The sequence below is a fragment of the Actinoplanes sp. NBRC 101535 genome (assembly GCF_030269225.1).
Lineage (GTDB): Bacteria > Actinomycetota > Actinomycetes > Mycobacteriales > Micromonosporaceae > Actinoplanes > Actinoplanes rectilineatus.
This window is the reverse complement of sequence record NZ_BSSY01000002.1, coordinates 572407-686053: the sequence shown is the minus strand read 5'-3', so window position 1 is coordinate 686053 and position 113647 is coordinate 572407. Positions and strand designations below refer to the sequence as shown.

The following is a 113647-nucleotide window of genomic DNA, read 5'->3' as shown; positions in this document are numbered from 1 at the left end:
ACCACGTCGTTCACCACGATGGGCGCGCCCTCGAAGCGGACCGGCACCGGTCTCTACCTCTTCGACGACCACACGTACGGGGTCGCCATGCCGGTGGTGGTCGAGTTCAACCCGGGCATCAAGAAGGCGGACCGCGCCGAGGTGCAGAAGCGGATGTTCGTGACGACCTCGCCGTCGCAGCCGGGCACCTGGTCGTGGACCGCCGCCGGCACGCAGGCGTATTACCGCGCCCCGGAGTTCTGGGAGCCCGGCACCACGCTGACCGTGCGCATCGGTGTCGGCGGGCACCCGACCGGCAAGGGCATCTACGGTGACCGGGACCGGTCGGCGACCGCGAAGATCGGGCGCAGGTTCGAGATGAACGTCGACAACGCCACCAAGCAGATGACCGTGCTGCGCGACGGCAAAGAGGTCAAGACCATGCCGGTCAGCCTCGGCAAGAAGAGCACCCCGTCGTCGAGCGGCACCATGGTCGTCATGGAGAAGAAGGCGGCGACCGTCTTCGACACCACCGACACCGACGGCGCGAACGGCTACCGCACCGACATCGAGTACGCGCAGCGCCTGACCTGGAGCGGTCAGTACATCCACTCGGCCCCGTGGTCGACCGGAGCGCAGGGCAGCCGCAACGTGTCACACGGCTGTGTCAACGTGTCACCGTCGAACGCCAAGTGGCTGTTCGACAAGACCCTGATCGGCGACCCGGTCACGGTCAAGGGCACCGGCGACAAACTGTCGTACGGCAACGGCTGGACCCCGTGGAACGTGAGCTGGGAGAAGTTCGCCGAGGGCAGCGCGCTCGAGGTGCCCGCCGGCCTCGGCTGACGGTTTCCGGTCCGGCGCCACCGGGGTACGTCGATGCGGACACCACGACGAAGGCCACAGAGCGGTCACGGCACAAAACCGGGATTGGTGGCCCGCCGTTTATGGAGCAGTATTGGGCGCCGGGAGAACGACGCCGTGAGGGGACCATGGACATGGATGCAATGCGGTCAGCGGGGCGATCCGCGGTGGTCGGCCGCGCCGGCCGACGTTGGCGCACAGCCCTGGTCGGCGTGCTCGCGGCGGGGTCGCTGCTGCTGACCGCCGCGTGCAGCGGCGGCGACTCGCCCTCGTGGGAGGGCGGCGGCGACACCGCGGGCGGAGCCTCCGGCGCCGCGTCGGCGGCGCCGCAGTTGAGCACGGTGGCGGTGACGTCCCCGGCGCTGGACGCGACGGACGTCGAGGCCTGGTCCGAGGTCAAGTACAACAGCGAGGACCCGGACAACACCACGGTCACGGTGACCGACGCCAAGGGCGCCGAGGTCAAGGGCACCGTCGACAAGGACGACAACACGTGGCGCCCGGCCCAGTCACTGGACTGGGCCACCAAGTACACGGTGACCGTGGCCACGCCCGAGGCGCAGGGCAAGAGCAACACCACCAGCAGCTCGTTCACCACGATGAAGAAGCCGGCGAACCTGGTCCGGGTGACCAGCTTCCTCGGCGACGACAACACGGTCGGCGTCGGCATGCCGCTGATCATGAAGTTCGGCCGGGCCATCCCGGAGAAGTACCGGGCCGAGGTCGAGCGCCGCATGGTGGTCACCGCCACACCCGCCCAGGAGGGCACCTGGCGCTGGATCAGCTCCACCGAGGTGCACTACCGGCCGAAGGTGTACTGGCAGGCCAGCACCAAGATCTTCTACAAGGTGCAGCTCAAGGGCGTGAAGCTGGGTGACGGGTGGTACGGCCGGTCCGACCTGACCGTCGACATGAAGGTCGGCCGTGAGCTGATCATGACGGTCTCCAACAAGACCAAGAAGATGATCGTCGAGCAGGACGGCAAGGTCATCAAGACCATCCCCGTCAGCCTCGGCAAGAAGAGCACCCCGTCGTCGAGCGGCACCATGGTCGTGATGGAGAAGAAGGCGCACACCGTCTTCGACACCACCGACGAGGACCCGGACGGCGGCTACCGCACCGACATCGACTGGGCGCAGCGCATCACGTACAGCGGCCAGTTCATCCACGCCGCTCCGTGGTCCGAGGGCCAGCAGGGCTCCACCAACGTGTCGCACGGCTGCGTCAACGTCTCCGAGGCACTCGGCGAGTGGCTCTTCAACAAGACGCTGATGGGCGACCCGATCAAGGTGACGGGCACCGAGGAGAAGCTGAAGAACGGCAACGGCTGGACCGACTGGAACATGAGCTACGAGGAGTACAAGAAGGGCAGCTACCTCTGACCTTCACCGAAAGGCCCGGTCGCTGCCGACCGGGCCTTCTCCGTGTCCGGACCGGTCAGCCGACGGCCAGGTAGTAGGTGGCGCTCACCATGAAACCGTGACCGTCGCCGCCGGAGAACTGCACGACGTGGTTGCCGGGCGGAAGCGGGTCGAGACGCTTCCAGTAACCCCAGACGGTCACCGGGACCGGCTTGTTCGTCTGCGTCACCGGGTTCGCCCGGGCACCGGCCACGAGGAACGGGACCGGGGTCGCGATCACATCCAGTTCCACCTGGACGCCGTCGACGGTCAGACCACCGAAAGCGCCGCGCAGCGCGGCCGGCGGGCCCTCCGCCGGCCAGTGCCACATGTTGAAGGCCGGGAAGAACAACGGCCGGCCCGCGGGCACCGGACAGCTGCGACGCGCCTCCCCGCCGAAGGTGCCGGCCAGGAACCAGACGTCGTCGGGCTGGTGCAGATCCGAGTAGAGGCCGTTCTCGTCACCGATCGGATTGCGGACCGGGCCGATCCCGGCGACCCAGCGCACCCAGCGGGCGGCGAGACCCTCCGGAGACTGCGGGTCGTAGGGCAGCGGCGCCACCTCCGGCGAACCGCCCAGGAGACGGGAGAAGATCGACATGGCGGCACCCTACGGGATCAGCGACCCCGGCCGATGCCCCGGTCACCGGAAGATCCGGCCGATCCGGCGGGCCGACGCGGCGACGAGCCGAGGCCACTCACGCTCACCGTCGCCGTCCTCGTCACCGTCCTCACGGAGTTCGTCGTCATCCTCGTCGTCCACTTCGTACTCCTCGTCCCACTTCTCCCCACGGGCCGGCGGGCGGGGTGAGGGACGTGCCGCAGGTGAGACGGCTTCCGGCTGCGCCGGGGACGCCTCCCCCAGAGCGGCCCGCTGAAAGGTCGCCGCCTCGAGATCCTCCAGAGTGATGCGTACGCCGGTGAGCTGCTCGGCGAGAGCCAGTGCCCGCTCCCGGTAACGGTCGTCGTAGTTGCGGTCCGGAGCGTCCTCGCCGCCGACCTGGAACCCGAGACGGTCCAGCACCTCGGCCAGGCCGTCCGGGTCGGTGCCCCGACGATCCTCGGGACTGGACGGGTCGAACTCGAGGACGATCTCGCCGTCCCGCGCCCACACGAAACGCGGGTCGGTGCCGTCGCTGCGGTAGTGCGAGACGAGCACCGTGCCCCGCGACAGGGTCCGGGCCTCGTCACCGCCCCGCACACCGTCCGGCTCCACGATCAGGGTCCAGTCACCCATCGCGGTCGCCGCCACGAACCCCGCCGCCGACGCCGGATCACCGGACAGCGCGCGCAGGCCGGTCACCGGGACCGGATCACGGCCGCCGAGAGTCTCGACCGCCTCGGCCGGGGTGCGCCCCCGGACAAGCGTCAGACAGTACGCATCCGCGAGATCAGCGCACTGCTCCGTGAACCAGGCATAGTCGTCCGCGCTCACCGCCACCATTCGACGATGATCTAACACGATGCTGTGTTCCGGCTGTCCCGGGTCACCGTGTCGTGAATGTTCCGGTCACCTCGGCACGCCGGCCGTCAGCCGCGGCGATCGCACCGTACTTGTCGCCGCCGGCATCCCGGACCCCGGCGGCGTGCGAATACTGGGTCGCGAACACGTACGAGCCGGGGGCCAGGGTCCGGCCACCGGCCAGCGTGAACCGGTAGAGCAGCGCGTCCTTCTCCTCGGTGACGCTCATGGTGAGCATCTCCGCCGGAACCGAACTCCACCGGCCGGCGTCGGCGACCCCGCCGGTCCGCGCCACGCTGATCACCACGTCCAGGGCGGTGACGGTCGCCTCGGTCGTCACGGTGAGGTTGCCCTGCGCCCACGTCTCGTTCGAGTGGGAGTCGACCTCGGCCGTGGACGCGAGGAACCCGTCGACGGGTTGCCACGACGGTACGGGTGCCGTCGACGCCGGGCCGCCACCCGAGGTGCGGCCGGGAGCGGTCCGCGCCGGCGTGGACGACGGCGAACCCGGCGCGGACGGGACCGGCGACGAGGGGACAGCCGGCGGCGACATCACGGGTCGGCTCGGGGCGGGGGCTGCGGGCGTACCCCCGGAATCACGATCGCCGGACAGGCGGATCCCGGCGAAACCCACCACCAGGGCCGCCACCACCGAGGCGGCCGCGGCCACCGGGCGCAGCGCGGTGAGCGCCCACCGGCGGCCCACGGCCGGCTCCGCGCGCCGGGCGGCGATCCGGTTCAGCATCACGCCCCGGTCCGGGACGTGCCGGGCGGCCTCGGCGCGCAGGGCCGCCCGCACCTGCGGCGACAGCTCAGCCACGAAGGCCTCCCCCGGTCATCATCGGCATCCCGCGGAGGAACTCGCTCAGCTGGGCGGCACCCCGCGAGGTGTGACTCTTGACCGCACCGACCGAGATGCCGAGGATCGCGGCCACCTCCTTCTCCGGCAGGTCGAAGGCGTACCGCAGAATGACGCACTCCCGGCGCCGCAGCGGAAGCCGCCGCAGAGCGCTGCGCACATCGAGGATCGCGGGGGTGTCACTCTCGTCGCGGTCCCGGCGCAGCAGACCGAGACGCAGCAGACCGGACCGCTCCCGGGTCTGCCGCTTGATCCACTGACGGGCCAGGTTGGCCACGATGCCCCGGGCGTAGGCGACCGGGCTGTCCGCCGCCTGGACACGCGCCCAATGTCGCCACACCTCCACGAAGGCGTCGGCCGCCAGGTCGTCGGCGACCTGCGAGTCCCCGGTCACCAGGTAGGCGAGCCGGGAGAGGTCGGCGTGATGGTCGTCGAAGAAGCGCCGGAACGCGCGTTCGGCGTCTTCGGCGTCGAAGTCGGGCAAGCGACTGTCCTGACCTTGAGGGGTGAGGGGGTGTCCCGGCCGGAAGGTCAGCCGATCGTCACGGAGTACTTCGAGGTGTCCAGCCGGCCCTGGCCGGTGAAGACCTCGGTGCCGGCCTGCACGCTGGAGAGATACTTGGATTTCGCGAGCAGACCCCGCGCGGTCAGCACATCGGTGAAATCGGTCAGGTCGAGGTCGGCGGCGGAGGTGTTGGAGGTCCGCACGAACGAGTACACGTTCCAGCCGATGTCACCCTGGTAGAGATCCCAGGTGGTGCCGGCGACCGTGACGGTGGCCTGCTTGGTGCCGAGCGGGCCGGCGCCGCCCGACCGGTACAACCAGACCATCACCTCGTCGGTCGGGTTGTTCTGCCAGTCCGGGTCGGCGATGTCGTGCAGCCACAGGTCGTAGGCGACGTTCATGACGTTGCCGGTGGCCGGGGTGACGGTGAAGTTCCAGGTGGTGTCGACGGACTCTCCGGCACTGAGCTGGATCGGCAGACCGGTGTTCTCGGCCTTCCAACCCCAGTGCCAACCCAGGACCGCGCTCGCGTACGACTTGACCTTGGTGTTGTCGCCTGACCAGTCCCAGCGGGTGCTCCAGCTGAGGTCGTCGCCGGCGAGGTCGTTCGCCGCGACGCACTGGGAGCCGGTGCCGTCGGCCTTGCCCCAGACGTTGTTGTTGACCCAGTACCTGCCGCGGACCAGGGCGGCGTAGTCGGTGCAGTCCTCGGTCGCTGCCGGGGTCGGATCTGTTGCGGGGCTCGCCGTCAGGCTCGTCGCCGGGCTCGCCGCAGGGCTCGTCGTCGGGGTGGCCGAGCTCGCCGTCGGGCTGGCCGGGCTGGTCGGGCTGGTCGTCGCCGGGCTCGCCGTCGGGCTCTTGGACGTCGAGCCTGTCGGACCTGTCGGGCTTGTCGACGCCGGGGTGGCTGCGGCGGCGTTGCAGGTCACGCCGTTGAGCGTGAACGCCGCCGGAACCGCGTTGGCGCCGCTCCACGACCCGTTGAAGCCGACCGACACCTTCCCGCCCGCCGGAATCGCCCGGTTCCAGCCCGCATCGACCACGGTCACCTGCGTGCCATTCTGTTTCCAGGCACCGTTCCAGCCGCCGTCGACGGTCTGCCCGGACGGAAAATCGAACCCGAGCGTCCAGCCGTCGACCGCCGCACCCCCGGTGTTGCGGACCGTCACATCGGCGCCGAACCCGGTCCCCCACTGGCTGAGGACGTCGTAGGTGACAGCGCAGGAGCCGGATTCCGCGGCGTCAGCGTTGAGGACACCGAACAGGGCGGCACCGGCGCCGAGGGTCAGCACCGAGAGCGGGACGGCGATGCGCTTGGCTTGCATGAGCGGGTTCTCCCGGGGGACGGAGGTTGTTGATCCAACCCCCAGTGGCCCCGGAGTCCGGAAAGGTTGCCCGCTCCCCCAGAATTTCTGCGGCGCCCCGACGAGAAATGCCCGGCGGTCCACGAACGAGGCCTTGCTCTACAGTGGGTCATCGCTGGAGCACTATGCGCCAGCCACCCCGCCGCCTAGAGGGAGGCTCACCCCTTGAGCCGCGTCCCCGACTTCGCATCGAACGGCCACCTGCCACTCGGGCGATTCTCTGTGTCGCTCGCCGAGGTACAGGCACGATTCGTGGATGCCCCGATGTTCGCCGACTCGCTGACTCGGCGGGAGTGCTGGACGGGTTTTCAGACATACATGGCCCTCTGGTCAAAGTACGAGGAAACCCTTGAACCAGTGCTGAATGGCGGTTCTCTGGGCAGATACATTTGGCTCGCAGGAAGCTTCATCAGCGCCAAGCCGGATCCGAACAACGTCGACCTGACCTTGTTCATAGACGGAGAAGTGCTGGAAAACGCGAAACTGGCCAGGCTCCCGGTCACCAGCCCGCTGGAGCGGCTCAGCAAGCGGGAGAAGGCCCTCAAGGACTTCCGAGTCTCGCCGATCATCGTGCGGCACCGATACTTCCGCAGCCCGTTCAAGGGCGGCTACAACCCCGCCGAGGCCGAGTACATGCAGGCCCGTGGAGGTTTCGATGACTTCTGGAGCCGCCTCCGCCAAACGGGGCAAGACAAGCAGGCTCCGACCAGGGAGACTGGAGACCCGAAGCGCGGGTACCTGGAGGTGATGCTGTGAGCACCGAACGTGACTCTCTGGCGGCCTTCCAGGGCCGCGTCGATTCAGACCATCTCGCTAGACTTTGGGCAGAATACACGGATGGTCCAGAGTCGGATGAAACGCCGTCTCAGGTTCTTGATCGGCATCTTTTCGATGTCCTCACCGAACAGGATTCGTCCGCACGATTGGGCCGCTGGCTGGACCTTCGCCTTTCCGGGACGAGAGCCGCCGGAGGCAGGCTTGATATCGGAATTGCGCATGAGGTTTTCCAAGCCTTCGCGCAGGAGGTCGCCGGGGCCGCCGAGGTCAACTCCGTCAGAAATGGCGTTTCGCTTGAACTTGCCGGAGTGTCGCCGGGGAGCGCCGTCCTTCATCTGGTTCCCGCAGACGATGCCGGGCGGCACAGCGAAGGGCAGTTGGCGGTCGACGTCGACCCCGTTGATGAAGTGTTCTCGACGATCACGGACCTCCACCACACCGCCGAGAAGCAGGGCGATCTGCGCCGCTTCGCAGAGCACGAGTCCCTGGTAAAGGGACTCAGACTACTCGCGTCAGCGCTGGACAGTCACGATCTGGACCTCGAGGTCGGGTGGCGCTCGGGAACAGGCCGGCATCGGACTTCCCGACTGGACAGGCCCACCAGGCAGTACCTGCAAGAGCTATGGGAAATTCACTACCTCGAGCAGGACGTCTCGGTGAACGGCTACGTCGTACGCCTTGATCTGGGTGGACACTTTTCGGTGAAGATCGGCAGCGCCCGGAACTCCAAGAGATACGACATCCATGTCGACGGAGAACAGAACCTGGTCGATCTACATCTTGAACTCGGGCAAACTGTTCACGTTCGGGTGACCGAAAGAAAAAAGGTCAACCATCTCGGCATCGAGCAGGCTCCCACCTACCACTTCGTGCGCATGGAGAGCGATCAGCGCCTGCTGTGAGGCCGGGCCCGAATTCACATGGGCCCGTGAGGCGCCCGGATGCGTGGTGCCCACAGCAGGACACCCCGGGCATGCCCGACACGCTCGGCAGACGTGCTCGGGAGCTTCGGATCACGTCCCGACGGGAACGGCGGCCCCGTTGCCCGATCCCACGGTGCGCCGGCCCTCGACGCGGCACCGAAAGATTTCAGGAGCGCTTCCCCCGCTCCTCGCCCCGGATCGGGGTCAGCAATGAGAAGAGGCTCCCTCCGACTGCATGGAGGAAGCCTCTGAACTGCTGTACTGCATGGGGTGATCGACGGGACTTGAACCCGCGACCCCCGGGACCACAACCCGGTGCTCTACCAGCTGAGCTACGACCACCATGCCCGCAGGTGATCCCTGCGGTGCGAGACAATCATAGCGACATCCCCCGCGGGCCCGTCGAGCGGGTTACCCCTCCGAGGGCTCACAGCCCCGCGGCGATGGCCTTGGCGGTCTCGACGTCGGGTCCGGGCAGCGGCACGAAGACGGTGCGACGGTAATACTCCAGCTCGCGGATGCTCTCCCGGATGTCGGCGAGCGCCCGGTGCGAGAGCCCCTTGGCGGGCTGACCGAAGTACACCCGCGGGTACCACCGGCGGGTCAGCTCCTTGATCGACGAGACGTCGATCATCCGGTAGTGCAGGTGCGCGTCGAGGGCCGGCATGTCCCGGGCGAGGAAGCCGCGGTCGGTGGCGATGGAGTTGCCACAGAGCGGGGCGGTCCGCGGGTTGGGCACATACTCCTTGATGTAGGCCAGGACGGCCTCCTCCGCCTCGGTCATGGTGACGACCGAGCGGCGCACCTCCTCGGTCAGGCCGGACTTGGCGTGCATGTCACGCACGACCGGGGGCATCGCGTCGAGCGCCTCGTCATCGGCGTGGATGACGAGGTCGACGCCCTCACCGAGAACGTTGAGTTCAGGATCGGTGACCAGAGCCGCAACCTCGATCAGCTTGTCCTTGCCCAGGTCAAGGCCGGTCATCTCACAGTCGATCCACACCAGAAGATCCGCCACGGGCACAGCCTACGCCGGGCGGCCGTCCGACGTTTGACGCGTACGCCGACCGCAAACGCTTCTTCAAGTGCTTTGTCTGGTTTACACCCTGGACTTCCGACTTGGCCGGTTGCGGGGTAAAGTCGTACTTAACGGACGAAGCCCCCCTTCGGTTACTCCGTTCCCCCCGGTAAGGGCCCTCCGTGTCGGCAGCGCGGAGGGCCCTCCACCTTTCCCATCCCGGGTCGGGACCGGGGTCCGGATCGGCGTCGCGGCCGGAGCCGAAGACGGGATCACGGCAAACGAGAGCGGGCCACCCTGATCGGGTGACCCGCTCTCCGCATTCTTGGTGACTTGTCCGGCTCGGCTCAGGATCCGTCCGGCTCGGCGGGGCCGTCCTGCGCGGCTGCCGGGCGGCCGGCGACGGTACGCCGACGGCGGCGCTCCTGCTCCGGACTCCCCGCCAGGAGTTCCGCGGCCTCCTCGCGGTAGTTCCGGGAGCGGGCGCCGTCCTGGGCCGGCTTCGGGGCCGTGCCCGGCTTGGGCCGCGGTGACGGCCTGCGCTTGTCACCGGGGAGAGCGCGGCGGGCCTCGTTCTGCTCCGCCTTGTCTCCCTTGTCCGGCTTCTCCACGGGCGGTGCCGTCTCCGCCTCCTCCGCCGGTGACGCCGCCTCTACGGTGGCTGCTTCCGGGGCGGACTGGGCGACCCTCGCGGCCACCGTCTCGGCGGCTTTGAGCCAGGAGGCGGGGATGCGGCGGGTCTGCGGAGCCTGGCGGGGGCCGGCCGGAGCCAAGCCCTTGCCGGAGGTGCGGCTCTGCGCCCGGGTCAGCGGATTGTTCGCCGCGGAGGGCTTCTTCGGACCGGCGGCCGGAGTCGGGGCCGAAGCCTGAGCCGGGGCCGGAACTGACACCGGGCCCGGGGTAGGCACTGCAGCCGGGGCCGCAGCCGGGACTGAGGGCGAGGTCGGGACCGCGGTCGGGTCTGGGATCGGAGTCACGGGGGCCTCGGCTTCGTGGATCGACGGGCGTTCAGGATCGGCGGGAGCCGGGATCGGGCGAGGCGGGGCCGGGGCCACGGTGGCACGGCCGACCGCCTTGACCACCGTGGTGGTCTCGGCCGTCGGGGCGTCGAGCAGAGGACCGGCCTCGGTGGCGTGCACCGACGGGCGGCGGCGGGCCGGGACCACCTTGCCGGCGGCTTCGGCCGGGGTGCCGGACTCGACCGTGGCATCAGCCGCCCCACCGAAGGTCTCCTGCGTCACGGTGATGTCCTCGGTGGCCGCTTCGGAGCGGGCCGGGACCGGCTCCGGGGTGACCGGGCGGGACGGGAAGGGAACGATCGGGCGCTTCGGTTCGGCGGGGACCGGCTTGCCGTCGTCGGGTTTCGGGTCGTCGGTTTTCGCCGGGGTCTTTCCCGCCGCCTCTTCGGCTTCCGGAGAGGCCTGCTCCTGGGCGAAACGGGTCATTCCCAAGGGCATCGAACCGGTGGCGGTCCAGTCGGTGGCGGCGGGGCCGGTGCTGATGGCGACTCGTTGTTCGGTCGACGCGGTGTCGTCCTCGGTCACCGGCTCCGAGGCCTCACGGGGGGCGGCGATCGCCCTTCGGGCCGTCGCCCCGCTCTCGGCCGGGATCGTCGCCGGCTCCAGGTCCGACTCCGGCTCCGGCTCCTGCTCCGAGAACGCCGGCTGGCCTGACGGGGAGAACGCCGGCTCGTCCGACGGGGAGAACGTGGGCTGGGAGGAGGCCGATTCCGTGAAAGGCTGTTCCGGGGCGAACTGGGCCGGAGCCGAGCGCCGAGCCGCCTCGGCCAGGCGGGCCGCGGCCCGGGCCTCGGTCTGGCGGGCGCGTTCCGGGGCGGTGGCGGCCACCCAGGCGCCGACGGCCGTGGCGTGGAACTCCGGCAGATCGCCCGGGGCCGGGTCGCGACGACGGGTGTCGCGGCGGCCCGGGGCGGGTGCGTTCTCCGGCGGGCCGGCCAGTTGCAGTCCGGTCAGAGCGGCGGGTTCGCCGAACAGGCTCAGCGGTTCCCCGGGCGCTGGGGTCCGCGCGCCGGGCGGCACCGGCACGGCCGGCAGCACCTCGCCGTAGGAGACCACGGTCGCCGAACCCGTCACCACCGAACCCCGGGCTGCCGTACCCGATGCCGCCGTTCCCCGAGCGACTGAACCCGGAGCAGCCGGGTCCGAGGCCGGGTCCGGAGATCCCGGGCCGCCCGGCTGGTGGCGCGGCGGCCAGATGAACTCGGGCAGCGCGGGAGCCGGACCGGACCAGGTGGCCGTCAGGGCGCGCTGGCGGTACACCCCGCTGTGCCGGGGCCCCGGTCCGAGCGGCAACGGTGCGCCGATCGCGTGCATCAGTTCCGGGACCTGGCTCGGCTCGACCACGTAGACCACTTCGCGGTGGCGGCCCGGCCAGGTCAGGGCGATGAAACCGGCCATCACCAGCAGGGTGCCGAGGGTGAACAGGCCCCAGGTGCTGGAGTTCATCCAGCCGGGGCGGATCTCGGCGACCGTCGCGAGGCGGCTGAGCGGGTTGCCGGAGGTGTTCATCACGATCAGGCTGTACGGTCCGCCGGCCAGTTCCTCGGGGGTGAAGGCGAGTTGCCCGGTGCCGCTGCGGGTCCAGATCCGTTCGCCGGCCGGGGAGCCCGCGGGTGCCCGGTGGCCGGCCACCGGGGTGGCGCTGACCGGCAGGATTCCGGTGCCGACGCTGACCGCGCCGACCTGGCTGAACGGGACGCCGTCGAGGTACCGGGCGGCGTCCGCGGACGGGGCCAGGCCGACGAAGGCGGGGCCGTTCGTGGTGAGGGCGGACAGGCGCAGTTCGGTGCCGCCGATCCGGGCGAACGGCGCGTCGGACCGGAGCAGCTGGTCGATGTCCGGGACGACCAGGGCGTACCCGGGAACGGTGAGGCGCTGCAGCTCGCCGCTGAACGCCCCGCCGGGGTCACGGTGTTGCATGACGGTCCACAGGCCGCCGGCCGCCAGCAGCGCGGGTAGTCCGATGGTCAGTAACAGCATGCCGAGGATCGTGCGGAACACCCGCATCTGTCTCTCCCCCTTCCCGGGCCGTACTCGCGGTGACCATACAGAGGCAAATAACCCCAAAGTGGTCAAACGAGTACGTCAGTCCCCGATAGATGCGGGGACCCCGGGATCAGGAGATCGTGACGGTCGCGGTGAAGTTCTCCTGGTCGATGTCGCTGGTCCGGGCGGTGAACCGCAACGTCCACTCGCCCGCCGCGGGCAGCGCGATGTCGCCGATGGCGTGGAAGTCGGTGATCCGCAGCAGCGGGATCTCGATCGGCTCGATGCCCTGGGCGGTCAGCGCCGCGGTGGCCTTCCACTCGACGACCGGCAACGGCTGGTTGTCCGGCGTGTACGCGTACAGATGAATGGAGTTGTTCCCGACGGTGGCCGGGAAGACGTCCACCTGCAGGGACATCGCATCCGAGGTGAGGGTCTGGGTGACCGTCTGGTTGGCGGCCCCGGTCTCGGCGGCCTCGGCGGTCCGCGGCGGGGAGATCTGCACCAGCGCCGACGTCACGCCCAGCACGACCGCGGTGATCGCCAACTCGGCCAGCACGATCCGGCGCAGCGGTTTCGGCGACTCCTCGGAGACCCGGTCCTTGACCAGCTTCCGCGAGTACGCCGCCACGCCGATCACCACCGCGGCCAGTGCCACCTTCGCCATGATCAGCCGGCCGTAGGTGCTGTTGAACAGGCCGTCCAGCGTCGACACCTCGATCAGCGCCTGCACCACCCCGGCGAAGATCAGCACGCCGACCGCGGTGGCCGCCCACCGGGACCAGATCGGCAGGATCGCGCCGAGTTCCCGCCCGTTGGCCTGCGGCAGCAGGAACGCGAAGAGCATCACCAGGCCGCCCAGCCAGACCGCCATCGCGGCCAGGTGCAGCGCGTCGATCACCACCGAGACGCCGGCCACCGGGGAGGCGGTCGGGTGCCCGGTCAGCGGCCAGGTGGCCAGCGCCGCCACACCGAGGACGCCGAGCAGGGCCAGGTCGAGCTTCGACTCGCCCTCCCCCGAGGAGCCACCGGCAGAGCCGCCGAGCAGCGGCTTGAGCAGGAACGCGGCGGCCACCACCACGCCGAGACGGACCAGCATCACCGCGCCGAACGTGCTCGCCAGGACGTCCCGCAGGTCACCGAGGCCGATGTCGAACAGACCGGTGCCCAGCGTGTACGGCGCCTGCAGCCAGATCGCCAGCACGGTGCTCCCGGCGACCAGCCCGATGCCGGTCCAGACGAGACGACCGGGACCCCGGCGGGACAGCCGCTGCGGCCACAGCAGGGCGAGGACCATGACCGGGCCGACCAGGAACACCAGTCCGGCGTACCCCAGATATTTGCCGACCGGGATGAGGGAGCGGATCACCGGATCGACCCGCGCGTCGTCCCCACTCTCCGAAGGCGGCGTCGAGGCCGCACCCACCGAGTAGGTGATGGTGCCCGCCACCGGGTGGCTGTCCGCGGAGATCACCCGGTAGCTGACCAGGTATGTCCCCCGGCCGCCGCCGGAGCGCAGCGGGATCGTCACGGTCGCGCCGTCGACGGTCGGGTCACCCTGATCGGCGCGGGCCCCGTCCGGCCCGATCACCCGGATCTTGCCCTGGAGCAGCTGCACCGACTCGCTGAACGACAGGGTCACCCGATTGGGGGCATCCGGAACGATGGTGCCCATACCCGGGTCGCTGCCGACCAGAGCGGCGTGCGCACTGGCCGGCGCGGCCGCCATCAGCGACCCGAAAAGGCCGATCAGCAGTCCGGTGAGCACGGCGTATACCCGGCGGCGGTCAACGGTCATGGCAGACATGCTCTCCGATCCCGGTCTTTACACCCACACGTGGGTGGTCGCTCGAGTGCCTTGCATGGTTCCAGACCGGGACCTTCGACCCGGGAGCGCGTACCATGTCGCCTCGTGACGGGTGAGCAGGAGACCGACGAGACCACCGCGCTGGCCCTCGCCGCCCGCGAGGGCGATCCGGTCGCACAGGCGGCCTTCGTCCGGGCCACCCAGGCCGAGGTGTGGCGGTTCACCGCCGCCCTGATCGACCCGGGTAGCGCCGACGATCTCACCCAGGAGACGTTCCTGCGGGCGTTCCGCGCCCTGGACGGTTTCGCCGGGCGCTCCAGTGTGCGCACCTGGCTGCTCGGCATCGCCCGGCGCACCTGCGCCGACCATCTGCGTTCGGTGGTCCGCCGCCGCCGTCTCGACGCCCGGCTCGCCGCCCAGGCCGCCACCGAGATGCCGGTTCCCGACCCGGCACACCGTCTGAGCAGCGCCGATCTGCTGAGCCGGCTCAGTGAGGAGCGTCGCACGGCGTTCGTCCTCACCCAGGTTCTCGGCCTCTCCTACGCCGAGGCCGCCGAGGTCGAGGCCGTGCCGGTCGGGACGATCCGGTCCCGGGTCGCCCGGGCCCGCGACGAGCTGATCACCGCTGTGAGCCGGGCTCAAGCAAGCTGAGACCTTCCTGAAACGGGGAACTTTCCCGGCGGCGCCGGTCGTCTAACCGGCGTGACCAAGGAAAAAGCCTGGCCGTGGATCTCCACGGCGGCCCGTGCCGGGCTGGCGGCCGTCTGGCTGATCGCCGGCGGGCTCAAGGTCGGCGACCTCGCCGCCTCCGCCCGCGCGGTCCACGCGTACCAGTTGATGCCCTACGACGTCGCCAAGGTCGTCGGCGCTGTCCAGCCGTTCCTGGAGATCGCCCTCGGCGTGCTCCTGCTGATCGGGTTGTCGACCCGGCTGACCGCGGCGATCTCCGCCCTGCTGATGACGATCTTCATCGCCGGCATCGTCTCGGCGTGGGCGCGCGGACTGCAGATCGACTGCGGATGCTTCAGCTCCGGTGGTGCACTGGCCGCCGGCACCGACACCCGGTACGGCATCGACATCGTCCGCGACCTGGGCTTTCTGGCATTCTCCGGGATCCTGCTGTGGCGACCGCGGACCCGGTTCTCACTCGACGGCGTACTGATGGGGGAACGGTGAGCAAGGCAAAGCGCGACCGGACGGCGAAGGCCCGGCAGATCGTCGAGGCGCAGAAGGCCGCCGACCGGCGCCGGCGGGTCACCCTGTGGACCTCGGTCACCGTGGTCCTGGTGCTGTTCGTCGCCGGGCTGGTGGGATACACCGTGATGGCCGGACGCGACGAGGGCGAACTGGTGACCCCGGCGTCCGCGGTCGACGAGAGCACCGCCTTCGCGGTCGGCACCGGCCCGGTCACCGTGGACATCTACGAGGACTTCATGTGCCCGATCTGCAACAACTTCGAGCAGAGCAGCGGGGAGACCCTGACGAGACTCGCCGCCGACGGCACGATCACGCTGCGATACCACCCGGTGAGCATCCTCGACCGGGCCTCCAACGGCACGAGATACTCCACCCGGTCCGCCGCCGCTGCCGCGGCCGCCGCCGAGGAGGGCAAGTTCACCGAGTTCCACGACGTGCTCTTCGCCAACCAGCCCGAGGAGAACTCGTCCGGGCTCAGTGACGAGAAACTCGTCGAGCTGGGCAAGTCGGTCGGTCTGACCAGCGAGACTTTCGCAACGGCCGTCGACGAGGGAACCTACGAGACGTGGGTGACCCAGGCGACCGAGACATTCTCCAAGCGCGACTACAACGGCACGCCGACCATCGTCGTCGACGGCGAACGGCTGACCGGGCCGGAGGACAGCGTGCCCACCACCGAACTGCTCACCCAGACCATCGAGAAGGCGGCCGGTTGAGGCGACTGCTCCTCGCGGTGACCGCGGCGGCCGGCGTGATCCTTCTGCCGGCCGCTCCGGCGTCCGCCCACGCGGGTGACGCGAGCGACGTGAGCGCGTACCGGACGACGATCACCGGGATCAGCAGCCCCCTCGACGGGCTCAGCGTGCGGGTCGTCCAGGGCGGCGCCGGACTCGAACTGACCAACACCAGCGACCGGACCATCGAAGTGCTCGGCTATCACGGCGAGCCCTACCTGGAGATCCGGCCGGACGGCGCCTACGAGAACGTGAACTCGCCGGCCACCTACCTCAACGCCGACACCGCGCTACCCGCCGGCGCGGACGCCACCGTCGCCCCGTCCTGGCGGCTGATCTCCGACGATCCCACGGTCCGCTGGCACGACGAACGCGCCCGCTGGACCGAGGCCGGCCTGCCCGCCACGACCGATCCGGCACAGCGGACGCGGCTCCGCGACTGGGCGATCCCGCTGCGCGACCAGACCCGCACCTTCGAGATCCAGGGCACCCTCGACTACGAGCCACCCCCGCCGACCTGGGCCTGGTGGACCGGCGCCGCCCTGATCGCCGCCCTGGGGGCGCTGCTGGCCCATCGGTGGTCCGGCGCGGTGCGGCCCCTCGCGCTGATCGCGGCCTTCGCCCCTTGGGGGTACGCGCTGACGCGCGTCCTCGACGGCACCGGCTGGTCCGGCGTCCTCATGCTGGCCGGAGCGATCGCCGCCGGGGCGGTCTACCGCCACCCGCCGTTCTACCTGGCCCTGTCCGGTTTCGTGGTCGCCGCCTTCGCCGGTTTCGGCAGCACCGACGTCTTCTTCGCCGCGGTCGTCCCGTCCGCCGGACCGGGCTGGCTGGCCCGGGCGCTGGTGGCGGTGACCATCGGCGCCGGTGCGGGACTGGCCCTCACCGGCGTCCTGCGCCTGCGCGCCGCCACCGCCCCGGCGCCCGCCTCCCGCGAGGGGCTTCCCGAACCGTCGACGGCCTCGTCGGCCTGACCGGATTAAGGTGGCCGAAGCCGCCCGCGTCCACGGTGGGCACGTCCGGGTCGGCTTTGGGAGGACGACGCTTCTCCTTTCACCACTTCGCCCACGACGCGGCCGGTGGGCGCCTGCACCTGAAAGGTGTGCAGGCGGTGATCGCCTCGTTCGCCCGGGACAGTCTGCCCACGTTGCGTTCGGTCTTCCCCACCTGCCACCTCGACGGGCCGGCGGAGCTCACACGCCGCTGATGTCGTCGACCTTCACGTGGACGGCCAGGACGTTCAGGCCGTAGCCGGTCAGCGCCTCGGTGACCTTGGTCTGGACCTCGGCGGTGACCTCGGCGACGACGCGGCCGGCCTCCAGGACCAGGACGACGTCGACGGTGACGTCGGCGCCCTCGACGCGGGCGGCGACGCCGCGGCTGCCGTCGCCGACGGAGTCCAGGCCGACCTTGTCGAGCATGGTGTTGAAGAAGCGGGCCACGTCGCCGCCGAGGTCGGCGACGCCGGGCACCGACCGGGCGGCCGCGACGGCGATCTTCTCGACGACCTCGTTGGCGACGGTGGTGGTGTCGCCGACCACGGGTTCGCCGGTGGTTCCGGTGTCGCTCATGTGCTTGATCTCCACTCTCGATTCCTGATCCGGGAGCGTACCGCCCCTCCCCCGCTGTGGGGAGGCTACGACTCCGCGCGCAGAACACGCTGCGAAGGCGTGCCATTTCCGTCTCCGTACGGCCGGAAAAGGAACGGAAAAACGGTGGGGAATAGTCGTGGAAACGGATTCCACAGGGGCCTCAGAATTGGCACACAGCACCCTTGACCGCGTGCCGTCACTTGTCAGTAACGTACGGTCATGGCCATTGCTGACGATCATTACGGCGACGAACTGACCCTCCGGCTCTCCGGCATCACCGACATCTCGCTGCTCGACGACGACGAGGCGCTCACCACGTTCCTGCGCGACCTGGTCGCCCGGATCGGCATGACCGTCATCGCCGGCCCCCTGGTCGCCACCGAGACCGGGCCGCCGGAGAAGGCCGGCAAATCCGCGGTGGTGATCCTCGCCGAATCGCACGCGGCCATTCACACCTATCCGCATCTCCGGGAGATCTTCGCGAACATCTTCTCCTGCAAACCGTTCCGCGAGTCCGACGTCGTCGACGAGTTCCACCGTCTCGTCGGCGACTTCGTCACCACCGAACGCACCCTGACCCGCCGCGGCGAGGAATGGCCCCGTGACATGGCCGGAGCCCGGCGCCTCTGGAGCACCCGCCGGATCGCCGCCTGACCCGCACTATCGTCGGTCCCATGACTGAGAACGTGCGCCTGGCCGCCGGCGACGCCGCACCCGATTTCACGCTCCCCACCGACAACGGTGACAGCCTCGCCCTCAAGGACCTGCGCGGTCGCAAGGTCGTCCTGTACGCCTACCCCGCCGCGATGACCCCGGGCTGCACCAAGCAGGCCTGCGACTTCCGCGACAACCTGGCCTCGCTCCAGGCCGCCGGGTACGAGGTGGTCGGCATCTCCCCCGACAAGCCCGCCAAGCTCGCCAAGTTCCGCGAGAACGACGCCATCACGTTCCCGCTGGTCAGCGACGAGGACAAGAGCACCCTCACGGCGTACGGGGCGTTCGGCGAGAAGTCGCTCTACGGCAAGACGGTGACCGGCGTCATCCGCTCCACCTTCGTCATCGACGAGAACGGTGTGATCGAGCACGCCCTCTACAACGTCAAGGCCACCGGCCACGTGGCCAAACTGCGCCGCGACCTCGGTCTGGACTGATCCGGGGCGAAAAGTCCGTCGAAAGCCGCAAGTCCGGGCAGGCCCCGCCGATGGGGAGTGCAATCGCCCTCGCCGGGCTCCCCCTGAGCCTCGGCGGGGGCGAGCCGACCCCGGCGAGGGGGCGGGTTCGCCCCCACCGAGGGGCGAGCCGCCCCCGACGGGGACGAACCGACTCCCCGTGGGTACGTACCAGGTGCGGCCCCGGTGAGGTCGGGCCCGGAACTCACGGCGGTCGTCATGCGGTACCCAACCCGCAAGGCGGCCGCCGTGCACGCTTCCGCGGCTCCCGGAACGGCGCCGAGGGCACCCGCGAGGCGCCGGGTTGCAGGGGAGACGGGCGAGAACGGTGGTAACCGAGGCGCCACGGGGACGGGCGACCGATTAGACTCTCCCCAACGCTGTGCCGTGACGGGCAGCACGGGCGGGAGTGGCGTAACCGGCAGCCGCGCGGGTTTTAGGTGCCCGTGCCCGAAAGGGCGTAGGGGTTCGAGTCCCCTCTTCCGCACCAGACGTGTTCTCAGGCCCGTTCTCACGATCGGGCCTGAGGTGTATCAGGGGGCAGCCAGGCGAGCCGTTCTCGGCCCCGCCGATCGAAACCCGAGTCGTTTTTGGACATCGACACCGGTGAACGGTGTGATGGGCGTCGAACCCGATGACACCGGGGCGCGCGCCCGGGCCCCGGCGTGACAGGATCGATGATCCGAGCACCCGGAGGTGACCCCCATGACCTCTCCCGTGATCGTCGGCATCGACGGATCCCCCCGCAGCCTCGACGCCGTCGTCGTCGCCGCCGGCGAAGCCGCCCGGCGCGGCGGTCCACTACGGATCGTCCGCGCCGACGTCTGGTCCACCGTGCAGATCGGCGGTCCCGGCGGTGTCGCCCGCCCGTCGACGTCCGTCCTCGCCGAGCAGGCCGAGGAGGAGCTCGTCCTCGCCGAACGGGCCGCCCGCGCCGCCGTGCCGGCCCTGCGGGTCACCACCGAACTGGTCGCCGGTTCCCCCGCCCAGGTGCTGCTGGCCGCAGCCCGGGACGCCGCCCGGGACCCGGTCCGCGACGACGCCCTGATCGTCCTCGGCGACCGCGGCATGGGCGCCATCGCCGGGCTCCTCGCCGGATCCGTCGTCATCCAGGTCGTCACCGACGCGACCTGCCCGGTGCTGGTGGTCCGCGGTGAGACCCGCGACACCGGTCCGGTCGTGGCCGGCGTCGACGGCTCCCCGCACTCCGCCGCCACCGTCGCCTTCGCCGCCGAACAGGCCCGGCTGCGCGGCGCCGAGCTCGTCACCGTGCACGCCGGTTCCGGTGCCCTCGACGACCCCACGGCCGGGCCCGGCCGGCACGAGACCGTCCCCGGACCGGCCCGCCGGGTGCTCACCGAACGGTCCCGCGAGGCCCAGCTGATCGTGGTCGGCAGCCGGGGCCGCGGCGGCTTCGCCGGGCTGATGCTCGGCTCGGTCAGCCAGCACCTCGTGCACCACGCCGCCTGCCCGGTGGCGGTGGTCCGCACGCCCCGCGACCCCGACGAGGGCTAACCCAGGTCGCGGGCGACCTCGTGGTGTGTCACGGTGACCTCCCGGCCCAGCAGGAAACCGTCGTCGTCCGGGAAGAACACCGCCCGCCCGACGTCGTCGCCGGCGAACCCGCGGACCGCCTCCAGCGACCTCCACCAGCTGATCGTGGTCACCTCGCTGCGGCCGTCACCCAGGTCCCGGGTCCACATCTGCGCGCCCAGATTCCCCGGCGTCCCCCGGTACGCCGCGAGACCGGTCCGCTCGATGTACGCCACATAGTCACCGGCGCGTTCCGTCGCCACCCAGCCCCGCCATACCCGTGCAATCATCCGACCAGATTAGATCGAGCAATCCGAATGTCACCGGAGGCGGTGTCCCGGCGCCCGCCACGGCCGTTGTGCGAACCTGGGGAAATGCGGATCACGGCGCTTCACACGTACCCCGTCAAAGGTTGTCATCGCCTGGACCACGACGAGGCCCGCGTCGAACCGCACGGGCTCGCCGGCGACCGCCGTTGGATGGTCGTCGACGCCGACGGTGTCGGCATCACCCAGCGCGACACCGCCCGCCTCACCCAGCTCACCGCCCGGCCCCGGCCCGGTGGCCTCCAGCTGTCCGCACCGGGACTCCCCGGCCTGGATCTGGACGAGCCCGCCGACGGCCTCAAGATCGCCGTGCGCGTCTTCAAGAGCAAGACCCCGGTCCCGGCCCGGGTCGCCGAGAGCGAGTGGATCAGCGACTTCCTGGGCCGCGACGCCCGCCTCGTCTGGCAGTCCGACCCCACCACCCGTGCCGTCGACACCGACTTCGGCGAGCCCGGCGACCGGGTCAGCCTCGCCGACGGGTACCCCGTGCTGCTCGGCAACACCGCGTCGCTCGACGCCCTCAACGGCTGGCTGGCCGAGGCGGGCGACGCTCCCGTCCCGATGCACCGGTTCCGCCCCAACATCGAGGTCAGCGACGCGCCCGCGTGGGCTGAGGACGCGTGGCTCGGCAGCCGGATCCGCATCGGTGACGTCACGTTCCGGGTGGCGAAACCCTGCGACCGCTGCCGTGTCACCACCATCGACCAGGAGACCGGCGAGACCGGACGGCAGCCTCTCAAGATCCTGGGGAAGCACCGGCGATCCGGCAACGGCCTGATGTTCGCCGTGAACATCATCCCCGACCTCGCCGCCGGCGAAATCGCGCTCGTCCGGGTCGGCGATTCCCTGACCGTTCTGGACTAGCCCATTCGGGGCCACTTATACCTATCGAGGTAACTGTCTTACGAAAGCCTTAGGAAATTTGCCGATACCGGTGGCACCGAGCAGTATCCCTGATCGTGAGTGCTCATCGACGCCCGTTCCCCGCCCGATGGCTCGCCGCCGGCGGAGCCGCCGTTCTCGCCGGAATCATCGGCGTCGCCATGCTGCTGCAGACCGGAGGGTCGGCCTGCGCCGCACCCCCGAGCACCACCACCAAATCCGGGAAGGCCACCTTCTACGACCTGGCCGGCAGCTCCGGAAACTGCTCGTTCGAAACGCCCGCCGACGACCTCTACGTCGCCCTCGGCCCGGCCGAGTACTCCGAGGGCGCGGCCTGCGGCAGCTATCTCGACGTCAGCGGCCCCAAGGGCAAGGTCCGCGTCAAGGTGTTCGACTCCTGCCCCGAATGCCCGGCCGGCCACATCGACCTGAGCCGCACCGCCTTCAAGAAGATCGGCGCCGAGATCGACGGCATCATCGCCGTCAAGTACAAGCTGGTCAGCAACCCGTCGGTGCCGTCCGGCATGACCGTGCGGATCAAGGAGGGCGCGTCGAACTTCTGGTTCGCAGCCCGTATCGACAACCACGGCAACCTGCTGAAGTCGGTCAAGGTGGCGGGCGCGAACGGCGTCTTCAAGAGCACCTACCGCACCGATTACAACTACTGGCTGATCGACGCCGGGGCGGGCGCGGGCCCGTACAAGCTCAAGGTCACCGACGTGAACGGCAACACGGCGACCCTGTCCGGCATCAAGATGAGCCCGGGTTCGATCCAGAAGACCAGCGTCCGCCTGACCGGTGGGAGTTCGTCCGGTTCGGCCACCTCGTCCGGCTCGTCGTCCACCGGATCCGTGGCCAAGGCGTCCTCCCCGGCCGCGAAGTCGGCGAAGCCGGCGACTCCGTCCAGCCCGGCGGCCTCCTCCGCCGCGGCGGCATCGTCCGCGGCGGCCGCGCCGGTCCCGCCCGCGTCGATCGCCCCCAGCCTCGACGAGGCCGCTCCGGTCACCGACACCCCGGTCAACCTGACGGCGGGCGAGTCCCGCTGCTGATCTGACGTTGTTCCTCTGCCTCTTCTGGTACGCGTGACAAAGGCCGGCGTGTGAACGCCGGCCTTTTCGTGTCCACGGGGAGGTCGCGTCAGCTGTTGGTGTGCAGCCGCTGCACCGATCCGGTGGTCCGGTGCAGATCTCCTGAGCCCAGTTGCGGGTGACGTTGAGCTTGCAGGACGAATTCCGAACGAATCCGAACGGGGCTTGCCGCCGGTGTCACCGGCTCGTTGCTCCGGGTGAAGGGTCTAGCTCTCTGAAATCTTTTATGCATAAGCTGTTTGCGTGAATGACGGAGTGGTCAAGACCGCTGGACGGGTACTCGACCTCTTCCAGGGCGCACGCCTCACGCCGACCCAGCGGCGGATCGCGCACTGCCTGGTGGAGCATGCCGAGAAGGCCGCCTACCTGTCCGCCGCCGAGGTCGCCGAGCTGGCCGGGGTGAGCCAGCCGTCGGTGACCCGGTTCGCGATGGCGCTCGGCTACTCCGGCTACCCGGCGCTGCGCCGGGAGTTGCGCGCGCTGGCCGGCGCCGGCCCCGGCGAGACCACCGAGCAGAACGCGATGCAGCGCGCGGTGCACGCCGAGACCGAGCACCTGCGGCGCCTGGCCGACCAGCTGCTCGACCTGGACAGCGTCCAGACCGCGGCCTCGCTGCTCGCCGGCAGCCCGGTGCTGCCGGTGCTCGGCCTGCGGGCGGCGGCGCCCCTGGCGGCGTACTTCGGGTATTTCGCGGCCAAGGTCTTCCCGGACGTGCGGGTGCTCGACGACGGCGGCACCGGCCTGCTGGACCGGCTGGATCAGGCCCGCGCGGCCGGAGCCGGTGCCATGCTGGCGATCGTGCTCCCCCGCTACCCGCGTGAGTCGGTGGAGGCCGTCCGGGAGGCGAAGGCGGCCGGCCTGGCGGTGGTCGCGATCACCGACTCGGCGGTGAGCCCGGTGGCCGAGTCCGCCGACGTGACGCTTCCCGCCGCGGTCGGCACCCAGCTCGTCTTCGACCTGCACACCGGGCCGATGGCGATGGCGATGGTGCTGCTGCAGGCGATGTGCGACGCCGCACCCGACCTGGCGCAGCAGCGTCTGGAGCAGTTCGAGGCCACGGCCGCACGTCGGCACGTCTTCATGGCTTGAGTGACACCAGCAAGGGGAGGAAGAGTCATGCCGGAGATCCGGGCGCCCAGAGGTACGGCGTACACCGCGCAGGGATGGCCGCAGGAGGCCGCCAAGCGCATGCTGATGAACAACCTCGACCCGGACGTGGCCGAGCGACCGGACGACCTGGTGGTGTACGGCGGGACCGGCCGCGCCGCCCGGAACTGGCCGTCCTATCACGCGATCATCCGTGAGCTGGACGAGCTCAAGGGCGACGAGACGCTGCTGGTGCAGTCCGGCAAGCCGGTCGGTGTGCTGCGCACCCACGAGTGGGCTCCGCGGGTGCTGATCGCCAACTCGAACCTGGTCGGCGACTGGGCGACCTGGCCGGAGTTCCGCCGGCTGGAGCACCTGGGACTGACCATGTACGGCCAGATGACCGCCGGCTCGTGGATCTACATCGGCACCCAGGGCATCCTGCAGGGCACGTACGAGACGTTCGCCGCCGTGGCCGCCAAGAAGCACGGCGGCGACCTGGCCGGCACGTTGACGCTGACCGGCGGCTGCGGCGGCATGGGCGGCGCGCAGCCCCTCGCGGTCACCATGAACGGCGGCGTCTGCCTGGTCGTCGACGTGGACCGCACCCGCCTGCAGCGCCGGGTCGACACCCGCTACCTGGACGTCGTCGCCGACAGCCTCGACGAGGCGGTGCAGATCGCCCTGAAGGCCAAGAAGGAACGGCGCGCACTCAGCGTCGGCGTGGTGGGCAACGCCGCTCTCGTCTTCCCCGAGCTGCTGCTCAAGAACGTCGAGATCGACATCGTCACGGACCAGACCAGCGCGCACGACCCGCTGAGCTACCTGCCGGTCGGCGTGGAGCTGGAGGACGCGGCCGAGTACGCCCGGACCAAACCGGAGGAGTTCACCGACCGGTCCCGGGCGAGCATGGCGAAGCAGGTCGCCGCGATGGTCGGCTTCCAGGACGCGGGCGCCGAGGTGTTCGACTACGGCAACTCGATCCGCGGCGAGGCCAAGCTGGCCGGCTACAAGCGTGCGTTCGACTTCCCGGGGTTCGTCCCGGCGTACATCCGGCCGCTGTTCGCCGAGGGCAAGGGCCCGTTCCGCTGGGCGGCGCTCTCCGGTGACCCGGCTGACATCGCGGCCACCGACCGGGCGGTGCTGGAGCTGTTCCCGGACAACGACCCGCTGGCCCGGTGGATCCGGATGGCCGGCGAGAAGGTCGCCTTCCAGGGCCTGCCGTCGCGGATCTGCTGGCTGGGCTACGGCGAGCGGGACAAGGCCGGTGTCCGGTTCAACGACATGGTCGCGCGGGGCGAGGTCAGCGCGCCGCTGGTGATCGGCCGTGACCACCTGGACGCGGGGTCGGTGGCGTCGCCGTACCGCGAGACCGAGGCGATGCTCGACGGCTCGGACGCGATCGCCGACTGGCCGCTGCTGAACGCCCTGGTCAACACGGCGTCCGGGGCGAGCTGGGTGTCCATCCACCACGGTGGTGGCGTCGGCATCGGCCGCAGCATCCACGCCGGTCAGGTCTGCGTCGCCGACGGCACCGCGCTGGCCGGCCAGAAGATCGAGCGGGTGCTCACCAACGACCCGGCGATGGGCGTGCTGCGGCACGTCGACGCGGGCTACGAGTCGCAGGCGGCGCCCGGCGTGCACATCCCGATGACCCGATGAGCGACTTCACCGAACTCTGGGCGGAGATCGCGCCGGTCGGCCGGGCGGAGAGCGGCGGTTACCTGCGGTACGCGCTGACACCCCCCGAGTTGACGCTGCGCGACTGGTTCCGCACGCAGGCCGCGCGAAGAGACATGCGGGTCACCGACGACGGCAACGGGAACCTGTTCGCGTGGCGGGGCGAACCGTGGGCGCCGGGGACGGTGCTGACCGGTTCACACTTCGACTCGGTGCCGCACGGCGGGGGCTACGACGGTCCGCTCGGCATCGTCAGCGCGTTTCTCGCCGCCGACAAGATTGATAAATCTCGAAAAATAGGGATCGCTGCGTTCGTCGAAGAGGAGGGCGGCCGCTTCGGTGTCCCCTGCCTCGGATCACGGCTGCTCACCGGCGCGATCACACCGGAGAAGGCGGCGAGCCTGCGTGACCGCGACGGGATCACCTTCGGCGAAGCCCTGGGTGGCACACCGAGGGGACACGACCCGCGGATCGCGAACGTCGCGGCCCTCGTCGAACTGCACATCGAGCAGGGCCGGGCCCTGACCGTGCCGGTCGGTGTGGCCAGCGCGATCTGGCCGCACGGGCGCTGGCGGATGGACTTCGCCGGCGTCGGCGACCACGCCGGCACCACCCTGATGGCCGACCGGCACGACCCGATGCTGACCTTCGCGTTCACCGTGCTCGCGGCGAACAAGGAGGCCCGGCTCTCCGGGGCGCACGCCACCGTGGGTCGGGTACAGGTCGAACCGAACGCCACCAACGCCATCCCGTCGCTGGTCCGGGGCTGGCTGGACGCCCGGGCCGCGGACACCGCCACCCTGGAACGGCTGGTCGACGAGGTGGTCCGGAAGGCTACCGAGCGGGCCGGGCGGGACGGCACCGCGCTGGCCGTGACGCCGGAGTCGGTGTCCGGCGAGGTGGCGTTCGACGAGGCGCTGGCGAAACGGCTGTCGGACCTGCTCGACGGGGCGCCGATCCTGCCGACCGGGGCCGGGCACGACGCCGGGGTGCTGTCCGCGCACATCCCGACGGCGATGCTGTTCGTCCGCAATCCGACCGGGGTGTCGCATTCACCGGCCGAGCACGCGTCCGACGAGGACTGCGAGGCGGGGATCGAGGCGCTGGCGACGGTCCTGGAGGAACTGGGGTGACGGTCTTCCACGCGACTCTCGCCGTGATGAACGGCAAGATCCAAAGAAATGTCCGAATAAAAGAAGAAGCCGGACTGATCACCGAGGTCACCCCGGACACTCCGGTCGAGGGCCATCCCCTCAACGGCCTCGTCCTGCCCGGCTTCGCCAACGCGCACTCGCACGCCTTCCACCGGGCGCTGCGCGGGCGTACCCACGGCGACCGCGGCACGTTCTGGACCTGGCGCGAACTGATGTACAAGGTCGCCGGCCGACTCGACCCGGACAGCTACTTCGCCCTGGCCACCGCGGTCTACGGCGAGATGGCACTGGCCGGGATCACCGCCGTCGGCGAGTTCCACTACCTGCACCACGGGCCGGACGGGACACCGTACGCCGACCCGAACGCGATGGGGAACGCGCTGATCGCCGCAGCCCGCGAGGCCGGCATCCGGATCACCCTGCTCGACACGGTCTACCTGACCTCGAGTGTGGACGGCAAACCCCTGGAAGGCGTGCAGCGGCGATTCGGCGACGGCGACTACGACGGCTGGCACCGGCGGTTCGACCAGCTGCGCGACGACGACGGCGTGCGGATCGGCGCGGCCCTGCACTCGGTACGGGCCGCCCCGGTGGACGGCATGTCCGCCTTCGCCCAGCGGACCGACGGGCTGCCGGTGCACGTCCACCTCTCCGAACAGCCGGCCGAGAACGAGGCGTGCCAGGCCGTGCACGGCTGCTCCCCCACCGAACTGCTGGACGGCGCGGGCTTCTGGCGGCCGATGACCACCGCGGTGCACGCCACCCACCTGTCCGACACTGACATCACGACCCTCGGCGGCGGGTTCGTCTGCCTCTGCCCGACGACCGAACGGGACCTCGCCGACGGCATCGGGCCGGGCCGGGCCCTGGCCGGCGCGGGCGCCCGGCTCACCCTCGGCAGCGACAGCCATGCGGTGATCGACATGTTCGAGGAGGCGCGCGGCACCGAACTCGACGAACGGCTGGCGACCCGGCAACGCGGCCACTTCAGCGCGTCCGAACTGCTCACCGCGGCGACCGCCGACGGGCAGGCGTCACTCGGCTGGGCCGACGCCGGAGAGATCGCCGTCGGCCGGCGGGCCGACCTGGTCGCGGTCGCCCTGGACAGCGTCCGCACCGCCGGGACCGACCCCGGCGGGATCCTCTTCGCGGCCACCGCGGCCGACGTCACCGACGTGATCGTGGACGGACGGCCGGTGGTCACCGGCGGCCGGCACCGGACGATCGACGTGCCCGCCGCCCTGCACAACGCGATCACGGAGGTCCTGTCGTGAGTCTGGTGATCACCGACATCGGCGAGCTGTTCACCGGCGACGAGATCCGCACCGGCGCCGCGGTGGCGATCGACGGCGACCGGATCGTCTGGGTCGGCGACACCGCCGGCGCGCCCACCGCCGACCAGCGGATCGACGCCGGGGGCGCCGCGGTCCTACCCGGATTCGTGGACAGCCACGCCCACCTGATGTTCGCCGGGGACCGGGCGGCCGAATTCGGGGCGCGGATGGCGGGAGCGGCATACACCGGCGGCGGCATCCGGACCACGGTCGCCGCCACCCGCTCCGCGAGCGACGACGACCTCCGCGACAACGCGCGGCGCCTGATCGGTGAGGCCCTCCGGCAGGGCACCACCACCATCGAGATCAAATCGGGGTACGGGCTGAACGTCGCCGACGAGGCCCGGTCGTTGCGCATCGCCGCCACCCTGACACCGGAGACCACCTTCCTCGGGGCGCACGTGGTGCCCGCCGAATACCGGGACCGGCCGGACGACTACGTGAGCCTGGTCTGCGGGCCGATGCTCGACGCCGTCGCACCGTACGCGAAATGGGTGGATGTCTTCTGTGAGCGGGGCGCCTTCGACGCCGACCAGACCCGCGCGATCATCACCGCCGGACAGGCCCGGGGACTCGGCGCCCGGCTGCACGGCAACCAGCTCGGACCCGGCCCGGGCGTCCGGCTGGCCGTCGAACTCGGCGCGGCCAGCGTGGACCACTGCACCCACCTCGACGACGCCGACGTGGACGCACTCGCCTCGTCGGAGACCGTGGCCACCCTGCTGCCCGGCGCCGAATTCTCCACCCGGTCGCCGTACCCGGACGGGCGGCGCCTGCTGGACGCGGGCATCACCGTCGCCCTGGCCACCGACTGCAACCCCGGATCGTCGTACACCTCCTCGATGCCGTTCTGCATCGCGCTCGCCGTACGCGAAATGCACCTGACCCCGACCGAAGCGGTGGCCGCGGCAACCGCCGGTGCCGCCGCCGCCCTGCGCCGCCCCGACCTCGGCCGGATCACCCCCGGGGCCCGCGCCGACCTGATCGTGCTCGACGCCCCCTCCCACCTGCACCTGGCCTACCGGCCCGGTGTCCCCCTCGTTCGCACCGTCGTGCACAACGGAGTGCTCCAGTGACCGTCATCGTCCAGCCCACCGGCGTCACCCCCGCCGATGTGATCGCCGTCGCCCGCGACAACGCCCGCGTCGAGATCTCCCCCGCCGCCCTCGACGCCATGGCCACCAGCCGCGCCATCGTGGACGGCATCGAAGCGTCCGGCAAACCCGTCTACGGCGTCTCCACCGGCTTCGGCGCGCTCGCCAACACCTCGATCGCCCCGGAACGCCGCGCCGAACTGCAACACGCCCTGATCCGCTCACACGCGGCCGGGATCGGCGCACCGATGCCCCGCGAAGTGGTCCGGGCCATGATGCTGCTGCGGGTCCGGTCGCTCGCCCTGGGCCGCTCCGGAGTCCGGCCGATCCTCGCCCAAGGCCTCGTCGACCTGCTCAACCACGACATCACCCCGTGGGTGCCGGAACACGGCTCGCTCGGCGCATCCGGTGACCTGGCACCGCTCGCCCACTGCGCCATCGTGCTGCTCGGCGAAGGAACGGTCCTCGGCAAGGACGGCACCCGCACCTCCGGCGCCGAAGCCCTGCACAGCGCCGGCCTGCAACCCCTGGAACTGGCCGCCAAAGAGGGCCTGGCCCTGATCAACGGCACCGACGGCATGCTCGGCATGCTGCTGCTCGCCATCGCCGACGCCGGCCACCTGTTCGCGATGGCCGACGTGACCGCGGCCCTGGCCATCGAGGCGATGCTCGGCTCGGAACGGCCCTTCCTGCCGGAACTGCACAGCATCCGCCCCCACCCGGGCCAGACCGCGTCCGCGGCGAACATCCACCGGCTCCTGCAGAACTCCAGGATCATGGACTCGCACCGGGACGACCTGGCACACGCGGTGCAGGACGCGTACTCGATGCGCTGCGCCCCGCAGGTGGCCGGCGCGGCCCGCGACACCCTCGACTTCGTCCGCCAGGTCGCCGGCCGCGAACTCGTCTCCGTCGTCGACAACCCGGTGGTCCTGCCGGACGGCCGCGTCGAATCCACCGGCAACTTCCACGGGGCACCCCTCGGATTCGCCGCCGACTACCTGGCGATCGCCGCCGCCGAAGTGGGCGCCATCGCCGAACGCCGCGTCGACCGGCTCCTCGACGTGACCCGCTCCCGCAACCTGCCGCCGTTCCTCACCCCGGACGCCGGCGTCAACTCCGGCCTGATGATCGCCCAGTACACGGCGGCCGGCATCGTCGCGGAGAACCGCCGCCTCGCCGCGCCGGCCTCGGTCGACTCGCTGCCGACCAGCGGCATGCAGGAAGACCATGTGTCGATGGGCTGGGCGGCGACGAAAAAGCTCCGCACCGTCCTGGACAACCTGACCAGCCTGCTCGCGGTGGAACTCCTGTCCGCTGTTCGTGGCATCCAGCTACGGGCGCCGCTGCAGCCGTCGCCGGCGGGACAGGCCGCGGTGGCGGCGGTGGAGCCGTTCGCGGGAGTGCCGGGGCCGGACCTCTATCTGGCGCCGGTTCTGGAACAGACCCGGGAGGTGGTCGCGGGGGCGGCTCTGCGGGGCGCGATCGAGGACGCGGTCGGTCCGCTTCGCTGAAAACCCTTTCCGGGGTACGCGTCTTCCGGGGTACGCGTCTTCCGGGGTACGCGTTTGTCCGGCCGGGCCCTTCCGGTCAGGGGCATCCGGCCGGGTGGGCAGGCAGTAGCGTATGCCCCCGTATCGATACGGGGAGACCGCATGCACGACACCTTCCACCTGGCCGGACGCCGGGTGATCACTTTCGGAACGACCTTCATCGTCCTCGGCGTGCTGGCCAGCGTGCTCGGCTACGCCGCGATGGTGGCCCTGCGCGAACCGCAGTCACCAACCGGGCCGAACATCCCGGCCATCGCCGCGGCGGTGGCGGCCTTCCTCGGACTGGCCGTCCTGTTCTGCGTGGTCGGCCTGTTCATCTCGGTGATCGTCTGGTTGGTGAACGCCCACCGGCTGCGGGCCGCCGGACCGGGGCTCGCCGGATACGCGATCCTGGTGGCCGGCGTCGCGCTGATGGTGACGTCGTACCTGGTACCCGACCGTCTGACGCCCCTGGAAGCCGCAATGGCAGCCGAGATGGTCCTGCGGTTCGGCGGGATCGGAGCGCTGATCGGCGCGGTGACACTCAGCCGTTCCGCGGTGCTCTCCGCAGCCACCTCGACGGCTCACCCGGCGGCGGGGGCCTCGGCGCCTCATCCGGCGGCGGAGGCCTCGGCGCCTCATCCGGTCGCGGGGGCCTCGGCGCCGCTTCCGGTCGCGGCCGAGGACTGGGGCGGCGGCTGGGACCCGGACGTCCAGGCCGAGATCGACCGTCGACGCCCCCACAGCCAGCCCTGATTCAGCCGCCGCCCCGGGTCGCCCTCGGCTCACAGACGAACCATGCGCGACGGCTCAACCCAACCCAGCCGTCGCCTACGGTCGCCCACAGCCCACAAACCGACCATGAACGACGGCTCGACCCAACCCAGCCGTCACCCACGGTCGCCCACAGCCCACAAACCGACCATGAACGACGGCCCGACTGACCGAGCCGTCGCCAACAGCTGCCCAGAAGACGAAAGTCAGCCACCAGCAACGGCTCAGGAGCACCCAGCCGTCGCACACGGTCAAATCCGGCCCGCGGACGGACCACGGTTGACGGCCGAGCCGCCTGAGCCGCCGACCACGGCTGTTCCAGAGACATGACCCAGCCGCCAACGACGGCCCGGAACTCCCCAGCCGTCAGCGACGGCTCCCGGTCGCCAGCCGTCGCCCAGGGCTGCCACCCGACGGAAAGTCAACCGTGGACGACGGCTGGCTCGGCCCGGCCGTCGGTCAAGGCTGTCACCCGGCCAGAAATCAACCACAGACGACGGCTGGCCCAACCCAGCCGTCGGTCAAGGCTGTCACCCGACCAGAAATCAACCACAGACGACGGCTGGCTCGGCTCGGCCGTCGACCAGGGCTGGTTACCGGTGTCGGTCAGGGCTGGTTACCGGCGGGCGGTTTCAAGGCGTCGGGCCGGGGCGGTGCACGAGACGTGCGGGGCCGGGCTGGGACACGCGACATATGGGGCCGGCGTGGACACGGGCGTGGGCCCCAGAAGAAGAACAGCGGGACCTGTTGGCCGGACGCGAATGCGGGACCTGCGGGACCGCGTGGAGACGGGGCGTGGCTGCAGGGCGGGACGCGTGGGGCGTCGGGACGCGTGGGGCGTCAGGTGGGCAGCTCAGCCCGGCAGCGGCGGCACAGGCGGGACGGCGCAGGGAGGCCGCTTCGCAGCCACGGGAGGTGTGGTTCGGCGGGAGCGGCCGGTTACGCGTACCAGAGAAGGGGCGTGACCGGCTGCTCCCGCCGCAACCGACGTCAGCGGGGCAGTTCCTTGGCGATGACCTTGGCCAATTCGCGGAAGGCCTTGCCGCGGTGGCTGATCGCGTCCTTCTCGGCCGGGCTGAGCTCGGCGTTGGTGCGGTCCTGGCCGTCGCCGATGAAGATCGGGTCGTAGCCGAAGCCGCCCTCGCCGCGCGGGGAGCGCAGCAGGCGGCCGGTCTGGCGGCCCTCGACGAGGTGTTCGCGGCCGTTCGGCAGGACCAGGGCGGCGGCGCAGACGAAGGCTCCGCCGCGCTGCTCGTCGGTGACGTCGGAGATCTGTGCCAGGACCAGGTCGAGGTTGGCTTTGTCGTCGCCGTGGCCGCCGGACCAGCGGGCGCTGAAGACGCCGGGCATGCCGTTGAGGGCGTTGACCGCGATGCCGGAGTCGTCGGCGACCGTGGGCAGGCCGGTGCGTTTCGCGCCCTCGCGGGCCTTGATCAGCGCGTTCTCGCCGAAGGTGAGGCCGGTCTCGGGGACGTCCGGGTAGCCGGGGAAGTCGCCCAGGCCGGCCAGCTCGACCTGCTGGAGGCCGAGCGCCGCGTCGAGGATCCGCTGCAGCTCGGCCAGCTTCTTCTGGTTGCCGGTCGCCAGCAGGAGACGAGCGCTCATGCGGCCAGCGCCTTCTGCTGTGCGGCCGCGAGCTCGGCGCACCCGAGGATGCCCAGGTCGAGCATCGCGTCGAGCTGGGCGCGTTTGAAGACGCCGTTCTCGCCGGTGCCCTGCACCTCGACGAAGTCGCCCTCGCCGGTGCAGACGATGTTCATGTCGACCTCGGCGGCGACGTCCTCGACGTAGTTGAGGTCGAGGCGCGGCTCGCCGTCGATGATGCCGACGCTGATCGCCTGGATCGAGGTGTGCAGCACCTTGTCGACCTTGCCGGCGAGCGACTTGCGGTCGGCCAGCCAGGTGACGGCGTCGTGCAGGGCGACGTAGGCGCCGGTGATGGCCGCGGTGCGGGTGCCACCGTCGGCCTGCAGCACGTCGCAGTCGAGCACGATCGAGTTCTCCCCGAGCGCCTTCAGGTCGATGCAGGCCCGCAGGCTGCGCCCGATCAGGCGGGAGATCTCCTGGGTGCGGCCGCCGACCTTGCCCTTGACGCTCTCGCGGTCACCACGCGTGTTGGTCGCGCGCGGGAGCATCGCGTATTCCGCGGTGACCCAGCCGAGGCCGGACCCCTTGCGCCAGCGGGGCACCCCCTCGGTGACGCTGGCCGTGCAGAGCACACGGGTGTTGCCGAACTCCACCAGCACCGATCCCTCGGGGTGGATGCTCCATTGCCGGGTCAGGGTCACCGGTCGCAGCTGGTCGGCCGCTCGGCCGTCGGGTCGCGCCATACCCCCAACCCTATGCGTAACGTGCCGCCCCGGCTTCGTCCGCCCCGGGCTTGCGACTCTGCGGCGTGGCGGAACGCATCATCGGCACCGCTGGGCGCAGCAGTGCCGACTGTGCCGGGGCCGTCGCCGGGTCCGGGACGGCCTGGTGCGCCTCCAGGAATCCCTGGACGGCCTTGGACCATCCGAAGTTCTCCGCGCGGGCCCGGGCGGCGGCCCGGCGTTCCGCCTCGGGGCGTTCCATCAGGCGGCTCACCGCGTCGGCGATGGCGTCCGCCGTGCCGGGCACCGCGATGCCGGCGTCGCCGACCACCTCGGGCAGGGCGCTCTGCTCGTTGACGACGACCGGGGTGCCGCAGGCCAGCGCCTCCAGGGCGGCCAGGCCGAACGTCTCCACCGGGCCGGGGGCGATCGCCACGTCCGCGCTGGCGAGCAGGGCGGACACGGTGGTGCGGTCGGAGATGTGCCCGGCGAAACGCACCGGCAGGCGGGCCGCACGGTACGCCAGAGCCGTCCGCCGGGTCCCGTCGCCGGCCATCACCAGCACCGCCGGGACCTTGCCGTTGCGCAGGGCGGCGACCGCGTCGACGGCGAGTTCGGGCCGTTTCGCCGCGGACAGCCGGCTGCAGTAGACCATCAGCAGCTCGTCGGGGCGGGCGTACCGGGCGCGGACGGCGGCATCCATCTTGGTGGGGTGGAACAGTTTGAGGTCGACGCCGAGCGGCACCTCGACCAGGTTCGGCACGTCGATGCGGCGGAACTCCTCGGCGGCGAACGCGGTGGTGCAGACGATCGTGTCGAACGCCGCGGCGGTGCGCCGGTTGAAACGGTCGGCGAGCGCGTCGCGTTTCGGCATGCCCCAGACGCCGAGCAGGCCGGCCAGGCTCTCGTGGGAGACCATCATCGAACGCACGCCGCGCTGCCGGGCCCAGTTGCCGGTCCAGCGCAGGGTGGTGCGGTCGGAGACCTCGATCCGGTCCGGTTCCAGACTGTCCAGCAGCTTCGCCAGCTCACGCCGGCCGGCCAGCACGCGGTATCCGCCGGTGCGGGGCAGCGGCGCGCTGGGCAGGGTGATGACCCGCCCCTGCTTCGTCATCTTGTCCGAATACCGACGGCCGGGAACGATCAGGACAGGCTCATGCCCGGCCCGCAGATAGCCGCGTCCGAGTTGCCGCAGCGCGGTACGCAGGCCACCGGTGTGGACCGTGACGAAGTTGGCCAGGCGAACGATGCGCAATGCGACAACTCCAAGATCACGACACGTGGTGCATCGGTGCTAGCGCCGATCTCGCCCCGTCACCGGCTCAGAGATCGTATCTGGCCCCCGGCCGGACGACTTCGACCGGTCCCGCGTACGCCGCGGTGGCTGCCTCCACAATAGAAGCCTCACTCGCCCAGGCCGGAACGAGATGGGTCAGCAGCAGCCGTCCCACGTCCGCCTTGGTGGCCGCCTCGCCCGCCTCGCCGCCGGTCAGGTGCAGGTCCGGGGGGTTCTGCACGCCGTCGAGGTAACTTGCCTCACAGAGGAACAGGTCGGCGCCGGCGGCCAGCCGCAGCAACGCCTCGCAAGGGGCCGTATCCGAGGAGTAGGCGAGAACCCGGCCGTCGTGCTCGATCCGGACGCCGTACGTCTCGACCGGATGGTTGACCCGGTCGACGGTGACCGTCAACGGCCCGATCGGGAACGTGCCGGGCTGCAGACCGTAGAAGGTGTAGACGTCGTCGACCGGTTCGGCCTCGGTGCTGTAGGCCGCGGCGATCCGCTCGGCCGCGCCCAGGGGTGCGTAGACCGGCAGGGCGGGCAGCGGGCCGGCCGGGTCGTAGCGCCGGACCACGACGTAGGTGCACGCGTCCAGCATGTGGTCGCAGTGCAGGTGAGTGAGAAGGATGGCGTCGATGCCCCGCATGTCCGAGTAGCGTTGCAGCGCGGACAACGATCCGGAGCCGAAGTCGATCAGGAGCCGGAAACCCTCCGCTTCCACGAGGTAGGCCGAACACGCCGACTCGGGGCCGGGGAAACTGCCGGCACAACCGAGAACGGTTAGTCGCATGCGGGTCCCTCTGGCTCACACTGGGTCGTCCACTGGTTTGTCCACGGCCCCGCCGACCGGTCCGTGCCGGGACTGTCAGACCAGTCAGTCACGGAGCGAAGCGTACGCCGCGGCCAGTGTCTCGCGTTAACAACTGATCGATTTGTCGCTAAATCGACAACGCACATCACAGACGCCGTGACCTCGGTCATCACCTTTGCACCGTCACGGCAGGTATTGCATCCGCGTTGCTCAGGGTGAGGACTTCGATGGTCATCGGAGGAGGCTACGTGACGGCGGCCGAACACGCCCGCACTACCCGGACCGACGCTCCGGAAAACGTGAAACCGGTTTTCCGCTTCCCCACCCCGGACGACCCGCCGCCCGGCACGGGCCGGATTCTCGCCATGGCGCTCTACGGCGCGGTGCTGGGAGTCGCCGGCATCGTGGTGGTCGCGCGCGGCGGGCCGCCGATGCTCGTCCTCGCCGGCACGGCGCCGCTGGCCGCCGCGTTCCTGGCGCTGCACCGGCGGTGGCTGCCGTGGCTCCTGATGGCCGCGGCAGCCCCGCCTCTGATCGGTGCGTTACTGCTGCTCTAGGCCCACAGCTGGCCTTCGAGAGCCTCTTCCGCGTCGTTGAGCGTGCCTCCGTACGCCCCGGTGGAGAGGTATTTCCAGCCACCGTCGGCGATCACGAACGCGACGTCGGCCCGTTTGCCGTTGCGGACCGCCTCGTGCGCGACGGCGAGCGCGGCGTGCAGGATCGCGCCACTGGAGAAACCGGCGAACAGGCCCTCCACCTCGACCAGCTGCCGGGTCCGCAACACGGCGTCCCGGGTGCCGACCGAGAACCGGCGGTCCAGCACGGTCGCGTCGTACAGCTCGGGGACGTAGCCCTCGTCGATGTTGCGCAGGCCGTAGACCACTTCGCCGTACCGCGGCTCGGCGGCGACGATCTGGATGCCGTCGACCTTCTCCTTGAGGAACCGGCCGGTGCCCATCAGGGTGCCGGTGGTGCCCAGGCCCGCCACGAAGTGCGTGATCGTGGGCAGGTCGTGCAGCAGTTCGGGGCCGGTGGTCTCGAAGTGTGCGCGGGCGTTGGCCTGATTGCCGTACTGGAACAGCATCTTCCAGTCGGGGTGTTCGACGGCGATCTGCTTGGCGGTCGCCACCGCCTGGTTCGAACCGCCGGCGGCCGGCGAGAAGATGATCTCCGCGCCGTACATCCGGAGGATCTGCACGCGCTCGGCCGACACGTTCTCCGGCATCACGCAGACCAGGCGGTAGCCGCGCAGCTTGGCGACCATGGCCAGGGCGATGCCGGTGTTGCCACTGGTCGGCTCGAGGATGGTGTCACCGGGACGCAGGTGACCGGACTCCTCGGCCTCGCGCACCATGAACAGTGCGGCGCGGTCCTTGATGCTGCCGGTCGGATTGCGGTCCTCGAGCTTGGCCCACAGCCGAACCGGCGGTGCCCCCTCGGGCACCGTCGGCGACAGGCGGGGCAGGCCGACGAGCGGCGTGCCCCCGCACGCGTCGAGCAGGCTCTCGAAACGAGCCATCGGGGTTAGCGGCCCAGGAACGCGGCGGCTGCCGCGAAGCCGAGAGCGCCACCGGCGACGGCCGGCAGGATGGTGATCGAGTCGCCGTCCTTGAGCTTCGCGTCGAGCGCGCCCAGGAAGCGGACGTCCTCGTCGTTGACGTAGATGTTCACGAAGCGGTGCAGGCCACCCTCGGCGGTGATCAGCCGGCCCTTGAGGCCGCTGTGCTTGCCGTCCAGGTCGTCGATCAGCGCGGTCAGCGTGTCGCCGGCGCCCTCGACGACCTTCGCGCCGCCGGTGTAGTTGCGCAGGATGGTGGGGATGCGAACTTCGATGGCCATGGTGGGAAAACTCCTCGCAGAAGTCGAACGTGAAAAGGCAGGGCCGGATCCGGTGTCAGCGACAGCGACACTCGTAGAAGACCGACGCCGGGCTCTGCCCGAACATGTACGACTGCACGGCGATGGAAATCACGCCTTCACCGTCGCATCCACGATGTTGACCTCTTCCTCGGCCACCACACCGTCCACGATACGGAACGAGCGGATCTCCTCGGAGTCCGGCTCGCGGGTCGAGACGAGCAGGTAGTGCGCGTTCGGCTCACCGGCGAACGAGATGTCCGTCCGGGACGGGAACGCCTCGGTCGCGGTGTGCGAGTGGTAGATCACCACCGGCTCCTCGTCGAGGTCGTCCATCTCGCGCCAGACCCGCAGCTGCTCCATCGAGTCGAACTCGTAGAACGTCATCGACCGGGCGGCGTTGTCCATCGGGAGGTGCCGCGACGGCACGTCACTGCCGATCGCGCCGGCGACGACACCACACGCCTCGTCGGGGTGATCCCGGCGGGCGTGGGCGACGATCGCGTCCACGATCGTACGGTCGATGGTCAGCACGGCGTTCACATTACCGTGACAGTCGGTCGCGGGATGCGTGGCGGTGCACACACCGGGAGTGCTACTTGATCTCTGGGAGCGCGTTGAGCAGCGACTCCTGGAGATAGCCGAGATAGGCGTAGACCGACAGCTGGAACACCCGGCTGGAACCCGGGTCCTCCAGGACCGCCTGGTCCAGTTCGTCGCTGAGGTCGGTCTCGGCGCCGATGTCGAGACGGGTGCCCATCGCCAGCCGGGCGTCGTTGATCGCCATCAGCCACGCCTCGGCAGCCTCACCGTCCAGCCGGACCTCGCCCTCGCCCTCGTCCGGCAACGCCGCGAGGATCGCGCCCGCCTGATCGATCTTGGCGGTCTTGAGATCACTCTCGGTGTAGAGCCGGAACTCCTGCGAGTCCTCCGGGCTGTCCGGATAGATGTCCGGGAAAAGCCGGGAGACCACCGGATCGGTGTGGTCCATCCCGTCGGTCAACAGACCGACCACCTCGCCGGCGACCTTCTTCAGGACCCGGACCTCGTCATACGCGAATGTGGCGACACAGTGGCCACCGCTGCGTCGGAACATGTTCTCCCCACCCGCCTCGTCAGGACCGGTCCACCGTCGCCCAGAGACCGTATCCGTGCAGTCGGTTGGCGTCCATTTCCATCCGCTCCCGGGCGCCGATGGAGACCACCGCCTTGCCCTTCGTGTGCACGTCCATCATCAGCCTCTCGGCCTTGTCCTTGCTGTAGCCGAAGAGTTTCTGGAAGACCCAGGTCACATACGACATCAGGTTGACCGGATCGTCCCAGACGATGGTCACCCACGGACGGTCCGCTTCCGGTTCTTCCTGGATCTCCGGCGTCTCGACGGGAGCAACCTGAGGCAACGCCATGCCCCCCATGGTGCCACCGGATCCGCGGAACCGGTGAACCGGAGCACCGAACCACCGTTCACCCGTGGTTCCGGGCGCAATAGGGTAGGTGCCGTGGAGAGCACGCCGGCCCTGATGACGGACCATTACGAGCTGACGATGATCAGCGCCGCCCTGAAGGACGGCACCGCGGATCGGCGGTGCGTCTTCGAGGTTTTCACCCGGCGGCTGCCCACCGGGCGACGCTACGGCGTGGTGGCCGGCATCGGTCGCCTGATCGAGGAGATCGCCGCATTCCGCTTCGGCCCGGACGAGATCGACTACCTGCGGTCCGCCGGCGTGGTCGACGAGACCACCGCCACGTGGCTCGCCGGCTACCGGTTCACCGGTGAGGTCGAGGGCTACGCCGAGGGCGAGCTGTTCTTCCCCGGATCACCGATCCTGACCGTTTCCGGCACCTTCGCCGAGTGCGTCGTGCTGGAGACGCTGATCCTGTCGGTGCTCAACCACGACAGCGCCATCGCGGCCGCCGCGGCCCGCATGGTCACCGCCGCCCGCGGCCGGCCGATCATCGAGATGGGCTCCCGGCGCACCCACGAGCACGCCGCGGTCGCCGCCGCCCGGGCCTCCTACCTGGCCGGATTCGCCTCGACGTCGAACCTCGCGGCCGGCCGGGCCTACGGCATCCCGACCACGGGCACCTCGGCACACGCGTTCACCCTGCTGCACGACGACGAGCCGACCGCGTTCGGATCGCAGGTCGCGGCGCTGGGCAAGAACACCACGCTGCTGGTCGACACGTACGACATCAGCCAGGGCATCCGCAACGCCATCGCGGTGGCCGGGCCGGACCTGCGGGCGGTCCGCATCGACTCCGGCGACCTGTCCGTTCTCGCCCAGCAGTCCCGGGAACTCCTCGACTCCCTCGGCGCCACCGAGACAAAGATCATCGTCTCCGGTGACATGGACGAGTACTCGATCGCCACCCTCGCCGCCGAACCGGTCGACATGTACGGCGCCGGCACCGCCGTGGTCACCGGCTCCGGGGCGCCCACCGCCGGGCTGGTCTACAAGCTCGTCGAGGTCGAGGGCCGACCGGTCGTCAAACGCTCGGAGAACAAGGCGACCGTCGGCGGGCGCAAGACCGCGGTCCGGCGGCACAAGCCCACCGGCACCGCGATCGAGGAGATCGTCTTCTCCCAGGGCGTCCCCGACCACCAGGCCAACGACCGGCTGCTGCAGCGCACGTACATCGCCTCCGGCGAGGTCGTCGACATCCCCCGCCTGGCCGAATCCCGCGAACACCTGCGCCAGTGCCTGATCTCCATCCCGTGGGAGGGCCTGAAACTCTCCGCGGGCGATCCCGCCATCCCGGTCGTCATCGTTCCCACCGCCTAGGGGGTTCCCGTGCCACGCGCGCTGATCATCGTCGACGTCCAGAACGACTTCTGCGAGGGCGGTTCCCTGCCCGTCGCCGGGGGCGCCGCCGTCGCCAAGGGCATCTCCCTGGTCCTGGCCAAGGCCGGCGACCGCTGGGACCACGTGGTGGCCACCAAGGACTGGCACATCGACCCGGGCACCCACTTCAGCGACCACCCCGACTTCGTGGACACCTGGCCGGTGCACTGCGTGGTCGGTTCCAGCGGCGCCGACTTCCACCCCGAACTGGTGACCGACCGGATCGAAGAGGTATTCCACAAGGGCGAATACGCGGCGGCGTACTCGGGTTTCGAGGGCCGGAGCGAGTCCGGCGAAACCCTCGCCGCCTGGTTGCAGGCCAGGGGAGTCACCGACGTCGAGGTCGTGGGCATCGCCACCGATCATTGTGTACGCGCTACCGCACTCGACGCGTCGACGGCCGGATTCGCGACCACCGTGGTGCTGGAACTGACCGCAGGGGTGGCGCACACGACGACCGAGGCCGCCCTGGAGCAGTTCAAGGCCGCCGCGATCGCCACCACCGGGGCTCCCGTCCTGGGCGTCTGACGCCGCAGGCCGTTGCTCAAGGCTGCTGCGCAGGCCGGGAGGCAACCCTGAGCGACGGCTGGTCGGGTCACGGCAGGTGACGGCTGCTCCGGACTGTCCGAGCGGGCTGTGACAGCCCCGGACGACGGCCGGGAGGGTGCTCGCCGGGTCAGCCGGCCTCGGCGACGTCAGAGACCGGCTGAGCGGGCCGGATCCAGCCGACCTGATGCCGGCCGGACCGCGGCGTCAGTCGGTCTTGCTGACTGCCGGGGACTGCGGGGTGGGCAGGACCGCCACCGCGGGCTCGCCGGGGAGCGGCTCCGCGAGCAGTGCCTCGGACCGGTCCGCGCTGCGACGGCGCAGTTCGGTGGGGAGGACCACCAGGGCGACCAGGACACCGACCGCGCCGACGGCCACGAAACCCCACTCCGGGCCGATCCGGTCGATGGCCACGCCGGCCAGCGGGCCGCCCATCGCCACGCCGACGGTCAGGGCCGAGTTGTGCAGGCCCATCGCCTCGCCGCGGGCCGAAGCCGGGATCATCCGGCTGATCGCGTCGGAACTGGCCGTGATGGTCGGCGCGCACAGGGCACCCGCCGGGGCGATCAGCAGGGCGAGCAACCACCAGTGGTCCCCGCCGAGGCCGATCGGGATGGTCAGCACCGCCATCGGGACGAACAGGGCCAGGGCGGGCAGGCCGCGCTTCACCGTCCCGTACGCGAAACCGCCCAGCAGGGAGAAGAACGCCCACAGCGACAGCACCAGGCCGGTCCACTCGACCTGACCGGAGTCGCGCAGCACCGCCACCACGGCCACGTCGGTGCCGGAGAGGACCAGCGTGGCGGCCATGGTGACCGCCAGGACGGCGACGAACCGGGGCTTGAGCCAACTGCTGCGTGGCACCCGGCCACCGGCGTCGACCGTCTCCTCGTGGGCGCCCCGGATCGGCGGGTTGAGCAGCCACAGGCCGATGCCGGAGAGCAGGATGCCGGCGGCCAGGCAGAGCATCGCGACGCGGGAACCGGCGGTGGTGGCGATCAGCACGCCGAGGGCCGGACCGGCCATGAAGGACAGCTCGGTGGTCATCGAGTCGAGGGCGAACGCGGGCAGCCGGTGCGACTCGGGCGTGAGGGCCGCGATCGACTGCCGGGCCACCGAGAACGCGGGCAGCGCCAGGAAACCGCCGATCGCCGCCACCGGCAGCAGAGCCCAGTAGGGCAGCGCCTGGGCGACCAGCCAGTAGGCGACCTCGGCGACGGTGGTGAGGACGAGGACCGGGCGCAGGCCGATCCGGTCGATCAGCCGGCCCATCACCGGCGCGCCGAACGAGCCGCCGAGGGTGGCCGACGCGCCGACCAGGCCGGCCGCGGCGTAGTTGTTCGGCAGGAGGTCGGTGACGACGTGCAGGGTGAGCACCACCGCGGCGGCCGCGATCGGCACCCGGGCGAGGGTGGCGACCACCAGCAACGAGCGGATCTTGGGCAGCGAGAGTGTTTCCCGGTAAGGCGTGAGCAACATGACGATCCTGACCTCCCCGCCGATCCTGCCGGAAGGGTGAGACAGAAACCACCGGGTTTGACACAGCTCACGTGCCGCGCCGAAAACGGCCCTGGTGAGCCGGGCGAGAAGGAACAGGAGAGGAGTACGTGGGTGAACAGAAACGGACCGGCCCGCGATCCCCGGTGAGGGGTTCGCGGGCCGGTCCGGTCAGTCGGTGACGAGCGTCAGCGGTTGCTGTCGACGTCTTCGGTGTAGGTCGCTCCACCGTCGGACTCGCTGGTCAGCGGCCGGGCGCCGCCTTCCGGCGGGCCGGCGAGCGAGTGGCCGGCGGCCAGCTCCGGGAACTTCAGGTCGAACGCGGGACGCTCGGACCGGATCCGCGGCATGTGGTCGAAGTTGCGCAGCGGCGGCGGCGTGGTGGTCGCCCACTCGAGCGAGTTGCCGTGGCCCCACGGGTCGTCGGCGGTGGTCACCTTGCCGACCTTGTACGACTTCCACACGTTGTAGATGAACGGCAGCGTCGAGAGTCCGAGGACGAACGAGCCGATCGTCGAGAACGTGTTCAGGAAGGTGAAGCCGTCCGCGGGCAGGTAGTCGACGTACCGCCGGGGCATGCCCTTGGTGCCGAGCCAGTGCTGCACCAGGAAGGTGCCGTGGAAGCCGAGGAAGGTCAGCCAGAAGTGGATCTTCGCAAGACGCTCGTCGAGCATCCGGCCGTACATCTTCGGGAACCAGAAGTAGATGCCGGCGAACACCGCGAACACGATCGTGCCGAAGAGCACGTAGTGGAAGTGCGCGATCACGAAGTACGAGTCGGAGACGTGGAAGTCGATCGGCGGGGCCGCGAGCAGCACGCCGGAGAGACCACCGAAGAGAAACGTCACCAGGAAGCCGACCGCGAAGAGCATCGGCGACTCGAAGCTGATCTGGCCGCGCCACATGGTGCCGATCCAGACGAAGAACTTCATGCCGGTCGGTACCGCGATCATGAAGCTCAGGAAGCTGAAGAACGGCAGCAGCACCTGGCCGGTGGCGAACATGTGGTGCGCCCACACCGACATCGACAGCGCGCCGATCAGCAGGGTCGCGGCGACCAGGCCCTTGTAGCCGAAGACCGGCTTGCGGCTGAACACCGGGATGACCTCGGTGATGATGCCGAAGAACGGCAGCGCGATGATGTACACCTCGGGGTGCCCGAAGAACCAGAACAGGTGCTGCCACAGCATCGGCCCGCCGGTCTCCACGTCGAACACGTGCGCGCCGAGCACCCGGTCCGCGGCCAGCGCGAACAGCGCGGCGGCCAGGAACGGGAAGATCAGGATCGCCAGCAGCGCGGTGACCAGCATGTTCCAGGTGAAGATCGGCATCCGGAACATCGTCATGCCAGGCGCGCGCAGGGTCAGGATCGTGGTGATCAGGTTGACCGAGCCGAGGATCGTGCCGAGACCGGAGAGGGCCAGGCCGACCACCCACATGTTTCCGCCGATACCCGGCGAGTGCAGGCTGTTGCTGAGCGGCGTGTACGCGAACCAGCCGAAGTCGGCCGCACCACCCGGGGTGGCGAAACCACCGATGGTGATCAGACCACCGAAGAGGTAGAGCCAGTAGGCGAAGGCGTTCAGCCGGGGGAACGACACGTCCGGCGCGCCGATCTGGATCGGCACCAGGTAGTTGCCGAATGCGAACACGATCGGTGTCGCGAAGAACAGCAGCATGATCGTGCCGTGCATGGTGAACAGCTGGTTGTACTGCTCCGCGGAGAGGAGCTGCATGCCCGGCCGGGCCAGCTCCGCACGCATGAGCAGGGCCATCAGGCCGCCCAGCATGTAGAACACGAAGGCCGTGATCATGTACATGATCCCGATCTGCTTCGCATCCGTCGTGCGCAGGATCCGGGCGAATGCCGAACCCTTGACCTGCCGTCGCACCGGATAGGGTCTGGTCGCGATCGGCGACGGCGCAACGGTCGTCACGAATTGCCTCCGTTGTTCTCGTTCGTCCCTAGAGCCGTACGCCCCTCGACCGAACACCGAAGATCAGGCGTACTCCGCTGGCAGAATAGTCCTCCACCGACCTTCGGCCTGCGCGGGGTGACCCAAGGACCTCCGTGGAGGGTCCGTCCCGTCAGACTCCGGTGACGAGTTCCCGATAGTGATCGGTGAAGATGCGGAGGCCACGGCGCCGCAACATGGGGTCACGCAACGACGGCGGAACGTCCCGGGTCCGATCGCGTTCCCGGGTCCGATCGCGGACCTCGTTGCACCGGGGACGCCGTCGATCCTCGAACGCCCGCAACGCCGACGGGATGTCGTCCTTGGCGTTGCGAAGCTCCTGGCCGAGCACCCAACCGTCCTCGAAGGACATGGCCGCACCCTGCGCCAACGTCGGCGCGGTCGCGTGCGCCGCGTCACCGACCAGCACCACCGGACCGGTCGACCAGGACGGCAGCAGCACCTCGTCGGTCCGCGCCACCTGCACCTTCTCGATCTTCTCGAGGATGGCCGGAACGGGACCTCCGTAACCGGAGAAGAGGTCACGCAGACGGTCGACCGGATCCTGCGGGTCGGGACTCTCCGGCGCGGTCTCGTCGGCATAGCAGTAGAGCTTGCGACCACCCATCGGCATCGCGACGAACGACGAACGCCGGCCGAGGACCGCGGTCCAGTCCGTCAGCGGCGGGCCGCCGGTGACGACCGCGCGGTAGACGATCTGACCCGTCGGGACGGCCGGGCCACCCAGTCCCGCGAAGGACCGGATCGTGGACCGGCGGCCGTCGGCGCCGACGACGAGGTCATACTCCCCCACGACGCCGGTGCCGAACTCGACCTTGGCGGCACCCTCGACGATCTCCAGGCCGGTCACCTCGGTGTCGTAGCGGACCTCGCCGCCGACCCCCGTGAGCAGCACCTGCTGCAGATCACCGCGGGACAGCACCCGAGACTCGCCGACCCCGGCCCACAGCGCCGCGACGTCCATCTCGAACAGTTGCCGGCCGCGCATGTCGAGGAAGACCTGGCGGAAGATGAGGTCACCGAGCGGGCGCAGCGGGACATCCAGCCCGAGCAGGCGCAACGCCCGTGCGGCGTTGCCCGGGAGATAGATGCCGGCGCCCGGAACCGTGGTGGCGGGCAGAGCCTCCACCACCTCCGGCCGGAACCCGGCGATACGCAGCCCCCGGGCCGCCGCCAGACCGGCCGTGCCGGCGCCCACCACGAGAATGCGCAAGCTCATCGCACCTGTGCCTTCTTGTCGATATGTACGCGTCGGAGCCAAGAGACTACCCCCCGCCATCACCGCGGGGAAACACCCGCGATCCGGCCGAGGTCCGATTTGTTCAAGACACCGGACCTCACGAGCCGTAGCGTCCGGTGCATGACCACTGTTCTCAACGCCTTCGGCCTGTCCGTCGCCGACATGGCCACCTCGCTGGGCTTTTACCGTCTCCTCGGCCTGAAGTTCGAGGACGGTGCCGACGATGCCCCGCACACCGAGATCACTCTCAGCGGTGGCGTCCGTCTCATGTGGGACACCCACGCCACACTCGCGTCCTTCGACCCGGGGTTCACCCCACCGGGGCCGCACGGCGCCCGGATCAGCCTGGCCTTCGAGTGCGGGAGCCCGGCCGAGGTGGACGAGACCCATCGCCGCCTGATCGAAGCCGGGCACACCAGCGAACGGAAGCCGTGGGACGCGCCGTGGGGACAGCGTTACGCCGTCGTACTCGACCCGGACGGCAACGGCGTCGACCTCTACGCCACCCTGCCCGCCTGACCATCTCACCCACACACCGCCCCGCCCGCCTGACCGGCTCAGTGCACGCCGCCCCGCCCGCCTGACCTCTTCACGGCAAACCACCCCCGTCTGCTTGACCGCTCAGTGCACGCCGCCCCGCCGACCCGACCAGCAACCACCCGGCACCGATCAACGCCATGGTGTACGGCCGGAGCACAGCACCCGGCCGGCACGACGCCGTGGCATCTGGTCAGGCTGGGGTCGGGGCGGGGCGGGTGCCGACCAGCTCGCCCAGTGGCACGCCGGCCAGCGCCCGCACCTCGCGGGCGAGGTGGGGCTGGTCGGCGTAGCCCGTCTCGGCTGCCACCTCGGCGAACGCCCGGCCGGCACGGGCCAGCGCGACCGCACGCCGCATCCGGAAGATCCGGTGCAGGGTCTTGGGCGGGTAGCCGAACGAGGTGACGCTGCGACGGCGCAACTGCCGTTCGCTGAGTCCACTGCCGTCGGCGATCTCGGTCACCGGCAGCGCGGACCGGGCGCCGTCGGCGAGTGCCACCATCGCCCGGTCCGGCGGCTGGAACCGGCGGGCAGCCGCGGACTCCAGCGCGGACGCCGGATCGTCGGACTCGGCGACCCGGCGAACCTCGGCCGCCGGCCAGATGCCCTCCAACGGGACCCGGCGGTCGACCAGCTCGGAGGCCGGGACGCCGAGCACGCCCGGACCGGTGCCGGCCCCGAACCGCAGGGCGGCGAACCGGTCGCCCGGCGCTGGGCCGGCGAGCTGGGCGGTGGTGTCCGGGCCGGCCACGAAGACGGCCCCCTCGTGCCAGATCAGATCGAGGCAGCCGTCCGGCAGGATCCGCCGGACGCCACCGGACTGCGGTGTCACGCTGCGCCAGGCGACCACGTGCGGCAGCGAGGAAGGCCCTTCGGTGTACATGGGAACACCCAACCACCGGGGTACGACATTCTCCGGCGCGCGAACGGACCTCGACGGTCTCAAACGCGGACGGACCTCGACGGTCTCAGACGCGCGGACGGACCTCGACGGTCTCAGACGCGCGGACGGACCTCGAGCGGCGTTTCGAGGAGCGCCTCGGCGACCTTGGTCAGCTGCCGGACCTGCGTCCCGGTGAGACGGTCGAAGACCAGCTGCTGAACGGCCTCGGCGTGCCCGGGTGCGGCGGCCACCACCTTGGCCCAGCCGTCGTCGGTGAGCACCGCGATCTGCACACGGCCGTCCTCCGGGTCGCGCTCGCGGCGGACCCAGCCGCGCTCCTCGAGGCGGGCCGCGACGTGCGAGAGACGGGACAGCGAGGAACTGGCCCGTTTCGCGAGTTTACTCATCGGGAGTCGACGATCCGGCTGCTCGGACAACGTCATCAGCACCAGGTAAGCCACGTGTGTGAGACCGGCGTCGCGCTGCAGTTGCGCCTCCAGGGCGGCCGGCACCTTGACGAGCACCTCGACGACCTGCCGCCAGGCGTGTTGCTGCTCCTCGGTCAACCAGCGCGGTTCGTCCATGATGGAAGGTTAGTGGCGGCCCGCGGAATCGACGCGAACGGGCCGTCCAGCCCTCGCATCGATCGACTTACGTGGAAGTAGGCGGGTACGCTGTGCGGGGACTTTCACCCCGACACGGCGCCGGAACCGGCTGGCTGGGGGGCCTCGGCCGGTTCCGGCGTCGTGACAAAGGGCTTCCCCGCCGTGACAGGAACCGGCCCCGCCATGGCAGGAACCGGCTCCGCCATAGCAGGAACCGGCTCCGCGACGGGGAGCGCCGTCACTGCGACGGCGGCTCGTCCTTGCCGGCCTCCTCGGCCGCGTCGCCGGCCTCCTTCGTCTTGTGCACCGCGCCGTCGGCGTGCTCCGGCGGGCCGTAGATCGTGTAGAGGACCAGCGGGTTCGGCCCGTCGTTGACGAAGTTGTGCTTGTGCCCGGCCGGGACGACGACCAGGTCACCCTGGGCGACCTTGCGCTTGGCGCCGGAGACGGTCGCGGTGCCGACGCCGCTGACGAAGGTGAGGATCTGGTCCACCTCGTGGACCTCCTCGCCGATCTCACCGCCCGGCGGGATCGTCATGATCACGAGTTGGGTGTGCTTACCGGTCCACAGGACGCGTCGGAAGTCGGGGTTCTGCTCCGCGACGGTGGCAATCGTGAAGTGCTCCATACCGCGGACGTTACCCACGTCAGGGGCTTTGCAACCGGTCCGGCAGCACCGGGGACGGGCGCCCGATGAGATATCCCTGGACATAGTCGACACCGAGTTCGCGCAGCATCCGCAAGGTCGGCTCATCCTGGACGAACTCGGCCACGGTATGGATGCCGTACGCCTGGCAGACCTGCACCAGGGCCCGGACCAGGACCTGGTCCTGCGGGTTGGCGACCAGGTCGACGACGTACTCGCCGTCGATCTTGACGAGGTCGATCGGGAAGAGGCGCAGGTAGCGGAACGACGCGTAGCCCGAGCCGAAGTCGTCGAGCGCCAGGCCGCAGCCCAGATCGCGGATCCGGTCGGCGAACCGGCGGGCCTCGCTCAGGTTGCCGATCAGCGCGGTCTCGGTGATCTCGAAGGTGAGCTGTTCCGGATTGACCTGGTAACGCTGCAGCAGCTTCTCCACCTCGGCGGTGAGCCGCGGGTCGCCGACCGAGCGGCCGGAGAGGTTGATCTGCAGGCACAGGCCGGGCTGTTCGGCGGCGAGCCGCATGGCCCGCTCCACCACCCAGAGGTCGATGTCGTAGACGGCGTCCAGCCGTTCGGCGGCGTCCAGCACCTGGGTCGGCGACTGCGGCCCGTCGCTCTCGTCGAGCACCCGCAGCAGGAGTTCGTGCCGGGTGACCCGGTTGGTCTGCAGTTCCAGGATCGGCTGCGACCAGAGGGTGAACCGGTCGGTACCGAGGGCGTCGGCGACCCGGGTGCGGTAGGAGCCCTGCCGGTCACGGACCGGGACCGGGTGGGCGATCCGGGTCAGTGGGCGGCCGGTCTCCCGGGACTGCCGCCAGGCCTGCTCGGCGTCGATCAACAGGCCGTGGCTGCCGGCTTCGGCGTCGCGTTCGAAGCGGACCAGGCCGCCCCAGCAACGGGCCTCGGTCTGCTCCTCGAGGACCTCCATCAGGACCTGCGCGTACTCCTTGGCGGCCGGCCAGCCGGCGCCGGCGAGCAGCACCGCGATCTCGTTGGGGCCGACCCGGCCGAGCAGGTGTTCCGGGCTGACCTTGCCCTCCAGCAGCCGGGCCGCGCGGCGCAGCAGGGCGGCGTTGCGTTCCAGCCGCGACATGTCGGCGACGCCGGAGGGACGCGACACCTCAGCGATACCGGAAGAGGCGGCATCAGAGACAGCGGCGTCGGAGGCGACGGCTCCGGAGGAAGCGACGGCTCCGGAGGAAGCGACGTCGGAGGCGCCGACTTCAGAGGAAGAGACGACGGCCCCGGAGGAGGAAACGGCGGCTTCGGAGGAAGAGGCGGCGCCGGAGGAGGACTGGACCCGGACCACCAGCAGGGCGCCACCAGCACCGCGCAGCGCCCGGTCCACCTCGTCGGCGAACCGCTCCCGGGTGAGCAGGCCGGTCGCCGGGTCGGACTCGACCAGCGACACCTGCACGGTCTCGCCGCGGCGGGTGAGGCGGGTGTGTTCGCGGCGGGCCCGTTCACGGTCGGACACGTCGAACACCGTGCCGCGGATGCCGCGGACCGTCCCGTCCGGGCTCTTCACCGGGTCGAGCCGGCAGTCGACGTCGAACCAGCCACCGTCGGCGCGCATCAGCCGGACCGTGGTGCGTACGGCGTCCTGGCTGGTCCAGACGTCGGTGATGGCGCCGAGCGCCTTGGCGTGGTCGTCGCGGTGCACGTACCGGGCGAGCAGCTGGCGGGTCATCGTCTTCTCGGCCGGCGGGCGGCCGAGCATCGCGGACAGTTCGGCGGACCAGACGATCGTGTCGTCGGTCGCCGCGTAGGTGAACCAGGCGTCCCGCTCACCCGGGTCGGCCTCGGCGATATCGGCCGAGCCGGCCCCGGCGAGATCGGCCGAGTCAGCCGCCGCGAGATCGGCCGCGCCGGTCCCGGCAACACCGGCGAGATCGGCCGAGCCGACCCCGGCAACACCGGCGAGATCGGCGAGATCGGCGGGCTGGCGCGGCTCCGGCAGGGTGGCCGGTTTCGCCGGCGTGGCCCGTCTCCGTTTTTTGGGCACCGTCATCCGACGTCACCTCCCCCCTTGCGCACGACCGCTCCCCTTTGCCACCCAAGACCCCTCACCTATTACGACCCGTCACCGGGCCGCAGTAACAGTGGACGTAGGCGTCAAAGTTTTGACGTTTCCGCAGGCAAGGCCATGAGCTGGGAATTATCGCCCATCCAGAGCAGCGAAACAACCGAACGGATGACCTCGTTGCCCTACATTTCCGTCGAAATGCCGCCCTCGTTTCGATGACAGGCTGTCACTACGTGTATTTACTATGGAACCTTCCGCAATTCCCTACCCGAATCCCCTGAAGCGCATGCACGGCGCGTAAGGAAGCGAACGCAATCAGTCCTCACCGAGGTTCCCGTCGGAATCCCCGGCGAGGTCCCCGTCGAGATCCCCGCCGACCGGAGTGATCTCCAGCTCAGCGATCCGCTGCCACACCGGCCGCATCGCCGCCGCGGGCTCCCGGGCGAAGACACTGCCCCGGATCCGGACGAACACGCAGTTGCCGACCCGCTCCAGCACCGACTGCCGGCGGCTGTCACTCTCCCACTGGTCCGGCCCGGCCGCATCGGTGTCGCACTCGATCGCCAGCCGCCGGCCGTCCGGCGCGTTCAGCATGAAGTCGATCCGGTAACCACCGATCCGGAACTGCGGAACCGGACGGAAACCCCGATCGATCAGCATCCGCAGGACGGCCCGTTCGACGTCGCTCTCGCAGAGCAGCGCCGGGTCGGCCGGCATCGCCTCGGCGGGCAGGTCCGACGCGTACGCCAGCAGCAGCCCCCGGGCGTCGTCGGCGGCCAGCGATCCCGGCCGCACCGAGTGGAAGATCCACAGCTGGTCCCGGGCCCGGGACGCCGCCACGTTGATCCGCCGGTGGTAGTCGCGCTTGGTGAACGCGGCGATCCGCTGATCCTTCCCGGACACCACCATCGAGATCAGCACCACGTCCCGCTCGTCGCCCTGGAACGTGTACGCGTCACCCACCCGCAGCCGCCGGGCCTGGATCTCGTCCTCGCCGATCGTGTCACGCAGCCGGTCGAGCAGGTAGTTCGCCTGCCCGCTGCTGCTCAGCAGGCTGATCACGCCGAGGCTCTTCCCGTCGTACCGCGGATCGGCGACGATCTTGGTGACCTGCTCGACCAGGGCGTCCGCCTCGTCGGTGTTGACGTCGCCGAACCCGGGGACCGGCCGACGCACCCCGTTCTCGCAGAAGACCGTCCGGATCGGGGGCAGCGCCGGCCGGTCCGCCCGCAACGGCATGATCTTGCCGTCGTAGTAGTGCCGGGAGGAGAACTCCACGATCTGCGGCACGCTGCGGAAGTGCTCGGTGAGCAGGATCCGTTCCGGGGACCGGCGGACGGCGTGGTCGTACAGCGACGACTCCGGGTCGAAGTGCTCCGCGGACGGGACACCGGTCAGGTGCCGCTGGATCAGCGGGGTGACCGACCCGACGAACCCGAGCTGCGGGCCGATCTGCTGGTCGTCGCCGACCACCACGGCCCGTTCGGCGAGGGTGAGCACCGGCAGCGCGAACAGGTCGGCCTGGGACGCCTCGTCGACGATCACCACGTCGAACCGGGCGCCGGCGGCGAACTGCTCGATCGCCCGGTCCACCGACATGACCCAGACCGGCACCGCGGTCACCGCCGACTCCATCGCCCGCTGGGCGTGCGCCTGCCAGGCCGCCGCGCCCCGGCCGGTGCCCTTGCCGATCTTGCGGAGGGCGGTGGTCCAGTCGGCAAGCGCGGCGCGGCGCCGGTCGTCGAGTGCCCGGGCCACCTCCAGCCACGACGAGGCCACGACCAGTTCGCCGGTCAGCCGCCGGATCCGGGTCCGGGCCCGCTCCACCCGCCGGGCCAGCACCGCCGGGTCGACCTCGCCGACCACGTGATCGAACCAGGTCTGCGCCCGCCGCCACTCCCAGGCCTCCAGGCACGCCTGGCCGGAGACCACCGGATGCTCACCACCGGCGATCGCCGCCGCCCACTCCGGCGCGACCGGGGCCAGCCGGTCGTACGCCGCATGGAACCGCATCACGTCCGGCTGCAGCAGGACAAGCCGGCGCACCTCGCCGACCGCCTCGTCCCAGCCGTCCAGCTCCTGCCAGGCCTCGGCCAGCGCCGGCCAGGACGCCACCCGGGCGGCCACCGCCTGCTGCACCGCCTCCAGGTGTTCCCGGTCGAAGACCCCGGCGACACCCTCCAGCATCTCGGTGATCGCGGCCAGCGCCGCGGGCTCGAAGGACAGCTCCCGCTGCGGGGCCAGCACCGCGACCCGGGCGGCCAGCGGCGGCCAGCGGTTCAGGTCGAAGTCGAGCGACTGGCGGGCCTCGGCGAGCAGCCCACCGGCCCAGATCTCCGGGTCGCCCCAGCCGGATGCGGGTTCCGGCACGGACAGCCGGTCCACCCACTCCAGCCAGAGCTCACCGAGGCGGTGCCGGGCCTGCGAGCGGCGGACCGCGGCGACGGCCAGGTCGACGTCCTCGGGTGTGCGCAACGGTTCGCGGTCCACCCGGATCTCGTCGGCGACGCGGTGCAGGCCCGCCTGCAGCAACCGGTTCAGGCCGCGTCCCGCGGCGAACCGCTGACGGATCTCCGCGAGCCGGCCGAGCAGCAGTTTCGGCTCGGTGAGCAGGTGCTCCGGCGCGACGATGCCGTGCCCGCTCACCGTCCGGGTCAGTTCGGTCAGCTCCGCGTACAGCGCCTCGGTCGCGGTGACGTGGTCGTTCCACATGGTGCGCCAGTGCGGGTCGTCGAGCAGCCGGCCCAGCCGGTCGGTCCAGGTGCCCTCGCGACGGCGTACCCAGGCCAGGGCCTCCCGCAGGTCGGCGAGCAGATCCGCGATCCCGTCGCGGTGCTCACCGCGTACCCTCGAAAGATCGATGCCCTGGTCCGCCCAGCGTGCGAGGTCCGCGGAGATCCGGGTGATCCTCTCCCGCTGCGCGGTGGCGGTGGCGGCGTCCGGCAGATCGAAGATCTCCGGCATCGGCCGCATCGCGGCCACCCGGTCCTCCGGCCGCAGCCGGGCGGCCAGCTTGAGCAGCGTCGCGAAATCCTCGATGGTCAGCGGCGGCGGTCCGGTGACCGGGTCCGGGATGCCACCGTGTGCCGCGGCGCGCTCCCGCAGCCAGGCGCCGACCTCGGCGGGGAGAAGAGCGATACCACCTATCTGGTACGTGACCGCCTCGCTCTCGGCGATCATCCGCAGTCCCGCCAGTGCGGCGGCCAGTTCGCGTTCCGCCTCCTCGATCGCACGGGTCAACCGGTCCACCCGGCGCGTCTCGGCGTCGGCGTCCAGCGTGGCCGCGCGGTCGGACAGCTCACGGGCCGCCAGCTGCAGCTGCATCAGCTGATCGGTGGTCCGCCCGAGCACCGCCAGGCACAGCGGCCGGACCTCCTCGGGCAGACCGTCGCGGAGCACCCGCAGCGGCTCCTCCTTCTGCGCGACCACCAGCACCCGCTTGCCGTTGGCCATCAGATGGCAGATGAGGTTGCGGATCGTGTGCGTCTTGCCGGTGCCGGGCGGGCCCTGCACGGCGACGTTGCGGTGATGCGCGAGACGGCGGGCGATCGACTCCTGCGCCTCGTTGGTGGGCAGCGGCATCAGCAGACGCTCGCCGACCCGGTCCCAGGTCTCCGGACGGTCGTCCGGCATCCGCAGCCGGCTCGGCTCGTGCGCGACCACCGCGGCCAGCGCACCGACCGCGCCCACGTCGCCGGCCAGCCGGTCGCGCAGGTTCTCCAGGAAACCGCGCAACTGGCGCTGGCGGGGACGGGCGAACAGCACCGACGTGTCGCGGACGAACGCCGGAACGCCCTTGGCCGTCTCCCCCGGCGCCAGGACGACCCGGTCGAGACCCATCCGGGTCAGTGCCCGCTCGAAGAACTCGCGCCGCTCCAGGTCGCTCCACAGATCTGCCTCGACCGCGCCGCCCGGGCCGGTCAGCGCGACGAGCTGGCTCAGGTAACGCTCGTCCAGACCGGTCAGGGCGTCGGCCTGCAGGCGGGACGGGCCGGCCGGGGAGACCGTGATCAGGGTGCGGTCGGCGTCGTACTCGATCAGGACAGGCGTGGCGACCAGCGGGTAACGGATCGCGACCCCGTCGATCTCGGCCTCGAGCAGGCCGTGGCCCCAGACCAGTTCGGTGGTGGCGGCGGCCATGTCCAGCTGGTGCATCCGGTCGAAGAGCCGCCGGTGCAGTTCGCGGATCTGATCGGCGCCGGGCGCCACCGGATCGGGACGGCCGGCCCGCAACCAGGACGCGTCGTCCCCGCCCGGGCCGATCCGGCAGTCCGGGTGCTCCGGAAGGTCTCCCAGCCAGTGGGCGTCGAACGGTACGGTACGAGCCGGACGGTCGGTCTGTGCACGGACCGCGAGCAGGTAATCGGCAACCGCGACGGCCCGATCCCGGATCGTCGTGGGCGATTCCCGCTGCTCCGACATCTCCAGGAGTCTAGGACCTGACGTCGATCCCGTAACGGTGCGGACCGGCCTGTTTCACCGGGCGGCGTGTCGATGCCCGAGCCGATAGGGTGACGCGCGCTGATCTTGTATCGATGTATCTGGGGACCTCGTGAATCAGGGATGGGTGGAGTTGGACGGTAACGGGCACTACTGGCCGGCTCAACCACCCGCGGTGCCGCCGTCGTTCTACGCCATGCCCAACGATCCGCTGGTCAGCCCGGACTACAACGGCTGGTGGCAGCGCGGTCTGCACCTGCTGCGGCAGACCTGGAAACCGTCGCTGATCCTGCACGTGATCGTCGCCGTGCCCACGGTGGCCATGATGATCCCGGCCCAGCGGCGGGCCGAGGAACAGCAGGCCGCCGCCGAGCGGGGATTCGGCGCTGTCGACTCCGCGACGGTGGAGATGGGACCGTTCCTGATCGCCCTCGGCCTGGTGCTCGTCGTGGCCCTGATCTCCGCGCTGATCTACATGGTCGTCACGGTGGCCGCCGCCCGGATGGTGGTCCTCGCCGCCACCGGTCAGCCGGTGACCCTGGCGTCGGCGGTCCGCACCGGCCTGCGCCGGGCCCCGGCGATGCTCGGCTGGGGTCTGCTGGCCATCCCGATCTACCTCGTGGCGGCCCTGCTCTGCTTCTTCCCCGTCCTCTACGTCGGCGCCGCCCTCGCCGTGCTGCCCGTGGTGATCACCGTCGAGCGGGGTGCCGGGATCGGCCGCTCGTTCCAGCTGTTCCACGCCGACTTCGGCGCCGCCCTGGCCCGGATCGCCACCCTCGGTGGCATCGGGCTGGCGTTCGGCCTGGTCTACACGGTCATCACCGCGATCCTCCAGGCCGCCCTGCCGGACCTGGCCGCGACGGTGGCGATCGCGTTCGGCGACGGCATCGTCTACGCGCTCGGCGGGGTGCTGTTCACGCCGTTCCTGGTCGCGGCGTACGCGGACATGCGCGCCCGCCGCGAGCCGTTCTCCACCGCCTACTTGATGACACCGCCTACTTGATGACACCGCCTACTTGATGACACCGCCTACCTGATACGACACCGCCTACCTGATGACGCCTCACCAGCCGGCCGGCTGAGCCTCCTCCGGGTCCCGCCCGGTCGCCGACCGCCCGCCGTCGACCGGGACGACCGCGCCGTTCACGAAACCCGCGGCCCCGGAGAGCAGGAACGCGACCACTTCGGCGACCTCGTCGGTGCGGCCCATCCGGCCGAGCGGCTGGAGCAGCCGGATCTCGGAGTCGAACCGGTCGCGGCCGTCCGGCGGGAGCGCCGCGCGGTACGCGTCCGAGCGTGCGGTGGCGATCGAGCCGAGGGACAGGGCGTTGACGCGTACCCCGGAGGGTCCGTAGTCGACGGCGAGCGCGCGGGTCAGTCCCTCGATCGCCGCCTTGGCGGTGGCGTAGGCGAGCGCGCCCCGGACCGGGCGCTGTGCCTGGTGCGACGAGATGTTGACGATCGCGCCGCCGCCGCGGAGGTGGCGCACGGCTGTGGCGCAGCCGGTCAGCACCGGGGCCAGGTTGGCGTCGATCAGCGCGGCGACCGCGGCCGGGTCATCATGCAGGCTCGCGTCCCGGAAGATCGCGGCGTTGTTGACCCAGCCGCGCAGGGGCGCCACGGCGGCTGCCGCCGCGGCGGCCCGGTCGGCCACCTCGGGGTCGGCGGCGTCACCGACCACCGGGACGAGACGGCCGGCGGCCGGATGACCGTCGAGCCAGTCGAGCGCCGCCGGATCGGTCTCGATGACCGCCACGACGTCGCCGTCGGCACCGCCCGGGTCCGGGTGCGGGCGGGCGAGGCGTTCGACGACGGCACGGCCGATGCCCCGGCCTCCGCCGGTCACCACGTACGAGACAGCCACGGGTTCCTCCGATCCGGATCGTGCGAGCCGGAGGAACCCTTCCCCGCTCAGGGGAACTGCATGCGCCGCGGGCGCGGGATCACCGGCGGCGGCAGCGGCAGGTCGTCGAGGTGACTCCAGTTGAGGGTGCCGTTGTCGGTCGACTTGATCTCGCCGATGCAGGCGCGGAGCAGACCCAGGTGGGGCGCCCCGGCGTAGCCCGCGATGACCACCTCGGGCCGGGGCGCGATCTGGGCGATGGCCGCGCAGATCTTGGCGACATCGCGTTCGTCGACCGCGTCGAGCGGGAGCGGCGACTCGACCGGCGAACGCCGCCAGGACGGGCCGAACCGGCGTAACAACTCGCGGGCGAGACGCCCGAAGGAGCGTCCGACCTCGGCGTCACGCATCGAGATCCGAGCGGACTGTCCGTAGCACCACGGGACCACGACATGGCCGTTGATCAGGACGAGCTGATAGACCGACTTCGGCACACTGATGATCTCCGCTCCCGGAAGGGTGCCGAGGAACAGGACGAGTTCCTCGTAGGGCAGCGCCCATCGCGGGTTTGCCAGGACACGCTCCACGGTCTGGGTCATGGCCGGGTGGGCGTGAACCTCGCGGTCGATCGCGGTGCTGAGTGCCTCCGGCACCCGGGTCCACAGCTCGTCGGCGATCTTGTCACCGAACTGCTCGATCAGCCATTCACTCGGACCGACGAGAACGTCTGGGCGCATTCCCCACCACCACCGTCCGTGTTTCTGACGTCACTGCTGGCTAGAAGAGTTGCACTTCCGATGATCGACTGGAAGAGGCTCGCAACGAGATCATAAAAACAGTCATGAATGAAATCGCGCACGCTGCTCATCGGTTAGCCACGACGATGGAGCATCCGGGCGGGCGGCTGCGAAACCTGCAACTTGCGCAGCGAACCGCATGCGCAAGTTGCAAGCCGGTTTCGCTTTTCACCCGTACTCGATAGTGAAGCCGAGAGTTATTTCCGAGGAGTGACAGGGATGCGAACATCATTTCACGGGACGTGATCAAAGCGGGTGCCACCTGCGCCGCGGCGGACGTGTTGATCATTTGCGCGACGAGTGCCGGCGACGTCCGGCGACTCCCGAAATCGGTTCCGGCGCACGCCGGGGACTTGCATCTCGATCGACTTCACCCCGGGGCCCCGCGGGGCCACATGATCACTGCATGGCTCACGACAGTGCAAGTGTCGGATTCCCGTCAGTTCACTCAGGCTCCCGCCATCCGGAAGATCACCCGCCGGCGCGCCGGCGCCCTCCGGCCCGAGCAGGTCACACCGCACGGCACCCGAGAACCTCGATCCGGTTCGGACGTGTTTCACGGACCCGGAAGCCGGGACAACGCCACGGAACCGGTTCAGCTCACTGTCACGTCTCATCACCGCCCTCACTCACCGGTCACCCCGGCGCACCATTCGGACAGACCCGGGAAATCCGCCCCGGGCGGGCGGACAGCCCGACTGTCCCCGCAGGGACAAAATGTGGCCCCCAACCAGGGAAAACAGCGATCGGGCAGGCCGAGGCGCAGGCAGGCCTTTTCCCGGCCCTGCGGAAATGGCGACGGGAATCGTCAGTCCGGATCGACGGTGTCCCACGAATAGCGGAATTCGGAAGGCGGCAGACGCCATTCCCGGAGAACGGCGAGAAGTTCACCCTCATCGGCGGCCTCGGCACGCCGCAACCGGACCGCGCCGATTCCGTGGTCGTATCCCTCCAGGCGATCCGATTCGAACTCCCAGTGCGTCACGCGAAAGCTGCGGGCGTCGTCGCTGCGGGCCCGCCCGGCCCGGATCGCATCCTCGTCGGCGGGGCCGGTGCTGGGGACGATCTGCACGAAGGACCACCGGTGCGGCTGGGAGGCGGGCACGCGGACACCCAGCCGCCGCCCGAGCCGCAGCGCGGACAGGTGGACCGCCGGCCAGGTCCATTCATGATGATCCATAACGGGTGGGAGCGTACCCACCGGAGGTGCCGGGCGTTACCGTTGCCGAGGTGAGTTCCGACCCAGTCGTCAGCCCGTCGCACGAGGCGGCCACCGTCATCGCGGCGGTTCTCGCCGACCTCCTCTCCGGCGATCACCGCGGCGTGGTCGTCGACTCCCCGCCCGGTGCCGGCAAGTCGACCCTGGTCGTGCGGGCGGCCGGCGAGCTCGCCGCGACCGGCGCACCCCTGATGATCGTGGCGCAGACGAACGAGCAGGTGGACGACCTGATCGACCGCCTGGGCACGCGATCGCCGCAGGTCACGGTCGGCCGGCTCTCCGCGGTGGACTACGCGTCCTCGGAACGGGTGCGTGCCCATCCGGCCTGCCGGGTCGCGCCCAAGGTCGCCGATCTGGGATCCCCGGCGGTCACCATCGGCACGGCCGCCAAATGGGCCACGGTCACCGAGGGCACCTGGCCGTGGGCGATCGTGGACGAGGCGTACCAGATGCGGTCGGACGCCCTGCTGCGCGTGGCGCCCCGGTTCCGGCGGGCGCTCTTCGTCGGCGACCCCGGCCAGCTCGACCCGTTCTCCACCGTCGAGGTGGACCGGTGGACCGGGCTCTCCTGGGATCCGATGCAGAGCGCGGTGGCGGTGCTGCTGCGGCACAACCCCGACCTGCCGGTGCACCGCCTGCCGGTCTCCTGGCGACTGCCCGCCTCGGCGGCACCGGTGGTGGCCGAGGCCTTCTATCCCTTCACCGGGTTCCGGTCCGGCACCGGTCCGGGCGACCGTGTGCTGACCTTCGGCCGGACCGCGTCGGACGGGCTCGACGAGGCGCTGGACGCCGCGGCGGCGTCCGGCTGGGGATTCCACGAACTTCCCGGGCGTTTCACGGTACGCACGGACGCCGAGGCCGCGGCCGCCTGTGCGGCGCTGGCCGGCCGTGCCCTGACCCGCGAGGGCGTCGCCACCTCGGAGTCCGGCACCGGCCCGCTGACGGCGGACCGGATCGCGATCGGCGCCGCGCACCGCGACCAGGTGGCGACGATCCGCGCCCTGCTGCCCCCGGAGGCGGCCGGCGTCACGGTGGACACCGCGAACCGGCTGCAGGGCCGGGAGTACGACCTGACCGTGGTGCTGCACCCGCTCTCCGGACGGCGTGACGCAACCGCCTTCCACCTGGAGTCCGGCCGGCTCTGCGTGCTCACCTCCCGGCACCGGCACGGTTGCGTGGTGGTGGCCCGGGAGGGCATCGCCGAACTGCTCGACGCGCATCCGTCGACCGAGCCGGTGCATCTGGGCGTGCCGGTGAAGTTCCCGGACGGCTGGGAGGCGAACCAGGCGATGCTGGCGCACCTGCATCGGCGGTGAATTTATCGTACGGTTGTTCTAATGTCGCTGAGAGCAGCCCTCGCGTACGCCCGGCACGGCATCCCCGTCCTGCCGGTGCACACGCCTGACCGCGCCGGCCGCTGCTCCTGCGGCCGGGGCGCCCGCTGCGACAGCCCCGGCAAGCACCCGCTGCTCCGGCACGGCTTGAGCGAGGCCTCCACCGACCCGTGGCAGATCCACGTCTGGTGGGCACGCTGGCCCCGGGCCAACGTCGGCCTGCGCACCGGCGTGGTGATGGACGTGGCCGACGTCGACTCGGCCGAGGGCTGGCACGGCCTGCACCGCCTGCTGCACGCCGCGATCCCGCCCGGACCCCAGGTGCGGACCGGGCGCGGCGGGCGCCACCTCTGGTTCCACCCCACGGGGTACGGGAACCGCGTCGGTCTCCTGCCCGGCCTCGACTGGCGGGGCGCCGGTGGATACGTCCTGGCCCCGCCGTCACGGCACGTGACCGGCGCCGACTACACCTGGCTCCGGCCACCCGAGGCGTTCATGCCGCCGGCCCCGGACGCGCTCCGCGAGCTGATCGCCGGGCCGCCGGCGGCCGGACCCGAGCGGACGGTCACCCATCCCGGCCGCTACGCCGGGGCAGCCCTGGAGGCGGAGAGCGACCGGGTGGCCGGCGCGGTTCCCGGCACCCGCAACGACACCCTGAACCGGGCGGCGTTCTCGCTCGGGCGGCTGGTCGGGGCGGGCCTGCTCGACGAGGGGACGGTCCGGCGGGAGCTGACGTCGGCGGCCCGGCGCGCGGGGCTCGGGGCCGCCGAGACCCGGGCGACCATCCGCTCCGGGCTGACCGCGGGACGGCGGTCGCCGTTCGATCACGCGGCGTGAGACGACGATCCACAGCCTGCGCGGAAAGTAGCAAAAGTGGGCAAGATCGACGCCTGCACCGGCTGTGACATAAGTCTGCCCTGATGGGGATCAGCCAGACCGGGACGACCCCCAGCTGAGGGGCCCCGATGGGCCGTTCGGCGGAGCGTTCGGGTCGTTCGGGCCGCCGCTGGAGGGGCATCCGCTCGTCTCCCGCCGGTAACCTGGCGGGCGACCGGCCGGAGGGCGACAGTGCTGCAACGGGACGTTATCGAGGACACCGGGCAGAGCGTGCTGGCCGACCCACCACGCCTGCGATCGGTGCGCCGGATCATCGGCGGTCCGGCACCGGACCCCGCCTTCGACCGGCTGTCGATGCTGGTGAACAAGCTCGTCGACGCCCCGATGGGTGCGATCTGCCTGGTCGACGCAGATAGACAATATCTCGCCGGCCACGTCGGCATGCCCGATCCGCTGGGGACCGTCCGCGAGATGCCGCTGACCCACTCGTTCAGCCGCCACGTGGTGATCGCCGGCCGGATGCTGGCCGTGCCGGACGTCCGCGCCGACCCGCGGATGCGGGACAACCCGGCGATCGACGAGCTGAACGCGATCGCGTACGCGGGGGCCCCGATCACCGACCCGGACGGGCTGATCGTCGGAGCGCTCTGCGCCGTCGACACCGAACCCCGGATCTGGACACCCAGCGAGATCGCGCTGCTCAGCGAACTGGCCGAGGTCTGCTCGTCGGAGGTCTGCCTGCGCATCGCCCGGGTGGCCGCCGACGAGGCCCGCCGCACCGCCGAGTCCGCACAGCAGCAGATGGAACTCCTCGCCGAGGTGACCGAGTCGCTGGCCGCCACCATGGACGTGAGCGAGGCGATGCGGCGGCTCGGCCGGATCGTCACCGCCCGGCTGGCCGACTGGTGCGTGGTCGCGATCGCCGACGAATTCGGCGAACCGGCCCGGGTCTCCGCGGCCCACCACGACCCCGGGCACGCCGACGACATGGACCGGATCGCCGGCCTGCTCACCGCCACCCGTGAGGACCTGCGCTCGATGCTGCTCGCGGTCCGCCGCAGCGGCAGCCTGTTCCGCACCACGGACGGCGCGGCCGAGGTCCGCAGCCGCATCCTCGACGCCGAACTGACCGCGATCACCACCCGCGCAGGGTTCGGACCGTCGATGATCGTGCCGATCACCTCGTCGGTGCGGCGCCGGGTCCTCGGGGCGGTGCTGCTGGTCAACCGGCCGGACCGGGAGCCGTTCACCGCGGCGCAGGCGCAGACCGCTGCCGAGATCGGCCGCCGGGCCGGGCTGGCGGTGGAGAACAGCCGCCTCTACCGCGAGCAGCGGCACATGGCCGAGGTGCTGCAGCGCAGCCTGCTCACCGACCTGCCGGAGATCCCGGGCATCGACCTGCACGCCCGCTACCAGCCGGCCCAGGACGGCGCGGCGGTCGGCGGCGACTGGTACGACGCGTTCGCCCAGCCGGACGGCGGCGCGGTGGTGGCCGTCGGCGACGTCTCCGGGCACGACATCAAGGCGGCGGCCACCATGGGGCAGCTGCGCAACCTGGTCCGCGGAGACGCGTACGGGCGGGACGAGGAGCCGGGAGCGGTGCTCACCGCCCTCGACCACACGCTGCACGGGCTGGCGGTGCCGGCGTCGGCGACCGCGGTGCTGGCCCGGGTCCGGCCGGCCCCCGGCGGCTACGCGGTGACGTTCGCCAACGCGGGACACCCGCCGCCGCTGCTGCTGTTGCCGGACGGTTCGGTGCAGGTGTGGTGGGTGCCGCCGGAGCCGCTGCTCGGGCTGCCGCCGCTGGGACCGCGGACGACCAACCGGCGGACGGTGCCGCCCGGGTCGACGCTGGTGCTCTACACCGACGGGCTGATCGAGTCGAAGGACCTGCTCATCGACGAGAGTGTCCGGCGGCTGGCGGGGGTGTTACGGGCCAACGCGGCGTATTCCGGGGACGAGCTGTGCGCCCGCCTGCTGGAGACCGCGCCACGCCACTACGACGACATCGCCCTACTGCTGGTCCGCCTCAACTGACAAGATCTCAGGCGGGACGTACGGCTCGGGTGGGCCCCCGTGGGTCCACGGCGTCTCGGTCGGGTCCGGGAACGCGCCGCCCGGCCGGTACGCCTCGCTCAGCGTCGTCAGCATCAGCCGCTCGCCCGCCGCCGGCACGCTGCCCGGCTCGGCCACCAGCTTGCGGCCCATCCCGCCGGACAGTTCCAGGAGCACGTCGTACCCGCCGGGCACCCGCGTCACCGACACCACCCGGGCCTTCTGCGACGGCCGGGCCGGTGACGTCAACGACGTGCCCGGCTCGACCCGGACCTCCTCCGCCGTCTGCACCATGATCCGCGGGCGCAGCACCGGCCGTCTGCCGCTGTCGTCGATCCGGTCCGGGGCGGCCAGCGTCACCACCCCGGCGAAGGCCGCGCCGGCCAGGCGGTACTCGGCCAGCACCAGCGGATCGTCGAAGGCACGCTGGACCGAGTATCGAGAGGCCGCGTTCTCCAGGCGTTGCAACCGGGCCGCGGCCGCCACCGCCCCGTCCCGGCGGGGCTGCGGCGGGCCGCCCTCGGCGAGCGTCTGCGCGAAGGCGGTGAAGGCGTCCCGGTCGGAGTCCCAGCGCGATGCCACCCGGTCGCCGACCGGCAGGTCCCGCAGCCGGCCGAACACCCGCCACATCCGGTCCCAGGTCGGGGTCAGCAGCTCGCGCAGCACCTCGGGCAGGGCCGGGTCCCCGCGTTCGAAGAGCGGGGCGAGCACCCGGTTGTCGAAGTCCGGGTCGGTGGCGGGCCCGGCGACCGGGCCCTTCTCCGCCTCGCGGGCCGCGGCCGCGCCCTCCTCGATCCAGGCGAGCTGCGCCCCGAGCTGGGCGTCCTCGGCGCTGCTCTGGCCGGTGGCCCAGTGCAGGCCGAGCGCCTGCACCGCGGTGAGCAGCAGCGACGAGCCGGGCACCTCGGCGGTGGCGGCGAAGAAGGTGAGCCAGCGGCCGAGCAGCGGCACGGCCGGCGGGACCGGGTTGTCACCGTCGACGCTGCGGAACCGGGTGGAACGCCCGAACAGGCGCAGGAAGTCGACGCCGCCCGGGTTCGGCACCCAGATCTGCGGGGCGTCGGTGTACCGGTGCCGGACGTCCTTGCCCCGGTCCACCGGGACCGCCTCGGTGTCGGTGGTGAACGATTCGGCGTACGGGACCAGCACCTCGGCCAGTTCGGCGGCGAAGGCGAACCGGTCGTCGCGGTTGCGCGGGTTCGTCACCACCAGCAGGCGCGGCTTCTCCGGATCGGTGCCGGCCAGGGCGGCCAGCGGCGCATTCGCCTCGCCGGCCATCGCGAGCGGGATCAGGACCATCGGATGGTCGTGCAGGTGCAGGTGGCGTACGGTCGCGATCGGCTGGGCGTGGCCGGTGGCGGCGGCCTGGGCCCGGGCGAGCGCGGTGAGCGTACTCAAGAAAGCGCCTCGGACCGCAACCGCAGCGCGGTGCGCAGGAGGGCGGCGGCCTCGCTCTGCTCCTCGGTCGGCTCGCGACTGCCGTCGGCCAGGGCGAGCACCTCGCCGACGGTCTCGATGCCGCCCAGTGATTCCCGCACCGAGCGGCCGAGCGCGGCGGTGCTGCCGGACGACTCGTCCCGGCAGTACACGGAGAGTTCGCAGGCGGAGAGGCACTCCGGGGCGTAACGGGCGGCGATGTGACCGAGCGCGCCGGTCAGCTGCTCCGGTTCGAGGGTCAGGTCGAAGGTGACGCCGTCCGGGAGCGCGGCGGCCAGTTCGCCGACCGAGGCGAGCCGGGACAGCTGGCGGCGCAGGGTGGACAGCTGTTTGCGGATGTCGAGGACGACCGCGGCCGGGCGCAGCGAGAAGTTCTCCGGGCAGACCAGCACCACCTCGTGGCTGACCAGGGACGGGTCCTGGCCGAGGCGTTCCAGCAGGTCGCGCAGGGCGAGCACGTAGACGGCGGCCTGCACGGCGGCGGCCGAGACCTTGGCGCTCTCGGCCTGGCCGTCGACGATCGCGAACGACTTGATCTCGACGACCTGGAGGCGGCCGCGGTTCGCGTACGCGATCAGGTCCGGCTCGAGGTAGACGGTCTGGCCGGCCACCTCGAGGGTGAGCAGCGGGTGGTCGATCAGCGCGGCGCGCGCCGAGGCGAGCAGAGCGACGGTGCGCCGGTGCCGGGAGCTGAGCGTGTCGTCGGAGTCGGCGCCCAGGTCGGAGTAGCCGAGTCCGGCGTCGGCCTGCAGCACCGAGCGCAGCAGTTCGCAGTCGTCGGCCTTGAGCATCGCCTCGAACGCGTTGCCGCGGGACAGCGCGAACCGGGACTGGCCGAACTCGCCGGGGAAGCCGATCCGTTCGGCGAGTTTGAGCTTGTCGACTCCGGCGGCGTCGAGCACGGCCCGGCGGTCGCAGCCGGGGTTGCCGGTGAGCGCGGCGATGGTGCGCGCGTTGTGCCGTTTGGCCCGCGCGGGGCCGCGCAGCTGGTCGAGCCGGGTCTCCATCAGCGCCGTTTCTCCTGCCAGGAAAGCTCGACTGTAGATCTTTGTACGCTCCGGCGGCAATGTCCGGACGTTTCACCCTCGAGAGGTGAATAAACCGCACATATCAGACACGAAACCCATCTGCGGGGTACGTTCGGGTCATGCCGAAGGCCATCTGGAACGACGAAGTGATCGCCGAGAGCGACGACACCGTGGTGCTCGAGGGCAACTACTACTTCCCGCGCGCATCGATCCGCGAGGACGTGCTGGTTCCCTCCGAGACCCACACGGTGTGCCTGTGGAAGGGCAAGGCCTCCTACTACTCACTGCGCGCGGCCGGACAGACCTCGGTTGACGCCGCCTGGTATTACCCCGACCCGAAGCCCGACGCCGCGGCGGTCCGCGACCGCGTCGCGTTCCGTCGCGACGTGCACGTCGAAGCCTGAGACACGCCCACTGGCGGGGGCCCGCTCACGTGATGCGCGGGTGGGCCTCCTCGATCGTGCCGACCTCGAGATAGTCCAGCATGTCCCGCCGCTCCTCCTCGGAGAGGTCGGCGAACGCCGCGTAGGCCTCCGCGCGCGCGTGCGGGGTCTCCGCCGCCAGCAGCGCGATGATCGCCGACCAGGCCAGCGAGACGCGGTCGAAGAGCCGCGCCCGGCGCAGCGAGGTGAGCCGCGACAGCATCCCCACCCGGGTGGCCGCGTCGTCGTCACGCGGAACCCGGTCGCTGAGCTCGAACAGCGCCCGCCCCCGGTACGGATGCTCGGACTCGACCATGCGAGCCAGCTCCGCGTTGCTCATCCGGTCGACCGCCGGCGCGGGACCACGCCTCGGCAGTGACGGCGGCGTGTCAGCGGGCACGGCTGTCCCGCCCACTCTCGAACCCGTTGCCCGGCACCTGCTGCGGCAACGTGGGCGTGTTGTCGAAGATCGGGAACGGCGGCGCCGGCGGCATCACCGGTTCGGCCGGCTCCGCCTCCACCGCGACGTCCGTTCGCGACACGCCGTCACCGGCGCCTGGGTCTGCATCCCGCACGTTTTCGCCCTCCGTTACCGACTTTGCGGTAGTCAACGCCCATCAGATCACGGCTGTGCAAGACCCGCGAGCACCCACCGTAGCGACTCCCGGCGGTCACCCGACCCGGCGACCGCCGTAACCTTCAGGCAACGCATCGACCGACACCGCGCCAGCACTGAAGGAGGTGCCGTGGAGCCAGGCCAGGACGGCGACGGGAAGCCTACCGAATGGCGATCCGTGATGATCGATCTCTCCGGCGTCTCCCTCACGGATCTCGTCACGGATGACGACGAGTCGGTTCTCGCCCATTCCCTGCGCCGGGTCCTCGGCGAGCTGTCCGGCCCCGGCGAGCCCATCGCGGGCTTCAACTCCGCGGTCTGATGCCCCCGCAGCCTCCCCCGTCCTCCTTCTCCCTCGGCGACCGTGCGTTCGCCGCGCTCGGCGCGGGCCGCCCGGACACCGCCACCCTGGACCTGCTGCACCGCGCCCACCTGAGCCGGCACCTCCTGCTCCTGCGCGAGCTGCGGCTTTCGGCGACGGCCGTGCCGGACTGGTTCACCCGGCTGAGCACGACCGATCCGGATCAGGCCCGGCAGTGGATCGCCGACCCGATGACCGGTCTGTGGGCCGCACACGCGCTGCGGACCGGCGCGGCCCCGGACGCGGCACCCGCGCCGCGCGGCGGTCATCGGCTCACAGCCCACCACCGAGACCTCTCTCTCCGGGTACGCGTCGACGACAGTGATCCGCTGCGCCGGTCCCTGGGACTGACCCCGGCGCCGGCCCTGACTCCCGTCCAGGCGGCCCACTGGAGCGCCTGCCTGGACGAGGCGTGGCGGCTCCTCGTCGACCGGCACCGGGCGGCCGCCACGACCGTCGCCGCGGTGCTGCGGGTGATCGTGCCGGTGCTTCCGGATCCGGTGGCCGAAGGGATCAGCGCGACCTCCGCGGAGGCCTTCGGAGCGGTGGCCATGTCGGCACCGGTGGACGGGCGTTCGCTGGCCGCCGGGCTGATCCACGAGACGCAGCACAGCGTGCTGAACACCGTTCAGCTGCTGTTCCCGCTGGTCGAACCGGGCGGCGAGCGGGAGTACTCGCCGTGGCGGGAGGATCCGCGGCCGGCGTCGGGGGTGCTGCACGGCGCCTACGCCTACCTGGCCGTCACCCGGTTCTGGCGGGACGAGTGGCGGGCCGGTGGATCGCCGGCCGGCGGATTCGAGTTCGCCCGATGGCGGGAGGCGGTGCTGTCGGCGGCCGGTGACCTGCTGGACGGCGGACGGCTGACCCCCGCCGGGGAGCGGTTCGTGACGGCCCTGCGGGCGCAGGCCGCGGCGTGGCGCGACGATCCGGTCGCGCCGGAGACCGCCCGCCTGGCCGCACTGGCGAACGCCGACCACCGGGCGCGGTGGCGGCTGCGGAACCTGGCCGTCACGCCCGGCGACACCGGACGTCTCGCGGACGCCTGGCGGGCCGGGCAGCCGCCGCCGGCGGTCACGTCCCGGCTGAGTTCGGCGCCCGGACGCGCCCTGGAGAACAGCCACCGGCTGCGCCTGGCTCACGCCCGGGTGAAGGGCGACGCGGCGGACCGGACCGGTGACGGGGACGCCGGTGCCGGGGACGCCGCCTGCGTGCGCGGCGACCACGGGACGGCGCTCCGGTCGTACGGTGAAGCGCTGGTGAAGAACCGCGACGACGACGCGGCCTGGAGCGGCCTCGCCCTGGTCGCGCCGCAGCGGGCCCTGCGCGCGCGGCCCGAGGTGGTCCGCGCGGCGGCGCTCGCCCTGCCCGGAGCCGACATCGTCACACTCGCCGATTGGCTGTCCGGATGACTCATCTGCGCCCGGGGCGGACCGATGTGTGTCGCCGGAGGTGGACCGTGGGCCGCAACGCACTGATGGACCGGATACGGGTCGGCATCGATGACAGCATCGTGCTGGCCTCGCTCGTTCTGCTGGCCTGGCCGGCGGCCGTGGCCGCGCACCCGGGCGGGCTGCTCGGCCGTCTCGTGCCGCTGCTGGCCGCGGTGTGCCTGGCGGTGGCGGTCCTCGCGACCGACAACACCCGGCCGATGCTCCGGCAGCTCACCGTCGGGGCGGCCCTGACCGCCGCCGCGGTCCAGCACCTGAGCGGGGCCCTCTCCCCCGCCGCGACCTGGCTGGTGCTGCTCATCGGGGGCGCGCTGGCGGCCCGGCAGGCGCTCACCGGCCGCGAGGTGGACGGCAACCGGCAGCAGGTCCTGCTCGCCCAGCAGGCGTTCCGCGACTCGCTCACCGGCATCGGCAACCGCCGGATGTTCGTCGAGTACGCCGACGAGGTCCTCGCCGTGCCGGGCCGCAACCGCACCGCGGTGATCCTGCTCAACCTGGACGGCTTCAAGGACGTCAACATGTCGCACGGCCAGGCCGTCGGCGACGAACTGCTGCGGATCACCGCCGACCGGATCTCGGTGAACGTGCGCGCCAACGACACGGTCGCCCGGCTCGGCGGCGACGAGTTCGCCGTCCTGCTGCCCGGTGTGGAGGACGAGTACGCGGCCGTCGCGGTCGCCGAACGGGTGCTGACCGAGCTGCACCGGCCGATCGAGGTCGCCGGGGTGCCACTGGCCGTCCGGGCCAGCGCCGGGGTGGCCATCGCCGGCGCCGTCGAGGACCTGACGTCGGTGCTGCGCCGGGCCGACCAGGCCGTGCTGCGTTCCAAGGAGGACGGCGGCGGCATCGCCCGCCGGTTCGACCCGGTGCTGTTCGCCGCGGCCGAGCAGCACCGCCGCCTGCAGGCCGACGTGCTGCGCGGTCTGGAGGCCGGCGAGTTCGAGGTGCACTACCAGCCCATCGTGGACCTGCGCAACGGCGAGCAGACCGTCGGCGTCGAGGCGCTGATCCGCTGGCGGCACCCGGAGCGCGGCCTGCTCGCCCCGGCCGCCTTCCTCGACCTGGCCGAATCGCTGGGCCTGCTGCCCCGCATCGGCGGCTGGGTGCTCGAGGAGTCCTGCCGGCAGGCCATCGCCTGGCAGAGCCAGTTCCCCGGCTTCGAGATCAACGTGAACCTGTCGGCGTCCCAGCTGGGCAACCCGCGGCTCATCGAGGAGGTCCGGGCGGTGCTGACCGCGACCGGTCTGCCCCCGCAGGACCTGGTGCTGGAGCTGACCGAGTCGGTGGCGCTGACCGACCTGGTCGAGTCGGCCCGGGTGCTCGGCGCGCTCAAGGCACTGGGCGTCCGGATCGCGCTGGACGACTTCGGCACCGGCTTCTCGTCGCTGAGCCACCTCAGCGCCCTGCCGGTGGACGTCGTGAAGATCGACCGCTCGTTCGTGCAGGCGATGCCGGAGACCGGTGGCGCGTCGGTGGCCGAGGCGGTGCTGCACATCGCCCGCACCTTCAACCTGGCGCCGGTCGCCGAGGGCGTGGAGGACGCCGGGCAGGCCGAACGGCTGCGGGAACTGGCGTGCAGCCGGGCACAGGGCTATCACTTCGCGCGGCCGATGCCGGCCGCCGCGGTGACCGAACTGCTGGACCGTCAGGGCGTGCCGGTGCCCCTGTGAGCCGCCGTCACTGCGCCGGGCCCTGTTCGGCCGGCCGCACCGGGACGACCTCCATCAGGCCGCTCAGGACGAGCACCTGGCGGACGTTGGCGGACGGCCGGGCCAGCCGGAAATCGATGCCGGAGTCGCGGGCGCGCTGGAAACCCGAGATCAGCGCGCCCAGGCCGGTCGAATCGATGAACGCGACACCGGCCATGTCCACCTCGATGAGCCGCGGACGGCCGGCCACCGCCTCGCCCAGAGCCACCCGCAACTGCTCCACGGAGAGGATGTCGATCTCGCCCCGGAGGGACACGGTGGTGACGCCGTTCGCGGCATCCAGGCTCGTCACGATCTCGTCGGTCACCGAGGGGCCTTCCGTTTCGTCGCGTGCCCGCTTTGCGTTGGCGTGGCTTCCACGTACGGTAATCGGCATCACCAACACGTGAGGAGCACGGTGTGCCGATCCGTGGCGGTCTGCCGCCGCGCAACTCCCGCTTCGTGGGCCGTGAGGAACTGCTGACCCGCGTGCGAGGTCTGCTCGGCAACGGCCCCGTCGTGCTGCTGCCGAGTCCGGACCATCAGCTCGGCGGGACAGGACGTACCCAATTGGCCGTCGAATATGCCTACCGGCACGCCGACGCCTACGACCTGGTGTGGTGGATCCCGGCGGAACAGCCCGCGGGGATGCGCGCCGCCCTCGCCGGTCTCGCCCAGGAGCTGGGCGTGCCCGAGGCCCGCGACCTCAACCGGACCCTCGGGGCGGTCCGCGACGCGCTGAGCCGCGGCGAGCCGTACCGGGACTGGCTGGTCGTGTTCGAGAACGCCAACCGGCCCGAGGACATCATGCCCTACCTCCCCTCCGGCGCCGGGCACGTGCTGGTGACCAGCCGCAACCCGCGCTGGACCGCCGAGGTGGCGCAGGCCATGCCGGTGCCGGTGTTCGACCGCGCGGACAGCGTGGACCTGCTCCGCGGGCGCTCTCCCGAACTGTCCGCCGACGACGCGGACCGGCTCGCTGACCGCCTCGGTGACGTGCCGATGGCACTCGACCTGGCCGCCGCGGTCCGCGAGGCCACCGGCTGGCCCCTCGCCGACTACCTGGACCGCTTCGAGAGCCGCGCCGCCGACCTGGCCTTCCCCACCCCGATCCGGGTGGCCTGGGGACTCGCCGCGGAGGCGATGGCCGCCGGCGACCCGGCCGACCGGGCCCTTCTCGAACTCTGCACCTTCCTGGCCAGTGCGCCGATCTCCTGGCGGCTGCTGTGGGCGGCCCGCACCCTGCCCCTCGACCCGGAGCTCGCGCCGACCGTCCGGGTGGAACGCCGGCTGCGCTCGGCGATGCGCCGGATCAGCCGGTTCGGCCTGGCCGACCTCGACCCGGCCGGCGAGCAGCTGACCGTGCACCCGCTGGTCCGCGGCATGTTCGGCCAGGAACTCACCTCGGAACGGCACGCCAGGCTGCTGCGGACCGTCCGGGGCATGCTCGCCGCCGCCGACCCGGGCGAGCCGGACAACCCCGCCGGGTGGTACCGCTACGCCGAACTCGCCCCGCACCTGATCCACTCCGATCTGCTCGGCGGCGACGGTGAGGAGGTCCGGCAACTCGTCATCAACTGCATCCGCTACCACTACGCCCGCGGCGACTTCGACTCCAGCCGCGACCTGGCCGGCGCGGCGGTGGCCCGCTGGCGCGACGCCCTCGGCGAGACCTCCGAACAGACCCTGCTGGCCGCGTTCCACCTGGCCAACACGCTGCGGGCGGTGGGGCGGACGGCGGACGCCCGCAACCTCAACCTGCAGACCCTGCGCACCCAGCGGGAGGTGTTCGGCGCCGACGACGAGGCCACCCTGGCCACCGCCAACAGCGTCGGCGGCGACCTGCGCATGCAGGGCCACTTCGGGCAGGCCCGGCAACTCGACGCGGACAACCTGGTGCGGTACCGCCGGCTGTTCGGCGAGAGCTTCCCGACCGCGCTGCGCTGCGCCAACAACCTCGCCGCCGACCTGCGGCTGCTCGGTGACTTCCGGGGCGCCCGCGCCCTCGACGAGCCGACCCTGCGTCACCGGCAGGCCATCTTCGTCGACGGCCACCCGGAGACCCTCTCGTCCCGGGCCGGCCTGGCCTTCGACCTGTTCGGGCTGGGCGACTACGCGGGCGCGACGGCCCTGCTCTCCGGTGGCCACACGGTGCCGGCCGACCACCCGTTCGCGTTGTGGGCCGGCCGGATCGCCGCGATGGCCGCCCGCCGCCGCGGCGACCCCGCGGCCCGTGCCATGGCCACCGCCAACCTGGCGACCACCCGCCAGAAATTCGGCGACCTCAACGTGGACACCCTGGCCGCCGCGATGTCGCTGGCCAACTGCGCCCGCGCCGAGGGCGACCTGGACCACGCCCACGAACTGCTGGAACGCGCGGTGACGCGTTACCACGCGGTGCTCGGCGACGAACACCCGTTCACGCTCGCCGCCTCGGCCGGCCTGGCCGGGGTGGTACGAGCCGTGGGACGGCACGCGGAGGCCCGGACCATCGACGCCGAGGTGCTGAGCGGACTGCGCCGCAGCGTGGGCGCCGACCACCCGTTCACGCTGAGCTGCGCCAACGGCCTGGCCGTCGACCTGGCCGCGATCGGCGAGGCCCAGCAGGCCCGGGAACTCGCGGCGGACACGCTGCGCCGCTCCCGGGCGGTCCGCGGCGCCGACCACCCGGACTCGGTGGCCTGCGCCTGGAACCTGGCCCTCGCCGACGCCGACGAGGCGGCACAGCAGCAGGCCCTGGACGGTCTCGTGAAGGTGTACGGGGACGGGCACCCGATCTTCCGGAGCACGGGGGCGGGACTGCACCTGGAGACCGACATCGACCTGCCCCCGTTGTAGGCACCCCGGTCCGGACAGCGGAGCGGCGGGGCCCGGCTCTTCTGGGGCAGGGTGGGACGGGCCGGTTCTGGCGGGACGGGGCGGTCTCGTACCCCGCCGAGGAGATCTCAGGAATCGGCCGGGACCGCCAGGCCGAGGCCGGGAGCGATCGGCTTGAAGTGTTTTCCGGCGAACAGCATCAGGCTCAGCAGCGAGGCGAGCAGGGCCAGGGCGCCCGCGCCGTACCAGGCCCAGGTGTACGCGCCGAGCTGATCCCGGACCAGGCCGGCGGCGGTGGCGGCGAAGGCCGCGCCGATCTGGTGGGAGGCGAAGACCCAGCCGAAGACGATCGGGCCGGCGGCACCGAAGTACTCGCGGCAGAGGGTGACCGTCGGCGGCACGGTGGCGACCCAGTCGAGGCCGTAGAACAGGATGAAGATCAGCATGCTGGGGTGTGCGGCGGCCGCGAACAGTGACGGCAGGACCAGCAGGGACAGGCCGCGCAGGGCGTAGTAGGCGCCGAGCAGGATGCGGCTGTCGACCCGGTCGGTCAGCCAGCCGGAGGCGATGGTCCCGGCGATGTCGAAGACGCCGACCAGCGCGAGCAGACCGGCGGCGGTGGTCTGCGGCATGCCGTGGTCGTGGGCGGCCGGGATGAAGTGGGTGCCGACCAGGCCGTTGGTGGTGGCGCCGCAGATCGCGAAACCGCCGGCCAGCAACCAGAAGGCGCGGGTACGAGCAGCGTCACGCAGAGCGGAGAGCGCGGTGCGGGCGGCGCCGCCGGCGGGTTTCGGCGGGGCCGCCACGACGGTGTCCGCGCCGAGGGCGGCGACACCCAGATCGGCGGGGTGATCACGCAGCCGCCACCAGATCAGCGGCACGACGCACACCGCCGCCACCGACACCGTGAGTGACGCGGTCCGCCAGCCCTCCGACTCGGCGAGCCGGGACAGCACCGGCAGGAAGATCAGGTTGCCGGTGGCGCCGCCCGCGGTGAGCACACCGGTGACCAGGCCGCGGTGCCTCACGAACCAGCGGCCGGTGATCGTGGCGACGAAGCCGAGGGCCAGCGATCCGGTCCCGAGACCGACCAGCACACCCCAGCAGAGCATCAGCTGCCAGCTCTGTGTCATGAACACCGTCAGCCCGGAGCCGGCCGAGACCAGCAGCAACGCGGCCATCGCCACCCGCCGGATGCCGAACCGGTTCATCAGCGCCGCGGCGAACGGCGCGGTCAGCCCGTAGAGCAGCAGGTTGACCGAGACGGCCGCCGAGATGGTGCTGAGCGACCAGCCGAACTCCTCGTGCAACGGCTGCAGCAGGACGGACGGGGTGGCCCGGAAGCCGGCCGCGCCGATCAGGGCGACGAACGCGGCGACGGCGACCAGCCAGGCGGGGTGGATGCGGTACTTCACGGTCCGATTCTGCGGGGACCCGTCCGTCCGGACGAGTGGCCGGGAGGTCATGATGCGCAAGAATCGGGCCATGGCGCATGTGATAGCGGTGCTGCTGCTGGACGGTGTGGTCCCCTTCGACCTGGGCACCGCCACCCAGGTGTTCAGCGCGGCCGGCGACCGTTACGAGGTGCGGGTCTGCGGCGAGGGCCCGGTGCGCACCGAGCACGGCTTCACGATCGTCCCGGAGCACGGTCTGGAGGCTCTGGATCAGGCGGACACGCTGCTCATCCCGGGTATTCATCGGGGTGGGCCGGTGACCGACGGGACGCTACCCGATCCGATTTATGCCGCTTTATCGGCTTTTTCCGGACGTATCGTCTCGATCTGTACCGGCGCGTCGGTGCTGGCCGCCGCCGGTCTGCTCGACGGGCGGCCGGCGGCCACCCACTGGGCCTGGGCGAAACGGATCGCCGGGCTGTATCCCCGGGTCGCGTGGGACTTCGACGTGCTGTTCGTGGACGACGGCGACGTGCTGACCTCGGCCGGTGTGGGCGCCGGGATCGATCTGTGCCTGCACATCATCCGCAGCGACCACGGCGCGGACGTGGCGAACCGGGCGGCCCGGCGTTGCGTGGTGCCGCCCTGGCGGGACGGTGGTCAGGCGCAGTTCATCGAGCGGCCGGTGCCGTCCGGCAGCGGGACGGGCACCGAACGGACCCGGGCCTGGGTGCTGGACCGGCTGGCCGAGCCGGTCACCCTGGAGGAGATGGCCGGGCACGCCCGGATGAGCGTCCGCACGTTCACCCGCCGGTTCCGGGACGAGACCGGGATGAGCCCGCGCCAGTGGCTGCTACGACGCCGCGTCGAGCAGGCCCGGATCCTGCTGGAGTCGACCGATCTGGCGGTGGAGGCGGTGGCCCGGCACTCCGGCCTGGGCAGCGCGACCGCCCTGCGCCAGCATCTGCACGCGGCGATCGGGGTGGCGCCGTCGGCGTATCGGCGGACGTTCCGCCACACCGGGTGAGCTTGCTCAGTTCTACGGCGAAATGTCCGATGGGCTCCATGTGGATCAGACCTTCCGTCCGCTGCTTGATGCCCTGAAGCAGATCGGCGTCGATCCGCACGCGGTCGATGCCGCGGCTGAAGAGGCACAGCGCAGCGGCCGGTCGGTGCGGGCCGTGCTGATCAACGACCAGGTCGTCACCGAGGAGCAACTCACCCAGGCCGCCGCCGCCTCGTTCGGCATCAACACCCTGGACCTGGTCGGATTCACCCCGGACCCGAACGCGCTCAAACGCATCCCGCTGCCGGTGGTGCTGCGCCACCGGGTGCTCGGCCTGGCCCTCAACGGCGACGAACTGGTCGTCGGCGTCACCGACCCGGCCGACGTGGTGGCGCTCGACGACGTCCGCGCGGCCACCGGCATGACGATCCGCCCGGTGGTGGTGGCCCGCAGCGAGGTCCGCCGGATCATCGAACGGCTGGAACGCGAGGGCGCCGACCTCGGCGAGATGGCCGACAACGGGCTGGACGACGCGGCCGGGATGGCCGCCCAGTCCAGCGGCACCGAGGACGCCCCGATCGTCCGGTACGTGAACAGCCTGATCGAGCAGGCCGTCATGAACCGCGCCTCCGACCTGCATCTGGAGCCGACCGAGGACGACATGCGGGTGCGGTACCGGATCGACGGCGTGCTGCACGAGGTGGACGTGGTGCCGCGCGGCGTGATGGCGGCGCTCACCTCCCGCATCAAGATCATGTCGGGTGTCGACATCACCGAGAAGCGGGTCCCGCAGAACGGCCGCATCACCGCGCTGATCCGCGACCGGACCGTCGACCTGCGGACCGCGACCCTGCCCACGGTCTGGGGCGAGAAGCTGGTGCTGCGTGTCCTGGACACCGGCGGCATCGACCTGGACATGCAGAAGCTCGGCTTCACCCAGCACAACCTGGACCGGTTCGCCGCGTCGTTCTCCAAACCGCACGGCATGGTGCTGGTCACCGGGCCGACCGGCTCCGGCAAGTCGACCACGCTGTACGCGACACTCGGCCGGATCAGCAAACCGGAGATCAACGTGATCACGGTGGAGGACCCGGTCGAGTACCGGCTGCGGGGCGTCAACCAGGTGCAGGTGAACGCGAAAGCCGGCCTGACCTTCGCCGCCGTGCTCCCGGCGATCCTGCGGTCCGACCCGGACGTGGTGCTGATCGGTGAGATCCGGGACGGCAACACCGCGCAGATCGCGGTCGAGGCGTCGCTCACCGGTCACCTGGTGCTCTCCACGCTGCACACCAACGACGCGCCCGGCGCCGTCACCCGGCTCACCGAGATGGGGATCGAGCCGTTCCTGGTCGGATCGTCGTTGGACTGCGTACTGGCCCAGCGGCTCGCCCGCCGGATCTGCGACTGGTGCAAGGAGCCGTACACGCCCGCCGAGGACGAGGTGGTCGCCGCGAACTGGCCGTTGCAGGACCTGCCGTACCCCGAGGTGCTGTACCGGCCGGTCGGCTGCCGCAACTGCGCGAACACCGGGTACAAGGGCCGGATCGCGATCCACGAGGTCATGCCGATCTCGCCGGAGATCGAGTCGCTGACCATCCGCCGCTGCTCGGCCGGTGAGATCCGCGAGGTGGCGCTCTCCCAGGGCATGTACGACCTGCGCGCGGACGGCCTCGCCAAGGCCGCCGGCGGGCTGACCTCGATCCGCGAGGTCTCCCGCGTGGCGGTCTGAGCAGGCCTAATCCGGATCGTTCGCCTGCCGATTCAACAGGCGTCGGGAGTCGGCGAAAGGGGGCGGGACGTGGACACCCTGCAGCAGGAGGCCGCGACCGCGAACGACCTGGCGCTGCTCGATCAGCTGCTCGTCACGATGGTCGAGTCCCGGGGTTCGGACCTGCACCTGACGGTCGGATCCCCGCCGATGATGCGGATCGACGGCGAACTGCGGCCGGCCCCCGGGTACGGCAAGCTGAACTCCGCGGACACCGAACTGCTGGCCCGGGCGGCGGTGACACCGGCGCAGTGGGTGACGTACCGGAACGAACAGGAACTCGACTTCGCGCACAGCATCGTCGGCGTCTCCCGGTTCCGCGGCAACCTCTACGTGCAGCGCAACTCGTGCGGCGCGGTGTTCCGGGCCATCCCGCACAAGATCAAGCCGCTGGACGAGCTGGGCATGCCGGAGTCGGTGGCCCGTTTCGCCCACCTGCCCCGCGGCCTGGTACTGGTGACCGGCCCGACCGGTTCCGGCAAGACCACCACCCTGGCCTCGATCCTCGACCTGGCCAACCGCAGCCGGGCCGACCACATCATCACCATCGAGGACCCGATCGAGTTCCTGCACCCGCACAAACGCTGCATCATCAACCAGCGCGAGGTCGGCTCGGACACCGGCACGTTCGCCAGCGCGCTCAAGCACGCGCTGCGGCAGGACCCGGACATCATCCTGGTCGGCGAGCTGCGTGACCTGGAGACCACGGCCACCGCGCTGACCGCCGCCGAGACCGGCCACCTGGTGCTGGCCACCCTGCACACGCAGAGCGCCACGCAGACGGTCGACCGGGTCATCGACATCTTCCCGCCGCACCAGCAGCTGCAGATCCGGGCCCAGCTGGCGGCCAGCCTCCAGGGTGTGGTCACCCAGTCGCTGGCGCCGCGGGCGGACGGCAAGGGGCGTGCGGTGATCGCCGAGATCCTGACCTGCACCCCGGCCATCCGAAGCCTGATCCGGGAGGGCAAGTCGCACCAGATCCCGTCCTTCATGCAGGCCGGCAGCGCCGAGGGCATGCTCGCCTTCGACCAGCACCTGGCCGAGAAGGTCCGTGAGGGTGTCGTCGACATGCAGGCCGCCCTGGAGATCTGCCATTCGGCGGAGGAGCTCAAACGGCTGGTGGGACGGGGCTGAGCATGCCGACGACGAAGACGTTCTCGTACCACTCGATCGACGCCGCGGGGAAGAAGGCCAAGGGCACGATCGAGGCGCCGAACGAGGCGGCGGCGACCAGTCTGTTGCGCGGGCGCGGCGAGGTGCCGCTCGGTCTCACCGAGGCCGGCCAGGGCCTGCAGATGGAGCTGAAGATCCCGGGCTTCGGCGGCAAGGTGAAGCTGAAGGACCTCGCGGTCTTCTCCCGGCAGTTCGCCACGATGACCGCCTCCGGCATGTCGCTGCTCCGCTCGCTCGCGATCCTGGAGGAGCAGTGCTCCTCCCCGCCGCTGAAGAAGGCGCTCGGCGAGGTGCAGGCCGACGTGTCGGGCGGCCACGGGCTCTCCCAGTCGATGGCCAAGCACGACCGGGTCTTCCCCCGCCTGATGGTCGCCATGGTCCGGGCCGGCGAGACCGGCGGCATGATCGACCAGGCTCTCGAGCAGATCGCCGACAGCCTGGAGAAGGACACCGCACTCCGCGGCAAGATCAAGAGCGCCCTGACCTATCCGGCGATCGTGCTGGCGTTCACCTTCATCATGATCGCGGGCGTCCTGATCTTCATCGTCCCGATCTTCGAGGGGATGTTCAAGAACCTCGGTGGTGAGCTTCCGGCCATCACCCAGTTCCTGGTGGACGCCAGCCACAACATGGGCTGGATCGGTCCGCTGTTCATCGGCACCGGGGTCACCACGAGCATCGTCTACAAGCGGCAGATGCGGGCCAGCGAGAACTTCCGGCTCAAGGTCGACCAGCTCAAGATCAAGATGCCGGTGTTCGGGCCGCTGATGCGCAAACTGGCGATGAGCCGCTTCTCCCGCAACCTGGGTCTGCTGCTCAACGTCGGCGTACCGGTGATGCAGGCCCTCACGGTGGTCGGCGAGACCACCGGCAACGAAGTGATCAACGCGGCGATGAAGGACGTCCAGGCCGCCGTGCGGGACGGCCAGACGATGTCCTCGTCACTGCGCCACCACAAGATCTTTCCCGTGATGGTCACCCAGATGATCGAAGTCGGGGAAGAAAGCGGTCAAATCAGTCAGATGCTCGACAAAGTTGCCGACTTCTACGACAGGGAAGTGGACGACGCCGCCGAGTCCCTGACCGCCTCGATCGAACCGATCATGGTGCTCGTCATGGGCGGCGTGGTCGGCGGCCTGGTCGTCTGTCTCTACCTGCCGATGTTCACGATCTATCAGAACATCCAGTCGAGTTGACGCCGGTCTCCCGACCGTCCCCGACGGCCGGCAGCACCACCGGGCGCCCGAGCCCGGCTCCCATCCTCGCCCCGCAGCCCACTGGAGGCACAGCACATGCACGACATCATCGACCGGCTCCGCACCAAGAAGGACGACGAGGGCTTCACGCTGATCGAGCTCCTGGTCGTGGTGGTCATCATCGGCGTGCTCGTCGCGATCGCCGTGCCGGTCTACCTGAACTACCGCCAGGGCGCGGCCGACAAGTCGGCGCAGTCCGACGTGCGCGGCGCCATCAGCGCGGTCGAGCAGTTCTACACGAACAACGGCAACACCTACCCGGACGCCACCACCGCGGACGGCACCGTCAGCAAGCTGACCCTGAGCCTCGCCGCCGGCGGCTCCGCCTCGACGGTCACCCTCTCGGACAAGACCAAGCTCGGCTACTGGAAGGAAACCCCTGGCGGCACGTACTACAAGATCTGCGCTACCAGCGGAAACGGCAGCGGAAAGTGGTATGTGTACAACAGCCAGGAGGGTGGCTCGGTCAAGACCTCGACCGCGCTGACCCTGACCACCTGCGCCTGATCCACCACCGGAGGGTCCCGGGCGCCCGGCCCGGGACCGCCGTGACCGAAGAGGGGAAGCCATGCCGTCCGAGGTCCTGCTCGTCGTCACCGGCGTGCTCGGGCTCGCGGTCGGCTCGTTCCTCAACGTGGTGATCCACCGGGTGCCCCGGGGCGAGTCGCTGCTGCGGCCGCCGTCCCACTGCCCGCACTGCGAGCACGGGATCCGCCCGCTGCACAACATCCCGGTGATCGGCTGGGTGCTGCTGCGCGGCCGGTGCGCCGACTGCCACACCCGGATCAGTGCGAGATACCCACTCGTCGAGATGGCGACCGCCGCACTGTTCGTGGCGGTGGCCGCCCGGTTCGGCTGGTCCTGGGAGTTGCCCGGCTACCTCTACCTGGCCGCCGTGGCGATCGCCCTGGCCGTCATCGACCTGGACGTCCTGCGGCTGCCGGACAGGATCGTCATTCCGTCGTACGCCGTCGCCCTCGCCCTGATCCTGCCGGCGTCGCTGGCCGGCGACCACCTGTGGGCGGTGGGCCGGGGCCTGCTCGCGGCCGTGCTGCTCTACGCCGTCTACTGGATCCTCGCCGGCTGGGGCATGGGCGGCGGCGACGTCAAACTGGCCCCGCTGCTCGGGTTCTACCTGGGCTGGCTGGGCTGGCCGGCGGTGGCGATCGGAGCGATGGCCGGCTTCCTGCTCGCCGGGATCGTCGGCATGACGATGATCATGCTCAATGTGGCCGGCCGCAAGAGCCGGATCCCGTTCGGGCCCTTCATGCTCGCCGGCGCCTTCCTCGCGGTGTTCGCCGCGACACCGGTCGCCGAGTGGTACGCCACCCACCTCATGCCCGCCGTCTGACCACCACCATCCGAGGAAGGGAGCGCCGATGGCCGGCTCCACGCCGATCGGGCTGGACATCGGCTCGTCCTCCATCAGGGCGGTCGAGGTGCGCCGTACCAAGGACGACTACCAGCTGATCAACTTCGGCCAGTTCCCGCTGCCACCCGGCACCGTGGCGGCCGGCGTGATCCAGGACCCGGTCGCGGTCACCTCGGCCCTCAAACAACTCTGGACGGCCAGCCGGTTCGGCACCAAGCGGGTCAACCTCGGCGTCACCAACCCGCAGCTGGTGGTCCGCGAGATGTCGATCGCCAACCTGCCGCCGAACCAGATGCGCCAGGCCCTGCCGTTCCAGGTCAAGGAACAGCTGCCGCTGGCCGTGGACCGGTCCCTGCTCGACTTCTTCCCGCTCGAGGAACCGGGCGACAACCCGACCGTCCGCGGGCTGCTGATCGCCATGCCCAAGGACGCGGTGGTGACCCTGGTCCAGGCGGTGGAGAAGGCCGGCCTCTGGGTGACCGGGGTGGACCTGGCCTCGTTCGCGCTGCTGCGGGCCGCGTCCCGGCTGGACTCGCAGGTCGAGGCGATCGTGGACATCGGCGCCAACATCACCAGCGTGGTGGTGCACGCGGACGGGGAACCGATCTTCGTGCGTACGCTCCCCCGCGGCGGCAGCGAGATCAGTGACAGCATCGGCACCCGCCTCGGCATGCCGACGGCCGAGGCCGAGGCGCTCAAGTGCCGCTTCGGCCTGCACGGCGACGGCAACCGGGACAGCGTGGCCGCGATGATCGACGCGGTCCGCCCACTCGCCAGCGAGCTGCGCAGCTCCTTCACCTACCTGGCCTCCGGCGAACGCCAGAAGCAGGTGACCCGGATCGCCCTGTGCGGCGGCGGTGCCCTGATGCCCGGCCTCGCCGAACACCTGCAGGAGCAGCTCGGCGTCGCGGTGATGTACGCGGACAGCGCCACCCGCCTGCGCGACATCCGCAACGCCCGCGAGCGCGGCTTCGACAGCTTCGTACCGTCCGGCGCGGTTTCGATCGGACTCACGCTGGGAGTGTCCTGATGACCGTTCTGATGCCGCTGGATCCGACGGTCACCCCGCAGCAGGCCGCCCGGGTCCTGTCGATCCGGGCCAACCTGCTGCCGCCGGAGATCCATGACAGCCGGCGGGCCCGCCGGACCCGGACGATCGTGCTGTTCACGGTCGGCCTGGTGATCCTGCTCCTCGGCCTCTGGTACGCACACGCCTCGGTCCTCAAGAGCGACGCCGACACCGAGTACAACCAGACCCTGGAACAGCTCGCGGCGGTCCAGCAACAGCAGCAGAAGGACGAGAACGTCCAGAAGCTGATCAAGGTGCAGAACGGCCAGACGCTGCTGAAGAAGGAACTGAAGGCGATCGAGGCCGACGACCTCTCCTGGGCGAACGTCCTCGACCTGGTGAAGAAGACGGCCGACACCGAGGAGGTCGTCATCACCCAGGTCTCCGCGCTCCTGGACGACCAGGCGGCCGCCACCACGACGACGAGCAGCACCACCGTCGGCACCGTCCAGATCACCGGCACCGCCCCGAACAAGAAGGGGGTCGCCGACTTCGTCGACGCGCTCAGCCAACTGGAGAGCCTGGCCAACCCGTTCGCGAAGAGCGTGACCGGGGCCGCCGACGACCTGAAAAACGAGAAGACCGTGAACTTCTCGCTCTCGGTCAGCATCACCGACAAGGCGCTCTGCGGCCGGTACAGCGACAAGACCTGCGAAAGCAAGGGCAAGTGATGGGCGGGCTGCGCGTCGACCGGATCTGGCTCTTCGGCGGGCTCACGCTCATCGTCGTGCTCATGGTCGCCAGCTGGTTCCTGCTGATCAACCCGAAGTACGCCGCCGCCGACGAGGTGCAGACCCAGACCGGGGAGACCTCCACCCAGCTGGCCAAGATGCGCAGCTCGCTGGCCGAGTTGAAGACCCAGAGCGAGAGCCTGTCCTCGTACAAGGCCGACCTCCGGACGTACCAGGCGGCGCTCCCCCTGAGCAGCAACACCAACAGCCTGCCGGCCTTCCTCAAGCAGCTGCAGTCGATCGGTGTCTCGCTGCAGGTCGCGGTCAACGGGTACAGCGCGGCCGACCCGGTCGTCTCCGAGGAGATGCCGTCCGTCTCGCAACTGGCGATCACGCTGAACGCCAGCGGCTCGGTGGAGAACCTGAGCAAGTTCCTGCGCAAACTGCAGCAGGTGCAGCCACGGGCGGTGCTGATCCAGAGCGCCCAGGCGCAGTACAACGCCGACGACACGATGAGCATCGCGCTGAGCCTGAACGCGTTCGTCACCAGTTCCACCACCGAATCGGTGGATTGATCGGCCGACCGGCCGAGACACCGGGGAGCGTGCGCCGGGATTGAATCCCGTATGCGTTCTCCCGCCCGTACCCTGCCGGCGCTCGGGGCCGTGGCGGCGCTCGTGCTCACCGTCCTCGCCGTGCTCGCCCCGCCGGCCACCGCCGCGACGGTGCAGCGGCGGGTGGCGGTCGTGCTGTTCGACTTCGCGGACAGCAAGCTGCGGAGCGTCCCGGATCCGCTCGGCGACGCCGCCGGCTGGTTCGACGCGGTCTCCGGCGGCCGGTACCACCTGGTGCCGGCCGGGGCGCCGATCGGACCGGTCCCGCTCGGGTTCCCGGCCGCCTGCGACACCGACCGGATGGGCGCGGCCGCCCGGGCCGTCCTCGCCGCGCACGCGGTGGACTACGACGCCGTCACCATGGTCTTCGCCAACGGTGAGGCCCGCTGCCCGTGGTCCGGCCTGGCCTCGATGCCCGGCCGCTACACCTGGATCACCGAGGGCCTCTCCCCCGGCGGCGTGGTCCACGAGTTCGGGCACAACCTCGGCCTCACCCATCAGCGGCTCCTGCGCTGCCGGTACGGCGACCTGGGCGACTGCACGGCGAGCGACGAGGGCACCCGCAGCCCGATGGGCGGGGCCGGCGACGACACCGGGCTGAGCGCGCCGGAACTCATCCACACCGGATGGCTCACCCCGCAGGAACAGGTGACCGTCGTCCGGCCGGGCCACTACCGGCTCGGACCGCTCTACGGCGGCGGCCCGGGACCCCGCGCGCTGGTCATCCCCCTCGGCCGGGACCGGCTGGTCCTGGAGAACCGCAGGCCGGCGGGCCGCCTGGACGGCCGGGTCCGGGGCGTGCACGCCTATCTGGTGCCGGGCAACGCCTTCCACCGCTCCGCACTGATCACCACGGGCCGGTCCGCCCCGATCACCCGGCTCACCGACCGGGCCGCCGGCCTCACGATCACCGTCGGCGAGACCGGAGATGCGTCCGTCACGGTCTCCGTCGTCCTTTGAGGGGTACGCGTGAAGCAGGGACACATGAGCAGTGCGTGAATATGTATGATCTTAAAGTTACCGATGGCAAGTCTCGTTTGAGCTGGGCTTTCGCGCCATCACACCCTGAATAGTCCGCCCGGGCCGCGTTTCGTGGCGGACCGGAAAGGCTGCCGAACCATGCCATCCCCCAGTCGCCGCCGAGCCGTGACAGCCGGCCTCGCCCTCACCGGCACGACGATCCTCCTCAGCGGCGCCGCCGCCCACGCCGTCCCCGGTGACACGGTGGCCGGCACCGCGTACGCCTTCACCGCCCGGGTGGCCATCGGCGCCCCCGGCGTCGGCACCAGCTGCACCGGCGCCCTGGTGGCGGCCTCGTGGGTGCTCACCGCCCGCGCCTGCACCGACCAGACCGGCACCCCCACCACGCCGATCACCGTGACACTCGGCGGGCAGCCCGTCGCCGTCACCCGGGTCGTACCGCACCCCGACCGTGACGCCGCCCTGCTCCGCCTGACCACCCCGGTCACCACGATCACCCCGGTCGCCCTCGGCACCACCGCCCCGGCTGCCGGCGACACCCTGCGCGTGATCGGCTACGGCCGGACCGCCGACACGTGGATCCCGGACGCGAAACACGCCACCACCGTCACGGTCACCGGCGCGGACAGCACCACCCTGACCATCGACGGCGACACCACCACCTGCAAGGGTGACTCCGGCGGCCCCGCCGTCCGCGAGACCGGCGGCACCGCCGAACTCGTCGCGATCCACCGGAGCTCCTGGCAGAACGGCTGCCTCGGCGCGCCCGCGACCGACAACCGGGGCGGCGTGGAGACCCGGACCGACGACCTCGCCACCTGGATCCGCGCCACCGCGATCCCGGGCTGCAACGCCACCGGCGAGGTGATCACGGCGGACCAGAGCGGGGGCTTCGTCCGCACCGCCGACCTCACCGGCGACTGCCGCCACGACATCGTCGACCAGAACGTCGCCGGTCAGCTCCGCGCCTGGCCTTCCTCCGGCAATCTGTCCGCACTCTTCACCGGCGCCGGAACGGTCGTCGGCGCCGGCTGGACGACGACGAACATCGAACGCGTCGTCACCGGCGACTTCAACGGCGACGGCAAAGCGGACGTCATCGGTCAGGACTCCACCGGCCAGCTGCGCGCCTGGGCCGGCACCGGCGATCTGTCCGCCGACAGCAGACTCCTCGTCGGCGCCGCGACCATCGTGGGCACCGGCTGGACCACGACGAACATCCAGCGCATCATCACCGGCGACTTCAACGGCGACGGCAAGACCGACATCATCGGCCAGAGCTCCACCGGCCAGCTCCGCGCCTGGGCGTCGACCGGCGACCTCTCCGGCGACAGCAAACTGTTCGTGGGCGCCGCCGCGATCGTCGGCACCGGCTGGACCCCCACGGCCATGCCCCGCATCCTCACCGGCGACTTCAACGGCGACGGCCGCACCGACATCATCGGCCAGGACTCCACCGGTGTGCTGCGTGGCTCCGTCTCCACCGGCGACCTCACCACCCTGTTTCCCACCGCCCGCGTCGTCGGCAACGGCGGGTGGACCACGGCCAACATGCCGCGCATCGTGACCGGCGACTTCAATGGCGACGGCCGGACCGACGTCATCGGCCAGGACTCCACCGGCCAGCTGCGCGCCTGGGCCGCGACCGGCGACTTCTCGGCCGACAACCGGCTGCTGGTCGGCGCCGCCACGATCGTGGGCACCGGCTGGACCACGACGAACATCCAGCGCATCATCACCGGCGACTTCAACGGCGACGGCCGCACCGACATCATCGGCCAGAGCTCCGCCGGTCAGCTCCGCGCCTGGGCGTCGACGGGTGACCTCACCGCCGACAGCAAGCTCTTCGTGGGCGCCGCCGCTATCGTCGGCAATGGGTTCACGCTGGCCGCGTACCCGCGCGTCTTCTGACATCTGTTTCCGACAGCCGGTGGGGCCGCCCTCATTTCGGGCGGCCCCACCGGCTGTTCCGCGGTCAGCGCTTCTCGCAGGCCACGCCGTCCTTGTCCCGGTCCATCTTCTTGTTGGTGTTGTACAGCGCGTTCGACACCTTGAAGTTGGTGACCGGCTTGGTCTTGCCGCGCACCTTGTCCTTCGCGCCCTTCTTGCCGACGCCGTGCTTGTACGTCTTGTTCAGGGCGGTGCAGTTCTTGTACGTCTTCGCCGCGGCGGCGGCCGGCGTAGCGGTCACGGCGACCGCCCCACCGAACGCCAGAGAAACGGCGAGCAGGCCGCGGGTAAGGATTCGGGTCATCAATTCTCCTCCAGGTCCGGCCCGCAGGTTATCGATCGCCCACCACTCACGAAAGAGACCCGGAAAACACCCGATCCCCGCCTTCACCAGGCGAGACACCCCGAATCCGCGGTTGCCGGAGAATGCTTTCGGCCCGACGGATTCGCCCGATCGGAGTCACCCGCCACCCTCATGCGGCACACCGGAAGACCATTCGGCGCCCACTGTGCAATCTCGGACAACCGCTCATCACCGATCGTCCGGCCGGCCACCGCGGAAAGTGGATCCCCCGGCCGGCACCATCCCCGGCTCGGCGAGGCCGGAGTCAGCGGTGACCGAGCAACCTTCGTGCCATCGTCGCCGGATCTCCGAGTGCAGGTGCAGAAAACCCCTCACCCATGTCGGCGTGGGGCGGCGGTGCGGCGCGGCGACGTTGCGGAACCTCGATCATCGGGCTGCCATCAGCGCGGATGCCCGAGGGCGCGTATCCCGCCGCGCGTAGCGCGGCGAGGGTGTCGGCCTGTGCCTTGGCGCTGATCAGTACGGTCGGGGCGAGCCGGACCAGCTCCAAGGCCCGCAGTGAGCGGGTGTTGAGGATCTCGGTCAGCAGGGTCTCGTCATCGCTGCACAGGCAGCACCCGGCAGAACGCACCTGGACCCGGCCGTGCCGGCGGGCTACGTCCTCGATGAGATAGGTCAGGGTCTGTGGCACACGGCCGCCCTCGGCCGCCTCGGTGAGACGCGCGATCAGGTCCTCCGGGCCGTACCCGGCATCGAGGGCGGCGCGGACGCTTGCCGGAGAGAAGCGCCAGGTCCAGGCCCCGCTGCGAGATTCCGGGGTGGCGATGCCGTCGAGCAGGGCGAGAAGAGCCGCCGATGGGGTGCCGGTCACCACCGCGGTGAGGTCGTTCGGCAACAAGACCGAGTCGCGGGACCGGGGCAGCATCGCTTCGGCGTGCCCACGGGCGGCGTCACGGCCACCGTCGAACAGGACACGGCCGAGCGTGGTCATCGTGCCATGGGCGAGCAGAGCCAGTCGGTGCGCTTCCCGCCAGATCCCTGTGACGTATCGCTCCAAGTCATCGTCGCTCTGGTCGGTCAGGACGGGGCTCTCCCAGCTCAGTCGTGCCGCGAGGGTGCCGGGATCGGTGGCTTGTCCTTCGGGAACGACGCCGAGGACCGTACGCATGGTGAGAGCGCGCAGGCCGGTCAGGATCAGTTCCTCCTCCTCGTCCCAGTACAGGATGCGGGCGGAGGGCCCGGTCGGATCGGGTGGCGCGAGCGGAGAGGCGGGCATGGTCAGCCAGTCCTCGATGACCTCGAGCAACTGGTCGGCGGGCTCGGCGTCCCCGAAATCGTCATAGGCCGTCGACGGTGTGAGGCCGGCCTGTGACGCCTCAGTCAACCCGCCTGCCGCGAGCAGTTCGACGGTCAGACGGGTACGGTCCTCGTCCTGACCGGATGCTTTCGCGATTCGGCGCAACTCCCGCACGCCGAGGCCACCCGTCTTGAGCAGCGGGACCGGGCCGGCGCTCATCGCTTCGACCACCGCGGTGATCGCCGCGAGAGTCTCCGTCGCGGCGGCCGCCGCCTCGCGCTCCACGATCGCCGGATCGATCGGCTCGAGCGTCACCACCGGCGGCCGCGGCCGAAACGGAGCCCTGAAGCCCTCACGCAGGGCAAGAGCGACTTCACGTGGCATCTCGCTGACGTTCCACATCGAACGAATGAGCAGCCCGCGTTCAACAGCCCACGGCAGCACCATCCCGGGAGAGCCGAACATCGCCCCCGGCCGGCCGAAAAGGGAGTCCGACTGCCGCGCCAGGTCGCCGAGCTGACCGCGGACCTCGGCAGGCGCCTCGGCCACGAGCCGACGCACATTCTCCGGCTCGGCCAGCCAACCCGCGAGCGCCGTGATCAACTCGTCTTTACCTCGCCCCGTGGCGGAAACGCCGTACAGCTTCGCCAGCTTGCGCAACTCGGTCATGTTCCGCGTGACGAGAAGGTCAGCGGCACCGGCGCCGAGTCCCAGCGGATGCGGCCACATCTCGCTCAGGTGAGCTGCGGCAAGGCCACCGGCCCTCGGCCATACGAGAACGAGTGCCGTGAGCCGCCTCAGCGCCCCCGCCAAGTCCGCATCATCTTCCGGTACGCCCAGCAGCCCCGCGAGCCGAACCGTGGTGCAGCCGTCACCCAGTGCGGCAGCAGCCTCGCCCACCTGCAACTGTGGCAGGGCCAGCAACGCGCAGGCCCCCGCCATCGACGAGGGATGCAGCAGACGTTCGGCGAGCTTGTCGACGGTCTTGGGAACAGGTTCGATGGTCACGTCACGCCGCATCGCAACGAGACCGGCGAGCTGGTCTTCAGTCAGCGTACGAAGGTGGGCGGCAAGCGTGGCGTGAGAGGACACGCCGCCAACCTACGGGCTGGCGGGACCGTGACCGACGTTCCGGACCTCGAACGAGTGATGGTGTCGCATGAATCCCGGTGCGGATGCCTCGCTCGGTCGTGAACGCCCCATGCTCGGCCCGCCCCTGCTTCAGGCGATCTGCCGAAGGTCGCTGCCGTAGTCGAAGATGATCCGCATCCGGGCACCCAGCGCCCGTGCGTACCGGCTCAGCGTCGCCACCTCGTTGACGTCCAGATCACCGTTCTCGATCTGGCTCACGCGCCCCGGCGAGACGCCCATGAGCTCCGCCACCTGCTTCCCCAGGCGTTTCGCTCCCGGCCGGATGAGACGCACCGACTCCCCCCGCCGGGGAAGACCACGACGGCTGGTTACGCCGAGACATGAAGATGGCCCGGCGCATCAACGACGAACACCGGCTCATCTACCGCGTCCGTGGCGGCGACCTGGAAATCGCCGCCTGCCACGGCCACTACCTCGACAAGTGATAGCGGCCCGAGCCACGCTGCCCTCTTGACGGATCGGACAGCCCGGGAAACAGCCTGAGTCTGCAGCATCGTCGCCTCAATCGAACGCCTAAAAATCGAACGCTTGGTCGGCTCGATGCTTGATGCAACAAAAACGCCCGGACCAGAGGTCCGGGCGTTTTTCAAGGGTGGAGCTGAGGGGACTCGAACCCCTGACCCCCACACTGCCAGTGTGGTGCGCTACCAGCTGCGCCACAGCCCCTTGCTGCACTTCTTTCTTGCGGTGTCCCCGGCGTTTCCCCCGGGCACGCTGGAAATATTACACGCCCCCACACCCCCCTCTGAAGGGCCCCCCTAGTTCAGCGAGACGTCCGGTGGGAAGTGGGCGACAGCAGCGAGGATGTCGCCCTGGCGCTTGAGGACCATGGCCCACAGGTCGTCGGGGCGTTCCACGAAGGGGTCGCCGGGGAGGGCGTCGAAGACGAACCAGGAGCCGGCGGTGATCTCCTCCTCGAGCTGGCCGGCGGACCAGCCGGAGTAGCCGGCGAACACCCGGATGCCGGCGACGGTGTCGTGCAGGCGGTCCGGGTCGGCGGAGAGGTCGAGGGTGCCGAGGGCGCCGCTGACCGGGTGGAAGCCGGACACCCTCCGTTTCACCTCGGGGCGGGTGCGGGCCAGGCAGATGGCGGACTCGGGCTGGACCGGGCCGCCCTCGAAGAGGACCGCCGGGTCGCCGGCCAGGTCGCCCCAGGTGCCGAGCACCTCGGACACCGGCACCTCGGTCGCCCGGTTGAGGACGACGCCGAGGGCACCACCGCTTTCGTGTGCGACCAGCAGCACGACCGTACGGTCGAAATTGGGGTCTTTGAGCGTGGGTGTAGCGACCAGAAGCTGCCCGGTCATCGACTCCATCGACCGGCCTCCGACTCGCTGCCCCTCACCGAACACGTGCTCCCCGCCGTCCGCTCGACGTAGTCATGCCTCGCACATTAGCTTGCGATTCCGGCCCCCGATAAGGTCTGCTCATGAACCCGCCACCTACGGCAGCAGAGATCGGCGTCATCGGCGGCTCCGGGCTCTACGCGCTCCTGGAGAACGCCACGGAGCACGAGATCGCGACGCCCTACGGAGCGCCCTCGGACAAGATCACCGTGGCCGAGGTGGGTGGACGCCGGGTGGCGTTCCTGCCGCGGCACGGACGTGATCACCGGTTTCCGCCGCACCGGATCCCCTATCGGGCGAATCTGTGGGCGTTGCGGTCGCTGGGTGTGCGCCAGATCCTCGCGCCGTGCGCGGTCGGCGGCCTGCGGCCGGAGCTCGGACCGGGCACGTTCGTGGTGCCCGACCAGCTGATCGACCGCACCAGCGGGCGGGAACAGACCTACTACGACAGCGGCGCGGTGCACGTCTCGTTCGCCGACCCCTACTGTCCGGCGGGCCGGGCGGTGGCGCTGGCGTCCGCCGCACGGGTGAACGCTGTGGACGGTGGTGCCATGGTGGTCGTGGAGGGTCCACGGTTCTCCACCCGGGCCGAGTCCCGCTGGTTCACCACGATCGGCGGCGCGGTGGTGAACATGACCGGCCACCCGGAGGCGGTGCTGGCCCGCGAGCTGGCCCTCTGTTACACCTCGATCGCGCTGGTGACCGACCTGGACGCCGGCGTCGAGGGCGACCACGGTGTCACCCAGGAGGAGGTGTTCTCGGTCTTCGCGGAGAACACGGCCCGGCTGCGCGAGGTGCTGCTGGACGCGGTCACCAGATTGCCGGCCGAGCGCACCTGCCCGTGCAAGGACGCGCTCGAGGGCATCAAACTGCCGATCGAGCTGCCTTAAAATCACCGGCGCAGCGCCTCGACGGGTTCCACCCGGGCGGCGCGCTGTGCCGGGTACACGCCGGCGAACAGCCCGACGACCGCGCCGACGGCCGGCGCGGGCAGCACCGCCCAGGTGGGCAGCAGCGGTGTCCAGTCCTGGGCGACCGCGGCGATCACCACGACGGTGATTCCGGCGGAGGTGCCGACCAGGCCGCCGAGCAGGCCGAGCGTGGTCGATTCGGTGAGGAACTGGGCGGCGATGTGGGCGGGCCGGGCGCCGAGTGCCCGGCGCAGGCCGATCTCGTTGGTGCGTTCCAGGACGGCGACCAGGGTGGTGTTGGCGATGCCGATCGCCCCGATCACCAGGGAGATTCCGGCGAGGGTCAGGAACAGCACGTCGAGGTCGCCGCTGACCCGGCTGCGCAGCGCCTTGGGGTCCGGTGCGGCGGTGACCTGGAAACGTTGCGGCGCGTCCGGGCGCAGGGCGAGGGCGACCTGGCCGGCGACCACGGCGGCCGCGCCGAGCCGGGTCTCCACGAGCATCTCGGCGCGTTGCGCGGTGGGCGGACCGTACAGGTCGTAGGCGGTGGCGGCCGGCAGCACGATGCCGAACAGCAGATCGGGCAGTCTGGCGGTGTCGTCGATGATGCCGAGCACGGTGAACGGTGTGCCGTCGACGAAGACGGCCGGGTTGCCGTCGAGCCGGGTGATGCCCAGGTTCGCCGCGGCGACCGAGCCGAGCAGCGCCACGTGTTCGTGCCGTCCGGCGTGGAAGGCGTCGAAGCCGCGCCCCTGGGTGAAGGTGGGCCGGGCCGCCGCCAGCGCGGACGGATCCATCGCGATGATCGGCGGGGTGCCGGCGCGGCTCGTGATGCCGGGTGCGCCGCTGACGGACGGTTCGGTGAGTGGGACCGGCCACCAGCGGCCGGCGTGTACTACTCCGCCGATCTGTTCGACCAGGCCGGAGGCGTCGTCGGGGAAGGACATGGCGCTGTCGGTGCTGCCGGTGACGCCGATGTCGGCCACGGTCACCTCGGTGGCGGCGAGTTCGGTGAACCGTCTGTCGATCTGCCCGCCGGCGGTCGCGGTGAGTCCGAGGACCGCCACGAAGGAGCCGACGCCGAGCGTCGTGCCGAGCATGGTCAGGATCGACCGCGCGGGTCGTTGTAGCAGGCCGGCGAGGGCTTCCTCGGCGATGTCCGGCAGCCGGAAACGCGATTTCAGCACAGCACACCGTCACGGATAGTGACCGAGCGTTGGCCGCGGCTCGCCACCGCACCGTCGTGGGTGATGACCATCAGGGTCATGCCGTCCGTGTTCAGTTCGGTGAGCAGGGACAGCACCGAGGCGGCGTTGTCGCTGTCCAGGTTGCCGGTCGGTTCGTCGCAGAGCAGCAGGCTGGGCCGGTGCAGGATGGCGCGGGCGATGGCGACCCGCTGACGTTCACCGCCGGAGAGGGTGTTGGTCAGGGCGCCGGCCCGATGGGCCAGGCCGACGCGTTCCAGCGCTTGCGCCGCTGCCGCGAGACGTTCCTTCTTGGGTACGCCTGCGTAAAGCGTCGCGAGTGACACGTTCTCGACCGCTGACCGGTAAGGCATCAGGTGGAACGCCTGGAACACGAAGCCGATCCGCCGGCCGCGCAGTGCGGTGCGTTCGTTCTCCCGGATCGTCGCCACGTCCACCCCGTCGAACCGGTAGGTTCCGGAGGTCGGCCGGTCGAGGAGGCCGACGACGTTGAGGAAGGTGGACTTGCCGGATCCGGATGGCCCGACCACGGTGACGTATTCGCCGGGCCACACCTCGAGGTCGACGTCGCGTAGTGCTGGGACGGGCGGCGGGCCGGGGTAGGTCAGCCCGACCGCGGTCAGCCCGATGACGGGCCCGCTCATCGGGACGCCCCCACCACGACGCGATCGTTCTCGGTGAGTTCGCCGTCCACTTCGACGTATCCGTCGCCGGAGACGCCGGCGCGTACCTCGATCCGGGTGGTCGTCCCGTCCGTGCCGGCCACGGTGACGGTGGTTTTGCCGTCGGCGCCGGCGGACACCGCGGACAGCGGCACGACCAGCACCTTCTTCTCGGTTTCGGCGGAGACGACGCTGACCCGGACGTCCTGGTCGGCCCAGCTGTCGTCGAGGCTGCCGGTGACGTCGACGGTCATCGGGTGGTATGCCGCGTCCTGGCTGTCCGGGTCGGTGGTCAGGGCGCCGATCCGGGTGACGGTGCCTTTCGCGTTCTCGCCCAGGGTCTCGGAGGCGATCTCGACGGCCATCCCGGCGTGGACCAGTGCCGCCTGATCGCGCCGGATCTTGACGCTGACCGCGAGGTCGCCGATCGCCAGGGTCAGGAACGGTGCGGTCACGGGCTGGCCGACCTTCGCGGTGATCGACGCGACCCGGGCCGGGAAGGACGGCACGAACACGTATTCGCTGTGCGGGACCATCGGGCCGGTGGTGGCGACCAGATCGTCGTAGGCGGTCCGCGCCCGGGCCGCCTGTTTGACCAGACGCGCCCGGGTCCGTTGCAGTGCCGGCCGGGCGGCAGGGGCGGCCGCGGCGATCTCCGCGTCGAGGTCGGTCAGCGCGTCTTTCGCCTCGTCGACGGCGGCCTGCGCGTCGGCGACGGCGGCCGCGTCGGTACGCCCGCCGGCCCCGTCGGTAGCCGCGGTGTCGTATCCGGCCTCGGCGTACAGGGCCCGTACCGCCTTCTTGGTGGCGCCGCCGTAGTAGCCCTTCCGGTCGCCGCCGGCATAGTGGCCGAGTTTCCGTAGCGCCGTCTGCAGCTGGATGATGTCGGTGCCGCTGTCGCCGGGTTTGAGGTCCCGGTAGCCGGGCACCTTTCCGGGCAGGGCGATCAGTGGCCGCCCGGATACCGCCGCCATCACCTGGCCGCGTGCGACCTGCCGGCCCGCTTTGATGTGCAGCGCGGTGACCACCTGTGCGGCCGCGCCGTCCACGACCGGGGTGACTTCCAGTTGCCCGGCCGGCACGACCGTGCCACGGGTGACCAGCGTGCTGGTCAGGACCCGTCGTTCGACGGCGGCGGTGAGTACCGTCAGTTCCGGTGCGGCCGCTTCGGCCCGTTTCTCCTCCGGGGACTGGACGACCGTGGCGGCGGCCAGTCCACCGGCGCCGATGATCAGGGCGATCACCGGCACCAGGATCGCCAGCCGTCGGCGTCGCCGTGCCGGGTCCCCCTCACTGACGGTTCCGGTCATGCCGACGGGGTTCCGGCGTTCGGCGTCGCGGCGACGGTCAGGGACGGGTAGACGGGCCATTCCGGGGCGTCCGGGGCGGGCGACTCGCCCGGCCATCGGCCGGCGACGTCGACGCAGGCGTGGAAGGCCGTGGTGTAGGCCGTGTCCGCGTCCGTGGCGACCAGCAGGTCCTGCTCCACTCGGGGGTAGTGGGCGACGCCGGTCTCCAGGCATCCGCGGACGAAGTACCAGAGCCGGTTGCCCTCGTCGTCGGCGACCTCCCGGCCGTCCTCCAGGCTCTTGTACAGCGCCGTCCGCGGGTCTCCGCACGCGGCGTCGGCTTTCGTCAGTGTGTCGCCGGCGCCCCGGGTCGCCTCCACATAGATCCCGGTCACCGCGGTCACCGTGGCGCCGTTCGCCCGGAGGCAATCGGCGTACGCGGTGACCAGCGCATCTTCCTGCGGGATCAGGCCACGGCCGGAGCTGGGTGTGCCGAGGTCGACCGCGGGTTCGTCGTTCGTCGTGCACGCGCCGACGCCGAGCAGCGGGATCAGCGCCAGAAGCGCGAGCCGCCTCACGCCTTGCCGCCGATCACCGAGGCGGCCACGCGGATCCGGGTCTCGAGTTGGGTGCGGAGCGCGGTCAGGTTCTGTTCGTTGCCCGCGATGGCCCGGTTCTGGTAGGCGCTCTCGACGGCGACCCAGGTGTCGATCAGGCCGGTCTCCTTCTTGCATTTCACGTCGGCGGTGGCCAGCTTGATCTCGGTTTCGGTCACTGTGGCCGCGCTCATGAAGGACTCGCCGTCCACCGCGTCCGGGTCGGGATAGTCGTATCCGGCGGTTTTCATGCAGGTGCTCCATGCGCCGAAGGCCGCCTGTACCCGGCTGTCGGCCCGGGATTCCTTGAGCGAGGTGATGCTCAGCGTCTGGGCGAGGTCCCAGTCGACCGCCTCCGGGTCGGCGCCGTCGGCCAGTTCCCGGTCGGCTTCGCCCCGGCAGCCGCCTTCGGGTACGTCGACACCGCTGACGTCCTTACCGTTGAGGATCGACAGGGCCACCCCGGTGACCGCCGGCTCTTCGGGTTTCTCCGCTTCGAAGGGTGGGCGGTATCCGTACACCGCGGCTTCGGTTTCGTCGGTGATGCCGTAGCGGCGTTCGTTGACTGTCATCGGGAACGGTTGCGGCATGGCGGTCGCCGCGATGGTGTATCCGAACCGTTGCAGGCACTTGAGGGCGATCAGCATCCGGCCGTACTCGATCTGCCGTTCCTGTTTCCGGTCCGGCCGGTAGGGATCCAGGGGCAGGGTCAGGCTTCGCACGTCGGCGACGGTGGTGGGCTGCACCGCCGGTTCGCCGGACGCCTCCACTTCGGAACCACAGGCTGTAACCGTGGTGAGCGCCATTCCTATCGCCAGCAACGCCGCGACCCGCCGCGCACGAAACCGCATGAGAATTCCTATCGGTCAGACGATCACCGGAGTACCGGAGCACTCCGGTGATCACCACCAACCCTGCCGGTCGGTGCGCGAACTTTATGAATCACCGAGCGTTCCGGCAAGCCCTTCACCCGAGAAAAGGACGTGCGGCGCAATCGTCGTGCGCGCCGGACATCGCGCCCCCATTTCGGCTCCGGCCCGGTGACATTCCACGCCGCCAAACGTCACCAACCGGACCACCGCTCACGCTGCGTAGCCATCAGCAGGCTAACCGCCCGCTGTGCCTCAGCTGAGGTACGGATAACGCCCTGATAACAAAAAGCCGAGAGGCCCTGCTCCACATCGCGTGGAGCGGGGCCTCTCGGCTGAACGGGATCCCGTCTAGGCGCTGATGACCGGAATCGCTTCGGCGTTCCGCTTCGCGTCCGCGGCGAGGTCGGCCCACTGCTGTGCCTGATCGCGTGCCCAGGCCAACTCCGCCTCCCAGGACTCGCTGGTCACGCCGGCCCGGTCGGCGATGCCCGGCCAGTCCTGCTGGGTCGCGGCCTCGAGCGCGAACTCGCGCACCGCCGCCCACGCCTGCGCCTGCCGGGCGGCCAGATCCTCGTTGGCCCGCCAGGTCTCCTGGGTGGAGGCGGCGACGTCCGCCGCGGTGTCCCAGGCCAGCCGCGCATCGGCCGCCGCCTTGGCCTTGGCCGCCTCGGACGCCTGCTCGTAGGCCAGCTGCGCCTGCTGAGCGGCCACGGTCAACTGCTCGAGCCGGCGACGGTAGGTGAGCTGGCTCTCCGCGAGATCCATCCGGTGCGCCTGAAGATCACAGTCGGCGGCACTGGCCCAGCCGTACTTGAAGAACTCCTGGATGTCGGCGTCGGAGCCCTTCTGCGTGGCACGCTGCGCGGCGGCCCGCACCCAGGCGCCACCGGCGTTCACCGCGAGATCGGCCACGTAGTCGCGGTCCATCTGCGCCTGCTGCTTGACCGCCTCGACCGGCGAGTGCTTCGCGTCGAGGTCCTTGGCCTCCTGCAGGCCTGTCTTCACATAGCGGTCCTTCTCCGCCAGCGTGCCGTTCGACGCCCGGACCGCGGTCAGGTAGACGATCGGGGAGGTCGCCGGGGTACTGGTCAGAATCGCCTGCTTGATGATCAGGTCGTTGAGATAGGCGTTGGAGGACGCCCGGGCCCGCGCCTGCTCATAACCGCCGCCGGTGCTGAGGAACTTGACCACCGCGTCGGCGTCGTCGCTGATCAACGCGGACCAGGCCGCGGTCGACACCTCCCAGCGGGGATCCACGTCGGCATAGCGGCGGACCAGCGTGCGATAGCGGTCGGCGACCGGATCGGCGGCGGCCTGAACCAGCGCCGCGGACTGCGGGGCGGCGACGGCCGGACCGGCCGCCATCGGCAGGGTCACCGCCATCACGGATGTCATCAGCAGGGCGTACCCGCCCCGGCGAGCCCGGTCCATGGTCTCTCCCGTCACTGGATGATGCGGATGTCGTCGATGAAGCCCCGGTAACCGCCGGAGTTGGCCTTCTGGTCGTAGCCGACGTCGATCTGCGCGATCCGCTGGCCGTTGGCCACCCCGGCGAGCGGGACGACGACCTGCGTCCACGTGTCGAGCGGGAGTTTGCCGCACTGGCCGCCCGGGTGGATCGAGTTGCCCCGGGCGTCCTTGGCCCCGGAGTCACGCAGCGAGGCGGTCGCGCCGCTGATCTTGTCTTCCAGGATCAGGTCGACCGCGACGCAGGTGCTGTTGCTGCCGGACACCCAGCTGAACGCGGTGCTGCTCTGCGGGTAGATCCAGTAGGACAGCTTGGTGTTCGCCGAGACGTACGTGTCGGTCAGCCCATAGGCCTTCAGGTACGCGTACGACGAGGTGGTGCTGTTGTCCTTGCCCGAGTACAGCAGGTCCTTGGCGCCGGTACGCGGGCTCGTGGTCCCCACGAAGAGCTCCGGGATGGTGACCGAGCTGACGACACCGCCGACGTTCGAGACGCCGCCGCCGGGCTTGACCGAGCTGGCCGTGTTGGTCCACTGGGGCGTGGGGTCGCCGGTCTCCAGCGAGGTGCCGAACTTCGGCCCGCTCTCCAGGTCGGAGATCTTCAGGTCGTCGATGAAGCCGCGGTAGCCGCCGGTGTTCGCCGGCTGGTCGTACCCGACGTCGACCCGCTTGATCACCTTGCCGGCCTGCGAGCCCAGGTCGACGACCACCTCGTTCCAGGTGTCCAGGGTCAGCCGGCCGCACTGCCGGGCCGGGTGCACCTCGTTGCCGTTCTGGTCCTTCAGGAACCGATCCCGCAGGCTGGTGCCGTCGCCGAAGACCATGTCGATCGCGACGCAGGTGCTGTTGCTGCCGGAGACCTGGCCGAACGTGGCGCTGCTCTGCGGGTAGATCCAGTACGACAGGGTGCTGGTCGTGCGGACCGCGACGTTGGTCAGCGCGAACGCCTGGTTGTAGTTGAACGACCTGGTCGCGCTGTTGTCCATGCCCGAGTACATCAACGTGTACGTACCGGTGCGTGCGCCCTTGTCACGGACCCCGAGCTCCGCGGTGGTCACCGTGCTGACGATGCCGCCCACGTTCACGGAGCCGCCGCCGGGGCTGATCCCGTCCGCCGTGTTCTGCCAGTTCGGCCGGGAGTCGGCCGCCTCGAACCCGGTGGCGAAGTCGAGCCGGCGGTCCTTGGCCCGGGCCTCGTCCTGGCCCTTGAGCAGGAACGTCTGCAGCGCGATCAGGGTGTTGTCGGTCAGTGCCTTGTCGGCGGCGGCGAGCAGGGCCGGTGCGAACCCGTCGTGCTTCGCGGCGTCGCGGATCGGGATGACCCGCTCGCGGTAGGCGGCGAGTTCCTTGGCGGCCGCGGCGTCCTCGTCACGGCGGTTGGCGGCGGCGCCGCCGGTGAAGATGTAGTCCTTCAGAGACTGGGCGAGCTGGGCGTCCGGCGCGTTCAGCGCGGTCTGCGCGCTGAGCTTCACCTCGGCACCCTTGGCGTTGGTGTACACGTGCAGCACGAACTGCCGGTCCGGGGCGTTGACCAGTTCGGTCGTCACCGGCAGCAGGAGCAGTTGGAGCAGCGACTGCTTGGCGGCGACGAGTTGCTCGGCACGGAGCCGTTCGGCCTCCGCCTCGTTCGCCTTCTCGATCGCCTCACGCAGATCCTGCTCGGCGGCCGCGGCGGCGCCGGTGTCCAGGAACACGTCCCACTCCGCCTGGCCGGTGCCGTCGGCGATCGCCTGCTGCGCGGCCGTCCAGACGTGGCTGCCCGCGGTGACCCGCTGCCAGACGCTGAAGATGAAGTCCCGGTCGTTCTTCTCGATCAGCGCGATGTCCGACGGGTCCAGCCCCACCGTCACCGCGACCGAACTCCGCCGGGCCTTGGCCTGCGCCGCGGCGTAATCGACCAGAGCGTCGTCGTGCGAGGCGTTGAAGATCCCGGTGGTGATGAACGCGTACGCGGCGCCGGCGTCCGCGGTGTCGTAGGCGCGCCAGGCCTCGGCCTTGACGTAGCTGCCCTCCTTGGCACGCCGCCAGATCTCCAGCACGAACGCCTGGTCGTTCATGAGCAGCAGAGCCGCGTCCGGTACGACGCCGATCTCGGCGGCCGCCTTGACCTTCTGCTCCGGCGTGGCCAGGTTCGTCGGCTCGGCCAGTGCCGCGGCCATCGTGGAATCCGGCCCGGCGGTGATGGGCGCGGCGACGACCGGCGCGGCCTGGGCCACGGCCGGAGCCGACAGCAATCCGGCGAGCAGGCCGGCGGCCATCAGGCCGGCCGACACACGCCCCCGGCGAATGCGAACAGACACTGTGAATTTTCCCCCATGCGATTGCCGCCCGCCGTCACCCGGCACAATCGCCGCGACGGCGGAGCGAGCTGAAGAGAGTGGACCGATCCACGATCGTCCCTGGTGGACGATCGGATCGATGCAATGATCATGACTAATATAGGGCACCCGGCTACCGGCCGAGGCCCCGCTCCGTTGTGGCAGGGGCAACCACACCGCGCACTTGCATAATCATGTTCGGTGATATTGGGTATCGCTTACCTTCAACGTCGTTGATGGCCGGCATCGTCATGCCCGGCTACGGGGGACACGACAAAGCGGGTGCCGGAGGCGGGCCGATTCGACCGTCTCCGCCATGTCGCGTGCCCTCGTCCGAGCGCCGGCCGCACACCCGCAACGGAAGAGAACCCCTTGTCGATCAAGAAGCTTCGTGGTTCCGGTGCAGTGGCCGCTGCCCTGGTCGCGACGGTCGCCACCGCGGGCCTGGCCCAGCCGTCGTGGGCCGCCACCGCAACCGCCGCCACCGAGACCGGAGCCGTCTCCCTGATGGCCGACCCGACCAACCTGGCCACGCCGGAGCAGAAGGTCAAGGCGGCCGCCGAGATCGGCGTACTGCCGGACGCGGCTCTGCTGCTCCTCAACGACCAGGCGTTCGTCCTGGAGATCTGGCGACAGGCCGAGGACGGCACCTTCGTCAAGGCCGAGGCCTGGCGCGCCTACGACACCGCGGACGCCGGCGCCGCGTACGCGTTCATCACCACCGGGATCTTCACGGCGTCGCAACAGGACGCCCAGATCGAGTACGCCGAGGCTCAGGCCCGGGCCCTGCGCCGGTCGGTCGCGGTGACCGTCCGCCTCGACCCGGACGACACCGCCCTGATCGAGCTGCCCGACCGTGACTTCATCTTCGCCGTCTGGCAGCGGGTCGAAGAGGGCAGCCACGTCTGGACCGCGGCCAAGAACGCCATCGCCACCGGCACCGGTCAGGCCGAGTGGACCGCGTTCCTCACCACTGGTGCCGCCGCGGCGGCCGCCCAGGACGTGGCGGACGCGATCGCCGAGGCCGACGCGGAACTGGCCGCGAAGCTCGCCGCCGAACAGCTGGTCGTCGCGAAGACGTCACTGCTCCGGCTGCTCCTGATCGACGTGACGCCGGCGCTGGTGAACGCCCCCGACCGCCAGTACGTGCTGCAGGTCCTCGCCACCGCCAAGGGTGTCGAGGTCAAGCTGGCCGCGCAGATCGCGCTGAACGCCCCGGACGAGCAGGTCGCCCAGGCGCTGAAGGACTTCATCTTCACCGGTGGCGCCGCCGCCAACCGGCGGGACGAGGACATCGCGGCCGCCAAGGAACTCGCCGGCTACAAGGCGCAGGCCACCGAGATCCTCGCCGCCGCCAAGCTGGACGGGCTCCAGGTCAACCTGGTCGCCGCCGCGACCCGCGCACTGGCCGACGGCACCGTCTCGGCGCTCTATGCCTTCCTGCTCAGGGGCGTGGACGAGGCCCGGGCCGAGGACCGCCGGCTGCGGGCCACGGTGACGCTCGCCGGCGACCGCATCGGTGTCCTCGCCGCCGACGGCAAGCTCTACGCCCGGGACAGCACCACCCTCGCCAACAGCGGCTGGACCACGCAGTACAGCAACGTCAAGACGTTCGCGATCTCCACCACCCGCGTCGGCATCGTCACGGATGACGGCACCGCGTACGTGAAGGAGGGTGGTCTCAGCACCACCTGGGTGAAGCTGTACAGCAACGTCAAGCAGATCGTGCTGGCCGGCACCCGGGTCGGCGTGCTCACCAACGACGGCATCGCGTACGTCAAGGAGGGTGCCCTGAACACCGCCTGGACCAAGGAGTACACCGGGGTCGCCCAGCTGGCCCTGTCCGGCACCCGGATCGGTGTGCTCACCACGGCCGGCACCGTGCTGGTCAAGGACGGCAACCTGAGCGCCACCTGGGACGAGCAGACCGCCAGCTCCAAGATCAAGGCGCTGACGCTTGACGGCACCCGCATCGGTGTCATCACCGCGGGCAACAGCGCCTACATCTCGGAAGGTGCCATCACCAAGACCACCTGGGTCCTGCAGAAGCAGCTGGTCGGCGACCTGCGCCTGTCCGGCACCCGGGTCGGCATGATCGAGCGTCCCAGCATCTCCATCCCGGAGACCGGCATCCCCGCCGACGCGGCCGGCCGGCCCTGGGTGAAGGACGGCACGCTCGCCGCCACCACGTGGACCAACGTCCGCCCCACCAGCGACGCCACCCGCCTGTCCCTGGCCGGTGACCGCATCGGCGTGGTCACCGAAAGTGGCACCGTCTACGTCAAGGACGGCACCGTCAGCGCCGCCTGGGTGGCCGTCCGCACCATCTGACGCCCCCCGATGACGGGCGAGCCCCGGTCCACCATGGGGCCGGGGCTCGCCCGTCACGCTCACGGCGCCGCCGCGTGGATCGGGTCGGACTGCTCGGCGTACTCGTCGACCAGGAGCATCGAATTCGGGGTGACGGCACCCGCGCCGCCGTGAGCGGACCCACCGGCCCTCCACCGCGGGCGACGCCCGACGAAGAACACGATCAGGCACTGTCGAAGGCTCACCGCATCGCGGGGCGTGCGGGGCTCGGCCTCCGGAGCGAGCAAACCGAAACGGCCCCGGTTCGCGTCACGCGAACCGGGGCCGTTCATCCGTGGAGGTGCCGGGAATCGAACCCGGGTCCTTCGTTGCTTTGTCAGGGCTTCTCCGAGCGCAGCTCACTATGCCTCTACTCGGCCCTGCCAATCACGTGAGCGAGTTGGCATGACGGGCCCAGTCGTGTTTGATCTCGCCGCACGGTCCTCACGACTAGAACCGGTTGGCCAGCCTTCTAGCTGATGCCGACAGACCGGGTCGAAGGCGACCCCGGGTCGACAGACTTGCTACTTACCTCAGGCGGCAAGAGCGAAGTCAGCGCGGGAGTTATCCTTGGCGCTTATAAGTTTCCGACGACCGATTCTCGAGACGACGTCGGCTTCCTCGGCTCGCTTCCCCTGTCTCCACCTACGAAGTCGAAACCAGTCACCCCCGTGTCAAAGTGATCCAACCCGTCAAGCTTAGCTCACCGAGCAAGTGCCTCCGCCAACGGAGCATGCCGACGGCTTCACGGTGTTCCGGGAGTCCTTCGACGCCTGGAAACCGACGTTGACGGTGGCGCCGGCGTTGACGCTGCCGGTGAGGGTGACCCGGCCGTCGTCGCCGCTGACGCTGACGTTCCAGCCGCCGCCACGGACGCGCACACCGGCGTCCGAGGGGTAGCTCAGGTTGATGGTGAAGTCCTTGGCCGCGCCGGTGTTCGTCACCTTGATCGAGGCGATGAAGCCGTCCCGCCAGCTCGCCGAGTTGCTGTAGGAGACGCTCAGGTCGTCGGCCGGCGCCACGATGGTCTTCGACGGGGTCGGCGAGGCGGCCGCAGTGGTCTTCGACGGCTTCGCCGAGGCCGAGGTCGCCGACGGGGTCGCGGATCCGGACGGTGAGGCCGAGGTCTTCGACGGCGTGGCGGAGGCGGACGCCGACGGGGACACGGATACCGATGCGGACACCGTCGGAGACGCCGGGACCGGCGCGGGCGGGGTCAGGGCCGCGGCCTGCGCCTCGGCCACCACGCTGGGCTGGACCAGCAGCGGCTCGTCATCGGCCTTGGCCGGCCCGCCGGCCCGGATGGCCACCCAGCCGACCAGGGCGAGCAGGACCGCGGCGCCGGAGCCGAACACGATGCGGGCCAGGATGAAACGACGGGTGGCGTGTTTGGACAACGGCCGGGTCTCCTCGCGACAGCACAAAGAACGAGCATGGCAAGTACGAGCGGGGCAAAACGAAGATCAAGCTATGCGACGGCTGAGAGATCGACAAGCCGCGGCGCAGCAGAATACCCCGTCAGCCCATGCCCTTCGCACGGCGGCCCACAGCCTTGTTGATCTCGCGCTGAGCATCCCGCTTGGCCAGGTCGTTGCGCTTGTCGTAGCTCTTCTTACCCTTGGCGACACCGATTTCGATCTTGGCGTAGCCGTTGTTGAAGTAGACCGAGAGCGGCACGATCGTGACGCCGTCGTCCCGCAGCTTGCCGCTGATCTTGCGAATCTCTTCGCGGTTCAGCAGGAGCTTGCGCACCCGGCGGGGCTCATGGTTGGTCCAGGTGCCCTGCGTGTACTCCGGGATGTGCATCCCGTGCAGGAACATCTCGCCGTTGTTCTCATGACCGAACGCGTCGACCAGCGAGGCCCGGCCGGCCCGCAACGACTTGACCTCGGTGCCGGTCAGCATCATCCCGGCCTCGTAGGTGTCCAGGATCGCGTAGTCGTGGTAGGCCTTGCGGTTGGAGGCGACGAGCTTGCGCCCCTGTTCGCGTGGCATGACCGCGTTTCCCCCTCGACGACCGATGGTGCAATCCGTCGATCCTACCCGGACCGCCCGGCGTCCCCGTCAGCAGAGGCAACCGGGCAGGTACCGCAGCGGATTGCGGGGCACACCGCGGAACCGGGTCTCGAAGTGCAGATGCGCCCCGGTGGACGCGCCGGTGCTGCCCACCCGGCCGATCACCTGGCCGCGGCGGACGTACTCGCCGACGTGCACGAAGATCCTGGACTGATGGCCGTAACAGGTACTGAAGCCCATCCCGTTGACCTTGCCGTGGTCGATGCAGGTGTACTGGCCGTACCCGCCGCTCCAGCCGGCCCGGATCACCCGGCCGGGCGCGGCGGCCCGGATCGCGGTCCCGGAGCCCGCCGCGAAGTCGGTGCCGGCGTGCAACTGCCACACCCGGTAGTAGGGGTCGTAGCGGTGGCCGTAGTCGCTGCTCTTCCAGCCGTGCACCGGCATGAGCAGGCGGCCGCCGGAGTACCGGCCGGGGCCGGACCGTCTCTCCCAGCCGAGCAGGGTCCGCTGCACCTTGCGTTCGGTGGCCAGCGCCGCGCGGTACTGGGCGAGGACCGTGGCGCGCTGGGCCTGTGCCGCGCTGAACGCGGCCCGCCGGGCCAGGACCAGGGTGTAGAGCGCGCGGCGTGCCCGGACGGCGGCGTCCTGGGCGACCTGCGCGGCACGGAGCTTGGCGACCACGTCCGCCTCGGCGGACTCCGCGGCACGCTTCGCGGCCGCCGCGTGGTCATGCGCGACCCGGGCGGCCCTGCGGGCGATGACGAGGGTACGCACCTGAGTGTGTTCGTTGTCGACGATCTGTTCGACCAGTCCCAGCCGGTCGATCAGGTCCTGCGGGCCGGATGCCGAGGTCAGCACGTTCAGCCGGGAGAATCCGCTGCCCATGTAGCTGGCCTGGGCGATCTCCTCGACCCGTTCGCGGGCGCTGGTGACGTGCCCGGCGGCGGCCTCGTACCGGACGGCGACCTTGCGGTACTCCCGGCGGGCCACGTCGGCGCGGCGCCGGGCGGTGTTGGCCTCGACCCGGGCGGCGACCACGATGCCCCGGGCGGCGGCCGCCTTACGTTGGGCGACCGGCAGGGCGGCGCTCGCGCGGGCGAGGCTGCGGGCGGCGGCCCGGGCGGTGGTGCCGGCGCTCTCCAGGAGCGCCTCGGCGTGGCGGACCGCACGGGAGGCCTCGCCCTCCGGGTCGGCCACGGGCGGCGCCGGAGCCGCCGCGGCCGGCGCCGGAACGGTCAGACTCAACCCCGCGGCGCCGAGAATACCGAGGCAAGCGGTGAATAACTGGTCAGAACGGCGATACCCCACGGGGAGTCACCGTACCCTGACCAATCGCCAGGAAAGCCCCAAATCGCCCGACGGCCGCGACCCTGTGCGGGTCGCGGCCGTCGGTTCGTCGTGCCGTATTCGGTTCTGCGCCACTAAACCTTGAGGTAGAAGCGCAGGGTGACCCACGCCGTCACCGCGCTGACCACCGAACCGACGCCCGCGAGCAGCGGCAGCATCAGCCAGAGGTTCCCGTCCGGGATCGGGGTGATGATGGTGGTGAGTGCCTGGAGCTTGCCGTCAAGCAACACCACCTTCCCGATGAACAGGAACACGAAGCCGAGGAGCGCGCCGACGATGCCGGCGACGACCGCCTCGAGCACGAACGGCGCCTGGATGAACCAGTTCGACGCGCCGACCAGCTTCATGACCGCGACCTCACGGCGCTTGCTGTACGCCGCCACCTGGATCGTGTTACCGACCAGCAGCAGCGCGGCGAACGCCATGACACCGGCGACCACCAGCGACATCACCTGGATGGAGTTGAAGATGTTGAAGACCTTGTCGAGCAGCGAGCGCTGGTCGATGATCTGCCGGATACCCGGCAGGCCCTCGATCTGCGCCGAGAACTCGGCGTACTGCTCCGGGTTCTTCAGCTTCACCCGATACGACTCGGGCAGGCTGTCCGCGTTGATCGAGTTGACGAAGTCCGGCGAGTCGGCCCACAGCTCCTGGAACCGCTTGAGGGCGGCTGCCTTGTCCTCGTAGGTCTTGGTGTCGACCAGCGCGCTCGATTCGATCGCCGCGTTGATCGCTTCGCGCTCACCGTCGGTGACCTCGTCAGTCAGGAAGACCGAGACCTCGATCTCGCCGTAGTAGGCGGTCTTCATTTGGTCGACCTGCATGTACATCAGCACGCTGGCGCCCAGCATGGTCAACGAGACCGACATGGTGATGATCATGGCGACCGTCATCGTGACGTTGCGCCACAGGCCCACCAGGACCTCGTTGAGGACGTACTTCACGCGCATCGGGGGGATCCTTCCAGGACTCCGCGTGTCAATTCAGCTTGAGTTTCGGGTGCGGAGCCGGGCTCAGCCGTAGACACCGCGGGCCTGGTCACGGACGATTCGTCCGCTCTCGATCTCGATGACCCGCCGGCGCATCTGGTTAACGATGTTGGAGTCGTGCGTGACCATGACGACCGTCGTGCCGGTCCGGTTGATCCGGTCCAGCAGTCGCATGATCTCGATCGAGGTGTCCGGGTCGAGGTTACCCGTCGGCTCGTCGGCGAGCAGGATCAGCGGCCGGTTGACGAAGGCACGGGCCACCGCGACACGCTGCTGCTCTCCACCGGAGAGCTCGTGCGGGTACCGGTGCTCCTTGCCACCCAGGCCGACAAGCTCGAGAACCTCCGGCACGACACGCCGGGCCACGGCCTTCGTCTTGCCGATGACCTCGAGTGCGAAAGCCACGTTCTCATACGCCGTGCGGTTCGGGAGCAGGCGGAAGTCCTGGAACACACAGCCGATCGAACGGCGGAAGTGCGGGACCTTCCACGAGCGCAGGGTGGTCACGTCCTTGGCGTTGACGACGACCTTGCCGCTGGTCGGAGCGACCTCGTGCAGCAGCAGCTTGATGATCGTCGACTTGCCGGAACCGGAGGGGCCGATGAAGAAGACGAACTCACCCTTCTCGATACCGACGCTGACATTGTCCAGCGACGGCCGAGACCCCTTCGGATACGTCTTCGTCACGTTCTCGAGCTGAATCACGGGATGGGAGTCTACGCGGTGTAACGAATCCGCCAAGCCCGCCGGGGTCGGGAATATTCGTCACCTGCGGTAACAGCACAACCGGGCAACCTCGCCTGACCGACCGTCCAGGTGAGGTTGCCCAACGTGACGGATCTTCGTCAGGCGGCCGTCTGATTCTGCTTGCGCCAACGGATGCCCGCCTCGATGAAGGCATCCACATCGCCGTCGAACACCGACGACGGGTTGCCGGTCTCGAATTCCGTCCGGAGGTCCTTGACCATCTGGTAGGGGTGCAGCACGTACGAACGCATCTGGTCACCCCACGAACCGGTGGTGTCGGTCTTGAGGCCGGCCATCTTGGCCTCCTCCTCCTGGCGCCGGCGCTCCAGCAGCCGGGCCTGGAGGACCCGCATCGCGGACGCCTTGTTCTGCAGCTGGGACTTCTCGTTCTGGCACGTGACGACGATGCCGGTCGGCACGTGCGTCAGCCGGACGGCCGAGTCGGTGGTGTTGACGCTCTGCCCACCGGGGCCCGACGAGCGGTAGACGTCGGTGCGGAGCTCGTTGTCCGGGATCTCGATGTAGTCGATCTGGTCGACCACCGGCATCACCTCGACACCGGCGAAGCTGGTCTGCCGCCGGCCCTGGTTGTCGAACGGGCTGATCCGCACCAGGCGGTGGGTGCCCGACTCCACGGAGAGGGTGCCGTAGGCATAAGGAACCTTCACCGCGAACGTGGCGGACTTGAGGCCGGCCTCCTCCGCATACGAGGTGTCGTAGACCTCGGTCGGGTAGCCGTGCCGCTCGGCCCACCGCAGGTACATCCGCATCAGCATCTCGGCGAAGTCGGCGGCGTCCACGCCACCGGCACCGGCCCGGATCGCGACCACGGCCTCCCGTGCGTCGTACTCACCGGAGAGGAGAGTGCGGACCTCCAGCTCCTCGATCTGCTTGGCCAGCGTCTCGATCTCGGTGCCGACCTCGGCGACGGAGTCCTCATCGCTCTCGGCCTCGGCCATCTCGAGCAGCAGACCGGCGTCGTCGAGACGGGACCGGAGGCGCTCCAGCCTGGAGATCTCACCCGACACGTACGACAGACGGCTGTTGACCTCCTGCGCGCGGGCCTGGTCGTCCCAGAGGTCGGGGGCGGAGGCCTGCTCCTCGAGGTCCGCCTTGTCGCGGCGCAGCTTGTCGACGTCGAGAACGGCCTCGATGTTGCGCAGGGTGGAGTCGAGTGCTTTCAGTTGCTCGGGGAAGTCGGCAGCGGTCACGACACTCAAGACTACGCCGCCCGGCCAGAATGCTGGCCGGGGCGGTCACAAAACACCGGTCGGTCAGCTGGTGGGCGCGGCTTTGAGCCACGTCAGCGCCGCCTTGTGATAGGCGACGGCGAACTCCAGCGCGGCGGCGCCGAACGGATCACCGTTCTTCTTCGCCTCCTTGGCCTGCTCCTTCGCCATGGCCATGGCCTCGGAGTGGTACTGGTTGGCGTTCGCGTAGAGCACCTGGAGCTGATCCCCGGAGTGCTGCTGACCGAACGCGACCCGGAGAGCGACCGGGTTGCGCAGCGCGTCCCGGCCGGGAGACTCGGCGAGCCAGCGGCTGAAGGCTCGCTTGCCCGACGCCGTGATGGCGTAGGGCTGACTGGAGCGGGGGCCCGGCTTACCAAGTCGGACATACCCCATTTCGGCCAATACGGGAAGTTCGCGGTAGACCTGGCTCCGCGTCATCGACCAGTAGGGCCCGAGACGGCGTTCGGCAGCCGCCATCAGCTGGCCACCGGTCATCGGTCCTTCATGCAGAAGGCCGAGCAGGGCAGCCGCCGTCGGATTGATTTGGAAGTCGGGCATGCCTTCTAAGCTGCCACTTTGTCGTTCTGACGTCCAGGATTTCGCCTGATCCGTCCAGTTTGCGTCTCCACAAACGACTGTCCCGCACAGACAGTCCGACAACGAGGGTGCGGACGGCGCGTTTCGCCCTCAAGAGCGACTCTGAGCAGGTAAAATGGAGCAGCTAAACGGTCAGACGACACGTCCCGGGCAGGATTTTCGCGAATCGGCCTAAACTGACACGCCAATCAGGACATCGAACCCATCCAAGGTGATAAGCGCAATATCGGCGAGGTCGGCGCGGCGCGGACGAAGCACGCACGACGCCTGTGACGGGCCCGGATGGCACGTATGGCCGGTCCGATAGCCGCAGGTCCTCCGGCTACCCTGAGCCCCATGACCGACCGCCAGTCCGCCCCGGAGACCACCGAGGAGTCCCCGCTCGTCGTGGCCCTGTTCGCGGCCGCCGCGCTCGCCTGGACCGCCGCCATGATCTGGTCGGCCCGGCAGGACATCACCGCGCGCGCCGACGCCATGTCCGAGGTGACCGCCGCGGCCTACGCGCTGCCCGGCATCGTCGCGGCCGAACTGGTGGCCGGAGCGGCCGCGGCACTACTGGTGCTCACCCTGATCGCCCGCCGCCGCCCGCTCGGCGCGACCGCCCGGTTCGCCGTCGCCACCGGCACGGGACTCCTGATCGGCGCGGCCAGCGCCGTCCCGATGTTCACCATCAACACGGCCGGCACCATCTACGCCGCCATCGGCGGCACCCTCGCCGCGGCCGGGACCATCGGCGGCGCGCTCGCCGGCTTCCGGGTCCCGTCCGTCGTCGTCGCCGCCGGCTCCGCGGCCGTCGCGGTGTTCGTGATCGGCACGGTGCTCAACTACTCGCCCGTCCAGAGTCCGCTGCTGTCCCTGCTGGGCGCCGACGACACCGCGTCCACGGTCGCCGCGTCGCAGTGGTTCTCCTACGGCCAGGCCACCATCAGCGGACTCGCCGCCGGGATCATCACGTTCCTGCTGCTGCGCCGGAGTGGCCGGCGCACCGGCACCACCCCGCGCTGGACGATGCACGCGGCGGCCGGCGCCGGCCCCGGCGTGATCCTGGTGGCCGGCGAGATCCTGTCCCGCACCGCCGGGTCGAAGGTGCTGGACCTGGCCGGCAAGGTCAGCATCCTCGAACAGACGACCCAGCAGATCCTGAGCGCCGCCCGGCTCAACAGCGGGCTCGTGGTGCTCTTCATCGGCGCCATCTCAGCGATCATCCTGGTCGGCCGGACACTGGAACCCGCCGACGACTCCGACTCCTCTGAGGATGAGGACGAGGATCAGGTGAGCGAGTCCAGCTCGGAGACGGCGTACCACTCCAACTCGTGATCCTCGGCGCCGTCGACGACGAACTGGGCGTCCTCGTCGCCGGCCAGAGCCGCGTCGACCACCTCGACGGCGGCCGTCACCGCCTCCACCGCGTCGGCGCTGTCGACGTGGATGCTGGCGATCGACGTCAGGAGCACCGGCTCCGGCAGCCGCACCGCGCTCGACCCGAGCTCCATGTCCTGACGGACGAACGCCGACGGCGGCACGTCAGCGGAGATCACGACCCGGCGCCGCGGCGCATCGGCGTCCTGCCGGATCAGGCTCAGGGCGTCCTGCGCGGCACGGGTGAAGGCGACGTACTCCAGCTCCTCCTCGTCGCCCTCGGCATACCACTCGCGGAGGCCGGGAGTCACCGCGTGCGCGTTCGTCGGGCTCCCGCCCAGTCGGGCGGCGGACCGTAGCGCCGCGAGCATCGGCACGGTCGCCGGCACGTAGACCCGGACCAGCTCGGTGATCGGCACGTCTTTCCTCCCGTGGATTCGCTGCCCGGTCAGTACACCGTCACAGCGGACCGGGAGGCCCCAATTCCACCAGGCGTCTCCGGATCGTGGCGAGCCACCCCTCCTTCGGGTTGCCCCACCGGAGGCTTTCGGAGGCGAACAGTGGCAAACTCAGGCTGCCGATCGAAGGAGGACATGGTGGAATCCCGCTTCCTGCTCCTCTCCGAGGTCGCCACCGAGCTGAACGTCTCGGACTCGCAGGTCTACCACATGGTCCGCAGCGGCGAACTCCCCGCGATCAAGATCGGTGGGCGCGGTCAGTGGCGCGTCGAACGCGCCAAATTAGAGGAATACATCCTACAAAAGTACGCCGAAACAGCCGCTTGGGTCCGGGACAACCCGTTGACCGAGCGCGAGGCGGAGTAGGCGTTCCGTTCTTTTTGTATGTCTTCCCGGATCGATGGTGGGCCGTTGACCGGGCTTCCGGCGTGGAGAAAGCTCACAGCTGTCGAATGCAAACGGAGGCAAACGTAAGGATTGGCGGTGGAGATGCGATCAACGGGTGCCGCATCGATCCGGCCCCGGCCGGCTGTTCGGTTGTGGCCGGTCCCCCGGTCCGATCCACCGTTCGACGACGAGCTGGAACCGCAGGTGTGGGCTTCGGGACGGCAGCTCGCTCTGGACTGGTCCGGCAATCGCCGGCTGGCCGATGGGGCTGGGCCGGGTGAGCGGAAGGGGCCGGGCGACCGGATCGGGGCAAGCGGATCGGGTGGGCCGGGCGGGTCGGGTGCCGATCGGTCTGCGGACGAGCGTGGGTGGCCCGGTGCACGTGGTCATGGTGGAGCAGTCGTCGACGGGCAGGTCGCGAGCGGATCCGGGGCCGGCGGACCGGCGGGCGGGTGTGCCTGTGACTCAGCGGCGGGATGCGTCGGTGGCACGGCAGGCTGCCCGAGTGGAGATCCGGCGCTCGGAGCCGTGGGTGGACCTGGACCGGGCGGATCCGGGCAGAGCGGATCCGGACAGGGCGGACCGGGGATGGGCAGACCCCCTCTGGTGCCCGGATGGCATGTCGGGGAGGGCGGTTCGGCTACGCCCACGGGCAGGACCGGGCCTGTTCCTGCCGCGGACCGTGCGGTGGTGGCCGGCGCGTCCGGGGATGCGCGGCTGGCGGTCCGGCGATTCGTTCACCTCTGCGTCGAGGTGTTGAACGGTTATCGGCCGGCGGCGCACCTTCGCCGCCTCTCGCTGCCGTCGCAGGCCGCCGACGTGGTGGCCCAGGGCGTCGCCGGAGCACGCCGGGTGGCCGCCGTCCGCACCAGCAGGCGGCCGGGGGCGCGGAGGGCGCTACGCCCGGCGCCGGTGGCCGTCCTGAAGCTGCGCCTCTGCGAGCCGCGGCCGGGCGTGGTGGAGGCCGCCGTCGCCCTGGTGACCGGCGACCGCACCTGGGCCATGGCCCTCCGGCTGGAGCTGCACCAGCAGACCTGGTGCGCAACGGTCCTGCGCCTGATCTGACCGCCGTTGCCACAGACCGACACCACTCAGATCCCGCATCCAGGTCCCGCGGCCGGATGCCCCGGTCAGATGGCCCGACCGGTTGCCCTGGTCAGATGGCCCGCTCAGATGACCCGGCCGGATGCCCCGGTCAGATCCCACGTTGAGGTTCGGCGTGGATTGGGCTCGCTGTTGGTGATGGTCGACGTCGGTGGGATCTGACGGTCGGAATACCGGACGGTCGGGGAACGACGCGCTCAGACCGGCTTCTGCCCAAGTCGGTGGCGGCAGGTCCCGCGCCACTGCTCCAGGTCCCCCGAGGCGCCTGTCGTGCAGCGCAGGCGGCGGGCGTCACGGGCTGAACGAAATCCGGACCCGCCAGGGGAGCCATCGGGTCCGCTGCCAACTCACCGAGGAGACGACACACCTCACTCACCGACGAGACGACACGCCTGAGGGCACCCGCCCGACAGCAACGGACGGCACACCCACAGACCAACCCGCCGCCGAGCGACAGCCCACGGCGACAGCGACAGCGACAGCGACAGCGACATGTCAGGGTGAGGTGAGGCCATCGGCCTGTGGCGGACGGAGCGGGCGAAAACCGCCGGGGGCGACCCCCGACCGGCGGGAACGGCGAACGGCCCGCAGACCGGCGGAGAGCCGGGCCTACGGGCCGTTCAGACGCGCCTGGTGGCCCGTGCGGGCCGGTCAACGGGTCAGTTGGCGCCGGGAGCGCCGTGGCAACGCTTGTACTTCTTGCCGGAGCCGCAGTAGCACGGGGCGTTGCGGGACGGCCCGCTCGACTCCGTCTGGCCCGCCGAACGGGCGGCGTGCCGCGCGCTCGTGTGGGCCGGGCTGGGCGGCACCGGCGAGTCGCCGATGGTCCCGGCCGGGCGGGCGGCGGGACGGGCCGGGGCAGCCGGCGGTTCGGGCTGCGCGTGCCGGCCCGACTGTTCCGACGTCGCGGGCTGGGCGTGCCGCCCGGGCTCCTCGGCCGGCTGTGTCTGGATCTGCGGGGCGCCCGCGCCGGCCTCACCGTCGATGGTGGGGGCGGTGTACTGCAGGTTCTGCGGGCGGCTCGGCCCGCCGAGACCCTTCGCGTGCACCTCGACGTGCTCGGGCTCGGCCGGGGCGTCGTCCTCGTCGCCGACCTTGGGCAGTTCGAACGCCTGGGAGGGGTCGACCGTGATGGTGGGCTGTTCCTCGACCTGAACCTCCAGGTTGAAGACGAAGCCGACGGCCTCCTCCTTGATGCCCTCCATCATCTGGTTGAACATGTCGAAGCCCTCGCGCTGGTATTCCACCACCGGGTCGCGCTGGGCGTACGCCCGCAGGCTGATGCCCTCCTGGAGGTAGTCCATCTCGTAGAGGTGTTCGCGCCACTTGCGGTCGATGACCGCCAGCAGCACCTGGCGCTCCAGTTCGCGCAGCGCCTCCTCGCCGATCTCCTCCTCGCGGGCGCGGTACGTGTTGAGCGCGTCCTGCTTGAGCTGCTCGATGAGGAATTCCTGGTCGACGGCGTTGCGCTCGCCGCCGGACTCGGCCACCACGTCGTCGACGGTGAGGGTCACCGGCCAGAGACGGCGGAGGCTGGTCCAGAGCTGTTCGAGGTCCCAGTCCTCGGCGAAGCCCTCCGAGGTGGCGACCGTGACGTACTCCTCGACCACGTCGTCGATCATGTGGACGACCTGGTCGTGCATGTCCTCGCCGTCGAGCACCCGCTTGCGCTCGGCGTAGATGACCTGGCGCTGCTTGTTGAGCACCTCGTCGTACTTGAGGACGTTCTTGCGGATCTCGGCGTTCTGACCCTCGATCTGGGTCTGCGCGCTGCGGATCTGCCGGGTCACCATCTTCGACTCGATGGGGACGTCCTCGGGGATGTTGAAGCGCTCCATGACGGCTTCGACGGCGCCG

107 protein-coding genes, 3 tRNA genes, 1 other RNA gene and 1 pseudogene (2 of these 112 running past the window's edge) are annotated in these 113647 nt (G+C 70.5%); 52 read left to right on the top strand and 60 right to left on the bottom strand.

Features of this window, described 5'->3' with window-relative positions:
* On the top strand, nucleotides 1-825 hold the 3' portion of the coding sequence (locus QSK32_RS08210; protein ID WP_285471564.1) for a L,D-transpeptidase. It extends 426 nt beyond the left edge of the window; only the last 825 of its 1251 coding nucleotides appear in the window; its start codon lies beyond the left edge, outside the window; the stop codon is at nucleotides 823-825.
* 152 nt (nucleotides 826-977) lie between these two features.
* Nucleotides 978-2225, top strand: a complete 1248-nt coding sequence (locus tag QSK32_RS08205; RefSeq protein WP_502872518.1) for a L,D-transpeptidase — start codon at nucleotides 978-980, stop codon at nucleotides 2223-2225.
* A gap of 55 nt (nucleotides 2226-2280) precedes the next feature.
* On the opposite strand, the gene QSK32_RS08200 is transcribed toward QSK32_RS08205, so the two are convergent.
* Genes QSK32_RS08200 through QSK32_RS08180 form a run of 5 tightly spaced genes read right to left on the bottom strand, consistent with a single transcriptional unit; the run spans nucleotide 2281 to nucleotide 6394 of the window.
* Entirely contained in the window at nucleotides 2281-2844 is a 564-nt protein-coding gene (locus QSK32_RS08200) for a hypothetical protein (RefSeq protein ID WP_285471563.1), read from the bottom strand.
* A gap of 42 nt (nucleotides 2845-2886) precedes the next feature.
* Nucleotides 2887-3687 (bottom strand): DUF6461 domain-containing protein, encoded by an 801-nt coding sequence (locus QSK32_RS08195; RefSeq protein WP_052720447.1) that lies wholly within the window; start codon nucleotides 3685-3687, stop codon nucleotides 2887-2889.
* Between the two features lie 43 nt (nucleotides 3688-3730).
* Nucleotides 3731-4525, bottom strand: coding sequence for a hypothetical protein (locus QSK32_RS08190; protein ID WP_045742298.1), 795 nt, complete (start codon nucleotides 4523-4525; stop codon nucleotides 3731-3733).
* Nucleotides 4518-5048 carry a SigE family RNA polymerase sigma factor gene (locus QSK32_RS08185; RefSeq protein ID WP_045742297.1) on the bottom strand — a complete coding sequence of 177 codons (531 nt, stop codon included), beginning with the start codon at nucleotides 5046-5048 and terminating at the stop codon, nucleotides 4518-4520. Before QSK32_RS08185 ends, QSK32_RS08190 begins: the two co-directional genes overlap by 8 nt.
* Before the next feature lie 47 nt (nucleotides 5049-5095).
* On the bottom strand, nucleotides 5096-6394 hold the full coding sequence (locus QSK32_RS08180; RefSeq protein WP_285471562.1) for a GH12 family glycosyl hydrolase domain-containing protein: 1299 nt from the start codon (nucleotides 6392-6394) through the stop codon (nucleotides 5096-5098).
* A gap of 204 nt (nucleotides 6395-6598) precedes the next feature.
* Here QSK32_RS08180 and QSK32_RS08175 point away from each other — a divergent pair, with 204 nt between their 5' ends.
* Both QSK32_RS08175 and QSK32_RS08170 read left to right on the top strand, forming a co-directional pair.
* Nucleotides 6599-7189, top strand: a complete 591-nt coding sequence (locus tag QSK32_RS08175) for a DUF6932 family protein (RefSeq protein WP_157410989.1) — start codon at nucleotides 6599-6601, stop codon at nucleotides 7187-7189.
* Nucleotides 7186-8112, top strand: a complete 927-nt coding sequence (locus QSK32_RS08170) for a hypothetical protein (protein WP_157410988.1) — start codon at nucleotides 7186-7188, stop codon at nucleotides 8110-8112. Before QSK32_RS08175 ends, QSK32_RS08170 begins: the two co-directional genes overlap by 4 nt.
* Nucleotides 8113-8399: 287 nt before the next feature.
* Here QSK32_RS08170 and QSK32_RS08165 read toward each other — a convergent pair.
* From QSK32_RS08165 to QSK32_RS08150, 4 genes are all read right to left on the bottom strand, one after another.
* Nucleotides 8400-8475 (bottom strand) — tRNA-His (locus tag QSK32_RS08165).
* Nucleotides 8476-8560: 85 nt separating this feature from the next.
* Nucleotides 8561-9157 (bottom strand): oligoribonuclease, encoded by a 597-nt coding sequence (gene orn, locus QSK32_RS08160; RefSeq protein WP_083448994.1) that lies wholly within the window; start codon nucleotides 9155-9157, stop codon nucleotides 8561-8563.
* Nucleotides 9158-9498: 341 nt separating this feature from the next.
* On the bottom strand, nucleotides 9499-12177 hold the full coding sequence (locus QSK32_RS08155; protein WP_285471561.1) for a hypothetical protein: 2679 nt from the start codon (nucleotides 12175-12177) through the stop codon (nucleotides 9499-9501).
* Between the two features lie 109 nt (nucleotides 12178-12286).
* A complete protein-coding gene (locus QSK32_RS08150) occupies nucleotides 12287-13963 on the bottom strand; it encodes a copper resistance CopC/CopD family protein (RefSeq protein ID WP_045742275.1) in 1677 nt (558 codons plus the stop codon).
* Between the two features lie 105 nt (nucleotides 13964-14068).
* On the opposite strand from QSK32_RS08150, the gene QSK32_RS08145 reads away from it, so the two are divergent.
* From QSK32_RS08145 to QSK32_RS08125, 5 genes are read left to right on the top strand one after another with little or no spacing between them, the layout of a single operon-like run.
* On the top strand, nucleotides 14069-14614 hold the full coding sequence (locus QSK32_RS08145; RefSeq protein ID WP_045742274.1) for a sigma-70 family RNA polymerase sigma factor: 546 nt from the start codon (nucleotides 14069-14071) through the stop codon (nucleotides 14612-14614).
* A gap of 51 nt (nucleotides 14615-14665) precedes the next feature.
* Entirely contained in the window at nucleotides 14666-15139 is a 474-nt protein-coding gene (locus tag QSK32_RS08140; RefSeq protein WP_285471560.1) for a MauE/DoxX family redox-associated membrane protein, read from the top strand.
* Complete coding sequence (locus tag QSK32_RS08135) at nucleotides 15136-15876, top strand: DsbA family protein (RefSeq protein WP_045742272.1); 741 nt, start codon at nucleotides 15136-15138, stop codon at nucleotides 15874-15876. The genes QSK32_RS08140 and QSK32_RS08135 overlap by 4 nt, the downstream gene beginning before the upstream one ends.
* Nucleotides 15873-16868: a UbiA prenyltransferase family protein gene (locus QSK32_RS08130; protein ID WP_045742271.1), complete on the top strand. Its 996-nt coding sequence runs from the start codon at nucleotides 15873-15875 to the stop codon at nucleotides 16866-16868. Before QSK32_RS08135 ends, QSK32_RS08130 begins: the two co-directional genes overlap by 4 nt.
* A gap of 56 nt (nucleotides 16869-16924) precedes the next feature.
* Nucleotides 16925-17101, top strand: a complete 177-nt coding sequence (locus QSK32_RS08125) for a hypothetical protein (protein ID WP_157410982.1) — start codon at nucleotides 16925-16927, stop codon at nucleotides 17099-17101.
* On the opposite strand, the gene QSK32_RS08120 is transcribed toward QSK32_RS08125, so the two are convergent.
* Entirely contained in the window at nucleotides 17088-17465 is a 378-nt protein-coding gene (locus tag QSK32_RS08120; protein WP_045742367.1) for an Asp23/Gls24 family envelope stress response protein, read from the bottom strand. The genes QSK32_RS08125 and QSK32_RS08120 overlap by 14 nt on opposite strands.
* A gap of 240 nt (nucleotides 17466-17705) precedes the next feature.
* Between QSK32_RS08120 and QSK32_RS08115 the strand changes: the two genes are divergently transcribed.
* The 4 genes from QSK32_RS08115 to QSK32_RS08100 all read left to right on the top strand — a co-directional run bounded on the left by QSK32_RS08115 (nucleotide 17706) and on the right by QSK32_RS08100 (nucleotide 20170).
* Nucleotides 17706-18140, top strand: coding sequence for an S-adenosylmethionine decarboxylase family protein (locus QSK32_RS08115; protein WP_083448993.1), 435 nt, complete (start codon nucleotides 17706-17708; stop codon nucleotides 18138-18140).
* Nucleotides 18141-18160: 20 nt separating this feature from the next.
* On the top strand, nucleotides 18161-18637 hold the full coding sequence (gene bcp, locus QSK32_RS08110) for a thioredoxin-dependent thiol peroxidase (protein ID WP_045742270.1): 477 nt from the start codon (nucleotides 18161-18163) through the stop codon (nucleotides 18635-18637).
* 421 nt (nucleotides 18638-19058) lie between these two features.
* Nucleotides 19059-19145: transfer RNA gene (locus QSK32_RS08105), tRNA-Leu, on the top strand.
* A 215-nt stretch (nucleotides 19146-19360) separates the two neighbouring features.
* Nucleotides 19361-20170, top strand: a complete 810-nt coding sequence (locus tag QSK32_RS08100) for a universal stress protein (RefSeq protein ID WP_285471559.1) — start codon at nucleotides 19361-19363, stop codon at nucleotides 20168-20170.
* On the opposite strand, the gene QSK32_RS08095 is transcribed toward QSK32_RS08100, so the two are convergent.
* Entirely contained in the window at nucleotides 20167-20478 is a 312-nt protein-coding gene (locus QSK32_RS08095) for an antibiotic biosynthesis monooxygenase family protein (protein ID WP_045746429.1), read from the bottom strand. The genes QSK32_RS08100 and QSK32_RS08095 overlap by 4 nt on opposite strands.
* Nucleotides 20479-20562: 84 nt before the next feature.
* Here QSK32_RS08095 and QSK32_RS08090 point away from each other — a divergent pair, with 84 nt between their 5' ends.
* The 9 genes from QSK32_RS08090 (at nucleotide 20563) to QSK32_RS08050 (ending at nucleotide 31120) form a co-directional block, all read left to right on the top strand.
* Nucleotides 20563-21378 (top strand): MOSC domain-containing protein, encoded by an 816-nt coding sequence (locus tag QSK32_RS08090; protein ID WP_285471558.1) that lies wholly within the window; start codon nucleotides 20563-20565, stop codon nucleotides 21376-21378.
* 95 nt (nucleotides 21379-21473) lie between these two features.
* A complete protein-coding gene (locus QSK32_RS08085; RefSeq protein WP_285471557.1) occupies nucleotides 21474-22445 on the top strand; it encodes an expansin EXLX1 family cellulose-binding protein in 972 nt (323 codons plus the stop codon).
* 282 nt (nucleotides 22446-22727) lie between these two features.
* The gene (locus QSK32_RS08080) at nucleotides 22728-23573 is read left to right on the top strand and encodes a MurR/RpiR family transcriptional regulator (RefSeq protein ID WP_045746433.1); all 846 of its coding nucleotides are present in this window, start codon (nucleotides 22728-22730) and stop codon (nucleotides 23571-23573) included.
* Between the two features lie 27 nt (nucleotides 23574-23600).
* Nucleotides 23601-25232 (top strand): urocanate hydratase, encoded by a 1632-nt coding sequence (gene hutU / locus QSK32_RS08075; protein WP_285471556.1) that lies wholly within the window; start codon nucleotides 23601-23603, stop codon nucleotides 25230-25232.
* On the top strand, nucleotides 25229-26383 hold the full coding sequence (locus QSK32_RS08070) for an allantoate amidohydrolase (RefSeq protein ID WP_045746435.1): 1155 nt from the start codon (nucleotides 25229-25231) through the stop codon (nucleotides 26381-26383). The genes hutU and QSK32_RS08070 overlap by 4 nt, the downstream gene beginning before the upstream one ends.
* The gene (locus QSK32_RS08065; protein ID WP_285471555.1) at nucleotides 26380-27678 is read left to right on the top strand and encodes a formimidoylglutamate deiminase; all 1299 of its coding nucleotides are present in this window, start codon (nucleotides 26380-26382) and stop codon (nucleotides 27676-27678) included. The genes QSK32_RS08070 and QSK32_RS08065 overlap by 4 nt, the downstream gene beginning before the upstream one ends.
* Nucleotides 27675-28814: an imidazolonepropionase gene (gene hutI, locus QSK32_RS08060; protein WP_285471554.1), complete on the top strand. Its 1140-nt coding sequence runs from the start codon at nucleotides 27675-27677 to the stop codon at nucleotides 28812-28814. The genes QSK32_RS08065 and hutI overlap by 4 nt, the downstream gene beginning before the upstream one ends.
* The gene (hutH, locus tag QSK32_RS08055; protein WP_285471553.1) at nucleotides 28811-30346 is read left to right on the top strand and encodes a histidine ammonia-lyase; all 1536 of its coding nucleotides are present in this window, start codon (nucleotides 28811-28813) and stop codon (nucleotides 30344-30346) included. The genes hutI and hutH overlap by 4 nt, the downstream gene beginning before the upstream one ends.
* Before the next feature lie 141 nt (nucleotides 30347-30487).
* On the top strand, nucleotides 30488-31120 hold the full coding sequence (locus QSK32_RS08050) for a hypothetical protein (protein WP_285471552.1): 633 nt from the start codon (nucleotides 30488-30490) through the stop codon (nucleotides 31118-31120).
* Between the two features lie 1008 nt (nucleotides 31121-32128).
* Here QSK32_RS08050 and rdgB read toward each other — a convergent pair.
* From rdgB to QSK32_RS08030, 4 genes are all read right to left on the bottom strand, one after another.
* A complete protein-coding gene (gene rdgB / locus QSK32_RS08045; RefSeq protein WP_045748256.1) occupies nucleotides 32129-32743 on the bottom strand; it encodes an RdgB/HAM1 family non-canonical purine NTP pyrophosphatase in 615 nt (204 codons plus the stop codon).
* Nucleotides 32740-33468 carry a ribonuclease PH gene (gene rph, locus QSK32_RS08040; protein WP_045748257.1) on the bottom strand — a complete coding sequence of 243 codons (729 nt, stop codon included), beginning with the start codon at nucleotides 33466-33468 and terminating at the stop codon, nucleotides 32740-32742. Before rph ends, rdgB begins: the two co-directional genes overlap by 4 nt.
* A 10-nt stretch (nucleotides 33469-33478) precedes the next feature.
* Nucleotides 33479-34702: a glycosyltransferase gene (locus QSK32_RS08035; protein WP_045748258.1), complete on the bottom strand. Its 1224-nt coding sequence runs from the start codon at nucleotides 34700-34702 to the stop codon at nucleotides 33479-33481.
* Between the two features lie 67 nt (nucleotides 34703-34769).
* The gene (locus tag QSK32_RS08030) at nucleotides 34770-35516 is read right to left on the bottom strand and encodes an MBL fold metallo-hydrolase (RefSeq protein WP_285471551.1); all 747 of its coding nucleotides are present in this window, start codon (nucleotides 35514-35516) and stop codon (nucleotides 34770-34772) included.
* Between the two features lie 248 nt (nucleotides 35517-35764).
* Between QSK32_RS08030 and QSK32_RS08025 the strand changes: the two genes are divergently transcribed.
* Nucleotides 35765-36094: a hypothetical protein gene (locus QSK32_RS08025; RefSeq protein WP_245674366.1), complete on the top strand. Its 330-nt coding sequence runs from the start codon at nucleotides 35765-35767 to the stop codon at nucleotides 36092-36094.
* Here the strand turns inward: QSK32_RS08025 and QSK32_RS08020 are convergent.
* The 5 genes and pseudogenes from QSK32_RS08020 to clpS form a co-directional block, all read right to left on the bottom strand.
* Nucleotides 36091-37056, bottom strand: coding sequence for a PLP-dependent cysteine synthase family protein (locus QSK32_RS08020; RefSeq protein WP_045748260.1), 966 nt, complete (start codon nucleotides 37054-37056; stop codon nucleotides 36091-36093). The genes QSK32_RS08025 and QSK32_RS08020 overlap by 4 nt on opposite strands.
* Nucleotides 37057-37061: 5 nt before the next feature.
* Entirely contained in the window at nucleotides 37062-37376 is a 315-nt protein-coding gene (locus QSK32_RS08015; RefSeq protein WP_045748261.1) for a MoaD/ThiS family protein, read from the bottom strand.
* A gap of 55 nt (nucleotides 37377-37431) precedes the next feature.
* Nucleotides 37432-37928: pseudogene (locus tag QSK32_RS08010) on the bottom strand (M67 family metallopeptidase).
* Between the two features lie 61 nt (nucleotides 37929-37989).
* Nucleotides 37990-38490: a DUF2017 domain-containing protein gene (locus QSK32_RS08005; RefSeq protein WP_045748262.1), complete on the bottom strand. Its 501-nt coding sequence runs from the start codon at nucleotides 38488-38490 to the stop codon at nucleotides 37990-37992.
* 19 nt (nucleotides 38491-38509) lie between these two features.
* Nucleotides 38510-38800: an ATP-dependent Clp protease adapter ClpS gene (gene clpS, locus QSK32_RS08000; RefSeq protein ID WP_045748263.1), complete on the bottom strand. Its 291-nt coding sequence runs from the start codon at nucleotides 38798-38800 to the stop codon at nucleotides 38510-38512.
* Between the two features lie 93 nt (nucleotides 38801-38893).
* Here clpS and QSK32_RS07995 point away from each other — a divergent pair, with 93 nt between their 5' ends.
* Nucleotides 38894-40177: a nicotinate phosphoribosyltransferase gene (locus QSK32_RS07995; RefSeq protein ID WP_285471550.1), complete on the top strand. Its 1284-nt coding sequence runs from the start codon at nucleotides 38894-38896 to the stop codon at nucleotides 40175-40177.
* 9 nt (nucleotides 40178-40186) lie between these two features.
* Complete coding sequence (locus QSK32_RS07990; protein WP_045748264.1) at nucleotides 40187-40765, top strand: isochorismatase family protein; 579 nt, start codon at nucleotides 40187-40189, stop codon at nucleotides 40763-40765.
* A gap of 225 nt (nucleotides 40766-40990) precedes the next feature.
* Here QSK32_RS07990 and QSK32_RS07985 read toward each other — a convergent pair whose 3' ends face one another.
* From QSK32_RS07985 to QSK32_RS07975, 3 genes are all read right to left on the bottom strand, one after another.
* Nucleotides 40991-42286 carry an MFS transporter gene (locus tag QSK32_RS07985; protein ID WP_157411607.1) on the bottom strand — a complete coding sequence of 432 codons (1296 nt, stop codon included), beginning with the start codon at nucleotides 42284-42286 and terminating at the stop codon, nucleotides 40991-40993.
* A gap of 182 nt (nucleotides 42287-42468) precedes the next feature.
* Nucleotides 42469-44217 (bottom strand): aa3-type cytochrome oxidase subunit I, encoded by a 1749-nt coding sequence (gene ctaD / locus QSK32_RS07980; protein ID WP_285471549.1) that lies wholly within the window; start codon nucleotides 44215-44217, stop codon nucleotides 42469-42471.
* Between the two features lie 151 nt (nucleotides 44218-44368).
* A complete protein-coding gene (locus QSK32_RS07975) occupies nucleotides 44369-45475 on the bottom strand; it encodes an FAD-dependent monooxygenase (RefSeq protein ID WP_285471548.1) in 1107 nt (368 codons plus the stop codon).
* Nucleotides 45476-45616: 141 nt separating this feature from the next.
* Here QSK32_RS07975 and QSK32_RS07970 point away from each other — a divergent pair, with 141 nt between their 5' ends.
* Entirely contained in the window at nucleotides 45617-46015 is a 399-nt protein-coding gene (locus tag QSK32_RS07970) for a VOC family protein (RefSeq protein WP_045743305.1), read from the top strand.
* Between the two features lie 211 nt (nucleotides 46016-46226).
* Here QSK32_RS07970 and QSK32_RS07965 read toward each other — a convergent pair whose 3' ends face one another.
* From QSK32_RS07965 to QSK32_RS07945, 5 genes are all read right to left on the bottom strand, one after another.
* Complete coding sequence (locus tag QSK32_RS07965) at nucleotides 46227-46916, bottom strand: helix-turn-helix domain-containing protein (protein WP_285471547.1); 690 nt, start codon at nucleotides 46914-46916, stop codon at nucleotides 46227-46229.
* 113 nt (nucleotides 46917-47029) lie between these two features.
* Nucleotides 47030-47500 (bottom strand): MarR family winged helix-turn-helix transcriptional regulator, encoded by a 471-nt coding sequence (locus QSK32_RS07960; protein WP_045743232.1) that lies wholly within the window; start codon nucleotides 47498-47500, stop codon nucleotides 47030-47032.
* 259 nt (nucleotides 47501-47759) lie between these two features.
* Nucleotides 47760-48149 carry a cupin domain-containing protein gene (locus QSK32_RS07955; RefSeq protein ID WP_045743233.1) on the bottom strand — a complete coding sequence of 130 codons (390 nt, stop codon included), beginning with the start codon at nucleotides 48147-48149 and terminating at the stop codon, nucleotides 47760-47762.
* A 19-nt stretch (nucleotides 48150-48168) separates the two neighbouring features.
* Entirely contained in the window at nucleotides 48169-50175 is a 2007-nt protein-coding gene (locus tag QSK32_RS07950) for a sensor domain-containing phosphodiesterase (protein WP_045743234.1), read from the bottom strand.
* Between the two features lie 330 nt (nucleotides 50176-50505).
* Nucleotides 50506-54612: a PDDEXK-like endonuclease domain-containing protein gene (locus tag QSK32_RS07945; protein ID WP_083449092.1), complete on the bottom strand. Its 4107-nt coding sequence runs from the start codon at nucleotides 54610-54612 to the stop codon at nucleotides 50506-50508.
* A gap of 130 nt (nucleotides 54613-54742) precedes the next feature.
* Between QSK32_RS07945 and QSK32_RS07940 the strand changes: the two genes are divergently transcribed.
* Nucleotides 54743-55633, top strand: coding sequence for a hypothetical protein (locus QSK32_RS07940; RefSeq protein WP_045743235.1), 891 nt, complete (start codon nucleotides 54743-54745; stop codon nucleotides 55631-55633).
* Nucleotides 55634-55693: 60 nt separating this feature from the next.
* Here the strand turns inward: QSK32_RS07940 and QSK32_RS07935 are convergent, their stop codons facing one another.
* The 3 genes from QSK32_RS07935 to QSK32_RS07925 all read right to left on the bottom strand — a co-directional run bounded on the left by QSK32_RS07935 (nucleotide 55694) and on the right by QSK32_RS07925 (nucleotide 58450).
* Nucleotides 55694-56494 (bottom strand): SDR family NAD(P)-dependent oxidoreductase, encoded by an 801-nt coding sequence (locus QSK32_RS07935; RefSeq protein ID WP_285471546.1) that lies wholly within the window; start codon nucleotides 56492-56494, stop codon nucleotides 55694-55696.
* Nucleotides 56495-56541: 47 nt separating this feature from the next.
* A complete protein-coding gene (locus QSK32_RS07930) occupies nucleotides 56542-57210 on the bottom strand; it encodes a hypothetical protein (protein ID WP_045743237.1) in 669 nt (222 codons plus the stop codon).
* Between the two features lie 868 nt (nucleotides 57211-58078).
* Nucleotides 58079-58450: a hypothetical protein gene (locus tag QSK32_RS07925; protein WP_052720534.1), complete on the bottom strand. Its 372-nt coding sequence runs from the start codon at nucleotides 58448-58450 to the stop codon at nucleotides 58079-58081.
* A 50-nt stretch (nucleotides 58451-58500) separates the two neighbouring features.
* On the opposite strand from QSK32_RS07925, the gene QSK32_RS07920 reads away from it, so the two are divergent.
* From QSK32_RS07920 to QSK32_RS07910, 3 genes are all read left to right on the top strand, one after another.
* The gene (locus QSK32_RS07920) at nucleotides 58501-59805 is read left to right on the top strand and encodes an AAA family ATPase (RefSeq protein ID WP_285471545.1); all 1305 of its coding nucleotides are present in this window, start codon (nucleotides 58501-58503) and stop codon (nucleotides 59803-59805) included.
* Between the two features lie 21 nt (nucleotides 59806-59826).
* Entirely contained in the window at nucleotides 59827-60660 is an 834-nt protein-coding gene (locus tag QSK32_RS07915) for a bifunctional DNA primase/polymerase (RefSeq protein ID WP_285471544.1), read from the top strand.
* Nucleotides 60661-60891: 231 nt separating this feature from the next.
* The gene (locus QSK32_RS07910) at nucleotides 60892-62697 is read left to right on the top strand and encodes a GAF domain-containing SpoIIE family protein phosphatase (protein WP_045743239.1); all 1806 of its coding nucleotides are present in this window, start codon (nucleotides 60892-60894) and stop codon (nucleotides 62695-62697) included.
* Here QSK32_RS07910 and QSK32_RS07905 read toward each other — a convergent pair.
* Nucleotides 62674-64113 carry a hypothetical protein gene (locus QSK32_RS07905; protein ID WP_045743240.1) on the bottom strand — a complete coding sequence of 480 codons (1440 nt, stop codon included), beginning with the start codon at nucleotides 64111-64113 and terminating at the stop codon, nucleotides 62674-62676. The genes QSK32_RS07910 and QSK32_RS07905 overlap by 24 nt on opposite strands.
* Nucleotides 64110-65159, bottom strand: a complete 1050-nt coding sequence (locus QSK32_RS07900; RefSeq protein WP_045743241.1) for a hypothetical protein — start codon at nucleotides 65157-65159, stop codon at nucleotides 64110-64112. The genes QSK32_RS07905 and QSK32_RS07900 overlap by 4 nt, the downstream gene beginning before the upstream one ends.
* Nucleotides 65160-65299: 140 nt before the next feature.
* Here QSK32_RS07900 and QSK32_RS07895 point away from each other — a divergent pair, with 140 nt between their 5' ends.
* Nucleotides 65300-65584, top strand: a complete 285-nt coding sequence (locus QSK32_RS07895; RefSeq protein ID WP_045743242.1) for a DUF427 domain-containing protein — start codon at nucleotides 65300-65302, stop codon at nucleotides 65582-65584.
* Between the two features lie 25 nt (nucleotides 65585-65609).
* On the opposite strand, the gene QSK32_RS07890 is transcribed toward QSK32_RS07895, so the two are convergent.
* Both QSK32_RS07890 and QSK32_RS07885 read right to left on the bottom strand, forming a co-directional pair.
* On the bottom strand, nucleotides 65610-65942 hold the full coding sequence (locus QSK32_RS07890; RefSeq protein ID WP_045743243.1) for a hypothetical protein: 333 nt from the start codon (nucleotides 65940-65942) through the stop codon (nucleotides 65610-65612).
* 49 nt (nucleotides 65943-65991) lie between these two features.
* Nucleotides 65992-66144 carry a hypothetical protein gene (locus QSK32_RS07885; protein WP_157411081.1) on the bottom strand — a complete coding sequence of 51 codons (153 nt, stop codon included), beginning with the start codon at nucleotides 66142-66144 and terminating at the stop codon, nucleotides 65992-65994.
* A gap of 204 nt (nucleotides 66145-66348) precedes the next feature.
* On the opposite strand from QSK32_RS07885, the gene fxsA reads away from it, so the two are divergent.
* From fxsA to QSK32_RS07870, 3 genes are read left to right on the top strand one after another with little or no spacing between them, the layout of a single operon-like run.
* Entirely contained in the window at nucleotides 66349-66540 is a 192-nt protein-coding gene (gene fxsA / locus QSK32_RS07880) for an FxSxx-COOH cyclophane-containing RiPP peptide (protein WP_245673998.1), read from the top strand.
* A complete protein-coding gene (locus QSK32_RS07875) occupies nucleotides 66540-67988 on the top strand; it encodes an aKG-HExxH-type peptide beta-hydroxylase (protein WP_285471543.1) in 1449 nt (482 codons plus the stop codon). The genes fxsA and QSK32_RS07875 overlap by 1 nt, the downstream gene beginning before the upstream one ends.
* Nucleotides 67989-68035: 47 nt before the next feature.
* Nucleotides 68036-69697 carry a putative bifunctional diguanylate cyclase/phosphodiesterase gene (locus tag QSK32_RS07870; RefSeq protein WP_285471542.1) on the top strand — a complete coding sequence of 554 codons (1662 nt, stop codon included), beginning with the start codon at nucleotides 68036-68038 and terminating at the stop codon, nucleotides 69695-69697.
* A 7-nt stretch (nucleotides 69698-69704) separates the two neighbouring features.
* On the opposite strand, the gene QSK32_RS07865 is transcribed toward QSK32_RS07870, so the two are convergent.
* On the bottom strand, nucleotides 69705-70043 hold the full coding sequence (locus QSK32_RS07865; protein ID WP_045743246.1) for an STAS domain-containing protein: 339 nt from the start codon (nucleotides 70041-70043) through the stop codon (nucleotides 69705-69707).
* Nucleotides 70044-70135: 92 nt separating this feature from the next.
* Between QSK32_RS07865 and fxsT the strand changes: the two genes are divergently transcribed.
* A complete protein-coding gene (gene fxsT / locus QSK32_RS07860; RefSeq protein WP_285471541.1) occupies nucleotides 70136-72553 on the top strand; it encodes an FxSxx-COOH system tetratricopeptide repeat protein in 2418 nt (805 codons plus the stop codon).
* A gap of 107 nt (nucleotides 72554-72660) precedes the next feature.
* Here the strand turns inward: fxsT and QSK32_RS07855 are convergent, their stop codons facing one another.
* Nucleotides 72661-73998 carry an MFS transporter gene (locus tag QSK32_RS07855; RefSeq protein ID WP_502872517.1) on the bottom strand — a complete coding sequence of 446 codons (1338 nt, stop codon included), beginning with the start codon at nucleotides 73996-73998 and terminating at the stop codon, nucleotides 72661-72663.
* Between the two features lie 19 nt (nucleotides 73999-74017).
* Here QSK32_RS07855 and QSK32_RS07850 point away from each other — a divergent pair, with 19 nt between their 5' ends.
* From QSK32_RS07850 to QSK32_RS07800, 11 genes are all read left to right on the top strand, one after another.
* Nucleotides 74018-74953 carry a GlxA family transcriptional regulator gene (locus QSK32_RS07850; RefSeq protein WP_285471539.1) on the top strand — a complete coding sequence of 312 codons (936 nt, stop codon included), beginning with the start codon at nucleotides 74018-74020 and terminating at the stop codon, nucleotides 74951-74953.
* 40 nt (nucleotides 74954-74993) lie between these two features.
* Nucleotides 74994-76661, top strand: a complete 1668-nt coding sequence (locus tag QSK32_RS07845) for a GspE/PulE family protein (RefSeq protein ID WP_045743249.1) — start codon at nucleotides 74994-74996, stop codon at nucleotides 76659-76661.
* Between the two features lie 69 nt (nucleotides 76662-76730).
* A complete protein-coding gene (locus tag QSK32_RS07840; protein WP_045743250.1) occupies nucleotides 76731-77834 on the top strand; it encodes a type IV pilus twitching motility protein PilT in 1104 nt (367 codons plus the stop codon).
* A 2-nt stretch (nucleotides 77835-77836) separates the two neighbouring features.
* Nucleotides 77837-79069 (top strand): type II secretion system F family protein, encoded by a 1233-nt coding sequence (locus QSK32_RS07835; RefSeq protein WP_045743251.1) that lies wholly within the window; start codon nucleotides 77837-77839, stop codon nucleotides 79067-79069.
* 96 nt (nucleotides 79070-79165) lie between these two features.
* The gene (locus QSK32_RS07830; protein WP_045743252.1) at nucleotides 79166-79636 is read left to right on the top strand and encodes a prepilin-type N-terminal cleavage/methylation domain-containing protein; all 471 of its coding nucleotides are present in this window, start codon (nucleotides 79166-79168) and stop codon (nucleotides 79634-79636) included.
* Between the two features lie 61 nt (nucleotides 79637-79697).
* Complete coding sequence (locus QSK32_RS07825; RefSeq protein ID WP_045743253.1) at nucleotides 79698-80480, top strand: prepilin peptidase; 783 nt, start codon at nucleotides 79698-79700, stop codon at nucleotides 80478-80480.
* Nucleotides 80481-80508: 28 nt separating this feature from the next.
* Nucleotides 80509-81531, top strand: a complete 1023-nt coding sequence (gene pilM / locus QSK32_RS07820; protein WP_045743254.1) for a type IV pilus assembly protein PilM — start codon at nucleotides 80509-80511, stop codon at nucleotides 81529-81531.
* Nucleotides 81531-82241: a PilN domain-containing protein gene (locus QSK32_RS07815; RefSeq protein WP_045743255.1), complete on the top strand. Its 711-nt coding sequence runs from the start codon at nucleotides 81531-81533 to the stop codon at nucleotides 82239-82241. Before pilM ends, QSK32_RS07815 begins: the two co-directional genes overlap by 1 nt.
* Entirely contained in the window at nucleotides 82241-82816 is a 576-nt protein-coding gene (locus tag QSK32_RS07810; protein WP_045743256.1) for a type 4a pilus biogenesis protein PilO, read from the top strand. The genes QSK32_RS07815 and QSK32_RS07810 overlap by 1 nt, the downstream gene beginning before the upstream one ends.
* A gap of 51 nt (nucleotides 82817-82867) precedes the next feature.
* Nucleotides 82868-83815, top strand: coding sequence for a metallopeptidase domain-containing protein (locus tag QSK32_RS07805; RefSeq protein WP_285471538.1), 948 nt, complete (start codon nucleotides 82868-82870; stop codon nucleotides 83813-83815).
* Nucleotides 83816-83974: 159 nt separating this feature from the next.
* Nucleotides 83975-85747 carry an FG-GAP-like repeat-containing protein gene (locus tag QSK32_RS07800; RefSeq protein WP_285471537.1) on the top strand — a complete coding sequence of 591 codons (1773 nt, stop codon included), beginning with the start codon at nucleotides 83975-83977 and terminating at the stop codon, nucleotides 85745-85747.
* Nucleotides 85748-85811: 64 nt separating this feature from the next.
* On the opposite strand, the gene QSK32_RS07795 is transcribed toward QSK32_RS07800, so the two are convergent.
* The 3 genes from QSK32_RS07795 to QSK32_RS07785 form a co-directional block, all read right to left on the bottom strand.
* Nucleotides 85812-86090, bottom strand: a complete 279-nt coding sequence (locus QSK32_RS07795) for an excalibur calcium-binding domain-containing protein (RefSeq protein WP_285471536.1) — start codon at nucleotides 86088-86090, stop codon at nucleotides 85812-85814.
* A 304-nt stretch (nucleotides 86091-86394) separates the two neighbouring features.
* Entirely contained in the window at nucleotides 86395-88479 is a 2085-nt protein-coding gene (locus QSK32_RS07790; RefSeq protein WP_285471535.1) for a helicase-associated domain-containing protein, read from the bottom strand.
* Between the two features lie 129 nt (nucleotides 88480-88608).
* The gene (locus tag QSK32_RS07785) at nucleotides 88609-88812 is read right to left on the bottom strand and encodes a helix-turn-helix domain-containing protein (protein WP_245674000.1); all 204 of its coding nucleotides are present in this window, start codon (nucleotides 88810-88812) and stop codon (nucleotides 88609-88611) included.
* 47 nt (nucleotides 88813-88859) lie between these two features.
* Between QSK32_RS07785 and QSK32_RS07780 the strand changes: the two genes are divergently transcribed.
* Nucleotides 88860-88964 carry a type II toxin-antitoxin system YoeB family toxin gene (locus QSK32_RS07780; protein ID WP_083449094.1) on the top strand — a complete coding sequence of 35 codons (105 nt, stop codon included), beginning with the start codon at nucleotides 88860-88862 and terminating at the stop codon, nucleotides 88962-88964.
* 168 nt (nucleotides 88965-89132) lie between these two features.
* On the opposite strand, the gene QSK32_RS07775 is transcribed toward QSK32_RS07780, so the two are convergent.
* Both QSK32_RS07775 and QSK32_RS07770 read right to left on the bottom strand, forming a co-directional pair.
* Nucleotides 89133-89205: transfer RNA gene (locus QSK32_RS07775), tRNA-Ala, on the bottom strand.
* Nucleotides 89206-89297: 92 nt separating this feature from the next.
* On the bottom strand, nucleotides 89298-89855 hold the full coding sequence (locus tag QSK32_RS07770) for a YqgE/AlgH family protein (protein ID WP_285471534.1): 558 nt from the start codon (nucleotides 89853-89855) through the stop codon (nucleotides 89298-89300).
* Between the two features lie 113 nt (nucleotides 89856-89968).
* Here QSK32_RS07770 and QSK32_RS07765 point away from each other — a divergent pair, with 113 nt between their 5' ends.
* On the top strand, nucleotides 89969-90775 hold the full coding sequence (locus QSK32_RS07765; protein ID WP_285471533.1) for an S-methyl-5'-thioadenosine phosphorylase: 807 nt from the start codon (nucleotides 89969-89971) through the stop codon (nucleotides 90773-90775).
* Between the two features lie 2 nt (nucleotides 90776-90777).
* On the opposite strand, the gene QSK32_RS07760 is transcribed toward QSK32_RS07765, so the two are convergent.
* From QSK32_RS07760 to QSK32_RS07730, 7 genes are all read right to left on the bottom strand, one after another.
* Nucleotides 90778-91983, bottom strand: a complete 1206-nt coding sequence (locus tag QSK32_RS07760) for an ABC transporter permease (RefSeq protein WP_285471532.1) — start codon at nucleotides 91981-91983, stop codon at nucleotides 90778-90780.
* On the bottom strand, nucleotides 91977-92645 hold the full coding sequence (locus QSK32_RS07755; protein ID WP_045743262.1) for an ABC transporter ATP-binding protein: 669 nt from the start codon (nucleotides 92643-92645) through the stop codon (nucleotides 91977-91979). The genes QSK32_RS07760 and QSK32_RS07755 overlap by 7 nt, the downstream gene beginning before the upstream one ends.
* Nucleotides 92642-93973, bottom strand: a complete 1332-nt coding sequence (locus QSK32_RS07750; protein WP_285471531.1) for an efflux RND transporter periplasmic adaptor subunit — start codon at nucleotides 93971-93973, stop codon at nucleotides 92642-92644. The genes QSK32_RS07755 and QSK32_RS07750 overlap by 4 nt, the downstream gene beginning before the upstream one ends.
* Nucleotides 93970-94530, bottom strand: a complete 561-nt coding sequence (locus QSK32_RS07745) for a hypothetical protein (protein ID WP_045743264.1) — start codon at nucleotides 94528-94530, stop codon at nucleotides 93970-93972. Before QSK32_RS07745 ends, QSK32_RS07750 begins: the two co-directional genes overlap by 4 nt.
* Nucleotides 94527-95399, bottom strand: coding sequence for a hypothetical protein (locus QSK32_RS07740; RefSeq protein ID WP_285471530.1), 873 nt, complete (start codon nucleotides 95397-95399; stop codon nucleotides 94527-94529). The genes QSK32_RS07745 and QSK32_RS07740 overlap by 4 nt, the downstream gene beginning before the upstream one ends.
* 369 nt (nucleotides 95400-95768) lie before the next feature.
* A complete protein-coding gene (locus QSK32_RS07735) occupies nucleotides 95769-96851 on the bottom strand; it encodes an ALF repeat-containing protein (RefSeq protein WP_285471529.1) in 1083 nt (360 codons plus the stop codon).
* A gap of 11 nt (nucleotides 96852-96862) precedes the next feature.
* A complete protein-coding gene (locus QSK32_RS07730; protein WP_285471528.1) occupies nucleotides 96863-99187 on the bottom strand; it encodes an alpha-mannosidase in 2325 nt (774 codons plus the stop codon).
* A gap of 390 nt (nucleotides 99188-99577) precedes the next feature.
* Between QSK32_RS07730 and QSK32_RS07725 the strand changes: the two genes are divergently transcribed.
* Nucleotides 99578-101536 (top strand): VCBS repeat-containing protein, encoded by a 1959-nt coding sequence (locus QSK32_RS07725; protein ID WP_285471527.1) that lies wholly within the window; start codon nucleotides 99578-99580, stop codon nucleotides 101534-101536.
* A gap of 59 nt (nucleotides 101537-101595) precedes the next feature.
* Here QSK32_RS07725 and QSK32_RS07720 read toward each other — a convergent pair whose 3' ends face one another.
* From QSK32_RS07720 to QSK32_RS07680, 9 genes are all read right to left on the bottom strand, one after another.
* Entirely contained in the window at nucleotides 101596-101760 is a 165-nt protein-coding gene (locus QSK32_RS07720) for a hypothetical protein (protein WP_285471526.1), read from the bottom strand.
* An 87-nt stretch (nucleotides 101761-101847) separates the two neighbouring features.
* Nucleotides 101848-102225: a transfer-messenger RNA gene (gene ssrA / locus QSK32_RS07715) on the bottom strand.
* A gap of 27 nt (nucleotides 102226-102252) precedes the next feature.
* A complete protein-coding gene (locus QSK32_RS07710; protein ID WP_285471525.1) occupies nucleotides 102253-102951 on the bottom strand; it encodes a cellulose binding domain-containing protein in 699 nt (232 codons plus the stop codon).
* 121 nt (nucleotides 102952-103072) lie between these two features.
* Nucleotides 103073-103549 carry an SsrA-binding protein SmpB gene (smpB, locus tag QSK32_RS07705; protein WP_045743273.1) on the bottom strand — a complete coding sequence of 159 codons (477 nt, stop codon included), beginning with the start codon at nucleotides 103547-103549 and terminating at the stop codon, nucleotides 103073-103075.
* Between the two features lie 69 nt (nucleotides 103550-103618).
* Entirely contained in the window at nucleotides 103619-104815 is a 1197-nt protein-coding gene (locus QSK32_RS07700; RefSeq protein WP_285471524.1) for a M23 family metallopeptidase, read from the bottom strand.
* 176 nt (nucleotides 104816-104991) lie between these two features.
* The gene (gene ftsX / locus QSK32_RS07695) at nucleotides 104992-105867 is read right to left on the bottom strand and encodes a permease-like cell division protein FtsX (protein ID WP_045743274.1); all 876 of its coding nucleotides are present in this window, start codon (nucleotides 105865-105867) and stop codon (nucleotides 104992-104994) included.
* Nucleotides 105868-105930: 63 nt separating this feature from the next.
* The gene (ftsE, locus tag QSK32_RS07690) at nucleotides 105931-106611 is read right to left on the bottom strand and encodes a cell division ATP-binding protein FtsE (RefSeq protein ID WP_045743275.1); all 681 of its coding nucleotides are present in this window, start codon (nucleotides 106609-106611) and stop codon (nucleotides 105931-105933) included.
* A 140-nt stretch (nucleotides 106612-106751) separates the two neighbouring features.
* The gene (prfB, locus tag QSK32_RS07685) at nucleotides 106752-107864 is read right to left on the bottom strand and encodes a peptide chain release factor 2 (protein WP_045743318.1); all 1113 of its coding nucleotides are present in this window, start codon (nucleotides 107862-107864) and stop codon (nucleotides 106752-106754) included.
* Between the two features lie 63 nt (nucleotides 107865-107927).
* Nucleotides 107928-108443, bottom strand: coding sequence for a PadR family transcriptional regulator (locus QSK32_RS07680; RefSeq protein ID WP_045743276.1), 516 nt, complete (start codon nucleotides 108441-108443; stop codon nucleotides 107928-107930).
* A gap of 375 nt (nucleotides 108444-108818) precedes the next feature.
* On the opposite strand from QSK32_RS07680, the gene QSK32_RS07675 reads away from it, so the two are divergent.
* A complete protein-coding gene (locus QSK32_RS07675) occupies nucleotides 108819-109799 on the top strand; it encodes a hypothetical protein (protein ID WP_285471523.1) in 981 nt (326 codons plus the stop codon).
* Here the strand turns inward: QSK32_RS07675 and QSK32_RS07670 are convergent.
* Nucleotides 109751-110212, bottom strand: a complete 462-nt coding sequence (locus tag QSK32_RS07670) for a DUF6912 family protein (RefSeq protein ID WP_285471643.1) — start codon at nucleotides 110210-110212, stop codon at nucleotides 109751-109753. The genes QSK32_RS07675 and QSK32_RS07670 overlap by 49 nt on opposite strands.
* Nucleotides 110213-110434: 222 nt before the next feature.
* On the opposite strand from QSK32_RS07670, the gene QSK32_RS07665 reads away from it, so the two are divergent.
* Nucleotides 110435-110665: a helix-turn-helix transcriptional regulator gene (locus QSK32_RS07665; protein ID WP_045743278.1), complete on the top strand. Its 231-nt coding sequence runs from the start codon at nucleotides 110435-110437 to the stop codon at nucleotides 110663-110665.
* Nucleotides 110666-111376: 711 nt separating this feature from the next.
* Complete coding sequence (locus QSK32_RS07660) at nucleotides 111377-111751, top strand: Rv3235 family protein (RefSeq protein ID WP_353050959.1); 375 nt, start codon at nucleotides 111377-111379, stop codon at nucleotides 111749-111751.
* 698 nt (nucleotides 111752-112449) lie between these two features.
* On the opposite strand, the gene secA is transcribed toward QSK32_RS07660, so the two are convergent.
* Nucleotides 112450-113647, bottom strand: partial view of a preprotein translocase subunit SecA gene (gene secA, locus QSK32_RS07655; protein WP_045743279.1) — the final stretch only. The gene runs 1799 nt beyond the window's last position; 1198 of the gene's 2997 nt are visible here — the last part of the coding sequence; its start codon lies beyond the right edge, outside the window — the gene reads right to left on this strand; its stop codon occupies nucleotides 112450-112452.

Excerpts from the sequence above, each read along its gene's own strand:
- QSK32_RS08205 (WP_502872518.1), top strand. The coding sequence starts at position 978 with ATGGATGCAATGCGGTCAGCGGGGCGATCCGCGGTGGTCGGCCGCGCC.
- QSK32_RS08115 (WP_083448993.1), top strand. The coding sequence starts at position 17,706 with ATGGCCATTGCTGACGATCATTACGGCGACGAACTGACCCTCCGGCTC.
- QSK32_RS07800 (WP_285471537.1), top strand. The coding sequence starts at position 83,975 with ATGCCATCCCCCAGTCGCCGCCGAGCCGTGACAGCCGGCCTCGCCCTC.
- QSK32_RS07890 (WP_045743243.1), bottom strand. The coding sequence starts at position 65,942 with ATGAGCAACGCGGAGCTGGCTCGCATGGTCGAGTCCGAGCATCCGTAC.
- QSK32_RS07955 (WP_045743233.1), bottom strand. The coding sequence starts at position 48,149 with ATGGAGCACTTCACGATTGCCACCGTCGCGGAGCAGAACCCCGACTTC.
- QSK32_RS07875 (WP_285471543.1), top strand. The coding sequence starts at position 66,540 with ATGCCCCCGCAGCCTCCCCCGTCCTCCTTCTCCCTCGGCGACCGTGCG.
- QSK32_RS07850 (WP_285471539.1), top strand. The coding sequence starts at position 74,018 with ATGGCGCATGTGATAGCGGTGCTGCTGCTGGACGGTGTGGTCCCCTTC.
- QSK32_RS07950 (WP_045743234.1), bottom strand. The coding sequence starts at position 50,175 with ATGACGGTGCCCAAAAAACGGAGACGGGCCACGCCGGCGAAACCGGCC.
- QSK32_RS08025 (WP_245674366.1), top strand. The coding sequence starts at position 35,765 with ATGGTCATCGGAGGAGGCTACGTGACGGCGGCCGAACACGCCCGCACT.
- QSK32_RS07825 (WP_045743253.1), top strand. The coding sequence starts at position 79,698 with ATGCCGTCCGAGGTCCTGCTCGTCGTCACCGGCGTGCTCGGGCTCGCG.
- QSK32_RS08015 (WP_045748261.1), bottom strand. The coding sequence starts at position 37,376 with ATGGCCATCGAAGTTCGCATCCCCACCATCCTGCGCAACTACACCGGC.
- QSK32_RS07665 (WP_045743278.1), top strand. The coding sequence starts at position 110,435 with ATGGTGGAATCCCGCTTCCTGCTCCTCTCCGAGGTCGCCACCGAGCTG.
- QSK32_RS08200 (WP_285471563.1), bottom strand. The coding sequence starts at position 2,844 with ATGTCGATCTTCTCCCGTCTCCTGGGCGGTTCGCCGGAGGTGGCGCCG.
- QSK32_RS07735 (WP_285471529.1), bottom strand. The coding sequence starts at position 96,851 with ATGGACCGGGCTCGCCGGGGCGGGTACGCCCTGCTGATGACATCCGTG.
- QSK32_RS07750 (WP_285471531.1), bottom strand. The coding sequence starts at position 93,973 with ATGACCGGAACCGTCAGTGAGGGGGACCCGGCACGGCGACGCCGACGG.
- QSK32_RS07755 (WP_045743262.1), bottom strand. The coding sequence starts at position 92,645 with ATGAGCGGGCCCGTCATCGGGCTGACCGCGGTCGGGCTGACCTACCCC.
- QSK32_RS08195 (WP_052720447.1), bottom strand. The coding sequence starts at position 3,687 with ATGGTGGCGGTGAGCGCGGACGACTATGCCTGGTTCACGGAGCAGTGC.
- QSK32_RS07965 (WP_285471547.1), bottom strand. The coding sequence starts at position 46,916 with ATGTACACCGAAGGGCCTTCCTCGCTGCCGCACGTGGTCGCCTGGCGC.
- QSK32_RS08120 (WP_045742367.1), bottom strand. The coding sequence starts at position 17,465 with ATGAGCGACACCGGAACCACCGGCGAACCCGTGGTCGGCGACACCACC.
- QSK32_RS08050 (WP_285471552.1), top strand. The coding sequence starts at position 30,488 with ATGCACGACACCTTCCACCTGGCCGGACGCCGGGTGATCACTTTCGGA.
- QSK32_RS07900 (WP_045743241.1), bottom strand. The coding sequence starts at position 65,159 with ATGGAGACCCGGCTCGACCAGCTGCGCGGCCCCGCGCGGGCCAAACGG.
- QSK32_RS07830 (WP_045743252.1), top strand. The coding sequence starts at position 79,166 with ATGCACGACATCATCGACCGGCTCCGCACCAAGAAGGACGACGAGGGC.
- QSK32_RS08020 (WP_045748260.1), bottom strand. The coding sequence starts at position 37,056 with ATGGCTCGTTTCGAGAGCCTGCTCGACGCGTGCGGGGGCACGCCGCTC.
- QSK32_RS07795 (WP_285471536.1), bottom strand. The coding sequence starts at position 86,090 with ATGACCCGAATCCTTACCCGCGGCCTGCTCGCCGTTTCTCTGGCGTTC.
- rph (WP_045748257.1), bottom strand. The coding sequence starts at position 33,468 with ATGGCGCGACCCGACGGCCGAGCGGCCGACCAGCTGCGACCGGTGACC.
- QSK32_RS07670 (WP_285471643.1), bottom strand. The coding sequence starts at position 110,212 with ATGCTCGCGGCGCTACGGTCCGCCGCCCGACTGGGCGGGAGCCCGACG.
- QSK32_RS08070 (WP_045746435.1), top strand. The coding sequence starts at position 25,229 with ATGAGCGACTTCACCGAACTCTGGGCGGAGATCGCGCCGGTCGGCCGG.
- ftsX (WP_045743274.1), bottom strand. The coding sequence starts at position 105,867 with ATGCGCGTGAAGTACGTCCTCAACGAGGTCCTGGTGGGCCTGTGGCGC.
- QSK32_RS07675 (WP_285471523.1), top strand. The coding sequence starts at position 108,819 with ATGACCGACCGCCAGTCCGCCCCGGAGACCACCGAGGAGTCCCCGCTC.
- bcp (WP_045742270.1), top strand. The coding sequence starts at position 18,161 with ATGACTGAGAACGTGCGCCTGGCCGCCGGCGACGCCGCACCCGATTTC.
- QSK32_RS07680 (WP_045743276.1), bottom strand. The coding sequence starts at position 108,443 with ATGCCCGACTTCCAAATCAATCCGACGGCGGCTGCCCTGCTCGGCCTT.
- clpS (WP_045748263.1), bottom strand. The coding sequence starts at position 38,800 with ATGGCGTTGCCTCAGGTTGCTCCCGTCGAGACGCCGGAGATCCAGGAA.
- QSK32_RS08180 (WP_285471562.1), bottom strand. The coding sequence starts at position 6,394 with ATGCAAGCCAAGCGCATCGCCGTCCCGCTCTCGGTGCTGACCCTCGGC.
- QSK32_RS07810 (WP_045743256.1), top strand. The coding sequence starts at position 82,241 with ATGGGCGGGCTGCGCGTCGACCGGATCTGGCTCTTCGGCGGGCTCACG.
- QSK32_RS07765 (WP_285471533.1), top strand. The coding sequence starts at position 89,969 with ATGAACCCGCCACCTACGGCAGCAGAGATCGGCGTCATCGGCGGCTCC.
- hutU (WP_285471556.1), top strand. The coding sequence starts at position 23,601 with ATGCCGGAGATCCGGGCGCCCAGAGGTACGGCGTACACCGCGCAGGGA.
- QSK32_RS07770 (WP_285471534.1), bottom strand. The coding sequence starts at position 89,855 with ATGGAGTCGATGACCGGGCAGCTTCTGGTCGCTACACCCACGCTCAAA.
- QSK32_RS08030 (WP_285471551.1), bottom strand. The coding sequence starts at position 35,516 with ATGCGACTAACCGTTCTCGGTTGTGCCGGCAGTTTCCCCGGCCCCGAG.
- QSK32_RS07855 (WP_502872517.1), bottom strand. The coding sequence starts at position 73,998 with ATGACCTCCCGGCCACTCGTCCGGACGGACGGGTCCCCGCAGAATCGG.
- QSK32_RS07925 (WP_052720534.1), bottom strand. The coding sequence starts at position 58,450 with ATGGATCATCATGAATGGACCTGGCCGGCGGTCCACCTGTCCGCGCTG.
- QSK32_RS07805 (WP_285471538.1), top strand. The coding sequence starts at position 82,868 with ATGCGTTCTCCCGCCCGTACCCTGCCGGCGCTCGGGGCCGTGGCGGCG.
- QSK32_RS07945 (WP_083449092.1), bottom strand. The coding sequence starts at position 54,612 with ATGTCGGAGCAGCGGGAATCGCCCACGACGATCCGGGATCGGGCCGTC.
- QSK32_RS08090 (WP_285471558.1), top strand. The coding sequence starts at position 20,563 with ATGCGGATCACGGCGCTTCACACGTACCCCGTCAAAGGTTGTCATCGC.
- pilM (WP_045743254.1), top strand. The coding sequence starts at position 80,509 with ATGGCCGGCTCCACGCCGATCGGGCTGGACATCGGCTCGTCCTCCATC.
- QSK32_RS07970 (WP_045743305.1), top strand. The coding sequence starts at position 45,617 with ATGACCACTGTTCTCAACGCCTTCGGCCTGTCCGTCGCCGACATGGCC.
- QSK32_RS08155 (WP_285471561.1), bottom strand. The coding sequence starts at position 12,177 with ATGCGGGTGTTCCGCACGATCCTCGGCATGCTGTTACTGACCATCGGA.
- QSK32_RS07835 (WP_045743251.1), top strand. The coding sequence starts at position 77,837 with ATGCCGACGACGAAGACGTTCTCGTACCACTCGATCGACGCCGCGGGG.
- QSK32_RS07915 (WP_285471544.1), top strand. The coding sequence starts at position 59,827 with ATGTCGCTGAGAGCAGCCCTCGCGTACGCCCGGCACGGCATCCCCGTC.
- QSK32_RS07975 (WP_285471548.1), bottom strand. The coding sequence starts at position 45,475 with ATGAGCTTGCGCATTCTCGTGGTGGGCGCCGGCACGGCCGGTCTGGCG.
- QSK32_RS08100 (WP_285471559.1), top strand. The coding sequence starts at position 19,361 with ATGACCTCTCCCGTGATCGTCGGCATCGACGGATCCCCCCGCAGCCTC.
- QSK32_RS07815 (WP_045743255.1), top strand. The coding sequence starts at position 81,531 with ATGACCGTTCTGATGCCGCTGGATCCGACGGTCACCCCGCAGCAGGCC.
- QSK32_RS07930 (WP_045743237.1), bottom strand. The coding sequence starts at position 57,210 with ATGCGCCCAGACGTTCTCGTCGGTCCGAGTGAATGGCTGATCGAGCAG.
- QSK32_RS08095 (WP_045746429.1), bottom strand. The coding sequence starts at position 20,478 with ATGATTGCACGGGTATGGCGGGGCTGGGTGGCGACGGAACGCGCCGGT.
- rdgB (WP_045748256.1), bottom strand. The coding sequence starts at position 32,743 with ATGAGCGCTCGTCTCCTGCTGGCGACCGGCAACCAGAAGAAGCTGGCC.
- QSK32_RS07740 (WP_285471530.1), bottom strand. The coding sequence starts at position 95,399 with ATGCGGTTTCGTGCGCGGCGGGTCGCGGCGTTGCTGGCGATAGGAATG.
- QSK32_RS08150 (WP_045742275.1), bottom strand. The coding sequence starts at position 13,963 with ATGTCTGCCATGACCGTTGACCGCCGCCGGGTATACGCCGTGCTCACC.
- QSK32_RS07780 (WP_083449094.1), top strand. The coding sequence starts at position 88,860 with ATGAAGATGGCCCGGCGCATCAACGACGAACACCGGCTCATCTACCGC.
- QSK32_RS08005 (WP_045748262.1), bottom strand. The coding sequence starts at position 38,490 with ATGTTCCGACGCAGCGGTGGCCACTGTGTCGCCACATTCGCGTATGAC.
- QSK32_RS07895 (WP_045743242.1), top strand. The coding sequence starts at position 65,300 with ATGCCGAAGGCCATCTGGAACGACGAAGTGATCGCCGAGAGCGACGAC.
- QSK32_RS07960 (WP_045743232.1), bottom strand. The coding sequence starts at position 47,500 with ATGGACGAACCGCGCTGGTTGACCGAGGAGCAGCAACACGCCTGGCGG.
- smpB (WP_045743273.1), bottom strand. The coding sequence starts at position 103,549 with ATGCCACGCGAACAGGGGCGCAAGCTCGTCGCCTCCAACCGCAAGGCC.